Below are 115,343 nucleotides of genomic sequence, written 5' to 3' on the forward strand. Positions count from 1 at the left end.
TGGGATTTAGTAACTAGAAAGAATACTCGCACGATAACTAGAAAAAAATATTATGAAAAACCTGTTAATTCATTAGCTTTTAGTCCAGATAGTAAATTTATTGTTAGTGGTTCTGATGAATGTGACGTTACATTATTAGATGGAAAAACAGGCAAGAAGATTTTAAAATTTGGAGAACATTCAGAGCCAGTAAATTTAGTTATTTTTAGTCCTAATGGTCAAATGATTGCTAGTGCAAGTGACGACTGTACAATAAAACTTTGGGATGTTCAAGAGAAAACAGAAATTGCCGAACTAAAAGGACATACTAAAGCAGTAACATCAGTATCCTTCAGTCCTGATAGTCAAACTTTGGTAAGTGGAAGTAAAGATAGAACAATTAGATTATGGGAAAGTTCAATTACAACAACAGGGAAATCTACTGGTTGGGGCTAAACTAGCGGGATAACAGCAAAACTAAACACGTTCGATTGGCACTGAATTAAAACAGTTGCATTGGTTTTATAATGTTCAGCAATATTTCGCCAACAGTGTCAGTTTCTCGGCCCAACGTTCTGCTCTAATGGTGTCATCTAAATTATCTACTGCAATCAGCACTCGAACCAAGAAGCGTTGTGATATATCAACTCAACTTCCTTGCGCTGTCGTGCGAGAGCAAGCTGAGGCAGATGAGGGAGAAAACGACATCAATGGCTTCCTCAAAGTTAGCTATTAAGCTTCTGACGCTTCGCCATCTTTGCAAAAGGTAAAAAACAGCGAGGGCATTCACCTTGTAACCAATCTGCGGGAATTGGGAAAGGAGTCTCACAGTTAGTACATTTTGTTAACAAGCGTAAATTGTGGCGATCGCATTTCATGTTGTCCTTATACTGCCACTCAATTCGATGGCAAGGTACTTCTGCATAGCAAGCAGCACATATTTTAATTGGGCGGGGTTTCATAGTCATCCCCTGTGATGGCAGCATTTCTTTGAGTTTCTCGACTTCCACCTCAACAAACCTTGCTAATGCCTCTAATTCTTGTAGAGTTGGAAATGGATTGAGGTACAGTTTTTTCCATCTTGTTACTATTGCACCAACTCCCACTTCTCTACCAACCTGATATCCAGTTAGTAAATTAGCTCTCTCAAAACGACCTAAAAAGTGGCTTATACTTTCCCCTGGTAATGGTTCAACTACATTGATCCATGCTTCAAAATTATAGATTTCTTCTGGCATATGGATTGATAACTTTGATGATATATCTTTTAGCTTGCCACTAATGAATAATCACCTTCAATACTATTTAAAAGTGACTTATCAATTTTGTTAACACCAGATTCTAATGCTTTTACTGCTGCATCTCTAAGAATTTGGTCTAGTAATCTAATTTGCCCAGCAGTTTTTGCCTGTAAAATAGTTATGATTTCTTGATTCTCTGCTAAATTTGATGGCTCAGGTAGTTTCAGAATTTGCTGTTCCCAAATCTTTACCGTTTTTATAAAGTTAGCGCCTGAAAGTTGTTCAAAACTGAAGTATGCTGCAAAACGTCCACCAACTTGCTCATTTTTACTAATTAAGGCATCTAATCTGCTACTTGTACCTACTAAAATTGGAATAATTTTTACCTTATCAGATAAATCTGTAACATCTGTGAGTGTTTTAAATTGAAGACGATGGGCTTCATCAATAATTAACATTTCTACTTTACATTGTTTAATCAAATACCATGCCCGTTCTCTCAGTTGATTTTCAGTGCCACCCTTAGCCTTAAATTTTAGAGTTTCAATAATAGTTTTAAACAAAAGAGATGGGCTGCAAGAACTACCTATTAGCTCTACATATAGTACGGGCGCGACTGGGTTTTGATTGGGGATTTTAGCCGCTCTATTTTGGTAAGTATAAAAAAGAGAAGCTGTAGTTTTACCCAGTCCTGACTCTCCTACTGCTCTACCGGGTTTTCGTAACTTTCTTCTTTCATCTAACCAAGAACTAAATCTTTTTACTTGTTCGAGGTTTAAAATATCTGGTTGTCTAAGCCGTTCAATCTCTTGCTGTATTTCTTCGTTTGTCATAGTTTACAAACCCAGCTCTTCACGCAATAATTTCAAATCCAATTTTTCTATTGGCTCATCGTCTTCGGGTTGAGATATTAATACCGCAACCTGTTCATTTTTCTTTTCTGTCAAGACTTGTGGTATTTTCTCTATACGTTTCTCTTCAGAACGGCGACGTTCAGCTTTAGTTTTATTTTTCTTCTGTTGCAAAAAGTTTCTGCGTCTGAGAGCCTCTTCTAAAATTGAAATATTATTTATACCTTTACCACTATTTTCTGCTTTTTTACGTGCGTATTTAACTTCTTCAACTGATAGGCTTGCTGCTTCTAAACCAATAGCGTAAGCACGCGCTAAAAATATTTCTTTATTATTTTTTCGACCATATACTAAAACCATAGTGATATCTCTGGGGTCGAACCTTAAGATCACTTTGTCGCCTGCGTAAGCTCCTAAATTTTCTCCCCTGTAACGAAGACCAGAAAAATTAAGATAACCATTGTCATATACAACCCGCTCTGCTGCCTTCATTAAACAAATATCAAGTTCTCTATCGTTCAGCAAAGTAGGAGGCATTTGCAGTCCTTTTTCCCAACGCTCAATCCGACTTTGTTTGGGAGTTAGAGGGTTGGCTTGACTTCGGGCATCAGGTTTTTGGTTATAGCTATCAACAATGTAACCAACAATTAGTTTTTCCAGTTCAGGAAGACTTATACAAGCTTTCTTTTCAGCTCCCTCTGGACGGTCTTTGACACTTGACCCCGTGTAACCCGGCATTTCAGAAAGTAGACCACTTATAGTTCTAAATGGTCGTTCTACAATGCCACCATCTGAAGGTTTACTTCTTAGGATTGGTTCAAAATCTAATTCGTTAGCAATCCATTCCACTAAATGTTTTGAGCGAAAATCTTTACCACCGTCCGTATAAACATATTTAGGTACACCGTAAGCACTCCACTTACATCTGAGTTCATACTCCGAACTGTAACGCTTTGGCATAATTGCATGACGCAGTGCCAAAGCGACAACTTGAGAACTGGGTGCAGCAAAACCTAGACGGAATCCAACAATGCAGCGAGAGTAACAATCTATTACCGTCGTTAATTGAGGACGGCCTATCTCCTCACCATCCTCATCGACTAATAAAATGTCAGCCTTAGTATGGTCAATTTGCCAAACCTGATTGGTGTACTTAATAGATATTTCTTGACCATCACGGGTTTTGATTGTGTGTTCAGAACCGTGCCATCCTGGACTGCGGCTAGTGCGCGACTTATGCCTTTTCTCCTCCACTGGTTTGAGCCATCTTTCTACTGTTCTAGTGCTGGGAGGTTTGCCATACTTTGACCAATACTTAAAGCCCTCGGCCTTTTCCTTGATTTTTATTAGCTTCTTTAACTCCCAATCTAAGTCTTGTCCCCGAAATCCCTGACTTTCTAACTTTGATATTTCAGCTTCTAATTCTTTTTTGGCGAATTCATAAGCTTTAGTCTCAACTTTTTCTGCAACTTGAGTGCGAGTCATGCGATCGCTTCCTTTATCACCTTTATCACCTTTATCACCTTTATTACCTTGTTTATAAATCTTGAGACTCAAGTTATACCAGTATTCACTTTTTCGTACCTGTCCTTTGTCTGCTCTAGGAACTTCCGCTAAAGCAGCTATACCTTTTTCTTCCCAAGACTTAATTAAACGTCTAACCGTTCGTTCTGATTTACCAAGCTTTTTGGCTGCTTCTTCCAACCTTTTGCCGTAAGTCAGGCGATCGCAAGGTTCACGTAAATTACGGATTATTTCCAGTTTGAGTCTTTGTTCTCCTGACAGTCTGAGTTCTGAGTCCTCTAAGTATCTCTGATCCAAAAACTCTACTAATTTGTCTTCTGCTACAGAGTTTCCATCATTACTCAATGACTCAACTTCAATTGAAAAATCGAGTATGTCTGCATCCTCATCATCCAAAAGAAAGTCATCTTCATCTTCCAGTTCAAACTGGTTATCTACATCTAAATAATTCATAGATGTGATTTGTCTTTGATTATTGGGTACATTTATACTACTATGAAACTGCGAATAATTGACACGTAATTTTTCGCAAAATTAATAATTGTCATCTAATAAGTCGCGGACTTTTAAAAAAGTCATGTAATTTGTCGTCCAAGACTGAATGAGCTTGATTTAGCTTTCATTGCTAGAAAGTATTGATATATATGGATTTTCGTTCAAGATAATGCTGTGACAGCTAATTTGTCGAAGTGGTCAAATAATGTGTCGCTCTACATTATATATCAATATGGTTCAGTGGAGAGATGGCTTCAACTTACCACCGCGTCTAAGTTGTTAGCCTTAAATGAACTGAGTAGAACAGGGTGGATAATTAAAGACTTGTAGTGAGAACTTTACAAGGATTAAAGTCCTTACTACGAACTCAATCTTATTGTTTTTACAATATTTAACATAGTTGTTTTTTTCCAGTTGTTCTGATTTGAAAATCCTTTGATGCCTTTTTCATAGGTTTTGGTGTACGCAGTTCATGACGGCTACTCATATTGCTGCATAACACACACAGGTATTTTAAATAACATCTGCTATATAAGGCAATTTTTACTAAGCTCTTTTTTGAGGAAAAGGAACCTTTATTGCGGTTATTGTGTCTGCATAGTTGTAAATAATTATAGTTAGCTAAAGATTACGGTAATTATTAAATTTTTAATCTGTTTCTGAATTTGAGATTCAGTAATTTTCTGTTTTAGTTCTAACTATTTGGAGGTGTCTGGGTATTAAGGGCGATCGCATGGGGAAAAAATTTTCGGTAATTCACAAGCTGAAAGTATTGTTTGTCCTAGCATTGGTAGTTTTATTGACAAACACTGTAATTACTTACAGTCATACTACAAGATTGATGGAAAATCAGCCATATCTCTACATTTTAGAACACAAAACTCTAGTAGCATTTTGTTTAGTAATTTTTGTCAATATTTTATTACTAACCTATTTATATAAATTACTGTGCCTCTATATTACCAAAAGTCAACAGGCAGAGCAGAAGATCCGTGAACAAACTGCCATTTTAAATATAGTTAATGACGCTGTTTTAGTGGGTAGTATCGACCATCAAATTATTTTTTGGAATAAAGGTGCTGAACGTTTGTACGGTTGGAAAGCTGAGGAGACACTTGGAAAAAATATTACAGAAATTTTGTACCAACCAAGCTCAACTAAATTAAAGTCAGCGCTGTCCACCGTAATGAGTGAAGGTGAGTGGCGAGGAGAGTTACATCAACTCAGCAAAGATGGTGAGGAAATTATTGTTGAAAGTCGTTGGGTTTTGGTTAGGGATGAGGAAGGACAACCAAAATCTATTTTAAGTGTAAATACGGAAATTACACCCAAAAAACAACTAGAAGCGCAACTATTGCGATCGCAACGTCTGGAAAGTATTGGTACACTAGCAAGTGGCATTGCTCACGACCTCAACAATATCTTAACTCCTATTTTAATGGCGGTTCAGCTCTTACAAATGAAACTGCATGAACCGCAGGTACAAAAGGTGCTGAATACTTTAGAGAGTAATGTCAAACGGGGCGCAAATTTACTTAGGCAAGTGTTATCTTTTGCACGAGGTATCGAAGGGAAAAAGACAATTGTGCCAGTCAGGAAGCTGATATTAGAAATAGAGCAAATTGTCCAGCAAACATTCTCTAAATCAATTATCTGCCAAACATACATTCCCGAAAATCTTTGGTATGTATCAGGAGATACAACCCAACTACATCAAGTGTTGATGAATTTGGTGTTGAATGCGCGTGATGCCATGCCTAATGGCGGGATATTGAAAATAACGGCTGATAATGTGGTGCTTTCTCCCCAGGGTAAGCACTATATTAAGTTATCTATAGAAGATACGGGTTTAGGTATACCCGCTAAAATTCAAAAGCAAATTTTTGAACCATTCTTTTCTACAAAAGAGGTAGGCAAAGGCACAGGTTTAGGACTGTCTACAGTGCTGAATATTATTGATAATCATGGTGGTTCTATCAATGTGCAGAGTACGGAAGGTAAAGGTACACGATTTCAGGTGTATTTGCCGGCTTTAGTTTCTAATATGGAAATTCCATTAGCTGATTCTGTAGAGATGGAATCGCCTACTGGTAATAGAGAATTAATTTTAGTAGTAGATGATGAAGCCATTATTCGTGAAATTACTAAATCATCTCTAGAAGCATATAATTATCGAGTATTGACTGCTAGTGATGGTGAGGAAGCCATATCAATCTATACAGGATACCAAGAACAAATTAGTGTGGTGTTGTTAGATATGATGATGCCATCAATGGATGGGGCGATCGCTATCCGCAAATTACAAAAGATTAATCCCCAGATCAAAATTATCGCTATTAGTGGGCTGCTATCGGAACCCCATGAGAGTGCAATTGCTAACATGGGAGTAAAGGCATTTTTATCTAAACCCTGCACAGCTAAAGAGTTAGTACAGACAATTCATACTGTCCACACTGAGAATTAACAGTGAATTTACAGAATCTTCCTGAAGATATAGATTTTTTATCTCAGTAATTTTGTTAATATTATTAAAATTTTTATCAAAAAGTAACACTATGGCATTATATGCAGAATTGCATAGACACCTGGGTGGTTCTGTTGTCCCCCGTGTCTTATGGCGTTATTTTGAGCGACACTCATCGGAGTTGATTTCCCGGTTTGCCGAGTACCCAGAGTTTGAAGACTTTTATACCCGTCCCCGCAATACCCTAGATGAGTATTTGGAACTGCACACCCTTGTGGAAAGTGTACAAACTGTAGAAACTCTGCCTTACTTTATTTATCGTTTGGTACGGGGTGCCTACATTTTTGAGAATTTGGCTTATCTGGAACTGCGCTACACCCCCTACTTACGGACACCAGAACATCTCAGCCAGTCCCAAAGAATTGACAAGATGGCGGAAATTGTCAAAGTTGTGGGGGAGGCTAGTAGCCAGCCAGAATATCCTATTGTCACCAGCCAAATCTTGTGTATGCACACACGCTTACCTTATGAGGTGAACAAAGCGATTATTGATTTGGCGGGGCAAAACAAAAATTATGTGTGTGGCATAGATGTAGCTGGGGGTGATAGCCATTACGCCGATCGCCTGTCCGAATGGATCAGTTTATATGAGTATGCGCGATCGCTAGGGATTAACACTACTGGACACTTTTACGAAACCCCATCTGGTTGTTACCCCCAACTCCTACCTTACCTGATGCGGATTGGTCACGGTATCCAAATTCCCCTCTTGTATCCAGAGCTACTACCAGATGTAGCTAGGCGTGGTCAGTGTTTAGAAGTTTGTCCCACAACTTATATTCAAACAGGTACTTTACAAGACATCCGCCAACTGAAGTTAGTCTTTGACCGATGTTTTGATGCTGGGGTAGATATTGCCATTTGTACTGATAACGCCGGGCTGCATAATGTACGTTTGCCATTCGAGTATGAAAATCTCTTGACTTACGACATTATCAACTTTGAACAGTTACAAGCTTGTCAGGATGCAGCTTTCCGCCATGCCTTTGCTTGGCCTTATGGTGAACGTCCTGCATCCCTATTGAATGAATTACTACAACCGGAAACTACCAAAGTTTTAGCACTGAAAGACTAATTACTCAAATATGGAAATAGTTTATTTTGATTAAAACCTGACGCATGAAAATGAAAAATCAAGGGTTTGGACAAGACTGTAAGGAATAGTATAGGAGTGTAAATGTTTAAAATCCCTACACCCCTACACCCCTACACCCCTACACCCTTACACCCAGTACCCTGACAAAACTCATCCATCCAAGAAGCTAGACTACTGGCATTACTACCAAGTGATGGCTGGACTTTGTGGCTAGGTGCTGGTGTTTGTTGATTTGCGTATTGTCCGTTTTGGGTAACTTCCGTAGCTATTGTTGGTGATGGTAGAGTTTTTGGCTGACTTGAAACATTAGTGATAATTTCTAGTACTCTCACCGCTTTACCATTACGGTGAGATTCGGTAGCTAAAGCTAATCTTAAAGATGGTAGAGGTTTAGTTTTATCAGGAGTTTCTATAGTTACAGATGGTGATGACCTACGATGAATTGCAGGCGATCGCCCTAGTTGAGAATTGCTAGAAACTGCGTTTACCTTAGATGTATTGTAGCTGATTGCTGTTTGAGCATTTCTCAAAGAGAGAATTGCCGGTTTAAGTTGATGTGTATCATCAGCCTCCTGAGTTTCTGCAAGCGATCGCAAAGGTTTATCTACCAGTGACAAAACAGGTTGGTTTTCCCAATGTTGTTTATGGGAAACATTCTTGAGGGCGAATTCATTTAATGAGATGGCTTCGCTTTCTGTCTGCTGTTTTTCCTGGTTGGTGTGAGATTCTGTTAAACGTAATTCAACATCGGGATTAAAATTCAGACCCAAAGCAGCAACAATCTCATCGGGGTTATTATTCAGTTCCATAATAAAAGCAAGTGTCTGTTCAAACTGTGGTTCTAAAACAGATAGCGTTGCCAAAATAAATCCAGAGGAAGGTCGCCGCAAACCATTATAAGTAGCCCAGACCTTCATTTTGACTAACCAAGAACGATTTTGCTCGTAATAACTCAGCCACTTGATCTTTAAAGATTGACGCAGCTCCTGAATGTCCATCGGATGCCTCGCTTCAGTCAAAAATAGTGCAGACCTGTATGTATCAATTCTCCAAAACAGGGAAACAGATTTCAACCTGAGATCCCAAATAATCAGAAATCTAATTTGATTCTTGCAAAAATTCTCAGTAAGTTAGGCAATGTTTACCGTATCATATTTTTGGTAATCACAACCCAGCCTACGTATATTGCAAAAATCAAATATAAATCCTAATAGTATGATTTTTGGAAATTTAAATTTTAAATTGCTATTATCCCTGGGGATGAAACCGATAATAAAGCATCTGCTGGACTTTTTGACCACCTAGCAGGTGTTGTTCTACCAATAGAGGTACTTCATGAGGTTGAATGCCGCTATACCAAACCATATCGGGTAAAATCAGCACCATCGGCCCGTTTCCACACTGACCTAAACAACCACTACCTGTTACAGTCACATCTACAACAGGTAAAACTGCAAAAGCTCTTAACACCTCTTTTGCACCTTGTTTTTTACAGGTGCGATGTTGACATACGCGTACACATCTAGGAGTGGAAGGCTCTGTTAAAGGCGAGTTTGATGGTTGCGTAATGTTAGTCATCTTTTCACCCTGAAATCTTTTTGGTTACATTGTGCTGTTGTTCGCCTTGCCTAACACGGGTTTGCTGATGTTTCTCCTCGTCTGATATAGCTGTCGCCAGTAGTGTTAGGACATTAATAGTCCAAGATGTAGATGTAGGGTGCGTCAGTGCGATAAAACCTAGCTGTACCAGGAAATTATTCATACTGACGCACCCTACTAACTAATGACCAATGACTAATGACTAATCTACAGTTAGTCCTTTGGACGCAAGCCAATCGCGGTTGAATATGCGGGATTGGTAACGAGAACCACTGTCACACAATATGGTAACAATGGTGTGACCAGGCCCCAATTGCTTCGCTAAAGCCACAGCACCTGCTACATTAATACCTGTGGAACCACCCATGAATAAGCCATCTTTTCGCAGCAGTTGGTAAACTACCCGCAGAGCTTCATGGTCATCTATTTGGATAGCATCGTCAGCTGGTGCGCCTTCCATATTAGCTGTGACACGGCTGTTACCAATACCTTCAGTGATAGAATTTCCTTCTATCTTGATTTCTCCAGTTTTGATATAACTATATAAACCGCTACCTAATGGGTCAGCTACTACGCATTTAATGGCGGGGTTTTGGTCTTTTAGATACATGGCTACACCGGCAAATGTGCCACCAGTACCAGTGGAAGCTACCCAGCCATCAACTTTACCATCGGTTTGTGTCCAAATTTCTGGGCCTGTGGTTTCGTAGTGAGCGAGGCGGTTAGCTAAATTATCAAATTGATTTGCCCAAATTGCGTTGTCTAATTCCGCAGCAACTCTCCCAGAAAGTTTAACGTAGTTATTTGGGTCTTTGTAAGGTACAGCCGGCACGGGACGGACTTCTGCACCCAAAGCTGTGAGTGCATCAATCTTTTCCTGTGATTGGGTGTTAGGAATAATTATCAGGCATTTGTAGCCTTTGGCATTGCAAATATGCGCTAATCCAATACCAGTATTACCAGCAGTTCCTTCTACAACGGTTCCGCCTGGTTTAAGTAGTCCTTTTTTTTCTGCGTCTTCGATGATGTAAAGTGCTGCACGGTCTTTAACTGAACCACCGGGATTGAGAAATTCTGCTTTAGCAAGGATTTCACATCCTGTTTCTTCACTAAAACTGTTTAAACGAATCAGTGGTGTGTTGCCAACAGTGCCTACAAAGCCATTTTTGATATCCATTGTGTCTTGACTTGAGTGGAGTGCATATAAAAATTGTGACTTATAGCGGTGGCAGGATATACACTTAATACCAATTCTCCAAAATTAAACATGAGCAGCTTTTGTAGGTAGGGGAAGAGTTAGAGTTAAGTTCCATCAAACTCCTAAAAAACAGCGAGTTTTCTTTCGCCCTTTCCATAGGTGCGCTTTTGTGGGAAACTCACGTTAAATTTTTAAATTGTCGTGGCAAAAGCTTCCGCCTCCTCTGTAGTAGTTTCCGCCTTTACGTTTCCGTATGACGCGCAGTCTGCAAGAGTTTCTGTTTTCACATTTCCGTATGACGCGCAGTTTGTACAAGCTTCCGCCTTCTCTGTAGTAGCTCCCGCTTTCACGTTTCCGTATAACGCGCAGTTTGCAAGAGCTTCTGCTTTGACGTTTGCTTAACTTCTACGCAAAATTTATATCTGTCAAGATGTTGGTGAAAAAACAGGGAAGGCAAGGGTATTAAATTTTTTAATAAAAATCAACAATTTTACGTATGACAGTTTTCTTAACAATTGTCCACTATGGAATTAGGAGAAATTCGGGGAAAAAGTATTAATTATGGCAAGACATAAACGCAATTCACGTACTCTTGACAAAGCAGAAATCCGTTTAGCAAGTATTAAATCTATCAGCCCAACGCTTGATGTTGGAGAGGGATTGACAGTTAAATATTATACCGAGAAAATTGAAAATCTGCGGCAATCTCTAGAAATATACAATACTACGCTTTCTACTATTGATGTTTTATTAACCCAAATCATTGAAAATGAAAAAGATTTAGCAGATTATTCCGAGAAGATTTTGCGTGGTGTTGCCTATAAATTTGGTAACAATAGCCATGAGTATCAAATGGCTGGAGGTATTCGGAAAAGCGAGCGTAAGCGTACTTTGCGTCAAGGTGTAGCTTTGCCTACAAGCTAAAGCTATAACAAAATATAATAAAAGGCTGTTAACTGTTGACTGTTGATTGTTGACAGTCTTTTAAGAGGGTGTTTGAAAAGTCGAAAAGTATACTAGAAACCCCTCTCCAAACCTCTCCCCGAAACGGAGAGAGGCTTTGAAACCCCCATTCCCTCGCAGGGAAGGGGGGCTAGGGGGGTTAAGTTTTTAAGATTTTGGTGTTAGCAATGATACTTTTCAAACGTCCTCTAAGATTACCAAAAGTTGCCAAAAATTTAACATTCAATGTTAACACTTACGCAACTGGCATATTATTTTAAGCTTGTAGTGAGGACTTTAGTCCTTAAAATAAAAGCTAAAGCCTTGACTACAAGCAAAAATTTTATTTTTTGTGATACTTGCATAAGTCTTCATTGTTACAAAGAAATTCTACATAACAAAATATGCAGAATGTAAGATGTGTCAGTGCAATAAAACCTAAATATACTCAAAAATTATTTATACTGAAGCCCTCTACTAAAGCATCAATCTTGGATAATTCATTTTTTTGTGTTCCCTGAGTTTAAAATCTTAGTTATTTTACTGAGGCAATTAGCTAAATAAGTACATTAATATACATTAACAACGTAAGTGCAAATATTATCATTAACGTCCTAACCGGGGTGGACATCAATGAAATTTCCAAACGATCGCCATCAAGAACTGGAACAACGGGAACGGATACTGCGGGAGAAGGAAGTAGAATTGCGGTTAAGAGAAATAGAACAGCAAATTTCTCCCAACGACGCAACTTTTCATAAAACAGTCAAGCACCAACCAGAACAAAAACCCTGGATTAAAAAAGTAATTCTGGGCGCAAAGTTGTTTGCTTTAGCTGTGGCGGCGTTAGTTGCAGTGAGGATTGCTTCGGCTTTAGCCGGGTTAATTATTATTGCAATTTTAGGGTGGGTATCTTACCAGCTATTTTTTGTATCTCAAAGAAAATAATTCTTAACTAAGGTGTAATTATTGTGGTTAATCAAGTAGCAACTGATAAATTTATTCAGGATTTAGAACGTGTTTCTCAAGTGCGTTCTAAGATTGCCATCTCTTTACAAAAATTATCTGACACAATTAATCAAGCTGAATTAGCTGGAGATACATCATCAGGTAAGCTGAGTTTAGAAAGAGATTTAGAAGATATTTCTGTAGCAAGTAATAATCTAAAAAAAGGAGTATTTCGCTTATTGGTTTTAGGCGATATGAAGCGGGGTAAAAGTACATTTCTTAATGCCTTGATTGGAGAGAATTTATTACCAAGTGATGTTAACCCCTGTACCGCAGTTTTAACAGTATTACGCTACGGAGCAGAAAAAAAAGTTACAATTTACTTTAATGATGGCAAAAGCCCACAAACATTAGATTTTCCCAGCTTTAAATATAAATACACTATTGACCCGGCGGAAGCAAAGAAGTTAGAACAAGAGAAAAAATCAGCTTTTCCTGATGTTGATTATGCAGTTGTAGAATATCCTTTAAGTCTACTAGAAAAGGGTATTGAAATTGTTGATAGTCCTGGGTTAAATGACACGGAAGCGCGCAACGAATTATCTTTGGGATATGTCAATAACTGTCATGCAATTTTATTTGTCATGCGAGCTTCCCAACCTTGTACTTTAGGAGAGCGTCGTTATTTAGAAAATTATATCAAAGGTCGGGGTTTATCTGTTTTCTTCTTAATTAATGCTTGGGATCAAGTAAAGGAATCATTAATTGATCCTGATGATGCGGAGGAGTTAAGAGCATCGGAAGATAGGCTACGACAAGTATTTAAGGCGAACTTGGCAGAATATTGTTATGTAGATGGTCAAAATATTTATGATGAGAGGGTGTTTGAACTGTCATCAATTCAAGCATTGCGGCGACGGTTGAAGGATTCCCAAGCAGATTTAACTGGAACTGGTTTTTCTGAGTTTATGGGTTCCCTAAATACATTTCTTACCAGAGAACGGGCGATCGCAGAACTACGACAAGCCAGAACATTAGCCAGACAAGCTGTCAACCATACCCGCGAAGCAATTGGAAGACGCTTACCGTTACTAGACAAAGATGTTGATGAATTAAAAAAACGAATTGATTCTGTTGAACCAGAGTTTACTAAACTAAATAATATTCGTGACCAATTTCAAAAGGAAATTTTTACTACTAGGGATACTCAAGCGCGCAAAGTTTCGGAATCTTTCCGCAGTTATGTTTTAAATTTGGGTAATACTTTTGAAACTGATTTTTTACGTTATCAACCAGAGTTAAATTTGTTTGATTTCTTGAGTAATGGTAAGCGAGAAGCTTTTAATGCTGCGCTACAAAAAGCTTTTGAGCAATACATTACTGATAAGTTTGCAGCGTGGACTTTAACCGCAGAAAAAGATATTAATGTGGCGTTTAAAGAACTTTCTCGCAGTGCATCTCAATATGGTGCATCTTACAGCCAAGTAACTGACCAAATCACCGAAAAACTCACGGGACAAAAAGTTACGGTTAGTCCTACAACTACCACAGAAGATGATAAATCTCCTAGTTGGGCAAAATGGGCAATGGGATTGTTATCTTTGTCTCGCGGAAATTTGGCGGGTGTGGCGTTAGCTGGTGCTGGGTTTGATTGGAAAAATATTTTGTTAAATTACTTTACTGTAGTTGGGATTGGGGGGATTATTACAGCCGTTACAGGGGTACTTCTCGGCCCCATTGGATTTGCTTTACTTGGTTTGGGTGTAGGTTTTTTACAAGCAGACCAAGCGCGGAAAGAGTTAGTGAAAACTGCTAAGAAGGAGTTGGTGAAATATTTACCGCAGGTGGCCCATGAACAATCGCAAACTGTCTATGATGCGGTGAAGGAATGTTTTGATGCTTATGAAAGGGAAGTAAGTAAGCGGATTAATGATGATATTACTGCGCGGAAGTCGGAGTTAGATAATTTACTGAAGCAGAAGGAAACACGGGAGATTAATCGGGAGGGTGAGTTGAAAAGGTTTAAGAGTTTGCAGGAGGATGTGATTACTCAATTGCAAAATATTGAGGCTGCTTATGGTAATTTGTTGGCTTATTATGGCTAAATGAGGGAGTTTTAACGCGGAAGGGCGCTGAGGTGGGCGCTGAGGGGCGCAGAGATGTAAGAGGGGAGGGGAGTTTTTTCTTCTCTCTTTATTTTTATGAAAAAAATGTAGGTTTAAAAACGTATTTCGTCCCGCTACGCTAACGCTTTTGGTGGGTGGCTGTCTTTAATTTTGAATTTTGAATTGAGATGGGGGTTTTATGGAGCAGTATGCTGGTTATGGGAGTTTGGTTGAGGTGTTGAAGTCTGCGTCTGGTTTGTTGGAGTTGGAACGGACTTCTCGGTTACATCAAGATGTGGTGTCTATCTGTGGTTATTTGGAGAATCCTAATTTTCGGATTGCGGTTTTTGGCCCTTTTAATCATGGTAAGTCTACTTTGTTAAATGCGGTTTTGGGTAGTCGTGCTTTACCAATTGATTTGATTCCCACTACGGGGGCGGCTATTACGGTTAAGTATGGTTCTAGTGTGCGATCGCGTATTATGTTGGTAGACGGTACAGAAGTCTATCGCAGTGGTACGGAAGTTTTACAGCAGTTTGCTATTCTTGATGGTAATAGACAGATGCGCCGGGATGTGGCATCTGTTGAGGTTTTTTGTCCCCATCCGTTTTTAGAAACTGGTGTTGAGTTTGTGGATTTACCAGGGACTAATGATAGGGAGGAGCAAGATAATTTAGTTAAGGAACAATTATTGAGTGCAGATTTAGTTGTGCAATTACTAGATGCGCGCAAGTTGATGACTCTGGGTGAACGGGAAAATTTGCGCGATTGGTTATTGGATAGGGGGATTAAAACAGTTATTTTTGTGGCTAATTTTCTTAATTTACTGGAACCGGAGGAACAACAGCAGGTACAAAATCGGCTCAGGTTTGTTGCAGAAAGTTTCCGGGCTGAGTTACCGCCAGGATTCAGTAATTTATATCGGGTTGATGCTTTACCTGCTTTACGCGCCAGGTTAAAGGGTGATGTAGGGGCGGCTAGTAGTAGCGGTTTAGCGGCGTTTGAAACAGCTTTGCAAAATGTTGTGGGTATCTTACAACAAAATCGGGGTAGTGTGAGGTTGCCGAGAGTGGAGGCGATTGCATCCCAAATTCAATTATCATTAAAAAATAAAATTGACCCTATTGCTCATGAGTTTAAGACTTTTGATGATAAACAAAATGCCAAATTTGCAATTAAACAAAAAGCGCAAGATTTAATTGGACGAGGCTTTACTGCTAGTATTACTGAGTTAGGTGATTGGCTGGCTTTACCTAATTTACTTGCCAAATACCAAGCTGATGCTGCTGTTGCTTTGGCAGAAAATAACTTTAAATCTTGGCAAATAAACAATCTCAAAAAAGACTTGAATGAGTTACAAATATCTGTAGTGAAGTGGCTCTATCAAGCATACGAGTTTTTCCAAGAAGAACGACCAGAAGATTTATCAATTCCTTTACCTAGCGAACCAATCATTACCCTACCGCCTAAATCTGACAGTGGTGATACTTGGAGTGAACCCGGTTCAATTGCTGTCGGTGGTGGTATAGGTTGGTTATTAGGCGGGCCTGTCGGTGCGGCTGTGGTTGGTAGTGTTTCCTATTTACTCAACAAAAATGTACAAAAGCAAGATGACCAAATAGCTAATGAATCCTATCATCAACAGGTTGCCAAACTTTGTATAGCTGCAACGGAAGAGTACTTTACTCATCTTAGTCATCAAGGTTTATCAATCTTAGCTGAATATGAACGCCAAGGGGAAAAGGTAATTTGCTTTAAAGTTAATCAAGAACCACAAGAAATTACTCAAAAACGTGCAGAGTTACAGCGATTGCAACAGGGTTTTAATCAATTACTGAGTGAATTAGAAAAAGTCAAAATTTCTTCTAACTATCAACCTTATATAGAAACGCCAAGAGTTACTCAAACTCAACAAAAATCTTGGCAAAAACAAGAACGCATATATACTCGCCCACCCCAAGCTACACCTAACCCACCACGACAAGAAAATACAGCTAAAACTCCTGAGAAAAAAGTTGAACCGCCAAAGCAGCAAGTTTCTTCACCACCACCAAAAACTACCCCTTCACCCAATCCCGCAGAGTTAGAAGCAAAGTTTACCAACTGGGAAATGGATGAGGAAATAGCACGAATGAAAGCCAAAATGGGTTCTCCTGGTTTTCAAAATAGTCAGCCACCAAATCAAAATACACAAGCACCTAAATCACCCCAAAGCCAAACAGAAAAAGATAAAATTGCTCACGCTTATAAGGTTTTAGGATTGCCACAAGATGCTACTTTTGCTGATGTTAAACAAGCTTATAAAACTTTAGTTAAAAAATGGCATCCAGATTTATTTGTGAATCAACCCCAGATGCAGAAACAAGCGCAAGAAAAAATGCGTTTGTTTAATGAAGCTTATACAGTATTGTCTCAACAAAAGTAGGGGTGTGGGGGTTTAGGGGAAGGAAATACCGGGATAGACCCGGTATAATTTTGTATTATGCTTGCAATCGCAGCGTTAAAGACACGGTAGCTGTGAGCATTTGAGGGGGTTGCCAGGAGATGAGCGATCGCCTGATAATATCAATCACAGATTGTTCCTTAAAAGTAGAAGCTTCTTCATCTAACAACACCTGTCTCACTCGTCCCTTATTTATCTGCAACTCCAACACTAAATCCCCACTGCAATCTGTATGTAATGGGAGAGATTCTAAATAACGAGTCAGAATCACAATCATCTGGTAGTTCAATCCTATTACATTCACAACCTGCAAAATTCCAACAGGAGTAATTTCCTGTGATGAGTCTATATCCTCAAAATATTTATTCCAACCACTGGAAGCTTGTTGTCTAGGTTTTGGGGGTGGTTCCCTAAAAGTGTAATCGAGATCACTGAATGATAATTCAATTTTCGCATCTTCACTTAGTTCCGTTAATGAGGGTAGTTCAGAAAAACCACTTTCTGCTTGTGGTGCGCTTGGAGATGCTAGGCTGCGCTTACGTTGCAAAAACTCAGGCGCAGGAGACACCATATTTGCCATGATGGGAGGAGGCGCAGCAGCAGTAACAGCACTCCCAAAAATACCTTGATAACTCATACCTTCAGCCATTTCTACAGGTACTTGCACCGAAACTGAACCCTGACGTGAATCAACTCGCACATCATCACTCACCGCCACAAAAGCTGTATATTGTGACAACAGTTGATAAGTCAAAGCCGTATCTGTCACCCCTTCCACACCCAACTTAGTATCACCACTCACCATCTTATTCATCAATTCCTTGATGCGGGAACGTCCCCAAAGTTGAGCAATAGCGGGGTTTCCTGTTTCCTCAAAGTCCAGTTTTATCGTATTTTGGTAGCGTGTACCACCGGCAACAATTCCCGTAATGTGGAGTTTTCCCCCACGCGCATCAGGTTTTTTACCAAATAAAACTAACGGCTGTTCCGCAAACAAATCTGGTGGCGTGGCAGGATAGATAATTGGCGCATTACCATCGCCTTCCCATTGCAAATTAATGTTAGCCAAAACAGGATTGTTAATTTGACGGTAGAATTTATCGACTACCTCATCCGTTGGTTCATCGTGGCGAATTATCTGTGCTATCCCCCGTCCTAATTCTGCAATGCGGTTGAGTAGAAAACGATTTACTGAACTACCCGCACCAAAACTATAAAGGCGGTTTCCTGCTTGCAGATGTTGTTGCACTTCGGCAAGAATTTGGTTTTCATTGCCAATATAACCATCCGTTAACAATACAATACTCCGCAACCGTCCAGAATCTGTAACTGGGAAATTCAACACAGCACGAATCCCGCGTAACATCTCCGTCCCGCCATTAGCTGTCAATCGATTAATATAATTAATGGCGCGTGTGCGATTTTGAGAATTATTAGCCAGAGGAACAGGCGATAATTGCCGAGTCGTATCAGAGAAATCAATAATACTAAAAGTGTCATCAGGATTAAGTCCATTAATAAAGCGGCGCATCAACTCCTGACATTGCATCAATGGCGCACCCATTTGTGAACCGGAAGTATCGATGAGAAACACCACATCTTTAGGAACAATCTGATTCTGACGATACTGGAGTGCAGGAATTAGATATAGTGCAAAATGTCCACCCCGTTCATCAGCTTGGCTGAGTACCGTCGCTTGAGTAGATTCGCCAGCTACTTGATAACGTAAAATCAAGTCTTTATTCGGAATAGTATCCCCACCCGCCAACTTCACCAACACCCGCTTTTCTGCATAACTTATCTGAACTTGGTGAGAAGGAGACTGGATATTTTGCACCTCAACCCCTGCATCAATTTCTATGGTGACATTAATATCGTGAGGCGATCGCATACCCGATGGTAAGATAGGTGCATTCAACCGTGAACCATCGGGGACGATATCTGTATCTTGATTTTGCGTCATCGGTGCAGTAGCCGAACCAACACCAACCGCATTTCCCTCAATTGGTATCCCTGGAACGTAACGGGGAGCAACCACCATCGGGAAAACAAACTCATAATTACCCGCCGTAAATTTCAAACTTTCAGAGTAGCGAATAATCACATCAATTTGCTCACCTGGTTGAATGTTGGCGAGGGATTGAGTAAAAATATTGTCCCGTTCTTGTTCCAACAGTCCGGCGGTGCGTCCTTGTTCCTTCGCTTGCTCGTATATTTGCTGTGCTTCTTGGCGTTTTTTAATACTACCTTTAATAGTCTTGTCACCAATCCGAATCAGCATATCATCAACAGCCGCCTCATCCGGTAACGGAAAAATATAAACAGCTTCTAGTGTAGTTGTGAAAGGATTTTCAAAACTTTGGGTAACTTCCACCCGTGAAATATTCCCCGCAATTTTAGCTTGTACTTCAGTGTGCTTCAGGGGGAAAGCAATTTGCTGTTGTTCAGGAGTTTGAGCATATAAGCCACCCGCTTGGCGTTCTATAGTTTGAGTCATATCTGTTACCTCACACTTTTGTTTCATGTCTCTAGCGTAAGCGCGGTTACTCGGCAGATATGCTCAGTTTTGTGTTCAGTCGATGCTCAGTAAGTGATTGAGTTCCAAATACTGCTTTTTACCACAAGATATACTGTAATTTTTCACTTAGAGAAAAGTCGTGAATTAACGATTACTCACTTAATCATGCTGAACACATCTACTTACTATGTCATTGCTCCAATTGATGGGCTTCACTTAGACTTTGATTATAGGATGTACTCTGCGGAAGTTTATGGTTGTCCACCTAACTATGTTCCTAATCCAGACGGTTGCTCAGAATTCCGCCAACCTTATGAATACTTAGGAAGTTTGACATTCAAACAATATACAGAACTTAGTTACGAGGGGAAGATTGATAATCAAACTTTACGTCACTTAGAAAAACTACCGGATCGCAAGTTAATAAATTTTACTTGTATTGCATTTGAAATAAATTTAGATAGAGAAGATTATCTCTATCTAAATGATGAGGATACTAACAACTCTCTATTTCAATATATTCTGAATAAAGGTGAACAACTTCTAGATGTTTGGCGATTATGCTTATTTAAGCCTGGAGAAGATTTCACGATTGGCAGTTTTGGAGCAGTTGGTAATGGCATTCAATGTTTTTGGTTAGGTCAAGATGACATTTTTCCTAAATTTATTGCTCGAAGAATATCACGTTATCAATTAGTTCAACAACCTTTGGATGTATTGCTTTCTGATTTTGGTACCATATATGCTGACATTACATTCAGAAATCTTTGCTATTCTGCATTTAATGATGTAGATACAAGCTTAATCAAGCGTATATTTAATGCCTTACGTGCATTTAGAGAAAGTCGAGATATTCCCAATTGGGAAGCAAGATTTCGACATTTGGCTGTAATAGCAGAGTCATTAGCAAAAAAAGAAGAAACAGAACATTTAAGGGGAAATGAACTGAGGGAGAGAATAGCAAAAATTGCCTCAAATGGATGGGAAATTTATAAAAGTTATAATTCCAGTGTTTTAAGTCCTCCTGGCTTACAGGCAAGACAATATCGCTTAATCAACAAAAGATATAAAGAAATGGGATGGAAGAACAAAAATGAAGCGCAAAAAATAATAAAAGATTTGTGGGATAACGTTCGTAATCCTCTTTCACATACTGTTAATACAGTAACTTCCCTCAAGAGAAACCCAATAGAAGACATGGTTAATATTGAGAAAATTATAGTCACCATGATTAATGGAATTTGTACAGCATATGAAGTGGAGGAGTTTTATGGTAGCTCTGCATATGACATTATTCTTGATGGGGAATAGCTGAATAAAATTTATAATTGGTAAGCAATACTCATAATATTGGTGTTGGAAAGCAGGCTATTAATCCTCACCAACAAGCTGTAAAACTCGATTGTATAAAGCTGCATCAATCCAAAACCCTGCTTGATTACGCAAAGCATCCATTAAGGGTTTGACTGTCGAAATCAGTCCTCGACTTTTCGCTTCAACTAAAATGCCTAAAATCCCTACATATCGAAGTTGCAGTCTATCAGCAATCAAACGACCACGACGTTCATCAATCAAAAGTTGATCCGCTTTGATTTCTAGTGCCAAAGCGATTGCTTCAGCTTCACCTTTATCTAAGTCATTTGCCAATGCTTCTACAACATTGCGATCGCTCACTTGACGAGTTTGAATCCAGTCAAAAGTTTTTACTTCAGTTGCACCTGCTACGGGAAATTCAGGATCAGTTAGTTCTTGGTAAACTGTTTCCGGAATAATCACAGTATCATATAGTTGTTGCAGTAAGTTCAGGTGATTGATGGCTGCAAGATTGTTGATCGGTGAGGTATCGCTGACAATAATCATAACCTGCCCATATCCTGCAAGTTTTTGATGTCTTGTTCAAAATCATCCACCCCATAGTGAACCGGAATTTGACGGCTGGCAAGCAAATGCTGAAATGCAATCCGGTTCATCCCTGCCAAACGACTGGCTTGAGCAAGGGTGAGTTTATCTTTCTGAAACAGCATAACTGCAATTTCTTGTTTCAGTTCAGCATCAGTCATACGGGTTGCAGCTAAAATTTCATCAGGAATAACGATGCTCATGGCTGGATTTATCTCTACATAACTATTCTATTGATTTGTATGAGTAGAAAGTTCTGTTAAGCCAAAATAGAGACGATCTGCTCAGTTAACAGGTATATGTCAAACTCGCTCAAAGCATCAACAACTGGACTGGGAATTGTAGACAAGGCGCGAAAACGTCTTGGCTGGACGAAAACTAGTACTGCGTGTTGGTGGCAAGATGCTCACACTTCTAGAGCTACTTTACGGCGATTTTGGCAGGGTGATCGCATTCAGCAAGAAATTTTCATCGCTATCTGTCAAGCTGTTGGGATTAACGATTGGCAAAATATCGCAGAAATCCCTAACGCAGACTTTGAGGAAACCTCTACACAATACCTCGACTGGGATGATGCACCTGATCTTGAAAGTTTTTATGGACGTAATCAAGAATTAGCCCAGTTAGAAGAATGGATTTTAGGCGATCGCTGTAAACTAATCATCATCACAGGGATTGCTGGCATTGGTAAAACGGCTCTGGCACTGGCTTTAGCTGATTTGCTTCAGTTAAAATTTGATGGTTTAATCTGGAAAACCCTTCATTCTGTGCCATCCCTAGTTCCCCTGTTAGATGGACTTCTCCACACCTTTAAGCAAACTCCGGTTGATGATATTCCCTCAGATACCGCAAAACTCATCCACCATCTGCAACAGCGTCGGTGTTTGTTGATTCTGGATGGGTTGGATGAGTCAGAGAAACACTATCATCAATTTATCCAGCAATTAAGCCGCGCTCATCATCAAAGTTGCATTATCCTCACCAGTCGAGAACAACCAAATATTATTGAATCGAATACTAAAACTGTTCGCAGTCTCACGTTAACGGGATTACCAAAAGACGATGCGGTGAAACTATTGCAAGCCAGAGGATTCACAGGTAAAGAAATCGGATTATCACCCCTAATTCAACTTTATCGCGGCAATCCGTTGGCACTCAAACTAGTTACGCCGTTGATTCAGTCGGTGTTTGGTGGGAATATTGCGGCTTTTCTGAGTCAAAATACGATAGTAATTGGCGATCGCTTACGTGCTATTCTCAAGCAACAGTTTGAGCAACTGAGCGATTTAGAACAAAATATTCTCTATTGGTTAGCAATTTGGCAACAACCAATCTCTTTTAGCCGATTGCAAACTCATTTACTGATTTCTCTTGACCCAGCTACAGTTTTAGATGCTATTGTCAGCTTAGAAAGGCGATCGCTTTTAGAAAAATGGATTTGTAGTGATGCACCAGCTTTTACCTTACAACCACTGGTGATGAAAATTGCCACCGATGAATTAGTAGAACGTGCAACTCAAGAGATAATTCAGGTGATGCAGAGTCGAGATATCGCTGATTTTAAAGTTCTGCGAACCCATTGGTTATTGCGTCCGGGTAGTGATGATATTGTAGGCGATCGCATTTTGCATCAACTACAAGAAAAACTTTGGCAGATTTATGGGGCAAATCTCGTACAGAATCTCCAGCAAATTCTATTACTTTTAAATGATAAATCACCTTTAACAATTGGTTATATTGCTTGCAATATCACAACAATTATAACAAAAGGGGTGTAGGGGTTTAAGGGTGTAGGGATGTAGGGGTATAAAGAGTGTTGTGGAGAATTACCAAATTTTAGACATATTCAAGGAAAATCCTGGTAAAACTGGATCTGCACTAACTGTCTCAGGATTTTCTAAGAATTCTTCTGGTTGATGAGGACGATAAATATAAACTCGGCGGTGTTTGCGGTCGATTAAAAAACCTAACTGTACCCCTGGCTCTTGCATATATTCTGCCATTTTATCTTTGAGGGGTTGGAGATTATCGCTAGGCGATCGCAGTTCAATCACAAAATCAGGACAAATGGGTGCAAATACCTGTCGTTGTTCTGATGATAAAGCATTCCACCGTTCTAATTTCATCCAGGAAGCGTCGGGAGAGCGTTTTGCACCCGTGGATAATGTAAAGCCTGTACTGGAGTCAAAACAAATACCTGTACCGTCTTTTTCTGACCAAACTCCTACCTGTAAAGCTACATTAAAGTTACGATTTCCTGTCTCTGAACCTGTAGGTGGCATAATTGAAATTTCTCCGAATTGATTCATTTCAATGCGTAAGTCACGATTTACTTGACAGAAATCAAAGAATTGTTCATCTGTCATTTGCATTGATGGTGGCATTTGGATGACAAAGGGAGATGACAGCATCATAGTTCCACATCTGACTTTATTTTCCATTCTTACGTAAATACAAAAAAACGCAAAGATAAAGCTTTGCGTCTTGTAAACAAATTGACTTAAAAATTTATCTACTCAATATTGAGTAGTTATTCTCACTCGGCAATCATTATTTGTTAGGTTGAGGAGTTAACCGCAGATAGGGTTTGACTACTTCGTAACCTTTGGGGAATTTTTCTTTCAAGACTTCAGGGTCTTTGAGGGAGGGGACGATAACAACCTTGTCGCCATCTTTCCAGTCTGCTGGGGTGGCTACGCTGTAGTTATCGGTGAGTTGCAAGGAATCAATTACCCGCAACAGTTCATCAAAGTTACGTCCGGTGCTGGGGGGATAGGTGAATGAAAGACGCAGTTTTTTGTTGGGATCAATCACAAATACTGAACGCACTGTTACAGCTGCGTTAGCGTTGGGGTGAATCATGTCGTAAAGGTCGGAAACTTTACGATCTGCGTCTGCCAAAATGGGGTAATTAAGGGTGGTGCTTTGAGTTTCTTCGATGTCGCCTACCCAGCCTTTGTGAGATTCTACATCATCAACGCTGAGAGCGATCGCTTTCACATTGCGTTTGTCAAATTCTGGTTTCAGTTTGGCAACTGTTCCTAATTCTGTTGTGCAAACTGGAGTATAGTCAGCAGGGTGAGAAAACAGCACAACCCAGCTGTCACCAGCCCATTCATAAAAATCTATATCGCCGTGTGTTGAGGCTTGTGTAAAGTTGGGTACTGTATCACCAAGACGGAGAGCCATAAGAGATTCCCTGTAGTTAAGTAAGGCCTATGTATTCTATCTTGCCATAAAGGCAAAACAACATCGGTTTCCCCATCGGCTTTTAGTGGTTTTTAACAAAATTTTAATTTCTTAACCCTAAAGAAGTCTGTCTTGATGGGGAATAATACTGACGAGTTCTGATTATCACACAAATAGGATGTATTTTTTCCTGAGCGTTTATTAATTTGTTTTGCAAGTTTTCAGGAATCGTCTGGTAAGGATTTGTGGTTGTGATGGGTATTGGTGTAATCAGGCACTAATATTGTGTTAATAAATGTATGGCTAGTAGTTGGATAGTGCAGAGATTTTAAATAAACGACTTGCTGGGATAAATACATGATTCTCAAAGGGTCTTGGTTAAATACACGCCTTGTAGCAGTTTTAGGTGTCCTGTTACTAACCGCTTGTAGCAGTAACCCCAACTCAACAGATAATTTTACGGGTTTAAAGATCAAAGTTTTAGTTGGCAGCGCCTTGGGGGATTTTTGTAACCAAGCTGCAAAAAATTTTAATGCAACGCAACCTAAGTTAGATAATGGTAATGCTTTACGGGTGGAATGTGAGGCGCAAGGTAGCGGTGATGTTGTTACTAAGTTGCTAGGATTGACCACTCAACTAAAAAACGGCACTTTACAACCTGATGGGGCAGATTTTCCCACAATAATTTCCCTGGATGGAGATATATATCACAGTCAGTTAATTTACCGAATCAACCAAGTTTTTCCGGGGCAAAATTACATTCCGGAAATTACCGATGCGCCATTGCTGGCTAATAGTCCAATGGTATTTATGGCACAGGCGGATGTGGCTGGCGGTTTGCAGAAAGTACCTGATGCTTATAAGGCTTTAGTGACAGCGAAAACTCACCGCGATATAGACCCTGCTTCACCATCGTTAACAGTTAATTACGTCCACACTGCACCGACTCGTTCTAATTCGGGGTTGCAAACTTTAGTAGCTCAGTATACTAGTGTGTCTGGAAAGCGTCCTGAAGAATTAACCATTGCTGATGTGCAGACTTTTCAGCCGCAAATTCAGCAAATCCAAAGTAAGATTACTCGTTACGGTGTTTCTACTAATTCTCTGGCTCAAGCGATGGTGAAAAACGGGCCGTTTTGGGCTTCTGTGGGGTCTGTGTATGAATCGAGTGTGATTGCTGCAAATTCCAGCTTGCAACCAGGACAGGAGCGTTATCAGGCAGTGTACCCCAAGACAACGTTTACTTCTAATATGCGAGCAATTGTGCCGAATGCGCCTTGGGTGAGTGCTGATGAGAAGGCTGGTGCAGAGAAGTTTATCACTTATTGGCGATCGCCTGATACTCAGAAAATTGCCCCAGATTTAGGTCTGCGACCAGGAACCCCAGGAGTAGCTTTAGGTGCAAAGTTCTCTCCTGAGTTTGGTGTTGTAGCACAAGCTAAGTACGATTCTTTGCGTCCACCAAAACCAGAGGTAGTAGATGCAATGTTGAAATCTTGGCAGGAGGCTTCTAAAAAACCATCTTTGGTGGTGGTTGTGGTGGATTCTTCAGGGTCAATGGAGGGTAATAAGTTACCAGCCGTCCAAAATACTTTGCAAAATTATATTAAGAATTTGGGCAAAAAAGAACAAATTGCTTTGATAGATTTTGACTCAGAAATTAGAGAGCCTGTCTTAGTAGATGGTACTCCCCAAGGACGCGATCGCGGTGTGCAGTTTATTAGCGGTCTTCGGGCTGACGGCGGGACAAAGTTATATGATGCTGCTATCCAAGCGCGGAATTGGTTACAAAAAAATCGTCGTCAAGGGGCGATTAATGCAGTTTTAATATTAACTGATGGGGAAGATTCTGGTTCAAAAATATCTTTGGACAATCTATCAGCAGAGTTGCAAAAAAGTGGTTTTTCTACTGACCAAAGAATTGGCTTTTTTACAGTTGGTTATGGTGAGGAAGGGGAGTTTAATCCTGATGCTTTAAAGAAGATTGCTGAGTTGAATGGAGGTTATTATTCTAAAGGTGATCCTGAGACGATTTCGCGGTTGATGTCTGATTTACAGGTGGAGTTTTAAACGCGGAGGGGCGCTGAGGTAGGCGCGGAGTTACGCAGAGTGTTTTTGAGGTTGATTTTATGTTGAAGTTGGTAAATCCGCTTGATTATCCGGTGGCTGTTTTGGTTGGGGGGGTAAGTTTATTTGTGGGTGTGCGTTTGGGAAGCTTGCCAAGTCTAGTTATGTTACCTGTGGCGGCGGGAGTTACTATGATTGGGGCTGGTTTTTTAAAATCTCGTGAGTTGCCATATTTAACATTAGATAATCCAGATTTGGAAAGGGAAATCAATTCTGTGAAAGTGTCGGCTTTGGCTTTAGCAAATCAGGCAAATGACTTGCGTTTAGAGGCTAGGAAATTACTCACGGATTCTTTTCAAATCGAGCTTTTGGCAGGACTGGAAACGAATTGCGATCGCGCTGTTGCACTTCCAGGTAAAATTGATACTTTAGTATGGAATATCAACGGGAATAATTCTCTACTTTCAGTTGAATCACTCCAGACGCAATTACAGGAAGTTAAACAAAAACTGCTATCTAGTTCCGGTGTCGCTAAACAACATTGGCAGCAACTTGCAGATAGTCTGCGACGTAATATCAAATTAGCTAAAGAAGGTGAAGATACTCGCCTTGCTAGATTCATTAATATTTCTACTTTAATTCAAGATTCTGCGGGTTTATTGCAGCGATTACAGACGAAATTACGCGCCTCAGATTTACATGAATCTGAGCAAATTAATGCCATGATATTACTGAATGATGAGCTTAATAGCCTGTCAGAAAATCTAGAATTGTTAGTAAGTAAATAATATTCAAAAACCGGGATAAAAAGTCACTTTATGGCTAATAAAAAGTCAAAGTCTTCCCCAATTTATATATCGTCCGGGATTATTGCTGCATCATTAATTTTAACTTATGCCCCTATTCCTGCTTTACAGCAAACTGTCATTATTGTCAGTGGTACAGAATTACAAGAACCGCTACAAAAACTAGAAACAAAATTTGAGCAGGAAAATCCGAATATTCAATTAGAACTAAAGTTTCAAGGTTCTCAAGATATGGTTAACAAATTTGTTGACCAGAAAAATGATTTTAAACCTGCGGTGTTAATTCCAGCCAATGGAGAAATTTTAACAGAATTAAGCGATCGCCTGCGCGCCGCTAACAATACTGCCCCATTTTACGACTCTCCCCGACCCATCGCCAAAACCATATTAGTGGGTATTGCTTGGCCTGAACGTGGCAAAGTCCTGTTTCCTGATGGACGCTTCCAATGGCAAAAAGTCGAACAAGCCATGCTAGCTAGTAACTGGGAAAAAATCGGTGGTAATAAAGACTGGGGTAGCTTTGATTTTGTCACCACAGACCCCACCCGTTCTAACAGTGGTCAGGTGACTTTAAATCTGTGGACACAATCAAAATTAGGTACACAGGTTAACAGCAATAGTTTTAATAATCCATCTGTGCAGTCTTTGTTTGGTTTGGTGAAAAAATCAGTTTATCAGCCACCCCGGTCTACAGATATTCTGTTGCAGGAATTTATTACCAGAGGTTCCAATGATGCTGATGTCGCTACAGTATATGAAAGTGTCGCCCTTTATCGTTGGCAACAGTCAAGTACAAATAACGGTAGGCCTTATCAAATATATTATTTAAACCCATCCATTGAATCTACAGCCACAGCCGCAATTGTTCGCCGGGATGTTGACTCAGGAACGGCGAATGCAGCCAAGAAGTTTATCGACTTTGTGACGCAACCAGCACAGCAAGCAATATTAGTTGAGTATGGTTTCCGTCCAGTGAATAATACTGTTGATTTAAAATCTGTGCCTAAAAGTCCTTGGAATCAAAATATTCCTGGTGCTGAAGTGAAACCATCTGTGCAAGCTTTACCGCCTCCCACGGCTGAGATGATTACAGAAATGCAACGGCTGTGGGAAAGGGCGAATTGATTGGTCAATAGTCAGTAGTCAGTTGTCAATAGTCAATAGTCAATAGTCAATAGTCAGTTGTCATTACTCAAGTTTTGATGATTGTTTGGTAGGCTTGGATCATTTGCTGGGCGATCGCATCCCAGCTAAAATTTTGTAAGGCATAATTTTGGGCGTTGAGTCCCCGGCGTTGGCATTCTTGGGGATTTTGTAGTGCTTGTTGTAACAGTTCTATCAGTGATTCTACATCTGTTGTCCCTACCCAGCCTGACTCACTATCGCGTACCTGTTGCCAAATATGCACTTGGTCGGAAATAACGACAGGTACACCTGCTACCATTGCCTCAGCGACCGCAATACCAAAGTTTTCATAGTATGAAGGTAGGACGAATAAATCAGCCGCTTGTAGTAAACTAGCTTTTAACTCACCAGTAACAAAACCTGTGATGGTAGAATGCGATCGCAGTGATGAGTTAGTAATTTGGTCTTTTATTTGCTGTTCATAATCTGGGTCTTGGGGATTAGTCCCAGCCAAGATAAAGTGAAAGTTATTCCCAATTGCTAATAGCTTCTCTAACGCAGGTATTAATAAGTTTAACCCTTTTTTTGGGTCAATCCGCGACATAAATAATATTAACGGGATATTCTCTGGAATTCCCAACTGAATAATTAAAGTATTTTCTGCTTTCTTCGGCGGGGGAATCACACCCAAAGGAATGACTAAATCCCGTGTCACTACACCAAATCTGGCTGATACTTTTGCTTCTTGTTGACTAGTAAAATGAATTGCTGCTGCACCAGCTAAATTACGCCGTTCGATAATTTCCACATATAGCTTTTTCAATTGCTTTTTCTTCTCTAAATCAGCCGGGTCAAGAGTACCCAAAGGGCGCAAAATATAAGGTAACTTTTGTTGGCGACATACAGTAGCTGCCGCACTACTTACAGGAGAAAATAAAGCATGAATATGGGCTATATCATACTCATAGGCGTGAATTTTTAACCACTTGAGTAAGTCTAAAGAAAATTTATAACGGCGAAATGGAGAACAGCGAAAATATATTATTTCATAACCATCTTGTTTAATGGGAACATTTAAAGGCACATCTAAAGGTTTTTGACCACTATCACCATTGCTATCAGTTGTAATGATTGTAACTGTCGCACCTGCTTTTACTAACGCTGGTGATAGTCCCAATACCATTTGACTAGGTCCGCCATAAATCAAAGAAATAGATGGGACAATTTGTAAAATTTTCATTATTTGTTAGTTGTTAGTTGTCAGTTGTTAGTTGTCAATTACCACTGACCATTGACTATTGACCACTGACTATTGACCATTGACCAATTCTTGGTAAAACTCAAATTGCTCTTTTGCTAAGAGATTATTTATAAAGTAAATCTTTAGGATACAAGACGACGTAGCATAATCCTAGTCATTACAGCATATATAGCTGCTTCGCTCATCTCTGGAAGATGCTCATAATCCTTACTGAGACGATGATATTGGTTCAACCAGCCAAATGTTCTTTCGACTACCCAACGTTTGGGCAAAATCCGGAATTCTTGCTCAGTACGCCGTATGACTTCAACATGTGCTTGGATCATCAACCAAACTGAAAGAGCAAATTTATCGCCGTCGTAACCGGAATCAACCCACATGACTTGAACTTTTTCCAGTAATTCCGGACGCTCCTCTAAAAGTTCCATTAATGCGTAGGCAGCAAGTACCCGTTCCGGCGCATTGGCTTCACTGACAACAACTTTCAACAACAGTCCCAGGCTATCAACTAGAGTCTGCCGCTTTCTTCCTTTTACCTTTTTACACCCGTCAAAACCGTACACTTCCCCTTTTTTTGGTCAGTTTTGACCGACTGACTGTCTGCGGCGATCGCTGTGGGTTGCGTTGATTTGCCTAGTTTTGTGCGAACTTGTCCGCGCAGTGTATGGTTTAATTTTTCCCAGACTCCTTTGCGCTGCCATTTGCGGTAGTAACTGTAAACAGTTGAACTGGGTGGAAAGTCCCCCGGAAGCATATTCCATTGGCATCCCGTTTTCAAGTGATAGTAGATAGCATTGCATATCTCACGCATATCCGTTGTGCGTGGATGCCCTCCTTCTTTGGCTGGTGGAATCAATGGAGCCAGAATTTCCCACTCCATATCAGTTAAGTCTGTGGGGTAAGACTTTCGTCCCATGAGTAGCTATGTAAATACACTATATTTCATGTATCCTATACCTCCAAGCTTACTTTTATACTCACTTTTAGATTTACTTTATAAATAGCCTCTAAAGCTTTATTTGTATATTTAACCATCGCTTTTTGATAACCCCGTTCACCAAGTTCTTTGGTGAAATTCGGTTGTTCAATAAGTTGCAATAAGCAATTCGCCAATGCTTGAACATCGCCTTCAGGAAAGACTAAGCCAGCATCACCGATGACATAGGGTATTTCGCCGGAATCAGAACCAATCACGGGGACTTGACAAGCCATCGCCTCAATTAACACATGACCAAATTGTTCTTTCCACCCCACAGAAGTTAAGGTTTTAAAGTTATAAGTCGTCTCTGAAGGCAGTACCAGAGTACTCATTAAATTGATATAGTTGGCGACTTCATCATGAGGGACACTTTCTATAAGAATTACCCTATCTTGAATATGATTTTCTGCTGCAATTTTAATTAATTCTTCTTGTAAGGGGCCGCGTCCTAATAATAGTAACTTCCAAGTTTTATCTAGAGGTAACTTAGTTAATGCTTGCAAAAGTGTAAGCAAACCCTTTTCTGGCACAAATCGCCCCACGAAGCCAATCACAAATTCATCAGATTTGATGCCTAACTTAGCCGCCAATTCTGGTTGTGCTTGAGGTGTAAATAAAGTTTCATCTACACCCAATTGGGGCATAACTTTAATTTTCCCTTGATATCCCCGTTGTCGTAAAACCTCAGCGCCGTCTTGATTACCAGAAATAATACCGTGGCTATTATTAAGGTTATATTTCTCTAATAAAGCAATTGGTAATTTTAATTCGTAAGGTAAATTCCACCAAGTAAAGAATATATTTTTTGCCTTCAGATTTAATAATTGATTCAAGGCAATCATTTGAGCGTATGCAAGACCCCTAGAACCTTGTTCTACCTGAATTACTTGGGGGCGAAACTCACGCAATAAAGATACTAAATCAGCCCCAAAAGTTAGTAACCCTTGATGATTTTGACTAAAGTTAGAAACCGGAACTATCTTAAAAGCACCTTCATCACGGTACTGGGTTTCAATAATTTTATTTTGAACACCACCGGGTTTCCAAGTTTTAGGAACGACAACTGTAACTTCAATCCCCGGTTCTAATTGAGATAAAGCTCTTAGTTTTTGACAGTTGAGGTCTACAATATAAGTGTGACTGGCAACTAAAATTTTCATAAGTATTTGTTAGTTGTTAGTTGTCAGTTGTCAGTTGTCAGTTGTCATTTGCTAATGACCAATGACCAATGACTAATGACTAATGACTAATGATCATTGACTACTGATTGTTTATCCAGATGGCTGTAAATTTGACCATCATTCCAACTTGACTGGATGACACTTCCTAACGCTCTGAAAAAACCTAAGATATAGAATATGCCACGGGTAACGATTTTGACGGGAGAACCGCTTTTGTGACAAGGGGGACGACCAAGGACGTGACAATCAAATAAACGGGCGTATAGGCGTAAAGCTTGGCTAAAATTGAGATTTTTCAACCCTAAGAGGAAATGATTGTGGTAGAAAGTGAATTGATATTGGAGCGATCGCATACTAATATCATGACAACCCCCCGTTTCTTCACCTAAGTGGATTAAATCTGCCTCTGGGTCATACCAAATTTTATACCCTGTCTGCCGCAACCTTAAACAAAAATCTGACTCTTCACGGACTGCACTACCGCGAAATCTTTCATCAAACCTGAGTCCATACTTAGTAAAAATCTCTCGACGAAAAGACATATTACAACCCCTAGCGGTTAATACTTGCTGGGGTTTGACCGTATGCACCAAGTCGATATGATACCAAGCTACTCCTGGGTCCATCGCTTCAGGTGGGAGATATTCAATCTCCAAATTTCCCCCAGAATCACCTAATTTCATTCTGTCAAATACCCTACCTGCTACAGCTCCTACATCGGGATTTTGTATGTAGTTTTTTGCATGGGCTGCTAAAAATCCGGGCTTTAATTTGACATCATCATCAATAAATAAAACTATCTCTCCAGAGGCTCGCCGTATCGCATAATTACGTGCGCCTGGTAAACTAGCCCAATCTAAGCGAAACCACTTAACTTTACCTGCTGCGGCTACCTCTTCTAAGTAAGTTTCAATTTCTGGCTTGTGTTTTGGCGACTGGTCTACTACCAAAACTTCATAATTGGGATAATCCTGATTTAAGACATCGACAATGCTATCTCTGAGGATTTCCTCTCGCCCGTAGGTTGGTATGACTACACTAATCAAAGGCAAATTACTCATAACGACTTTCTACTTAGTTTAAATTTGTTGGCTGAGAGAATAGTCTGCCATAAACAACATTGTCATATTTGTTGCTCATATACTGAGAGTTTATACCAATTTAATGTGAAGTTGCACATATTTCGATCCCCCTAAATCCCCCTTAAAAAGGGGGACTTTGATATGTGTTTTTCCGGTTCCCCCCTTTTGAAGGGGGCTAGGGGGGATCTGATTCTATGCAGCTTCATAAAAAATTAGTATTAGTCTATAAAAGTTTTAATTGTGGACGCTTTTTCTTGTTCTTTTGTTTAGGGTCAGCATTTTCCTTTTCCTGTTTGTCTATGACTGGCAATTTAAACAATATACCGGCGAAAAACCAGTAATATACAGCTACCGGGTCAACGTCTAAAGGATAGTAGTAAGTGTTATAGCTAATAAACAATATAAACACCCACATAGCAGCCGCGTAAGTACGTAAATTACGGTCTTTGATTGAGCGATAGGCTTTGTGACCAGCAATTGTTATGGCAGTCACTAATGCTAAGAAACCAAATGTTCCCGCGAAACCCACTTCGTACAGGAGTTTAGGGTAATAAGTCTCAATCAACCTAGTTGAACCCAAGGTACGAGCCGAGTTAGTAGCTCGACCCAGACCATTACCTAGAGGATTACTTGTACTTCTCAAGGTGTCTTCAAATTGCTGGACAATAAATTCTTGAGGCGGTGATGCTTCCCAACGACTGGCCAAACTATTGAAGCGTTCTTCTACAACCGCCGGGTTACTAGCCATAGCGATCGCCAACATAGCCGCTAGACCTGCACCGATAGGAATAAAGCGTTTCAGGTTGCGGATTTGACCTGTAAGTAAGAGCAGAATGACAAAACAGACGGGTACTAACGTCAAGGCAATTCTTTGTCCAGAGACAACCGCATTGATAAATACAGTCGCCATAGAACCTAAACTAATGAACCGCCAAATGATGGAAGGATCAGAAAAACCTGTGGCGAAAGCCAGAAAAGTACTAGAAATTAAAAACCAGGCCCACTGCCAAGGAGCTACAAAGGTTCCAGGCAATCTAATCATGCCTTGGCTGGGACTGTATACTAAAGAACCACCAATATAACAACGTGCTTCTAGTGTTGCTCTGAATAAATCATTTCCTGTAGCATATCTAGTACCTTCACATATGCCAGTTAGCAACAATAAATACTGTAGAATACCTAGTGTACCACATATCAAAATCAGACTAACTTGTAGGCGCGATATTAATAAAAAGTCCTTTTTATCCTTCATTAAGTAATAAACACAACCCATCAGAGGTAAATAACCTAAAAGCACTTTTATCCCCAAAATACCCATACCTAAAGGTATTTCATTGCTGGCTTGTTTGAATGGGCCAAGGTCAGGAGGGTTGAATTGTTGTGCGCCATTAACAAAAATTAGTGTCAAAAGACACGTACCCAGTAGAACAAATAGGGGTATTCTAATTGCCGGGGGAACGATTAAAGGTAATTTTTGCTTACGGCAAGCTTGCCAAATTGCGATTAGGGCTGGAAAGTAGAACGCATCTTTTGCTAATTGCAGAATTGGGCTGTTACCAATGTAGTAAGTGATAGTACCACCAGCAGGTACGTATATTAAGAACGCGATAAGTCCCATACGAGGGTATTTGTAGCAAAGGGACATGATAATAATCCCTAAGACAAGGGGAACAGCTGTCTTAATCCCGGCTACTAAAAATACCGCCAGCCCGACAAAAAGGCTCACAAAGGTAACAGTACTCACTATGCTAATGAGTTCTTTTCGTGCCTGGGCTACTTTGCGTTTTTGGGCTAGTCGTTCTTTGATACTCAGGCTGGGAGTTTCTGCCTGTGAATCTTTTGCCGACTTTTTAAAACCCTTGGTTTTTGATTTTAATACTGTCATAGGGGCATTTTATTCCATCGCCTAGACTTTATCATTTTGTGCAATTGCGCTGAGAGGGATGGCGGAAGTCATTGCTAGCAAACTGACTCGCCATTTAACTACTAAACCATTGATACAATTTCCCTTTTTTAATAAGTGAAGATTTTTAAAAATAACTTGATGAATTTATGAAAACTTTAATACTTTACTTTTGCCAGGATTCATTAACCCGTAGGGGTCAACAATTTCTTTAAATTTTAATTGCTCAGGGTCAATAACTTTCCTGCCGCCGTCTTCAATAATATATGTGTGGGGATTGGCAATAAATACGCCTTTAGCTTCGTGGTAGCGGATAATTTCATTCAAGCGTTCTTCTGTGGAGTAGCGCACAAGTTGCAAAGCCGCAGGTACTACCATACCATTGACGCGAATAAATTCTAAATGAACCATCACTTCATCACCAAAGTAATGATATAAATCCGCGACTAATTCCAAGCCTTTATCCGCAGGAATAATGCTTTGTAAATATGTAAGGGAAGTATCTACATTTCGGGCGTGTAAAGTAGTGTGGTTCCAGGTAAATTCAGCTAGATTTAATCCCTTACCTGCTTCCTGGGCTGGTTTTTGGTAGGTGATTTGTCCACCATATTGCTGCACTAACCCAGGTAATGATTCTAAGCTGGGTTCGGCAACTATCAAAAAAGCTGGGTGAGTATCTTTAGGGATGTATGGCTGTAGCGGTTGGAAGTATTGAGGAATTGGTGATGCAAAGATAGTTACTAGCTTTTTAATCATGCCATCGGCATTAGCTAAAGCTTGTCCAAACTTAGCGGCTGTGATGAAGTCGTCGAAGGTGACAATTACTTCAGCCCAAGGATAGGCAGGCCCCAGAGGAATTTCTACTTGTGTGATAATGCCGTTAATTCCCCAAGCATGGTTTACCTTCTGCACATCGTCGCCACGTAACTCAATGACACGGGGTTCTGTTTCTAAGGTGACAACTCGCAATCCTATAAGATTACCGCGATCGCCTAATAAACCATATTGCACTGAACCAATACCACCGCTACCACCTGCAATAAATCCCCCAATTGTGGCTGTACGATAGGTAGAAGGTGCCATCCGCATTTCCCAGCCCATTTCTCGTGCTTTTTTATCTAAGGCTGCTAATTTCACCCCAGCTTCTACCCTCGCCACACCTGGTTTTACCCACAGGATTTCTTGTAATTTCGTCGTATCTAAAATGACACCTCCATGCAGGGGTACGCACTGCCCATAGTTGCCAGTTCCCGCGCCTCTGACAGTTACAGGTACGCGATGTTCTGCACAAATAGCAGCAACTTTGATGACTTCTTGTTCATTGGCGGGACGGACTACAATATCACCAACTTTGCCTGCTAGTTTCGGGACAAGTACTGGGCTAAAAGTGTGGTAGTCCTGGGATAATTTTGCTACTTGGTTTGGTTCAGTGATAGTTTCAATGCTTTCTAGGGAGTTAATGAGGACATCTAAGTTTTTGATCGTCATCGGTTTAGATCCTTTTTTTAACGCAGAGTGACGCAAAGGTTGGCGCGGCGAAAAGTTCTGTTCGCGTAGCGTCTCCGTCAGGAGAAGGAGGGTTTCCCTCCGTAGAAAACTTTTCAAGACAGAGGGGCGCGGAGAGTTATGACTTGGCGTGCTTGTGCGTTGGAAAATTTTAATTCCCATTTGTCACAGTACTATCATGCCACTTACTTAATATAAAAACTTACGTAGCCTAACGCACCTTGTTATGTGGCGGTGCGTTAGGCTCTTAAAATATAATTCTGTTGTAAGACCTTTCAGACAAAATTTTTTTGTTCAATAATCTTAGGACTTACGTATGAAAACGAAAGATCAAGGGTTTGGAGAAGGGTATAGGGGTATAGGGGTATAAATGCTGGAAACCCTTACACCTTCACACCCTTACACCCTTACACCCGGTCTCAACAGAAAAGTTGGGTGCGTAAGTCCTAATTCTAATGGCTACCTGATTTGCGATGTTCAACGGCGGTTACACCATCATTGGCTAACACTTCTCCTTTATCTACCACAGCATAAATTAACAGCCTGTCACCGCATTCAAGTTGATTTGTGACGGTACATTCCAGGTACGCTAGTGCTTCAGTGAGAATTAAACAACCATTATCAGCTGTTTTGGTTTCTAGGTTAGCAAAGGGATTATCGCCTAATGTACTTTGACGGGAAAAATAGCGTCGGACATTTCTGCCTTCTTTGAGGATATTCAAGACAAATTGATCACCAATATGACTCATTAAATCTGCGTTTTGCTCTTGAGCGATCGCCATCATAATTCCTGGCGGGTTAAATGTTGCTTGAGATACCCAAGAAGTTAAGATACCTTTGTGGCTTTCTTGGTCACGGGTTGTCACTACACATAGTGAACCAATAATTCTGCCTACTGCTTGTTCAGTACGGTCTATTTTGGCTTCGGGAATTACTTGGCGAGGAGTACGTAATTTTTTGTTTTTCTTTAAAGTTTGGGCAAAGGTCGCGCCTGCTGCTTGACACTGTTGCAGAATTTCTGGGGTAGGACTAAAGCGGACTCGAATTGTGTCAAAGCCTAAACGGTAATTGGCATCTTTGAGCTTACTTTCAATTAAATCTATGGCTTCGCCACTCCAACCGTAGGAACCAAACACCCCTGCTAACTTAGTTTTTGCCGCCGTTGAGAGGACTATACCTAAGGCTGTTTGAATTTGTGTTGGTGCATGACCGCCTAAGGTGGGGGAACCGATAATTATGCCATCACAAGCTTCCACAATGCGGGTAATTTCTGCCGTATCTGCAAGTTCACAGTTGACGGATTGGACATTAACATCGTTTTGCACCAAACCTTGAGCGATCGCATTTGCTAAAATGCCGGTGTTGCCATAGGCGGAAGTATAAAGCAGCGCCACATTTAAATCTTGCGCCTTCTGTCCTTGACACCATTGACGGTAATCATAAGTAAAACGACTGAGGCTATAACGCACCACCGGGCCATGACCAGGCGCATAATATCTAGCCCCCAGCATCACTACTTTATCTAAAGCTGCTTCAACCTGTTTGGCTTGGGGTGCGTGGAGACAGTCGAAGTAATAATGGCGTTCCGCGTCTAATTTTCTCCAGTCTTCATCAAATAAAGTATCTTCGCAGATATGAGCGCCAAAAAATTTGTCTGTGTAGAGAATTTTAGTGGCTGAGTCGTAAGTAAACAAACCATCCGGCCAACGGGGAGTAGGCGCGGTGACAAATGTGAGTTGATGTCCTTGTCCTAAGTCGAGAATATCTTCAAAGCGTACCGCTTGAATCCGTGATTCCCATTCAGGAAAAGCCGTTTTCAAGGCGTTAGCCGCAGGACGAGAACAAATTAAAGTAGCTTGTGGTGCTTTGGAGAGTAATTCTTGTAGGGTCACTCGGCGGTTGGGGTTGACATGACCCAGAATGATGTAATCCAGAGTGGTGAAATCGAGATATTGGGCTAGTTGTTCTAAGTAAATTGCCGTAAAAGATTCACCAGGCGGGTCAATTAAGGCTTTTTTATCAGCTTGGATAAGATAGGAATTTGCCGTAGTTCCTCGTTGACGGGAATACTCAACTTCAAATTTTAAACGCTCCCAAGTGCGCGATCGCAAAATCAGCGTATTTTCACCAATATCCGCCACTTGTACATCTCTGGGACGGCTGGAAGTTGCAATAGTCATATTCAATTCTCCTTTAAAGATTGGTGGGTTATTAGATACCCGACTTGCTGAAGAAGTCGAGTATCTAGCTAATCTCGTCCGTTTGCCTGCATTTTTTGATAGCGCTTGGCTATTCGTTGTTCTGGGTCAATCCCTTCAAAAGTGGGCGGTAGCCAAACTCGCAAAACCAGCAATATTCCCAAAACTAATAAGAAGGCACAAGTTGCTAAAACTTGACTCCAATTAGTTTCTAATACACCTTTAACAATGACTTCTCGCAAAGCAGAGACAATGGAAACCTCTACCGCCACGCCTATAGATATGCGTTGTTCTTGGAGGTAGATAATCAGCAGTCGGAATAATTCGACTAAAATCAGCAGAAACAAAATATCGGCAGTGACAACATGGAAATCTAAAGGTGGAAGCAGGGAAAGGAACATATCCCATACCTGAATAGCCATGAAGCTAAATAAACCGATACATAAGGAAATCACAATCACATCTTGAATCAATTCCAAGGTGCGGACAATGCGACCCCGATTGATTTCGTACACGGAAATTGGGCTATCTTCTACAGGTTTGTACATGGGATTGGGGATTGGGGACTGGGGATTGGGGATTGGGGATTGGGGATTGGGGATTGGGGATTGGGGATTGGGGATTGGGGACTGGGGATTGGGGATTGGGGACTGAGAATTTCTACCCCTGTCTCCCCTGCTCTCAATCTCTATTCCCTAGTCCCCTGTGCTTAATTAACGTGAGTTCGATAAATTCGGAAGAACCCCTCTCCATAGCTTGCTACTCTACGAGAACGCCTTACGGCGAACCCGCAGGGTACCTCCCCCCGACGCGCGGAGAGGCTTAAAACCCTGATTATTTGGTACTCAGTTATAGATTTTCAGCCCCTTCCCTTGTAGGGAAGAGGTTGGGTTTAGGTTCCGTCGAATTCACGTTTAATTAGTAATGATTGCCAACTTTGCGATGATGAACGGCTGTCATTGCATGGACGTTAGCAACTCTGCCGACTTGAACAGTGCTGTAGATAATCCAATGGTCGCCACAGTCGATACGGCTGGTGATTTCGCATTCTGTGTAAGCTAGGGATTCTGCAAGAATGGGGGAACCGTCGGTGGCTGGGTAGGTTTTGATGCCTGCAAAGCGGTCTGCACCAGGGGCAAAGCGTTTGAGGAAATGTTTCATCAATCCTTGATAGTTATCTTCTTCCAGAACGTTCAAAACAAAGCGATCGCCTACGTGCATTAAGGATTCAATGGCGCGTTCTTTGGAGACAGCAATGGCTACTCCTAAAGGATTGAGGCTAGCTTGTGTCACCCATGAGGCGAACATGGCACCTTGAATTTCTCCTTTTTTGGTAGTGATGATATATAAGCCAGTGCTAATCCGTCCTAAGGCTTTCTCTAAGTCGGTGTTGATGGATTTGATTTGTTTGATGGTGCGATCGCGTGTCAACCATTGCCCTATATCTGTACCAGCTTCCTCACAAAGTTGTTCTGTGGTTTGTGTGGGAGCTTCTTTAATTAAAATTGGGGGGAAAGCTTCAACTAGTCCCAATTCTTGAAACTTATTCCGTAAAGGAAAAACAGGTTCATCTTCTCCACCACCAGACTCTAATAAGCCTATGGCCTGTTTATGATGTACAGCCGCCAAGATAGTATTTAATGCTGCCTGGGCTGTCAGTGAATATTGGGATGGCATGGCGATGACTAAGCCAGATGCTTGAGCAACTAATTCTCTTACTTCTTGTGGTTCAGCAGTATTTAAGTCTATCAGTTCTACCGCCACACCTGTTTTAGTACATCCATGCCCCAAAGTATGTACTAAATGTTCACTATAGCCATAATCTTCAGCATAAAACAAAGCAACTAATGTCTCTGTTTTAGCTTGTTCTAAACTCCAGTTTTGATACTTACCTAACCATTCGCTAATATGATTTTGTAGTAGAGGCCCGTGTCCTGTAGCCACTGTGTTGATTGTTAAGTTTTCAATGCGTTTTAAAGCTGCCAACACAGACCGAGCATTCGGCCCCATCAGACAATCATAGTAATATTTAAAATCTTCTTCAATGGCGAAGAAATTTTCATCATAAGTCTGATCATCGCAATAGTGCATCCCAAACACATCACAAGTGTAGAGAATCCCTGTTTTGTGGTCATAGGTCAAAATTGTATCTGGCCAATGTAAATTAGGTGCAGAAACAAATTCTAAGTTGTGGCCATTACCTAAATCTAAGCGTTCTCCACTTTTCACCTGAAGGGATTTAAATGGTTGGTGAACCATATTTTCTAAAAATTGAATTGCGACTTTAGCCCCAACAATAGTGATAGAGGGAGCTAGTTGCAAAATATCCTTCACTAAGCCGCTATGGTCTGGTTCTGTGTGACTAATAATCAAATAGTCTATTGTGTTTGGGTCAATTAATCCAGCAACTATCTCTAGATAGAGTTTCTCAAACTTGCGGTGTGAAGTGTCAACTAAAGCAATTTTTTCACCTTGAATTAAGAAAGAATTATATGTGGTGCCGTTACGTAAACCAAATTCAATATCGAAACGCTCTCGATCCCAATCCAGACAGCGAATAGCAGTTGTTTCAGCTGCAATTTCCACAGTTTGCACTGTCAAACGTCCTCTGTTGGCATTAGCTTGTGTATCTTCGGTGAGTGCAACCATAGGTTTTCTCCCAAAAAATATGATTAAGTGTTAAATATTCTTCTTCTTATATTGAACTGAGAATCCTATTTGGTAAAATGCCAATTCCTGAAGCCATTTATTAGCAAAGTTTATTATTCATGGAAATTGCATTAGCATTGAAAATAATCAATGTTAATCATTGATAAGCTAACGCGCCCCTAAATTGCATAATTACTAACAAGGATCGATGTCATTGACCTTTGTTCCTCCCCCAATACAAAAAATCAATAGTGAGATTGCTAATAACGCTGGTGTAGAAATTGATGTATTACGCCTTGATTTAATGCACCCGTGGGTAAACGGTAATAAGTGGTACAAGCTAAAATACAATCTCTTAGAAGCGAAAGAGAAAGGTTATACAACATTACTTACCTTTGGTGGTGCATATTCTAATCACATCTTTGCTACAGCCGCCGCAGGTAATCTGTTAGGTTTCCAGACTATTGGTGTGATTCGCGGGGAGGAAACCTTACCCTTAAATCCCACACTAAGTTTTGCCACAAAACAAGGTATGCAGCTTGTCTATGTGGACAGGGAAACCTATCGACAACGAAACAGCGCCACATTACACGCAGACTTAAGGAAACGCTTCGGTGAGGTATTTATCATTCCTGAAGGTGGTAGTAATTTGAATGGTGTGCGCGGTTGTCTAGAAATCATCAGTGCCGCAACGCAAGCATTTAATATTGTGTGTGTAGCTTGTGGTACAGCCACTACTCTAGCAGGTATCGCTCTGGCGCTGGAAGCAAAGCAACGTGTCATCGGTTTTCCTGTGTTAAAAAATGGGGGTTTTCTAGCAGAGGAAATTACTCAGTTTATGAATAATTATGTCGCGGCGGGGCTGCCCATTTCATCAAGTTCTCCCGCGCATTGGGAATTAGTTTGCGATTACCATTTTGGCGGTTACGCCAAGGTGAAAGATGATCTTATCGTGTTCAGTCAGCAGTTTACCCAAACCCACGGCGTACCCCTTGATTACGTGTATACCGCGAAAATGTTTTATGGTGTGATGGACTTGTTAAAGCAAAGATATTTTACAAAAGGCGATCGCATCTTGATGATTCACACCGGTGGCTTACAAGGAAATATCGGGATGAGTGAACGATTGTAATAGTTTTTAGGAAGTATATTTTCTCTGATTGTTTAACATTTATTTTTTTATATTTCGTCAGTAAAACTGCTCTAAAAACTGTAAAACTTTAATGTGCAATATAATAACTCCTGTATTTTCTATTAGGTATTATTTATGTTCCATCGGAGAAAATTTCTAAAGAGAGCAGGATACACAACTCTATCTGCTTTCTTGACGATGGGGTTTTTACAAAGGGATAAACAGAGGGATATTCGTAGTACGGATATTGCGGCAATAAATACGAATTTTCCGTTGCAGCAATTAGCTGCTGCCAAAGGAAAACGCTATGGTGCAGCAGTTGACAGTGAAACTTTAAAAAAATATCCCGACTACGCAAAATTAATTGCCCGTGAATGTTCAATTGTGACACCCAATGGCGAATTAAAGTGGAATGCCACTGAACCGCAGCCAGGATATTTTACTTTTGCAGCAGCTGATGCGATCGCCAACTTCTGCCAAAAGAATAACTTGAAAATGCACGGACATACCCTGTTCTGGAACATGGCAAAACCAGACTGGCTTCCTTACCCCCCCACTCTACCCATGATCGAACGGCACTTTAACGGCGTGATGGGGCATTATCGCCATAGTCAGGTTTTAACATCTTGGGATATCGCTAATGAAATTATTGCCTACAGTGAAGACGAAGCTAAGGCCTCTACCTATGGCTTACATAAAGGCGTAAAACCAGAATTAATTCGAGATGTGTTTTTAATCGCCGCTTCGATTGATAGCAGCAAGAAATTTTACCTCAATGATTTCTCCATTGAAGGTGATACCTGGAAATCCAGGTATTTCTTAAAAATGATTGAGTATCTCAAGAATAATGGCGCGAAGATAGATGGAGCAGGTATCCAGTCCCATCTGTGGTTTTCTACCAATTATCCTTTTGATGAAAAAGGATTTGTTGGTGTTTTAAAAAGGCTCAAAGAACTGGAAGTTAAACCAGTAATTACCGAACTAGATATTATTATTGATACCCCTCTACCAGACACTATCGAAAAGCTCGATCAAATGGTGGCAGACTCTTATAAGCGATATCTTGACTTATGCTTTGCCAATGGAGTCGATACCATCATTACCTGGGGTATTACTGATCGCCATAGCTGGATACGTCACCCTGATTGGATGCCGCAAAAATTTAAGGGAAATCCCAGCTACCATAAGTTTTTGCGTCCACTTCCCTACGACGAGAATCTGAAACCTAAACTTGCTCGTAAAGCGATCGCCCAATCTTTTATCAAGGCTGCTGCTTCAATATGATTCAAATAGGCGCTATCTATTTGCTAGATAATAGCCTTCTTAAAAGCAGCTTCTTCAAGTCCATTCACATAGGTACTGCATATTTGCTAGATAGTAGTTGTCATATTCCCCTTTCCAGCTAGAGGCATAAACCCCAATTTGAGAAGGGTGTAAGCGTTTTAACACCTACACCCCTTATTCAGAACCTTGATGTTGATTCAAATCAATGTGCGCCTGTCTTCTGGATCACAACTTTAAAGGTTTGTAACAAAATTCTCCAATCCAACCAGATAGACCAATTTTCGATATAGTCCATATCTAGTTTGAACGCGTCATCGAAATTATCAATGTTGGAACGTCCAGAAACCTGCCACAAACCAGTGATACCCGGAAGAACTTCTTGGCGAATAAAATGATTATTCTGAAACTTCTGGACATCACGCATAGGTAAAGGACGAGGCCCGACAAGGCTCATTTCTCCCAAGAACACATTAAACAATTGTGGCAATTCATCCAAACTATAACGGCGTAAGAATTTCCCAACTCTTGTGATGCGAGGGTCGTCTTTCATTTTGAAAAACACACCATCTTTCATTTCGTTTTTAGCTTCTAAAGAGGCTTGGATTTTTTCCGCATTCGTCACCATTGTCCGGAATTTCCAAATCTTAAAGGTTTGACGATGTAAACCAACACGTTCTTGCTTGAAGAATACTGGCCCAGGAGAATCAAACTTGATCACCAAAGCGATCGCCACATATACGGGTAAAAGTAAAATGATGAGGATGGAGGAAAAACAAAGATCAAAAAATCGCTTCATCCAAAAATCACCACCAACAATCAGAGGTGCGGGGATTGTGGGGTAAAAGACCTCTCCAATCATATCGAACGTAGATTTAGGGAGGGAAAATTCACTCATTGTTGGCAACAAACGCAAGGTAATTCCAGCGTTATAGAAATACCAGCAAAGGAACAACCGATTTTTGATAGTATCCCAAGCAATAAAAACTTCATCTACATTTTGAGCGTGAAGATATGCAAAGGTTCTTTCTCTATTAGCTAAATCTAAACATTTAGAGTTAGCATAACCTTGAATTGCGAAGTAATTCTCTCGTTCCAGTAGCTTTACATGGTAAGGCTCTTTTTCTTCACCATCAGCAATAATAAAAATCCGGTGACGTACTGCGCCTTTTTGACGGATTGAATTAGTAAAGAAGTTAAATAAATAACGAAAAGTGCAAATGAAGCTGATGGACAATAACCAATGCACTAGAAAAGTTGTATAGGGAATATAAGTGTTTTGTCCATAGAGAACTTCTACAAATAACAACAATACAGATGATAAAGAAATGGCTTTAACTACACCTGCATAGTTCCGCCTATGAATACCAGCTTTATATAGCCCTGTTGTTTGAAATATAGCGATCGCCAAGCTCAAATCGAGCAGCATAAATGATATATTGTGTATCGAAAGTAATTCAATAGGATTACTAGATAAAACTGCTAGATTCCAGGCAGAGGCTATAAATATTGCATCCAGAAATACCAGAATTACTACACGCATTAATCTGATAAACAACCCTCTCTGGATTCTTGGACTGTTAGCAGAGCGTAAGTCTGGTTTTAAACTTTCTATAGAAACGTTACCAGAAACCATGAGTATATTATTCCTCCATCTTAATATTCAGCGTTGACAACAAAAAAATATCAGGTTTAATTTTACGGTTTATGCAAAATCAATCTTCCTAACAGTTTTAATAACATCCGTTTATTCTTTGAAAAAATCAAATAATCATGTTTTTACAGTTATTTATTCTGGAAAATATTGTAATTATTGGTATTTAGAAACACAGGTTTGAATCAACCTTACGTATTGATTACACTAATGTCAAAGTCTGACGAATAGTGACATCCTATTTTGATTGACTAGATAGACTCCAAATTTCTCGTAAGAAAAGAGTGCCTAAAAACCACGGCTCAAGTAAATAACGTCTCCACAATCTAGTTGGTTCAGTCAACAACCTATACAACCATTCCAGCCCCATTCTTCCCATCCAACGAGGTGGCGTAGGTATTGCTCCTGCCACATAGTCTAGGCAAGCTCCACTGGTCAAAATAGCATTGGGTTGAATACGTTCCAAATTTTGGGCAATCCAATGCTCTTGTCGTGGCATCCCCATCCCCACCATTAATACATGGGGTTTGTAATCATTGATGGCTTTAATAACAGTGAGATTTTCTTCACTCTCTTCACTAGTATCAAAATAGCCGTGAGAGCAAGCAATTTGTAACCCAGGAAACTTTTGGCGCAAAACACTGGCTCCTTGTTCAGCAACTCCTGGTTTAGAACCTAGATAAAATATCCGCCAACCCTTACTGGCTGCTTCTTCCATGAGAGGCCATATCCAGTCCGCATAGGTTACTCTCTGTTCTCTCTTCATCGGAAAACCTAGCAGCTTGCCAATGAAAACTATAGGCATACTATCAATATGGATGTATTCTGCCTTAGCATAAAAGGCTTGCATTTCTAAGTCTTTGTGGAATAGATAAAGGCTATGCAGGTTGTGATTAGCAATAATCCATTTTTTACCCTGCTCAATAGACTCCTCAATTAAACAATTTAATTCAGGGATAGAAAGAGCATCTACTCGAACCCCAAGAAGTTTATAAGAAGGCCGATTCTTCATGGCTTGTAAATATTTTGTAAATCTAAGAGTCTGGAACACACAAAAGCTAAGGTTTTTATAATTAATCGGTTAAGTCTATATTATCATTGACCTACGTAAAAATACTAAGTTTTTTGGTTAAATATCTTGTGAAGAGAGATAAATATTGTTAAGAGTCTATTGTCTTCATCAGTATTTCTGCTGTATGCTTGCTCCTTGCACTCCAAGAATATTTTTCTTTAATCAAAAAATATGCTTGTTGGACAAGCTGTTGATATTCATCGATATTTCTAGTAGCGTCCACAATAGTATTAGCAACTTCTTCGCAAGAGTATCCAGATATTAAAAGATGCTCTTTGTGACGAAAGTCTTCTAAACCTCGCAAGCCTTCTGGTGTTGAGACAACTAACTTTTTACTAGCAAAAAAATCTAAAGCTTTATTACGAGCGCCACCTGCTACCGCTTGCTTAGGAAATGGCAGCAAGGCAATATCTGCATATTGAAGATGCTCAAGGAAATCTTCACGTTTAGGTAGAAACCCTAAGAAAGAAATATTAGAGGGAATGGGTTCTGCAATATCGCTACTATCCCTACCAATGACGATAAAATGAATGTTTTGCTGATGACTCTCAAGGGATTTTGCCACCTCCATAGTCATTGATACAGACATATCATTAGTAGGGAACTGAAATGTTTTAGGAGCAATAACAACGACTATTTTAGCTGGTCTCAAGGCTTGGTAAGGGTCTTTAGCCAAACGAGATTCATTATTCAGTAGGTCTTCAGCTACTCCATTACCTATACAATAAATATTTTGAGGATTCTTACCATACCACTGGGAAATTAGTTGAGGTGTTGATTCACCAGCCGCAATTATTGGGCATCCAGAGAACACTAATAGTCCTTGAGCAATATACGTTTTAATTAATTGGGTAAATTCTTTAAAAGGATTGGCTACTGAAAACAAGCGTGTCCAATATTCATATGGTGAAAAAGTATGAAAATCTAAGACCAGGGAAAAATTATTCTTTTTCTTCAACTTAGTTGCAATGAGAGCAGCTAAACTAGGTAATGTTTCTTGAGCATAGATAATATCTGGTGCAAACTCATCAATACACTTTTGAATATTTTGAATGTACGACTTCAGACTGCGTGAGCCAATAGAAAGAGAAGGGGCATAGTCTACAGCCGAACAATCTAGACCCAACTGAAAAACTTGAAAATATTCCGTGAGATTCTGTCCTAAGTAAAAAGGTCTAGTAAAAGCGCCAAATGGTTGGCTAGAGTCAAGGTTAGAAACAACAAGTAAGCGTTTACCCATAGGAAGATTGAGATATTTTTTCTAATTTAAGGTAGGTATTTTTTCAGATTTGTTCAATTATTTACTAGAAGTAATATCTCTTATGCAACTACATTTGATAAATACCTCTACAGGAGTAATTAAACTTCTGGCTTAGGTTCTTTTGGGTCTTCAGAGAAGGTAGGAGAAGTTGCCAAATTCTTGTAACCAATGATTGCTCTGATATAAGGCAAAAACCAATAAAATACCCAGAATGGCCCAGAGTGTCTGCTACAAAATGTAGTCCAGGGTTGCAACGGAAATCCTTTAATTTGTAGAATTTTTCGCAAGCGTTCTAATACAGTAAGATTTGTATCTACCCAGCTATTCCGGAAGGAATTTTTATTACAAGTACCTATATAACCGGGTGCTGCCCATACGTGACAACCTAATTTACGCGCTCTGAGAGCGTAATCCAAATCTCCCAAACTGTGAATAAAAGCAGTATCAATATTACCAACTTTCAGGGTGACACTGTGAGGAATGAGAACGCAGTTGCCGTACATAGCATCACATTTTTGTACATCTAAAGTTGGTTCTAAAAATTCAAATTTGTTAGAATACCACTTTTTCGATTTCACAGCTCCGCCATAAGTGGCTTGCTTCGTAATCGGGTCTTGAGTAGAACCGACTACAATTGATTGCTCGTAACCTTGTGCTGCCAAATTTTGATGAACCTGCAATAACTTCTCTAAAGCATCAGCTTCGAGAAATGTGTCGTCATTCAACCACAGGTAGTAATCATACTGATTTTTTATCGCTTCACCAAAGGCCAGGTGCATTCCCCCAACCCAGAATAAATTACCATCCCCCTGAAGGATTTTGACATTTGGATATTCTGCTTTAATTAACTCTGCTGTACCATCAGTGCTACCATCATCAGTTAAATAAACATCAAAATGATTTGTTTGTTGATATAGAGCTTGCAAACAAGCAAGAGTGGTATTACGTCTGTTGTGGCAAGTCATGATTACCGCTAGGGTTGGCTGCTCCATCTCATTTACCTCATATAATTTTCCGGAAAACAATAGTTAAAAATCAGAAACTTTCCGTTATTTTTGCAGATTTGATTTTTAAAATTTAGCTGTCTTCTCTATCAAACTACTCAAATTAATTTTTATATTGAATTTTTGTAGTTTTTGCTCTATTCTTCTGATTGCTAACATATATCTATGTAACACTGATGTGCGAGACATATTAAGCCTGACAACCTCTTGGGATAACCACTTATATTTATCAGAAGTAATATTGAATTTTTTCAATTTTTTAATCTGTGTATTCCAGTCGTTATAAAAAAACAAATTGAAATAATGAATGGATGTAATGTCATCCCAATCCTGCAACCGTAGTTCTGGTGATAAGCGATTGTGTAAAGGTAGAGGATAACTGTAGTTGAGAGAGAAATGTTCTATGTTATCTACTAAGGCACATAGTGTCACCGACAAGACAGACTGTTCAACAAAGTAAATACCTTGAGGAGGAGTTATATCCAGGTGCATTACTTTGGTAAAATTTTCTTTCCAAGCTGTAAATATACCTGCACTTCTTCTCACAGCGACTAAACCAGAATTCCAATAGGCTCTAATTCTTTTATTGCCAATGGGAGTGTTAACAAATATCTCACGCTTGACTCCCAACACTTGGTATAATCTTTGCCAGTACCATTCTTGAGGGTCTTGTGAACCTGTCGAGCCGATTCCTTGCCCATACTCAGGACGTACCCGCACGTTACAATTTTCTGGCAGTAAAAATTCTGTTGGTTCAGCAAACAAGCATTTATCGCTATCTAGAAAAACTAATATTTCTGCATCAATATTCTGTTCTGCATAGGCACAAACTAAGGGTTTATTTGCTAAATAGTATTCATGAAATTCTTGGTTAATCGGAATTTGTTGGTGAATGACTTGTAATGCTGCAAAAGCTTCTTGGGTTTGGTGGGATATTGGCTCACCAACTCTAGGATGAAAACTATATATAGGTGTATCTTTTAAATTGCCACAGAACTTACGAATACTACTAGCCAGCATTAAGGATTGGGACTCTAATCGACCAGGTTCTGTACAAATTATGAAAGCTAAAGGTATTGACATAATAATTATTTATAAGGTTTTTGATTCATTAAAAACTAATTTTTGTTATGTAATATTGCCTGAAAAAGGGCTAAATAGCGACGGGCTTGAAGTTCTAAAGTAAATTCTCTTTCAGCTTTTTCTCTGGCGTAAAATGACAGTTTTTGTAGTCTCTGCTCATTTTCCAGTACCCAATTAATTCCTTGAGCAAAATCGTCGGCTTCGTAAGGTTTAGCTAAATAGCCGTTTTGCTGATGGTCAATAATATCTTTTAAGCCAGTGGCATTAAATGCCACAACGGGAGTACCACAAGCGAGTGATTCAGAGGCTGTCTGTCCAAAAGACTCTTGCAGAGATGGTACTAACATCACATCTGCTGCTGAGTAGACGGCTGCTAACGATATATCGTCGTGCAAGTGTCCTAAGTAGTGGGTTTTGAAGCCTAAATCAATTGGTTTTTCGGGTTGGGATGCACCAAAAATGACTATTTCTAAGTTATCGCTCCAAGCTGACTGGCTTAATTGTTGTAAAGCTGGTTGCAACAGATGAAACCCTTTATTTCTGTCACTGGTTGCTTGTATTGCTCCGAACAGTACCAGTTTTTTATCTTGGGGTAGATTGAGCATCTCCCGCGCAGAATGTTGACTGATGGGACGGTATTTTTGCGTATCTAGTCCGTGAGGAATCACTTCTATGGGTAGATTTTGGAACAAAGGACTAGAGCGAGCGCACTCTGCTAACCAACGACTGGGTGAAACCAAGGTAATCTTCAGGTTTTTCCAAGCTTTGGCTTTACGCTGCCATATCCAACGTGATATGTCTTGTTCATAATTACTATTAAGTTGAGGACAGGCTCCGCAGGAAACTTGATAGCGATCGCATTCTCCAATAACGTGACATCCTCCAGTAAAGTCCCCCGTGTCATGAATAGTCCAAACTAGAGGTTGTTTCAGCTTTGCCACTGTTTCTATTTGCATAAATCCTCCCCGAATCCAGTGCAGATGGATAATATCAGGAGCAATTTTTGCCACTTTAGAAGCTACTGTATCAGGCAACCACTGAACTGAATATGGGTTATGACTACGCTGAGGATAAAACTTTAATGGCAAGGCATCAAATGTCAGTTTTGCTCTAGCAATTCCTTGAAATAATCTAATTTCGGGTGCAATCACTGTTTTGTCATTAGTTAGCTTCTCTTGCACCAGCATCTGTGAGTTGACACCAATATGCCGTAGTCCACAATGCAATCTATAGGCAGCACGAGCTGCTCCACCATCAATATCAGATTTATTAATTAGTAAAACATTCATTATTTACTCCCTTACAGTTATTCGATTCGACGACATAAATTCTGCTTTCAAATCTTCTTTGATACCCATGCGTATTCGCTGATAGCTAAGACTTAATGATAAGGAAGTTGTGATATACATTAACCAGTTCCAACTCGGAGTTAGTAATCTGGCTTCGGAAAAATTGACGATAACAATGATAATTAACATTTGCATCGGCCAATAATCTTCTGGCTTTTTGGCTACTGAAATAATTCGACCTAATGCCAGGACAAAAAATCGTATAAATCCGGCTGCAAATACCAAAAAGCCTAAAAATCCTATGTCTAACAATAGTTCCAAGAAACCATTATGGGAATTACTCGCCCATTCGTAGGTTGCTCTGACATTAGCTGCTTCAGGACTATTCCAAAACCCGTAATATCCATAACCAAACCAAGGTCTTTCCCAAACTTTGGAAATTATTGGTTCCCAGAGATCAGCACGCCCGTTAAAAGTTAAATCTTTACCTGAAGTACCCACGATATTTTCAATATTAGTCATCAGTAATATTGTAGAAAGTGTGAGTAATATTAGAGCTAAACCAATCATAATAACTTGTAATTTATAATTGGTTTTTTTGAAAAATCTATAAAAAGGCAAAATTAGGATTATTGTTAATAAGATTGTCAAAGATGTCGTAGAACGGGAAAGGATAATTAGGGATGTAGCCACACCACATAATGTCCACATCAACCAAGTATATTGATAATTACTTAAGGCTAAGTGCAGAAAAATTCCCGCACTCCACGCCATCATGTATCCTAGCTCATTTTTATGTCCATAAATTCCACTCCACATTCCTGCTAATTCAGGGGCTTTGTGAATATAATCTGGCAGGAATGTAGAGAAAAACAGAGATAATAATGTGGCTACACCAAGAGCTAAAGCTATGAGCCTCATTTGCTCTCTTATGGAATAGCGCATGGCTAAATATATTGCTAACAAATATATTCTGATTAGCCCTCTTGTATAGTTCAGAGCAGTCCTAATATCTTCTGACCATAAAAGAGATAATATAACTATTCCTAATAAAATGAACTGTAAAGGCTCCTTGGTAATGACATATAAAAAACCTTTCCAGTAAGAAATTATAAAGAAGAAAAGAATTAAATATGAAACGTAAGGATTCAGGTCTAATATTGCGGAAGTAAAGAGGGGCGAGAGTGAGAATTATTAGAATCAGCAATTAGAGCTTGCACAAAAAAATCAATAACAGACCTACCTTGACGGCGACAAGTCTGCACTACCGTCAACAAATTGGCAGTATGTTGAAACCGCTTCATCGAGCGTGAACCACCACTAACCTTACGTTTTGTCACAGCTAAACGCAGCGAGCGTTCAGCGAGATTATTATCAGGAGGAACTTCAGGATGGTCAAGGAAATACCACCATTGGCTTGCTTTATCGCGCAAAGAACGTAAAAGGTTTCCAGCCGTAGCTCCTGCCAAGTTAATCCATTGATCAACAGAAAATTGCAACTTGAATTTGAATTGATTTATCCAATCGTTATAACTGTTTGAGTCAAGAGTTTCAAACCATTGAGCATAACTTCTGAAGGCTTCATCAATTAAATTGACAAAGGTTTCGCCGATAGCTTTGTTGTGAAGACCGGGAAGTTGAATCAATTTTTTGAAGTGACGACGTAGATGAGCCAAACATTTCTGTTGGGCAACAGCTTGATAGCCATTATAAACACTAAAATCATCGCTGCTGAGTACACCTGTATACTCAGTCCCTAAAATTGCTTCTAGTTCGGCTCTAGAACGAGTATCAGCCGCAGTAAACAGGCAGAATTCAGAATTAGCCACTACCCACAACCATTCTTTAACCCCTTTAACTGACCAAGGTGTTTCATCTACATGGATGTTAGGTTGTGTCTGTTTTACCCAATTACTTAACTCATGAATACTCGGTTCAATTGCTTGTTGTATTCGTTCATTGGTGGCGACTAAAGTTCCCAATCCAATTTCAATCTCACCAAGTTCCCAAAGCATTTCCTGCTGTTTTTCGTAGGGCATATGTGCATAGTTATTTGTCCACCCTAAAAATGCTTGTAACGACGTTCCTAAATCTTGTCCTGGAATAATTTCTTGGGGCCAGGCTGCTGTTTGTATATTTCCACAGCATTCACACACGCACGTATGGCGTTGATACTCAACTATTTCTATGGGACATTCTACTAGTTGCGCTACCGCGTGTTTTTCTACTTTTACTGCTAGGGGTGCAAATGCTTTTTGACCACAGTAAATGCAATCCGTTGGACGTAAAATTTCATAGCGATCTACTCTGCCAAAACCCTTTCGAGTTTTACCTTGATGTCCTGGTTGCCCACCTGGTTTCTTTTTCGGTGGGTTTGATTCCTCAAGGTGAGGCACTTTTTCTTTTTCGCTTTTTTTGTGAATGTCTTGTGATGGAGGTTTTGATGAATTAGAACTATCTAAATCTCTGCTGACTTTTAAACGCTCTATTTCTTGCTGTAGTTCTAATATTATCTTTTGTAGCTCACGTATTACCTTGCTCTGCTCAATGATGATGTCCACCAGTTCTTCTTTAGATAACTGGCTCAAACTTTCTCTGTCTAAATCTTGAGGCAAGTTTTGGTTCATATTTTTGATACTCCACCTCTACTGTCCCCTTTGTCAATACTCTGTTACCTGAATCCTTACTATGAAACTATATTGAATAAAGTATCTAGCTTGTCGCCACCTAAAGGAGAGGTGGAGATTTCTTGTGCAGGATGTATTGTTAATGCTCCTACAGCAATTAATAATAGTAATATAGTTAATATTTTTTCCGGTAACTTGACATTCATAGTGCTATTTTAATCGTTGTAGTAATTTATAGGGCATTATTTATAGGATTTTGAATAATTAAGTTTTTTCTTTAATTCCTCTTTAAAAATATCTAAAGCTGTTGCTTTATAAACAACTTTTTGTGTAAAAGTATCCGCTTCTACGTTACGAATAATGTATGGCGGATGCTTCAAGGGAAATTCCATTGGTTGGGTCGGTAGATTGATGAAGGAAAATTCCTGATTAGATGTAAAATGAGTTGCATCTGCACCCACGCCCACATTAGCAACTAAATTAACGTTGGGTGTAATGCTTAAACTCCCCTGCATCCAACAAGCAAAAGTCCATTGATAATCCCAAGTGATGCCTGTAGGATTTTCGTAAATAGTTTGAAATGTTCTACGCCAATAATTGACTGCTTTTGAGTCGAGCAGAATGTTATATAAAAGATTTTGTGCTTGCACTTCTTGCCAGAGTTTGATGTTTAAATCATAATGTTGCCAAGCACGTTTCCAAGTTGCCCAACCCCAACAGTGGCTATAGCGAGAGAAATAGTAACTATAATCTGTGAGTTTATTACCAGCTTGGACATTTTGTGCAGAAATACTAGAAATTCTCGTATCATTTTGATATTTTTCTAGTAATTCTTCACTAAATCGAAAAAAGCTATTATGTGGGATGCAGTCATCTTCTAAAATGATTGTCTGTTCTACCTGACTAAATACCCAATCTAAGCCGCTAGAAACTCTCTTTGCACAACCTAAATTAGTATCTGCATAATTCTTGATAACTTCGCATTCCCAATCTACTTTGTCAATAATAGCTCTGGTTGCTTCGCACTTTTGAGCTTCACCTGGGCGGTCATTCCGGGGGCCATCCGCAATGACAAAAAGTTTTTTCGGCTTGACTTGTCGAATCGCTTGGAAAACTTTTTCTGTTGTTTGTGGGCGTTTAAAAATAATAAAAGTTACTGGTGTTTCCATATTGAGTATTAGTTAGTATTTTAGTTAGTTTTAAACAGGCTAATATTTATAGAACAGCAGAAGTGACTGCAATTGAATCTTAAATATTTTTTGTGTTCTTCTATCGAAAGCATTGCAAAGGAAAGCTGCCGCAGCTTGGGATATAATTGTGGCGATCGCTGCACCTAGTCCTAAATATTGGGGAATCAGCAGGAAATTGAGAATAATGTTCAATATAGCCCCAAATACAGTCTTACCTAGAGTTACATGATTCAAACCTTCGGCAATAAACCAAGGTGATGATGCAAAACCAAGGAATACAAATATAGAAGTCCAAATATGTACGGCGAGTATTGCACCAGCGCCTGCGTATCCATTACCAAACAACACCATAATTATTTTGTCAGAAAGGAAAGTCATTGGCACAGCGATCGCCAAAGCTATACAAGTTAGTAGCCGAAACAACTGTCCTAGACGCTGATAGTAAACCCCGTCTGATTGATCCTTCGCTGCGTAGATTGATGGAGCTACAGAAGGGACAATCGCACCTGGAATAAAGTACCAAACTTCCGATATCCGCACAGCCGCAGAATAAACCCCTACCTCCTTATCCCCAATCATTTGACCCAACATGATCTGGTCAATTTTCATAAAAATCATGATGGCAAAGCCGGAAAAAATTAAAGGTAAACTCTCTTTGAGGAGTGTTTTCGCAACCTGAAAATTCCAACGCCATGACCAAAATGAAAATCCTTTAGATTGGTAAACAATAGCTAAACCAACTGCATTCATGGCAAATTCTGCCAAGGTTACCCAAGCAAATGCTAATAATGGTGCTTTTGTTAAAATTAGGGCTACTTTGATCAGCGTATTTAATAAAAAAGCTATATTTTTAGCAATAACAGCATATTTTGACTGCACCTGCGACTGGAACCATAATTCAATAGTATCCGCCGCCCTAAAAATTCCCGCTATTGCTAAAATAGCCACTAAGGATATCTTCAAAAATTCCCGTTCACCCAAGAATAGCGTAATACCAACTGCTAATAATACAGAGGCAATCCCTCCGAGAAATTTTAGCCAAAACGTGGTTCCTAAAATCTCCTCTTTATTTGATGATTCACGTACCACATGGCGAACCACTATTTCATCTAAACCCAAAGTCAAAACAGGAGTAAATAAAGTCACAAAGGCTAGCGCATAGTTAAACAGACCATACTGTTGCGCTCCTAAATAGCGTGCTATCCATACTCCCACCACCAGGCTTGCACCCATACGCAGGATGCGATCGGCAAACAACCAACCAGTATTAGCAATGATGGCACGCAAGCGAGAATGAGATTTTAATTTAGATAAGTTTGAAAGCCTTAATTTGCTTAGCATTTTTAATCAGATTTTTTGCTATTTGTCAAAATTCATAATATTTAGGGAAAAAATTGTGCCTTCTTTAATTAATGCTTACCTTAGTTGTAATTTCCCACTCAGCAAAACTTTGACAAGATAATTAAATAATAAAAGTATGCCCTTAATTTTCCAATATAAATTCTTCTCAAATAGAAATATGATTTTTAAATACGATATGAAATCTTGAGTATTAGGACATGGTATTGTTTTTAGCTCATTCAGTGATGTAAAAGCTAATAACAAAGGCAACTCTAAATTATTTTTTTGCAGAATGTAATTAAATAATGAATTGCGCTTCCAAAATCTCTTATATTCATAATCTTTATCTGTATTTACAAATTTACTATTATGAAATTGGTTATTTTGGTGTATCCTATACCTTACTAAAGGTTGAGACAAATAAAATTTCTTTGCTCCTACTAAAGAAGCCCCCCAAACCAAACAATCATCAGCCCTAACTCGCCAATCTTCTGTATTAGGAATAGGTAAAACTTTCCTCAGTATGTTTCTACGCATGGACAATGTTGAAGTTATCGAGCCAATCCATTCACCATTACATAAGGTTCTAATGACTGAATAACCCAAATCTACATCTATTTGATAATCTTGAAATATGCCTTCTACTGCTCCAAATTTTTTATAGGCACAAAATACAAAATCACATTCGCTACGTCTATCATAAAAATTCAGGGCAGTTTCTAAATATTCAGGTTCATAAGCATCATCAGCATCTAAAAAAAAGATGATGTCTCCAGAGGCATTTAAAAAAGCTTCGTTGAATGAAGATAGCTGACCTTGATTTTTGTCTTTTAATATATATTTAATATCTGCCTGTTGAGCAAACTTAGCTATCACCTCGGCAGAGTTATCTGTAGATGCGTCATCAACAATAATAATTTCATCAAATTTAACTGTTTGTTGTAAAGCACTAGCAACTGCTTCTGACAGAAAGGCTGCGTAATTATAATTATTAATTAAGCAAGACGTTTTGATTTTTTTTGTGTCCATAGGAAAGAGTTTGACAGGGGAACAAAAAACAAGAATGTAGGTTGATAACAACCAATTTTTCCTGAACTCACAAAAAGAATTTTATGATAGTGTATTTAGTTGTCAGCGATTATTCCCATAATTTATTTGTGATATTTTTTTGAAGATGTAAATGGAAATAATCGCCTCAATGAATATTCGATGATATCCTCTGCACCTTATACTAGGTCAACTTTTTCTAGACAACTTGCTTAAGCTACTAGATATGGAATTTGGTTCAAGTTGTCTGTATTTTGAGGAATAAATGTAACCGTTCGGTTCGTTTTTAATATTCACTCCATTGATGACTATTCCTAAAACCTTTTGACCTGACTGAGTTAAAAACTCTTTAGCTGCATTAGCACTATTAAAATCAACTACCCCCGGACGAACAACTAATAAAATTCCGTCAGTCAGGGTACTTAATACAGCCGCATCCGCTATGCCTGTTAGGGGTGGTGTATCAAAGATAATAAAGTCGTAATCCCTAGCAAAGTTACTCATCAATGTGGCCATGCGTTGAGAATCTAACATGGCTACAGGATTAGGTGGTAAAATTCCGCACGGAAGTACCTCTAAATTGGGCATTACTTCTTGTACTGCTTCATCTAAAGTTACTTGACCAATGAGGACGTTGGTTAGCCCGATCGCATTAGATAGATCCCAAATATGATGTTGTATGGGGTGACGCATATCTGCATCTACCAACAACACCCGACGACCAGCCTGAGCCATAGTTACAGCTAAATTTGCCGATACTTCTGACTTGCCTTCTTTAGGGACGGAACTGGTGACTACAATACTTTTGAGTGGTTTATCAGAACAGAGGAACTTTAAATTAACTTGCAGTATCTGATATGCGTCACCTAAGGGAAAGTAGGGGATATCTCTACCAATGATTTTGGGAACAGCTCTATCAAGTCCTGGTATGGGTATATCATCTTTAGTGTTTCTACCTAATGTAGGAATAACTCCTAAAACGGTGTATCTCAGGACTTCTTTAGCTTCCTTAACAGTCTTCACTGAGCGATCGATCAAGTCTATACTAAAGGCGGCAATGATACCTAAGAAAATACCAGCTACTCCACCGCCAATAATAAATAGAATTTTGCGGGGCCCCTCTGGGAAATCGGGAATTAAGGCATAGGAAATGACCCGCGCATTAGGAATCTTTTGGTTTTGAGCAATGTCAATTTCTTGGCGTTTTTTCAGGAGGGTTTCGTAGGTTCCTTGTGCTGCTTGTAGCCTCCGTTCTAACTCTCTTTGATTTTGTTCGAGTTTTGGTAAATAGTTGGCTCGTTTAATGTATGCCTCTCGTTGTTGCAAGAGTGTACTGATTTGTCTTTCTAAACCAACACGTTGTGACTCTGCACGAGTAATATCTGCTATGATGCTTTGCTTCAGTTGCCCGACCTGTAAGCTTCCCTGGGTAACCTGCGCTGTACCTGCTACTTGTCCTGTGCGATCTTTGAGCAAGTTTTTCAGAACTACAATCTTTTCTTCTAAGCTAGTAATTGCGGGGTGTTCAGATTCAAAGCGAGTACGTTCAACCGCTAATTTACTTTCTGTTTCTTGGAGTTCCGCTAGTACTTTCTGCACTCCCGGCGCTTGGCTCAATTCGGATGCGATGACACCTTGTTGTGAATCAACCTGAGCTTGAGCGCGTAACTGTTCTAAACGACCCGTAACGTCGTTTAGTTGTGCTTGTGCTTCAGAGATGCGGTTGCTAAGTTTGGAAACGGTATCAACCGCTACGGTTGCTTCCTGTTCTAGAGCAATAATTTTATTGATTTCTTTAAATATCCGCAGTTCTGACTCAGCTTTTTTGACGCTTGTCTCAGCTTTGGGTATTTCCGCAATCAGGACTTGTTTAGCTGTGAGTGCTTCGTCTTGATTGGCTTTAATATTTAAGGCTATATAATTGTCAATAACTTTATTGACAACTTTGGCAGCTAGTGCAGGATCATTACTCTTATAAGAAAGCTGCACAACATCTGTGCCTTTGATGCCTTCTATCTTTAGTTGTTTGGCAAAAATTCTAATTGATAGCGGTTTGCCATTTTTATCTTTAAGGTTAAGTGCTTTAATCGTTTGCTCAAGTACTGGATTTGAGCCAATAATTCTCACTTGAGTTTCCAAGGGGTTGTCATTCACATTCAATGGTTCTAAGCGACCAATGTCCTGTGGTAAACCAGTGAGTGAGGAAGTGCGATTAGTTTTAATCATCACACTTCCTTCTGCTTTGTATGAAGGCTTTTGTGAAAAGGCATACACACACCCAAGGGTTAGCGATAGTCCAAAAATTCCTACTACAGCTAACCAACGTCGTTGAAGAACTTCTACGTATTTGTGAATATCTACTTCTTCAAAACCTTGTAAAGAGTCCATTGTCATATATACAAACTTTTATAAAAAAGACTGTCGAAAGCAGATTATACCAGTGCTTATGAACCATTAACACTGTAGTCTACTTAACAATTTTCATGTTTTCTGTTTACTATCAGGAAACAATTTTTAGTTGAATTTACTCATCAGTTAATATTAACTAATGAATTTTTTACAAAGTGTACTTTTTGGGTTTAACCCATACACAGAACAGAATACAGTACACAATCTTGAATCTTTTGAGTGATGAAAGCACCTTCAACACATACAACTCATGCTCTCTGATTTGTTTAAAGTTCTACAGACAAAGTGACTTTAAAAGAACTGAGCTAAAAGAATATCAATACCTAAACTCTAAAGCACCCAAAAGATTTTTTAGTTGTAATAAACACCTGATTGGTGCTAAATTACCGATAATCGGCAATTTTTTCCTAGAATATAACTAAGGAATACTAGTGAGTTTGTTGATTGATAAGTAAGTTGTTATTCACCAAAGATATTCCCTGATATATATGCTTAATCAGTCATATCATACCATGTTTATGTAAAAACACTTAATGAAACAAGTTTACGGAAAATTCATATATTCTGTATTCTACTAGTAATCTCATAAGGCATTGTCTTTCCCTACTTTTAATCATTTCCAGGGCTTCAGCCTGAGACAGCCAAGTATTGTTGAAAGTTCATAATATAGGACAAAAGTAAAATTATTTAACGAGAGAATTATTTTTCGCCATACTTGTGGGCTGAGGAAAAGTTTTTATACTGTAGCTATCTCATAGGATTTACGCGAACAAGCCCGTCAATTAGCCGACGCATCAAATCAAGTTATAGCGATCGCTTTTTTGTCTTCTCCTCACTAACAGACTAGCCGATTGCAGACGTATTGAAAGATAACTTGTTCCCAAATTGACGTGTGAAGCCACTATTGACTCTAAGCAGTGGCGATATTTGGCAATATTTAAAGCTTGAGTTGTGTATCCGTGCCAAGACAGCCCTAAATCAGAAATCCTGGCAGTATCAAATCAGTAATCGGTTGGGTGCAAGCAAGTATAGAAGAGGGTACGACCGCGAAAGGTGATTCTGCCCAAACGCAACCCTAGCAATCCCCGCACTTAACTGCTGCCTATCTACGCCAAATCTATCAAGCTCAATTTTAGATCAGTAGAGCAGTGGACTGAAACTGAACTAGAACACCTAATAATAATCAGTGATATTAAACATATTCTTCAAGCACGACGGAAAGAAAACATGATGAAGCGTTTAATCTCAACTGCTTTCGCTACTTCTAGGTATTGATCCGTCATCATCTCAATTATGTAGCGGCAAGATAGACTGGGCTAGTTTTTAAATTAGCCCTCTCCCGATGAAAAATTAAATTTGCACAGATAAGAAAGCGAATGAGCCAAAGTTTAAATACTCAAGCAATTGCCATTGCGATCGCACTGTGTGAGGACGAATAGATCAATAAAACCAAACACCATACAAGTTTGACTCTGTCGAGCAGGAGGGCTGTTCAAAAATCCTACTGGAGAGTTACCCAAGTTTGCGGGACGTATTGCAATACTTCTCGGTTAAGAGTTAAGCAGTATTGAGAATAAAAAAAGTGATTGGTGCCAAAACTGCTGCAAGAAGTCATTCACGATTTCTCCAAATTGATTAATTTTTATCGCTTTTTAATGTGAAGAAATATTTCGCCAACAGTGTCTTCGCTACTTTCTCCCCCAAATGCAGGATGCAAGAGCTTTTTAATCTCTAGCTCAAGGAGCATTTAATTTCTAGAAAGCATAGTTACAAGTAGAAGCATAGGTGTGCAATACCTATGTACAAGTGAGGCTAACAATCATGTCAACTATGTCGGCTCAAATCGTTACATCGGATTTACTTGCAGAGTTATCCACAGAAGCAACGACGGGTACTTGGTCATCACAGCAGCTCACTTCTGGAGATCGCGGTACCTCCCATGCCCCGGCCCTGGCTGTCTATCGAGACAAGTTATTAATGGTTTGGAAAGGGAAGCTGGATGACCCGCACATTTTCTATTCTGTCTTTGATGGCAATACCTGGTCGCCTCAGCAGCTCACTTCTGGAGATCGCGGTACCTCCCATGCTCCGGCCCTGGCTACTTATCGAGACAAGTTATTAATGGTTTGGAAAGGGAAGCTGGATGACCCGCACATTTTCTATTCTGTCTTTGATGGCAATACCTGGTCGCCTCAACAGCTCACTTCTGGAGATCGCGGTACCTCCCATGCTCCGGCCTTAGCCACCTATCAAGATAAGTTATTAATGGTTTGGAAAGGGAAGCTGGATGACCCTCGGATCTTCTATTCTGTCTTTGATGGCAATACCTGGTCGCCTCAACAGCTCACTTCTGGAGATCGCGGTACCTCCCATGCTCCGGCCTTAGCCACCTATCAAGATAAGTTGGTGATGGTTTGGAAAGGGAAGCTGGATGACCCTCGGATCTTCTATTCTGTCTTTGATGGCAATACCTGGTCGCCTCAACAGCTCACTTCTGGAGATCGCGGTACCTCCCATGCTCCGGCCTTAGCCACCTATCAAGATAAGTTGGTGATGGTTTGGAAAGGGAAGCTGGATGACCCTCGGATCTTCTATTCTGTCTTTGATGGCAATACCTGGTCGCCTCAACAGCTCACTTCTGGAGATCGCGGTACCTCCCATGCTCCGGCCTTAGCCACCTATCAAGATAAGTTGGTGATGGTTTGGAAAGGGAAGCTGGATGACCCTCGGATCTTCTATTCTGTCTTTGATGGCAATGTGTAAACTCTTAAGAAACACATTGCGTAGGGTCAGAAATAGGAATGAGTTCCAAGCCAAAAGCCTGAGCTTTTTTCTTGAGGTTTTTGAGTATCCGTTCTCGATACTGTTGTTCGTAAGTATCAATGCCAGGGTCAATAAATGTATCTCCAGAAGTCCAAAGGCGATAAAAAATACGTGCCAATTTATGGGCAGCAGCAGTGATGGCCTTTGGAGCGCCAAGACGAGCTTGCATACGGCGGTAATAAGCGCCTAAAGCCGAATGGCTGCGGCAAAGAGTTTGAGCAGCCATTCGGAAAGCATTGGCAGCACGGTTGGCAACAGAACGAGTTTGAGAACTTTTAACCTTACCACCAGTCACGCGGCTACCAGTGCATAAACCTAACCATGAAGTAAAGTGCTTTACAGTTCAATACTGCTTAACTCTTAACCGAGAAGTATTGGGACGTATTGGTGTTTGTGTTGGAAAAAGCACCATCTATTAAACAATTGGTAGTATTCCGGTATACCCGCAGGTGATGAAGGTTTTTATCCAGACTTGCAAAATTTTCTCGCTTTAGCTGATCTCTCTGACCTGGATATTGGAGGATTTGTATTTGAGGGGTCTGCAATAAAAAATACACTTACTTTAGGGGCTGGTGATACTTTCAACTTCGACTGGAACTTCCGCACTAACGAGACACTTAACAAGGACTTCGCCTTTCTGTTGGTAGACGGTACACTGATTAAGTTGGCTGACTTCACTGATGCAACTCAAGCTGACAGTCCCTTTCTTCAAAAAACAGGGATTCGTTCTTATACCTTTAGTACTCCTGGAACCTACACCTTCGCCTTGGGAGTAGTGGATGTAGATGATTATGGGACTACATCGGCTTTGGAGATTAGTAACATCAAGCTAGAGAGAGTTCCAGTTCCTGAACCAAGTACTATCCTGGGTTTATTTACCGCCCTGGGTTGCAGCGTAACTATAAGGCGGTCAAGAAAAAAATCTACTTAAATACTAAGAGCCAAAAGGCTTTGGATAACCACTGCCATTGTCCTATCGGTTTGACTCCACAGGTAGTAAAGCGTCCCAGCAGTGTGTGCAGTCCAAAACGACTTTCATCTTGAGCAAAGTAGCGAATGGGGCATTGTTTATCTTTGCCACTGACCACTGACAAAACTCTATCCCCTTGTGGGTGGAGTGTTTATCCCTTATTTACCTGGCAGAAATCGGTTGTCAATCCTGAACCATGACCTGTTATTTTAGTTGCTTCGGCAGTCAGAACCAAATTTCCTTGGGTATCATAAACCCAGCCTTGAGCCTCAACAATACTATTGGCAACAGTGTTTTCCTCTTGGGCGAAATTATTTTCTTTGTGAGCAACAGTATTGACATCATTAACAGTTACCCAATCCGTAATTATCGCCGTGTTATCTAAGGTTTCATAGGGGTTTGTTGGTACACCACCGCGTCCAGTAATAATAAACTGATTTTGTCTCTGTGCCGTCGCTTCATCAATCCGGCATTCTTGAGAGATTTGATTAGACACATCAACAGCCTCTGATGGGAGTTGGCTTAAACTTTGACTAGGGTCTACATCAGGGGTAGTAATTTCCACTGCACCGCTTAACTCAGGACTAGCACCAGTAGCAGTAATATCGCTATTGGGGGTACGTTGATTGCGAAATTTGGTTCCAAAAATATTTTGGGCATTGATATTGATTCGACCACCACGAAAGTCAGCAGAATTAGCACTAATATCACTATTTTGAATAGCAACTAGAGTGTTAGTATCAATGTCTATATTGCCGCCAATGACATTACTGCCTGTGGCGTTAGTGGTGATGCTACTGCCACGAGATAGGATGAGATTGCGCGATCGCAGATTGATATTTGCTTGCGATCGGTTAGGGTCACTCCCATTATCACGAGTATCGGCACTGATAAAAGCTTGATCATCCAATCTGATTCTATGAGCATTAATATTTAAGTTGCCTGCACTCCCCTTACCACTACTCTGCACTCCTACTCCCGCTCCCTGCTCAATATCCAATACATCCGCGTTCACCGTGAGTTTACCAGCGCTACCAGTAGAGTTTGCCGTTGCTACAGTAAACAAGCCACTAGAGAACGAAGCATCAGCAGCAGTACCGATTAGTTTGATATCAGAAGCTTGGACAAACAAATCTCCACCTTTACCTGCCCCGAAAGTGCTAGCACTAACTTGTGCGCCATCACGTACCAATAAGGTCGAGGTATCAATCTTTAAACTACCCGCATCTCCTGTTGCGTAACGATTAGCTTGGGCAAACAAACCACTGGCAATATTCCTCTGAGAAACACCGATGAGTTTTATCCCCTCAGCCGCCTGCACCAACAAGTTGCCACCCTTAGCCGTACCAAAAGTACTAACACTGACTTGCGCCCCATCTTTTACTAATAAATTACCAGTGACAATTGTCAAAGATCCGGCATTTCCCGTAGCTGAAGAACCTGTTCTCGTGAACAAACCACTAGCAACCCCATTGACAGCAGTACCAATCAATTCCACCTTATCAGTAGCACTGATCATTAAATCTCCCCCTTTACCTGCTGAAAAAGCATCGGCACTAATTCGCCCTCCATTTTGTGCTGTTAACTCACCAGTGTTAATCGTGATCATGCCAGCATCACCGGAAGAAACTGAGTCAGTAAATATACCACTAGGTAAACTATCTCTGCGTAACACCCCTGTTATCAACAACTCTTTTAAGGGGCCGACAGCTCTAGGTACTTGCTCATCTAGCTCTGAATCGTTAGGCCAGTTCCCAGGAATTGAACCTTTGGGAGAAGTACCAATTATTAGCACCTTATCAGAAGCATTTACAGTCAAGTTTCCGCCTTTACCGACACTCAAATTTCTGGCAATGACCTGCGCCCCGTCTTCAATTCGTAACACACGAGTATTAATCGTCAGGTCTCCAGCCTTGCCATCACCATCAGTTTGACTAAACACACCGCTAGAATATATTTCGTCCAATGAACTACCCCGCAAAGTCACTGAATTTGCGGCATTAATAGTTAAACTAGCTTTTGTCTGCACATTAAGGGGAATAATGCCGGAAAATGCAGTAGAAGAATTAGTGATAATTTGTGAGCCATTCTCGACTAATAAATCCCCAGTATTAATTGTTAAATTTCCATTGGCTGCGTCACCATCTGAAGTTGTGGCATAGATACGGCTGGGAGTACCTTTGAGATCACTTGTCAGTTCCACCACATCTGAGGCATTCACCTCCAGATTACCGCCGTTTATACCGATAAAAGATTGATTACTCAGTAATAATCTGCGAGTATTAATAGTGTGATTTCCTGGCGAATTATTAGAACTTCTAGTATCAATTGCACTTCTATCTATTAACTGAATGCTCTCTTGGGCATTGACTGTGAGATTATTGAACACATTCAAAGACGCATCTTGAAGTACAATATTTTTTCCCGTGAGATTGAGGTCACCTAAACTATTAATATTAGTGCCTGAAGATAGTTGAATATCACCAAATTCAGATACCCCGTCAAATTTAAACAAGAAGCCTGAACTGACTGATTTAATTCCCACTAAACTTGCTGATGCAACACTGCCTAGTTCTATCCTGCCTTCAGACTTTATAGTGCTAAGATTAGCGTTTCCTAAAATAACATCTCCACCAATTAAGGCTAAAGTTTGATTGCCTTCAACTTGCAGCCTACTAGGCTGATGTATTGATTCTCCTTGTAACTGAATGCTGCCAGAATTAGCCCCATATTGTAAACCAATAGGAGTTGTGACATTGAGTAAGGGCGTAACACTTGCAGTTTTAGCTATAAACTCTCCACCCTCAGCAAATCTGACACTATGAGCAGTACTAGCAACGAAAGAACCCTGAATATTTATCTGAGCATTAGGCCCAAAAATAATTCCATTGGGATTAATGAGAAATAAATTAACCCTGCTTCTAGCTGTGATTAAGCCATCAATATTTGATACTTCTCCACCAGTAACCCGACTAAAGATATTTTGAATATTGTCAGTACTATTAAAGTAAGCATTTTGACCTTTGAGTAAGGAAAATTTGCTAAAACTATGAAATAGATTGTTGCCTATTGCTGTTCCGCCATTAATAATGAAGGTAGAATCACCCTCTTTACCGAAATTAACAGTCACATTAGTATTTTCAGGTAGTGTACTATCTTGAATAATTTCGGCGTTGCTAGGATGCTCAATGCCAGTTATTGCACCTACGCCTAAAATGATAGAGATACCTATTTTGATGCAATGACGGCTCATCTTTGCTCGTATTCGTAAGCGGTGAATAAAAAATTAGTATACTCTTATATAGGGATGTGATTTAATTTTTGCAAAAAAATCAAGCATTTTTAGAGTAAATAGGGTGGAGATGACATACTCACTCAAGTCTTGAGTAACCATTAACTAACCACCTACACATATTTTAAAAATCAATTATGGATTTTATGATTTAATATGTATTAAATAATTAGTGTAACCGCATATTTATTGCTTTTAGTGTAATAAGAAAAATCCTCACCAACAAGGAGATGAGGATTTTGTTAATTGCACAATGATTAACTTATTGATGAACAACTAATGACGCGCCAAAAGCCGTGAACATTTTTCTCAAAGCCTCATACTCGAAGCAAAATTAAAAATTCAAGCTTGGCCAGTCTGGCTGACGATAATAGCGTGTCATATCGTCAAATTTTCGCAATTCTACACGGCTAATCAAAAATTCTGGCGTATTTAATAGCCATTTTTGACTCAAATCAGATAGTGTATCACTGAATTTGATCCTGTCTAAATCTGACGAAACCTCCCCAAAATAACCTAATGTTATATGAGCAGTAAGATGATAATGTTGCTCAATACCCAAGGCTATTAATTTGGGATTCTGGTAAATTGTGCGACGGAATTTAATGACCTGCTCATAACAACGTTCATCTTTTGGTACTAAACAAACAGCAACAGCCCTTGGCATGAGAATCAATCCCAACATCTGCCAATAAATCGGATTACTCCCTGATGTTAGAGATTCTTGATATTGCTGTAATGTGTCACCTATGCAAGAGCGTAATTGTTGTTCAAAGTCAGGATTTTTTTCACAAGCATCACGGTAAGCACTGTCCCAAATCAAATCTGCCAAAGTCAAATGGAAGCTTGCGGGAGGTACAGGAACTATCAAACCATTGTTGATAGGTAACTGTAACAGTTCCTCCTGATAAGCTTGTACCTGAGTATAAAAACCAGAATTTTCCGAATCTTCTGCCGCCGATGGAGTAATTAGGGTGTACCCAGGAAAAGGTACTGCTTGCCTAGATCCCGAAGAAGGCTGAAACTTATATGATTCCTGAATATGCTGGGCTTGGGATCTCAACGCTTCTGGTAGTGTCAGTCTTGCTACCCGATTTAGGTAAGTTTGATAGTTATCGTCCAATCTTCATTGCCTCGCATTCTCACTTGATAGATTTTAAGAAAAATCACACAACTTAACAGACTGATTTAAAAGGTAGTTAGTTTTTTTCTTAAAGTCATGTTATCAGTAGAGGTCACGAATTCCCCACCCTTCCATCCTCTCATAACAATTTTGCTTTGCTCAACTACTAAAAACTTTGGTACTTCCTCTGCTAAGTATAATTACAAACACGACTGTGTAACTCTACTTAACGGTTAATATAGGGTTCCCGTTTGTTTTTTGAACATTTACGTAGAAATTTTCTATCACAAGGACAATCAAACTAACTTACCATCACAGTCGTTTAATTTGAATAGTCATCAACAGCCAATATGTTTGCCAGAATCCGCCGTCTTGTCAATCAATTTTTTAGTAAGTCAAGAAAAATCAACAATGAACCTCTGAATAGAGTGAGTTTGACTGTCATTATTTTGATTGATATTTTTATCTTAGTTAATGTTTTTACAGGTTTAGATGATATTAGTAGATGGCATCTCAGCCCTTCGCAAGCTTATCCATGTTATTCCCAATGGCAGACTTATCGCACAGAAACTAATAAAGATAAAGATTATGAAATTATTAGGCGATCGCTGCTAGGTAATATTAGTAATCTACCCAATCAAAAACAAACTTATCAACAAAATGAGATAGACCATCTGGGTAAAGTATCTTCTACTTGCTTGCGGTATGGAGAATACATCGATAAAATCAAAACTCCTCAAAATCAGCAAGCTATCAAAGGAATTGACCAGCGACAAGCACAAATCAGCAATCTTAAGCAATCTAATAACCGGATTCGCGCCCAGTATGACTCTACACTATTAGACAAACTTGCCGGACAAGCTCCTGGCCAATCGATTAATCAAGTTCCAGCAGAAAAAGCTAAACAGGAGTTAGATAAAAATAATCTGCAAATTTCTCAGTTAGAAAAGGAAATATCTAATCTTAAGAATCAACTATTGACTCAACCAGAAAGTAATAGTTTGATTGCTTTCCTACAAAATAGGGGAGAATTTGCCACGGTTGAACAAGGTTATAAACAAGCATCTTTTTGGTATCCAAGTATTCAACTTGCTTTTCAATCTCTGTTTTTGTTACCACTGATATTTGCAGCTTTATTAGTTCATCAATTTTCTCAGCGTCGGGGTTACGGACTCATTGCTCTGATTAGCTGGCACTTATTAGTGATCTTTTTCATCCCTTTAGTTCTGAAAATCTTTGAATTTTTACAAGTAGGGGCAATATTTCAATTTGCCTTTGATATTATTAGTGCCGTTTTTGGTAGTTTACTGTTCCTGGTCAGCTATGTTTACATATTATTGATTCCTTTGATTGGTTTTGGGATTATCAAGTTTTTCCAGAAAATTGTTCTCAATCCTAAACTACAAGCAGTTAATAGAATTCAAAAATCACGGTGTGTGAAGTGTGCGAAAAAAATTCGGGCTAATGATGCCTATTGCCCACACTGTGGTTATTATCAATACGTTGAATGTCAAAATTGTCACAACCTAACCTACAAACATTTACCACACTGTAAGCATTGCGGCACTTTACAAGATATTGGTGATTTATAGTATCTGAGGTTTACTGCTTTCGGCGGACGTAGCTCACCCCATCGAGCCAAATCGCACTCTTGGGATCTTTTGGATCGGTAATTAGGATGCGACTCTCCCTGGAGCCATCATCATAGGTGATATGTAGCGTCATCCCTTGGACACGATAGCGACCACGGCGATTTGGTGCTATGTTGCTGGTGGCGATCGCTACGTCGCCAGCTTCTGCACTTCCACCAGCACCGTTACCACGCACAACTCGACCATCAGCCGAGAACCGATAGTCTTGCCATACAGCTAGGGATTGGCTACCCCCGATCGCCACTGTACCTGTACCAGAGAGAGAGCGAAAGAGTCCGTCGAGCTTGAAGTTGTCCGGTAATTTGGGATAAGTCGTCCGAAAAGGTAACGCCTTCCAGCCGCCCTTTTGTGCAAGTTGCAATTCGCCACCCTGACGACGCCAACGCGTCCAGTTGTCCGGTTTTAGGCGTTTGTGGGCTTCGAGTCCACCTGGAAATGAAAGTCCTTCCACATCAGTGAGGGCATCACCGTTGCGAAAAAGGACGACAGGATAGATGTCGATGGCGACAAAACCACCGATACCTATTGTTGGACGCGAATTAAAACCAAAACTATCGATCTGAGCCGCAATTTTGGCATTCGATCCAGAAGTAACACTCACAGGAGTGCTAACAGACCTCTGAGCGCCCCTCTGAGGTTTTTTGGCTGGACTACTCGTTTGTGCGAGCAGTTGGGGAGATACGGTAGCAAACTGTGAGTCAGGCAGTTTCGATATAGAAAGTGCTACAGCACAAGCATCGATATTGGTATTCTGAGATGTTACCTTTTCGGTGATCTGTGCAAAAGCCTGGTTGATTTCCTGCTTTTGGGAGGGGTAGCGATCGAGGTCACGCATCCGGAGACGAATCTGATTGACACCGTTCGCGGTTTGCCATGCCTCGATCTTGGCAGAGTCGGCAGGAACAAAGCCCCGACCCTGCTTGCATTTCGTAGCGAAGTAGTCGAAAGTCATCACAGTGAGGGCTGCCCGCATGAATGGCTGGCCTGTGATGGCAGTGTCTTGGGCGTATGCACTCTGCGCCGCAGCCAGTGAGACCAACAGAGTCATTGCCATAGCATTTACTCGCATATACGCTCCCTTATCCTCAAGCTGACAATTCAATTCTGGAGTTGAGGGGTCTGATTGAATACAGTCCCCTTTTTAGCTAAGTCTGAGAGAAGAACTACCTAAATTTCATCTGCCAATATGAAATTTCCCAAACTCCAAGAATTTAGTCAAGTCGCTTTTCTACGTTCGCCCAGGGTCTGTGTTCGACACGAGAGGGAGAGGCTGAGAAACACAGTTGTCTTTATCTTCTGATTGTATGAAACTACCCCGCTACAACAAAAAGACCTAACGACACTGGCGATATTTGATGTGATAAACCAAACCACGGTGAGCAAGGTCGAAAGAGTCCACGGTGGCCATACCTTGACCACTGGCGGTCATGGCGGCGTTCACCCGCATATTCACACTATCACCACAGCGTGACCAGACATCAGCTACGGTCACTAATTGATCTCGGACATTGTAATCTGTTTCGCCTCTAAATGTCCGAGAAAAAACAGGGCCGCGCTGACCAGCAAAAAAGTACTCTGCCCTGAGTCTCCCCGTTGTACCGGGAGCAACATAGCCTCGATAATCAGCATCGTAGAGGGAGATTTGAAAACCTTGAGGTACTTTGATAGGAATACTCAAATTACAACTTTTGCGGCTTTCGCTTGACTTATTACCCACAGCTATAAAGTTATCGAAGAGGATGCTGAGTTCTTGACCATCAGGGCTGACACTGACGCTGGCAGATCCATCAGGGCAACCATTACCGCCATATTCTGCACCTAAAATCTCAACTTTGTCGCTAGCAAGAGCGGGGCCAACAGAAGCCGTAATTAGTGTAGCTGCGGCCAGAAAAGCTTGAACAAAATTGATAGATGTTATCTTGATGTTGGGATTATTCATGATTCACCTAACTTGAATAATTTGAATAGACTTAGATCCAAATATGATGTATGAAATTCCAGAAAAATTATTTAGGAAACTCTGCATAAATCATATTTTTTGTAGAGTATAGCTTGTATATGACATTGTTAACAGCCTGATTTGTGGCATAGAATATACTTATAAAATAAGCGAATTCTAGCCAAATAATTAACGTATTAATCAATGAAATAAACAGAAGTTTTTAACTCTACCTTGTATAGATTGCCAATTATTAAATTAGTTAGCAAAAAAGAGCAACGGATAGCATTATCAACAATTTCGATACTCATGGTTATCAATAAATTGCCTGACAATAACTAATGAAGCCACATCTGCATACTGAATTTAAGCTAACTAAAGTTGCCCTGAATAGCTGATATAGATATCTCAACAGAATTCAGATTTATTAGCCAGAAGAAGTTTTTGCTTGTAATATCGTTGGATAAATTAACGACATTATTAGAGGTGCTAAACCAAATATTTAGCAGAGTATAATTAGTAGGATATTTTTCCACCAATTAATGCTGGCTCCTAGCTTCCGACTGCTTAGTCAAGCTTTTAATATTTAATCTATACTCGCTCAATGACTAAGAATTTTGTCTTGTGTTCCCGTAAAATTAGTTAAGTAATCACATTGATAATTCAGTATCGATCGCCTACGGTGGGGCGTAGTCCATCTCTATGGGAGGCTGCGCCAATGTCTAAATATTTCTTACATTTTGTTAATGTGATTATTCAATTTGGCGGCTAGTCCAACACGTATTGCCAGAGATGTATTTGTGATTCTGGGCGCTTCTTTAATTGCCTATGCAAAACGGTAGAGGAAAAGAGGCGATCGCCTATATTCAGTATTGTGGATGCGATCGTATCTTTTTGTTTACTGGAGTGTTACCTTACGTCGGAACACGCTAGTATTACAGGAAACAAAAATCAGTCTGCCTAATCCAGGTTTATCCCCAAAACATCTATGTGCAGGGTTTAAGCTAGGAACGGAGGAACCAAGTTTGGGGCGTATCTGCCAAAAAAGCTAAAGCTAAAGTGTGAAAAAGAAATTTCAAATTTTAGACTTAGAGCATCTAGAGAAGGACATCTCTCAGTCCTAGCCCGTCAGCTAACTTCGTAGGCATTGAGAGGAGATTGAACGAGCAGCATTTATACAAATAATGCCTGTCGTCAGTATCCTTGGCTGGTAAACTTACGCTTCGTTTTACCTGTCCTCGCACTGGAAGTCAGGATTTTATAGTCTGTGTTTCTAGGGACTGAGGTCGGATTAGTTGCCTTGAGGTACTTTTGACTATGTTTTTGCAGATAAATCATCACTTTACTTTCATTACAGTAGACATTGTTAGCACCACCATAAATAGTATTGAAAGTTTGGTTGTTCCTATAGAGAAAAGTCAAACACAGGACTGATAAAACTTTGAGCAGGCTGTAGAGAAAACATCCGTCATTAGAGAATATTTGAAAAGTGATGAATGATAATCAAGACCCCTCTCCATAGCGCGGAGTGCTTCTTGTAGAGTACCTCTCTTTGAAAAGTCGATAGGCTTTGGAACCCCCATTACCTTGTAGGGAAGGGGAGGCTCAAGGGGTTCGGTTCTTCAGATTTTGATGTTTAAAATAATACTTTTCAAACAACCTCTGATGCTAGGTGTAAATTCTCGATGCAGTTTAGTGGCATTAGTTTGTCAGAAAAATTCACGATAGAAGTACGATTCATAAACAGTTCGGGAGAATAAAATGTCCATTCAAAATCGCAACTTTTTCACTGACGTTAACTTTTTACCTGAACACAAATTTAAGTTAATTGGAGAGTTTGCGGGGAAAAAACTCTTACTAATTGGCAGAACTAATACCTATGGTGATCCCATAGTGGCAGCAAGCCATAGTAATGAGCCTAGCCAAGAAGATTTATACGCTTATGACCTATACGAATTGATGAAGTGTAATCACGAGCTAGTTAATATTACTGGAGAAATTTAGTCATAAAGGACGCTGATACAGGGTGGAGTCTGAGCTTCCGTTCCGGTCTTCTGACTTGCTCCCGTTCGCGTAGCGTCCCGTAGGGAAGTTCGCCCGGAGACAACCCTCCTTGCGACTTCTTTCCTTGCCCCTTTTCCTTTTCTCGACTCAACTGCAAACCGCTATAAGAAAGTGGGGTGATACTGTTCAGAGAAGAATCGACATCAGGACTACCCTCCGCCTGATATCAATAACAAATATTTACGCTGTTCTAGTTATACACATCAATAATTAGTGGCATTGCTGAATCAAGGGATGATTTAGTAACTGATAAATTTCTTCCTCTGCTTCCTCTGCAACCTCTGCCTCCTCTGCTTGCCTCAATTCATCCCACTATTCTGCAACGCCTAATTTAGTTAGGGCCAATCTTTTGTTCTATGGTGTGTTGTGGTCTAGAGCAACGCCCCATTTGGAATTTTCTATTAGTTAATATTGACACCTGTCACACATTCAAACCAGTTACAGAATATTTATTGTAAATTTCTGTAACATACCGAGTAAATTTGTCCTACTTCTACAGAAATACCTATATAACCGCAACTGTAATCTCCATATACCGCGTTCAATAACATCAGAGACATAACAGAATTGATGTTATATCTCTGCCTTACTTATATGTATTTGTTAAATATTAATTAAAGCTAGCCTTTATGAAAGTGGCAATAGTAAAGTTATATCAACATCATCTGAGATTTTTTGTTACCAATAAAGGGTAAGCAATAATTATAAAATACCTGGAAATGGGGTAATGAATAATCCAATTCTCGCAACTGCTAGTGTTGTAATTGCTTTCGGTATCATTGTTGGTGTCTTAATTGTGGGATTGATTTATCTCCAACGGCGACGGCAAGTAGTAGACAGTTTGATCCGTATTAATAACGTGGTTGGTTGTTTTGGGATTGTGGAAGTTCCCATCAACCAAAATAGTCCAGGAAAAGTACGCATCAATCTCAAAGGTTCTCTAGTAGACTTTGTAGCTTTCACCGATGAAATTCATCAATTTAATCAAGGTGATTCTGTTGTTATCGTACGAATTAAGGGAAATAAGGTTTGGGTGGTTAATGTTTAATAATATAGGCAGTTTGCGGAGCCTGTCACAGACCAGTTTAGAAGGAAACTTTGATGACAGTTGATAAATAACTATGAACTTAATTAAACAAGAATTAGCGACTGTAACAGTAGCGCAAGTTGATCCGAATACACCTGCTACTAATAAAGAAAATAATGGGATAGAAAGTCTACTTTATGGTGGTCTTCCCATTGCTCTATCTATTTTTGGTGCATTTTTACTGGTGTGGTTTATCAAGTCTTTTTTGTGTATTTGTAAACCCAACGAAATCTTGATACTTTCGGGACGCAAATGGCGGACTAAAGATGGGCAAGAGATGGGTTATCGAGTGTTATTGGGTGGGCGCGCCATTCGGATTCCTATAGTGGAAACAGTAAAACGGATGGATGTGACAACTATGCCGGTACGGGTGGAAGTGCGGAATGCTTACGCCAAGGGGGGAACGCCTTTGAATATTCAAGCGATCGCCAATGTGAAAATTTCCTCAGATCCGGTGGTTGTAGGTAACGCCATTGAACGCTTTTTAGACCGTGATCGCTCAGAATTGGCTCGTGTTTCCCGCGAGACTCTAGAAGGCTATCTCCGGGGTGTCGTCGCCACCCTTACACCAGAAGAACTCAACGAAGACCGCCTGAGTTTTGCCCAGCGTATCGCCTCTGATGTCAGCCGCGACCTTAGTAAACTGGGATTGCAACTGGACACCTTGAAAATTCAAAGCGTTTCTGACGATGTAGACTATCTCAAATCTTGGGGACGTAAACAAATTGCCCTTGTAATTCGAGACGCAGAGATTGCCGAATCAAACGCACTCACCCAAGCCGAACAAATCGAAGCCCAATCCGAAGAATACGCCCAAGTCGCCAAAACCCAAGACAAAATCATTGTGCTGGAGAAAGAAAACGAACTCCGCACCATCAAAGCCCAGCTAGAACAAAGAGCCAAATCAGAAGAAGAAATTACCACGGCGGCTGCACAAGAAAAGAAAGCCAAAGCCGAACAAGTCTTACAAGTACTGCGGGCTGAACTAGAACGCCTACGCCTACAAGCCGATGAAGTCCTACCCGCCGAAGCCCGTCGCCAAGCCCAAGAACTCCGCGCCAAAGGGGAAGCCGCCTTCCTAGAAGAAAATGCCAAAGCCGCAGCTTTAGTTAACGACATTCTTTCCCAAGTTTGGCAGCAAACTGGCAGCGATGCTTCTAAGTTATTCCTCATTCAACAAATTGAAACCGTCCTCCAAGAAGCAGTACAGATTCCTCAACGCATTCACCTAGAGAAGGTAAACGTGATTGATAACGGCGATGGCAAATCCGTAGCCAGCTTGGTGAATATTTACCCCGAAATCGTCCTGCAATTCCTAGAAAATGTCAATCGCACCCTGGGTATTGATGTTACTGGAACCTTGGGGACTGGGGATTAGGGATTGGGGATTGGGAAAACTGTACAGACGCGATTAATGGCGTCTCTAACAACTAACAAACAACCATTATGGAAATTATCGCTTTACTTTTAGGAATTTTTGGGACTGGAACCGCCGCAGGTTGGTGGGTGATTCGGAACTTGTACTATATTTGCCAGCCTAGCGAAGTGCTGATTTTTGCTGGGAGTCAGACTCAGATTGATGAGAGGCGATCGGTTGGTTATCGCTTGGTGAAAGGTGGTAGTAGTATTCAAATCCCTTTGTTGGAAAAAACTTTCCGCATGGATTTGACTAACATGATTATTGAATTGAAGGTGTCTAACGCCTACTCAAAAGGTGGGATTCCTTTAACGGTGGAAGGAGTGGCGAATATTAAAATTGCTGGTGAAGAACCGACAATTCACAATGCCATTGAGCGACTGTTGGGTAAAAGTCGCAAAGATATTGAACAACTAGCCAAGGACACATTGGAAGGTAATCTGCGGGGGGTTTTGGCGAATCTCACACCAGAACAGGTAAACGAAGATAAAATCACTTTTGCTAAGACTTTGTTGGAAGAAGCTGAAGATGATTTAGAAAAACTGGGATTGGTACTAGATAACCTGCAAATCAAGAATATTTTTGATGAGGTTCTTTACCTAGATTCTATAGGACGCAAACAACAAGCAGAGTTGCTACGAGATGCGCGCATAGCTGAAGCCGAAGCCAAAGCCCAAGCGATAATTAAATCTTCAGAAAATCTCCGCATTACTAAACTCAGACAAATTGAACGGGATTTGCAAATTGCCAAAGCCGAAGCAGAACGGAGAGTTAGAGATGCAATTACCAAACGCACCGCAGTGATTGCAGAGGTAGAATCGGTAGTCAATTCCCAAATTGCCAAGGTGCAGGCAGAAGTAGCAGTGCAAACTGAACGCATCATTCAAGTAGAAAACCAACTACAAGCCGATATAGTCGCCCCAGCCGAGGCAGAATGTCAAACGGCGATCGCTCAAGCTAAGGGAGATGCTGCCAAAATCATCGAAGAAGGCAAAGCCCAAGCCGCAGGAACCCAGCGCCTAGCAGAATCCTGGCAAAATGCAGGCGCATCGGCGCGAGAAATCTTTATCTTCCAAAAACTCGAACCATTATTAAAAATGATGGCTACGGGAGTACCTGAGGTACAAGTAGAAAATTTAACTGTGATTGATGCGGTTAATGGTGGTGGTGTAACTAAAATAGCCTCGTTAATTGAGCAGTTGCGTCAAACTACTGGTGTCGATGTTGCTCAAGTGATTAATCAGCTCAAGTCTGATAGTAAAAACGGCAAGGTTGGATCAAATTTGGATCAAGGTTAATGGTCAAGATTTAACCAAACAAATTCTCTTAAATTCAGCAAGAAGACCTGTTTCCAAAACAAATAGGTTTTAACTTTAACTACAAATTGAGCAACTTGCTCGACTCGTGTGTAAACTCACATATTGTATGCTCATGAATTTTCAACTTTGAATTCCCCGGAGGGGTACGAGGAAGCAAACTAGACTTAAGTAAGCTATTACCCTTGGAAATTACACATCTACTTGTATGGTTTGTAGACTGCTAACAGTTGACCTTTAGCAGTCAACAGCTAACACGAAAAGATGTGCAAGTTAAAGCAAGGGCAGCTTATCCCGTAGAGAAGGGGTTATACCAATTCAAAATTCAAAATTCAAAATTAAGAATCAAGAGAGGACAAGCGTTTGGGGTTGTACTTCTGTCACATTCTTTTTTCAAATTGGTATTATTATGGCCGAAACGGTAGAAATCGAACGTCATCGAGCCGCGATCGCTCGGACTGAAATCTCTCGTCCTGTACGATTGGCTATAGAATGGGCAATCCTCAACCCAGACACGGTTTTTTTTGACTACGGCTGTGGTTATGGTGGTGATGTGCAACGTGTAGCTAATCTTGGCTACACCAGTACAGGTTGGGACCCTTACTACTACCCTGATGCAGCCATTAACCCCGCCGATGTGGTGAATTTGGGTTACGTCCTCAACGTCATCGAAGACCAAGAAGAACGCCGCCAAAGCCTCATTCAAGCCTGGGAACTCACCCGCAGAGTTTTAATTGTCGCGGCGCAAGTATTAATTAACGCCCCTAGTAAAGCCCAACTGGCTTACAGTGACGGTATTGTCACCAGCCGGAATACTTTCCAAAAATATTACGAACAACAAGAACTGAAAAAATATATCGATGAAGTTTTAAACGTTGATGCAGTACCAGTCGCCCTTGGCGTTTATTTTGTCTTCCGCGATGAAGCCGAAAAAGAAAGCTTCAAAGCCATCCGTTTCTTTTCTCGCACCTCTACACCGCGAGTCCGCATTCCTGTCAAACGGTTTGAAGACTATCAAGAACAACTCGCGCCCCTCATGGCATTTTTCACCAAACGGGGTAGACTGCCAATAAAAGGAGAACTAGCCACCGCACAAGAATTACTGAGCGAATTTGGCAACTTCCGCCGGGCTTTCGCAGTTGTCCTGCAAGCCACCGATGAGGCAGAATGGGATGCGATCGCCTATCGTCGTTCTTTAGATATTCAAGTTTACCTTGCCCTCACCCACTTTGATCAACGTCCCAAATTCTCCCAACTAGCGCCAGAAATGCGCCACGACATCAAAGCTTTCTTTGGGAGCTACGAGGAAGCCTGTAATATCGCCGACCAAAAACTTTTTAGTTTAGGTAAACCAAAGGTAGTCCAAACAGCTTGCGAAAAAAGCAAAGTAGGTAAGCACACACGGGGTGCTTTATACGTCCACGTTTCTGCATTGGCAGCCCTCGACCCGTTGCTACGAATTTACGAAGGTTGTGCAAGCCGTACCATTGGGCGTGTCGATGGAGCTACGCTCATCAAATATTACACCGACCAACCGCAAATATCCTATTTGTTCTATCCAGAATTCGACATAGACCCCCACCCGTCCTTAAAAGCCAGTATCACAATTGACTTAAAAACACTGTATGTAACTCACCGCGACTATAGCACCAGAGCCAATCCACCCGTCCTGCACCGTAAAGAAACTTTTGTTACTCCCAACTATCCCTTGTATGAACAATTTGCTAAACTCACCCAACAAGAACAGAAGTTAGGATTGCTCAAGCAGAAAAGTGAAATTGGCACTCGTGAAGGTTGGGAAAAATGCCTCGCTGCTCACGGTGTAGAAATTAGGGGACATGAAATTCATGTGATTAGAGAAATCACACAGTAACTATGGCAATATAACGGCAATGCGCTCTGGTGAAAAGGAAAAGTATAAACGATGAGAGAAGTTCAAGCACTGCGACAAGCCTTTCAAAGTCGCAAAATGGGAGCGCTACTACTGCTAGGTTTTGCATCGGGATTGCCGTTGTTCTTGACTAGTAGAACATTGCAGCTATGGATGCAGGATGCCAAAGTTGATTTAGGCAAAATCACCTTATTTGGGTTGTTGGCTTTGCCTTATTCCCTAAAATTTCTGTGGTCGCCCTTATTAGATAGATTTGTCCCACCACTTTTAGGAGCTAGACGGGGTTGGTTAATATGCACCCAAATTGGGTTAACATTAGCGATCGCTGCCTTAGCATTACAACAACCATCTCAAAGTGACCAAGTACTGCAAATCCTGGCTATCAACTGTCTCATCATTACTTTTTTGAGCGCTACCCAAGACATCGCCGGAGATGCTTACCGTACCGATATCTTAAACCCACTCGAAGCTGAACCAGGTGCATCAGTGTGGGTGCTGGGTTATCGCATCGCCCTGTTTATCACCAGTTCCCTAGCGATAGTTTTAGCCGACTATATTCCTTGGAATGGCGTTTACTTACTCATGGCTGTTTTCATGGCGGGTAGTATTCTCACTACCTTGTGGTCGCCTCCAGAGCCAGAAATCCGCAACGCTGCTGAAAAATATGCGCCTATATCTGTTAAAGACGTTATTTTTATCGTCTTAATTACAGTCTTAGTTGCGGGATTAATTGGCGGTGTTTTTGTTGGGTATATTGCCCTGCCTGTATTTTACTGGTTATTGGCAAGCTTAATAGTTGCTTGGATTGTCTCATCCTTGTTATTACCCATAGAACTCTTAGGAGAAGTCACAGAAGATAGTCCTCCCCAAAATTTGCAAGCCGCTATTTTTCTACCCTTCAAAGAATTTTTTCACAGATTTGGCTTAACTCAAGCCAGTGTCATCCTGATTTTCATCATCCTTTATAAACTAGGTGACTCCTTAGTAGGCATTACCGCCAACTTGTTTCTGCGAGAAATTGCCTTTACCAAAACTGAGATTGGGGCAATTCAGGCTGGTATCGGTTTTATTGCCACAACTATCGGCGTATTAGCCGGTGGTGTCATCATGACAAAAATCCACCTCAATCGCAGTTTGTGGATCTTTGGTATTCTTCAATTACTGAGCAACTTAGGTTATTATGCACTAGCCATTGCTGGCAAAAATTATTCACTTCTAGTCTTGGCAGTGAATATCGAAAACTTCAGTGCAGGATTAGTCACAGTTGCTACAGTAGCGTTCTTAATGAACCTTTGTAACCATCGCTTTACTACTACTCAATTCGCTTTATTCTCTAGCTTAATGGCTATTAGTAGGGACGTTTTATCTGCACCAGCAGGAGATTTGGCTAAAGCCACAGGCTGGCCGGCATTTTTCTTGCTCACCCTAGCAGCAGCATTACCTGGATTGCTGCTTTTGCCTGTTGTCGCCCCTTGGAATCCTAAACCAGTGGCAATAAATAGACCAGGACTTGATGACGAGGATTTATGGGAAACCAAGTAGTGATTATCGTCGGCACATTTATTCTTTTACTCACGGGTTTGTTACTCGGCTATGTTCTTTCACAGTTAGTTCTAGGTTTTTTAGCCTTCAACCTCCTAACTTTTTTCGGAACAGTCAGCCTGATTTTGATTTTTGGCACTCTATATTATGTATTGTTTTGGCAATTGAAGCGGGAACAAACCCAAGTAATACCCGCAGAACTGCCTACTCAGATAGAAACACAAACGCAAACCACAACAATACCCGAAAATTATCTCAAAAATAAACTCATTTCTCGATTATCTGGTGATGTAGAAGCAGCAGAACGATTAATAGACCAAGCAAGGCAAAACTATCCAGGGATGCCAGACAACTGGTACTGCGAGAGAGTTCTTGACGACCTAGACCGCGACACTCGTTAATTACGTATGAAACCGAAAAATCAAGGGTTTGGACAAGGGTATAGGGGTGTAGGGGTGTAAATATTTAAAGCCCTTACACCCAGTCTCAACGGACAACCTGGGTGCGTAAGTCCTGAATCTTTGGTTTGTCATGCCCAAATATAGCTAAAATAAGTCAAGTAAAATTTACAAATCTTTGATTAGGTCGTCTCATAACGCCTGATCTAATGACAAATCAAAATATGGCTATATTCAGACAATACATCGCCCCCTTACTAGTAGTACTAGTGTTTATATTTGCCCTAGTAGCAGTCAGCGCCCGCATCTTTTTACCCTCAGACATGGCAGCCCCAGCACCCATTGAAGAGGTAGGTGTCAGTCTTATACCAATTAGCGATTTTCCCGTAGCCCTGTGAGGGAGCAGAGGATTAGGGGAGCAGAGGAAAACTATTGGTAAGCAACTGACAACTGACAACTGACCAATGACTATTTATCATATTCGACGCGGCTCAACCTTGGAGCGATCGCAACTCGTCAAATTCATCCAGCGTACTTACCAAGAGTTGTTCCCCCAACAAAAAGACTTTGCTCATCTAGCAATTACAGTTGAGCAATATTTCTCTAAAGACACACCTTTGTGGTGGGTCGATTTTTCATCTCAGGAATCAAGGGCAGAATTAGGAACCATGACACGAGTAGAGTCTTTGAATATCTCCTCCCCTCTGCTCCCTCCTACCTCTTCTCCCGTAGCTTGCCTGTGGATGGGAAATGCGATAGATCAAATTAAAGGCGATCGCCATGCTCATATTTTTTTGCTGTACGTCGTCCCAGAACATCGCAGACGCGGGATTGCTACAGCATTAATGCAATATGCAGAGAATTGGGCAAAGCAAAGAGGCGATCGCCAAATCGCACTACAAGTATTTCAATCCAATCCCCCAGCCATAAATCTTTACAATCACTTAGGTTATCAAACCCAATCCCTTTGGATGGTAAAGAAAATTAATTAGTCAACAGTCAGCAGTCAACAGTCATCAATTAACAGTCTTACTAATTCCAAATTCATCGGGTGTGAGATGGATCAGAAAGTGTACAATTATTGAACCCATAACAACAAAGTTTTAAATAATTAGCACGGGGGGTTTATATAAATCTCACTCGCGCGTGCAAGAGAAATATGTATGACGAAGAAGACCTAAGCCTACTCGATATCGAGGAGGAGTTAGAAAGCCCCTTAGATAAGATAGAACCAATTACGGCTGAGTCAGAAATACCAAAGCCTGACCCAGATGAAATGCTAGCGCTTCTAGACAATCCGCAACCACAAAAACGGATGCTAGCGGCTCGTGCTTTTTGCGATATCGAAGACTCACGCGCTACGCCAATTTTGATTCGTCTTTTGAGTGATAACTGTCCTTTAGTACGAGTGAGCGCATCCTATGGCATTGGGCGAAATCCCAGCGCAGATGCAGTTGAACCCTTAATTGCCCAACTGTATCGGGATTGGAATGGCTATGTCAGGAAAGGTGTTGTTTGGGCATTAGGTAACTGCCGCGATCGCCGTTGTTTAGCACCCTTAGCCGATGCTCTCAGAACGGATATTTCCGCCGTGCGCCTTTGGTCTGCTAGCGCCTTAGCCCAAATGACAGGAGTTAGCTATGAGGCGATCGTTGGCGCAATCCCACCACTAATTGAAGCACTAGTTCAAGATACAGTAGCCGCCGTGCGGAGTAACAGCGCGTGGTCAATTGGGCAGTTGTGTAAAGAACTGCCTTCTAACATAGTTTATGCCACAGCGATCGACGCTTTAATTCAGGCCTTCGCCGAAGACAAAGACTTAGGTGTACGCGAAGATGCTAAAGCCTCATTATTGGGTGTAGGCGACCCCCGTGGCTTGCAACTCATTGAAACCCTAGAACAAGAGGGTTGGTTTTAGGGTGTAGGAGTGTATGGGTTTAGGGGAAGCAGGAGAAGAGAGAAAAGACCAATAACAAGTGACTATTGACTCTTACAACTCCCTAATCCCCAGTCCCCAATCCCCAGTCCCCTCTACTTAATCTCAACCCCAGGCTTAACTAAATTTAAGTCATAGGGACGCTCAGTATCGTCCTCCCCTAAATATTCCCCATTTTGAATTTCTAGAATTACTAACGGGATAGACCCAGGGTTATCTACTTTATGTAGTGTTGCTGCTGGTACATAAGTTGACTGATTACGACCTAGTAAAACCTCATCATCACCACAAGTCACCTTAGCAACACCAGAGACTACCACCCAATGCTCATTACGGTGATAGTGGATTTGGGGTTTAATACCATGTCTAGGCTTGATTTCAATGCGACTAATTCTATAGCTCTCTCCCTCTTCTATTACCTCCACATTACCCCAGTAACGTAAACCTGAATGTGAGGAAGAATCATTGGCATCTAACTGCCCATTGTTTTCACTCTGAGTCATAACCAAACTTCTCAGCTAAAAGATTATTAATGTTTTCAGGTAATCTAACTTAAACCAGAGAAAACTAATACCAATTCAAAATTCAAAATTGGGAAAGCCAAACGGAATAAGGGTATGTCCGTATGTATCTGTCGCATTCTTATTTCAAATCGGTATAAGAATTTGATGATTACTACTGCTCTCAGTTTACTCTAGGCCATAAATTGTATCTAAATTTAAAGATGGAATAATTCCTGTTTTTTCTCCAATCTCTAATCCCCCGTATACTGAATTCGGTAAATGCGATCGTTTGCTTCTTCTGTGACTAATAGACTGCCATCAGGTAATACAAGTAAGCCCACAGGTCGCCCCCAAGTGGTTGGTACATCAGGGTCTAGCATAAATCCCGTGAGAAAATCTTCATAGTAACCTTGCGGTCTTCCTTTGCTATTAAAGGGAACAAATACTACTTTATATCCAGTACCGCGATCGCGATTCCAAGAACCCCGAAAGGCTACAAAAGCACCGTTACGATATCTTTGAGGAAAAGTTTTACCATCATAAAATTGCAAACCCAAAGCGGCTGAGTGAGCTTGAAATAATATATCTGGTGTACGAGTACGCGCTGCTAAATCTGGACGCTTACTTTGACCGCCAGTCTTTTGCCGGGGGTCAAGATTTTTAGGTGTAAAGTAGGCATAAGGCCAACCATAAAATTCATCCTGGCGAATCCGTGTCAGGTAGTCTGGAACTAAATCATCACCAATCCCATCCCTCTCGTTCACGGTAGTATAAAGTTCTCTAGTCACAGGATGAAAGTCAAGACCAACAGGGTTACGTAAGCCAAAGGCAAAAGTCTGCTTTTGGGAACCATCCAAACTCATTACCTGTACAGAAGCCCTTGGTAGTTCTTCTTCATCCACATTGGAACGAGAACCAACGGAAACGTATAGTTTATTACCGTCGGGTGATGCCACAACATTGCGAGTCCAGTGTTGATTGTAACCACCACCGGGGAGGTCAGCAATTTTTTTACCAGTACCAGTGAGTTGTTGTTGTCCTTCTGTGTAGGGAAATTGTAAAACCTCATCAGTATTACCTAAAAAGAAGGCATTACCAGCAAACGCCATCCCAAAAGGAATATTCAAACCATTGTCTTTGCTAGCAAAAGTCTGGCGGACATCAGCTACCCCATCGCTGTTAGTATCACGCAATAAACGAATCCGGTTTTGTCTAGTTTCCGTCACCAATACATCACCACTGGGAGTTAAAGCTAGCCAACGCGGTGCATCTAGACCTTCAGCAAAAACGTTAACTGTAAACCCGGCGGGGACTTTCAAAACTGGTTTTTGGGGAATCGGTACAACTTGCGGGGCTTTAGATGCACTATCTGTAGCAAAGGGTGCTGGTAAATTCTGTAAGTCAATGCGGATAGGTGTAGGTGAAAATGTTTCTGTAGGGATAAGGTTTTTCCCTTCTGTCGGATTTTGTGCCAATTGAGCCGCAGACGTGGATGCTTCTTGTGGTGGGGAATTATCTAATGAGGCGCTAGTCTGGTTACAAGCTGCTGCGGTGATGAATAGAAACACAGACAGCACAAAAAGCCCAGAAACCTTCATGATGGTGCGGATATATACACAACCTTCTTAATGTAGGCTAGAAATTTAATCATTGTCGCCCATCACAAGTGCGATTTTTGTGAATCAACTTTTTATGTACAGTTTCCTAAAGCTACTATCATTGATGATATTTAACCAATAAGTTAACTGAGATAGTTGGAGGTAAATAATGGGATTGGCTGGTGTAAGAGTTGTGTTGGTAGAACCAGCTGGGCCATTGAACGTAGGTGCGATCGCCAGAGTGATGAAAAATTTTGGTCTAGCACAGCTAGTCTTAGTTAATCCCCAATGCGATCCACTGTCGGAAGAAGCAATGAGAATGGCAGTCCATGCCAAAGAAATTTTAGAATCTGCTATCACAGTCCCAACTTTACCAGAAGCCTTACATGGATGTGTGCGGGCGATCGCCACTACAGGCCGCGATAATGATAGGGGTCTAACGCTAGAAACCCCCAGAATAGCCCTACCTTGGTTATTAGAAGAAACCAGTCAACCTTCAGCATTGATTTTTGGCAGAGAAGATAGGGGTCTAAGTAATGAAGAATTAATTTACGCCCAAAGATTTATTCGCATTCCCACCAGTCCCGATTATCTGTCTTTAAATCTGGCTACAGCTGTCGGGATCTGCTGCTACGAACTAGCACAAAATCTAACACCCCCTGAAACTCAAACAATCAGCGAAACTGAGTTTGCATCTTTAGAGTTTATGGAGGCCTACTATCAACAATTAGAATCCTTATTGCTAAGAATTGGCTATTTATACCCTCATACAGCAACCAGTCGGATGGAAAAATTTCGCCAACTGTATAACCGTGCCTATCTGCAAACTCATGAAGTGGGTATGCTTCGCGGCATTCTACGACAAATAGAATGGGCAATTGACAACCAGCGTGATGTGTAGTTCGTAATTATGCCCGAAGACATTGTTTCCCAATTTGGTATAATTCATTGTCTAATATCTACGCAAGTATTCCCCAAAATATTTAATATGGCTTAAACTAAACACAAAAATGTTACTACTAATTAGGGATTGGGTACTGGTTACTGGGGACTGGAAAGAGGTTAGTTCAAGTCTATAGATTTGCTCATAGTTCCTATCCCTTATTTTCCTGATAGGGAAAAGCCTACAACCAAAGGATGACAATGTTTCTTTCCCAATTCCCAGTCCCTAATCCCCAATCCCCAATTCAACCAGCCGATGGCGTAAGTTTTGAATCGGGAGTCGGCAGAAAACAATTTGAGTGGGTCACAAGGAGTGGTAGTGTCAGAGTCAAGTGACAAACTAAGAGATTTTTCGCGGCGACAACCCGCCAACCGCCGCCAGCGATCGCGTAAAGTCCAAAAGGTAGAATCAAAAAAAGTCAAAGTTCCTAACCAGCAGCGCGCTGGTGCTGGTGCAGCCGTCATCACCCGCTCTAATAATAATGCTGTACCTCCCCCTGTTGCTGTTGGAGGTCGCAGACCCAAACAAGGGCTGGTTATGCCTAGTGTAGTCAAACCCATTCCCACAGCCAAAGGGCCGATACCCCCCTTCAACCCCAACAATGTAAAAGTCAGAACAGTACGAGTGCAGAAGCAGCCGATGTCCCAAATCGGTAGACGAGTATCACGCAAGACTAGATTAAAGCCAATGGCCAGAGCCATTTTGTATGCTATACGCTTATTAATTGTCGGAGTGGGTATTGGTGCGATCGTCGGTACAGTTTTGTCGGTTTTAGACCCCGCCACTCGCATGGCTCCTGTTTCTACCCCATCGAATACCAGCAACACAGGACAAAATCAGTCAAAACCTACCCCAACAGCAGGTTTATACTTGACTCAAGAAATTACCCCTCTCAAAAATGTTGTGCAGCAATTGGCTACTGCTAATCCTAACCTCAGCCCTGGGGTCTTTTTGGTAGATTTAGACACAGGAGGTTATGTAGATATCAATGCTGCTAATGCTTTACCCGCCGCTAGCACAATTAAAATCCCGATTCTTGTCGCTTTTTTCCAGGATGTGGATGCTGGTAAGATCCGCTTAGATGAAGTGCTGACCATGCAACAGGAAATGGTAGCAGGGGGTTCAGGAAATTTTCAATACAAACCAGCCGGAACTCAATATCCTGCCTTGGAAGTTGCTACGAAAATGATCACTGTTAGTGACAACACAGCTACTAATATGCTGATTGCCCGACTGGGAGGTATAGAAGCACTCAATGAGCGTTTTCGTAGTTGGGGATTAACAACTACAGTCATTCGCAATATATTACCAGACCTACCAGGGACAAACACCACCAGTCCCAAAGAGTTGGGAAACATTATGACTATGGTAAGTCAGGGTAATTTGGTGAGTATGCGATCGCGTGATCAAATTCTCGATATCATGCGTCAGACAGAACGAGATAATCTCCTACCCTCTGGCTTAGGTGCAGGTGCCAGGGTATACCATAAAACTGGTGATATCGGTACTATGTTGGCAGATGCTGGGTTAATTGATACACCCACAGGGAAGCGTTATATAGTTGCTGTCATGGTACAACGCCCCAATAATGATCCCCGTGCGGAAAAACTTATTAGCTCAATTTCTCGTGCGGCTTACCAACAGTTTAGCCAAAGTGAGCCAACGCCTAGTAATACGACTAGTAATCTACCTACAACTGCTTATCCTTCACCAATCATGGCTTCTCCAGCCACCAACACACCCATAAATCCATCAATTGCCCCTCCCATATCTAATAGTTATCCCGCTCCAGTGATGAATCCACAATATTACCCACCAACTAGATAATTGGCTCGCCTTTTCATGAGCCTTAACAACTTGATTAGGGAACACCAAAATAGGACTTATGCACCCAGGTTGGGGACTTCCAGAAAATAAATTATTCAATGGGTCAGAGCAAATATGATCATTGTATTCTTCCTCCCCTGCTTCCCCTGCTCCCCCTGCCTCCCCTGCTTACCACAGTGATTGTATATTTTTTTAGTTGGAAGTCCCTTGTCTTACGTAAGTCCTAAAAAAATAAATTATCCAAAGTTGATGGTTTGGTAGGGTGCTTCAGTATAAATAATTTCTGAGTATATAGAAATACGATCTAATTATGTTCGGCGTAGCAAACAATAATCAAATCAGATTCCTATAGTTCTCAATCCCCAATGCTCAATCTCCAAACTACGCCATTAGGATGAGGGAACACCACATAAATTTCAAGACTATTGTCATTAATTCTTGATCTAATAAAGTCACAATAAAACCATGCCGGCAACTAACAGCTTGCTAGGAAAAACCTTTTTCAATATTTTCGGTGTGATTAGTCTAACAGCGCTATCTGCCTGCGCTCAACCGACTACAGAAACCCCCACTGCCACAGTCCCCCCTGATGCGTCAACTCCCGTATCAACGGTTCCTCCTCTCACCCCAACTCCCAGCCCCACAACACCAAATAACACCACTGAGAATCGTAACCTGGCAGAACTCGCAAATTCGGCAGCAAATCAAGGACAGTTTACAACATTAATACAGGCAGTAAAAGCCGCAGGTTTAACTGATCAGTTAGCCGCCCCAGGACCATATACCGTATTTGCCCCTACAGACGCTGCTTTCGCCGCTTTACCAAAAAACACCTTAAATAACCTTCTTCAACCAGCCAACAAACAGCAATTAGTGAAACTTTTGGCCTATCACGTTCTTCCCGGCACTTTTACTTCAAAACAACTCAAATCTGGACAAGTCAAAACAGTTGAAGGTAGCCCTGTTACCATCAAAGTTGACCCTACCAGTAACACAGTTACCGTCAACGGCGCTAGAGTCACTCAAGCAGATATACCAGCTAGCAACGGCATCGTTCATGTCGTAGACAAAGTTATCTTACCCCCCAATGTTCCCAACAATGCCAACACAACGCCGACACCACAATAGGTAATCGAGGGGCAGAGGTGGCAGAGAAAGTATAAGCTAATGCGCGCCTAAATGGCATAACTACTAACAAGGGCTGTTAACTGTTGACTGTTAACGGTCAACAGTTAACAAAATTTACGAGGGATTATGCAATTTAAAAGCAGAATAGCTGAGAAATAAATTCTTATCAGTACACTGCTCATTGCCCCGCTACCTCTTTGAGCGTGACTGTACCTCCGGAGCTTTACAGCACTCATCACTTATTACCAATCCCGTATAGAAAAATTTTTTGTCTTTTTATTAGTTCGAGAAAAATGTTTGATAGGATACATAAAGAATATTAAGCACAATCATCACTTTTTCTGCATATACCGATGCACAAAATTTACTCACTGCCAAGTATATTATACGAATATTGTATTTTTTTTATCAGGCATCTAAGTAATCAAGATAAACACCAGGTTTGTGAGTCATGGGTTGATGCCAGCCACAGACCAAAAAAGTATTTGTTAAGCTTGTAGAGCAAAGCTCAATTTCTTCTTGCCTGTAACGTGAGCCTGACTATGCTTAAGGATTAAATCTCACAAGATAATAAATCCTGTTGAGAACTAACGTAGTTTATTTCACACTTTCCTCATATCAAGTCAGACAGTTAAAAGTCTCCAATATAATCAATTCACTTGACTTCTATTTACACAGGACGTTGCTAGTATTAGATAATATCCTGCTACTAGGCTGCTGATATATTACTATTTCGTCTTGGAGAAGGTTACATATTTTGTCTGTATTCGATAAAGTTTTGCCTTAAGTAGACAAATATCTGTAATTTTAAATGTCAAAGTCCTTTTGAATTGATTAAAATATCGTTGGATACAATAATAAGAGTTTGTCAAGATTCAGAGGTTGAAAATCTCGGCGATACGCTAATGTGTGAATAAGACCAAATTTGTGAAATCTCAACCGCTAGTCGTTTGGCTAGTTAGCTCATAGCTTTTTACTACGAGCTAACAGTGACAAACACGCAAAAAGTTAAGTTTCTGAAAAGAAGGATCATTTCTCTAGCTGTATGCACATTGTTGGAAGACCTATTCAATTCTCCGGACTAATTTATTTATGAAGGAAATGTAAAAATGGGTGCGTTCATAATTCTTGCCTCAGTTAACTTGAAGTACACTGTTTCTAAGTAATTTATGTTTCACACAATACCAGAAATTGTATGAAGGCAACTTTAATTTCCTGAGAATGTAAAGATAATGCCACAGCAATTGCAAGAAGCTTTAGAGAAAATTTAAGGGGATTACTACCATTTACAATATCTTTTTGATATTGGAGCCTCGACCCTACTTAATCAGTTCATGATTAACACACAAAAAGAGTGCAATTTCTGTGAAACAGGCTACAATCGGAAGAGTCTTTATAGGAAAATATGCCGACAGTCATAAATCATTTGTTATGAAGGGGTAATTTTTTTTATCAAGACCAGTTTTTTCAGACAAGCCACTTAAAAGTGATATGCGAAGGCAACACTTTTGGTTTGTACTCAAATGAGTAAGTCAGCATTTAATGTGACTTTTCACACTCAGCCAGAAGTTTCTCTTTTATGAGGAACAAAACGTCCGAAAAAGATTAGGGAAATGAACTTAAAACCCTATCTTCGGTTGTTAACTAGCTCGTTTTAAAAAGAGCAGTAAAACCATCTTGAGTAATTGATTCTGCAAGGAGCATGAGGAACGCGGCATGAACCAGGCTAACAACGTACTCGATAGCATTTATCAGCCTGACCTAGAAATAATGAATCAGCCTGAAATCGAGTTAGATGACCTCCTCATTGAAGAAGATGAGGATTTGTTGCTCGCTGATGATGGCGACATTGATGAGTTTTTAGAGCCTCAGACTGATGAGGACGACGCAAAGTCTGGAAAAGCCGCTAAGTCGCGTCGTCGGACACAAAGCAAGAAAAAGCACTACACAGAAGATTCAATTCGTCTGTATTTGCAAGAAATTGGTCGAATTCGTTTGTTGCGGGCAGATGAAGAAATTGAACTTGCTAGAAAAATCGCTGACTTATTAGAATTAGAACGGGTGCGGGAGCGACTGTCAGAAAAGTTAGAACGTGATCCCCGTGACAGTGAATGGGCAGAAGCCGTACAATTGCCCTTGCCAGCCTTTCGTTATCGCTTGCACATTGGCCGCAGAGCAAAAGATAAAATGGTGCAATCAAACTTGCGCCTTGTGGTTTCAATTGCCAAGAAATATATGAATCGTGGTTTATCATTCCAAGACTTGATTCAGGAAGGTAGTCTGGGTTTGATTCGTGCGGCTGAGAAGTTCGATCATGAGAAAGGTTATAAGTTCTCCACCTACGCTACTTGGTGGATTCGCCAGGCAATTACTAGAGCGATCGCTGACCAATCCCGCACCATCCGCCTACCAGTCCACCTCTACGAAACCATCTCCCGCATTAAGAAAACCACCAAGTTGCTGTCTCAAGAAATGGGACGCAAACCTACGGAGGAAGAAATCGCTACTCGTATGGAAATGACCATCGAGAAACTGCGGTTCATCGCTAAATCTGCTCAGTTACCAATTTCATTAGAAACACCCATTGGTAAAGAAGAAGATTCTCGCTTAGGTGATTTTATCGAATCCGACGGCGAAACCCCAGAAGACCAGGTTTCTAAAAACCTGCTAAGGGAAGATTTAGAAAAAGTCCTCGATAGCCTTAGCCCTCGTGAACGCGATGTTCTCCGCCTACGCTACGGTTTAGATGACGGTCGGATGAAGACTTTAGAGGAAATTGGACAAATCTTCAACGTCACCCGTGAACGGATTCGGCAAATCGAAGCCAAAGCCCTCCGTAAATTACGCCACCCCAACCGCAACAGCGTCCTGAAAGAATATATTCGTTAGTCAGTTGTCAGTGTTCGGTTGTTTTTACTATTGACCACTGACAAATAACTTAAAAACCTGGCAGTACTAATACACTGTCAGGTTTTTTCGTTTATTTTTTATTATCTACTTTCTCGTGCTTAGAGGATTCCCCAGAAGTGGAGGAAGCCTTGACCAGAGAATAGTTCGATTAATATGGCTGCTAAAAAGCCAATCATTGCTAGGCGACCGTTCCAGATTTCAGCTTGGGGAGTAAAGCCCCAGCGCCAAGAATTGCGGTCTTCAACTACTGAAGCAGAGATTTTTGTTGTGTCTGTCATGGGTGGCACTCCAAACTTATTTTTATAAGGATTATTGCCGTATGTAAATTAATATAACAATATTTTTCGTAAATGCAACATTTATTTACAGTTCTGTTGCAATTAATTTATGCCAACATTTTAGTTCATAAAAAATAACCTTTGTAAATCTGTCTAAAGATAGATATATATGGAAATCACAACAGACACATTTAGTAATATAAAAATATATCTATTGCTAAATAGAAGCAATAATTTCAGCAAAAAAGTAGTTGATTGCCGGAATAAAAGTTATTTATGCGCCTAGCTAACTCTAATAATTGCTGGCTTTTTAGGAATTACTAGCATTTAATACAGACATCAAAGAACTGGGGATTTGATGGTGACAAGAGCGATCGCCATTTTCAGCCACCAAAAAATCAGAGTTCATACAAAGTTTTAAACTATTTGACAAATGTCTGTGCTTTTGGATGCTGGGGATTTAAAATCTTATACGTGATCGCTTGATGTAGTTATCTTCCTGGTTCTTCCTGCCATGCCAACCAGGTATGAATTTTGGCTTTATCAATACGAGCATCTATAAATGATGCTCCCTTAATTTTCGCCTCTGCTACAACTTCCTGGGCATACATCCATAGTGGCTCACTCTCATCTGGAATCATGTAAGCTAAAAAAGTCTCTAACATTCCTTGCATTAGGTTATCTGGCATTATCCAAACACCAAACTTAATTCCTGTGTTTGTAGTGTGAATTAGTCCTGTTGTGGGTATTTCTTCAGGAATGTCAAGAATACTATCTAAACAAGCTTCTCTAATACTTTGCCAACGTGTTTGAGGCTTATCATCTGCATCCACCATTAAACCCAGATGAGTCAGTCCTGACGCTTGCAATTCAGTAGATACAAGGTCTGAATTGATGTTGGTATAACCACCATAATCTTCGATGGTGACGATCGCTTCCTTCTTGTTATTTCCCCAAACTATTCCGTTTTTTTCTATCAGTTCTGGTATAACTCGGAGGTCATCTTTTCCTTCAACTAAAAGCTTCTTAGCTATGTAACCTCTCGCCATTACTAACGTACCTCTATTTCTCTTTCGGCAGCAATGACAATTTGTGGTTCTGTGAAGACTACACTTTTTTCTTTACCTTTTTCAATCCGATGAATTCTAATACCATCCTCAGCAGCGTCTTCCTGTTGGACAATACTGGCTAAACTCATCCAACAATCACTATTATGAGTAGTTGCAAAGACTTGTACATTTAATCGTTTTGCTGTTTCCCAAATCATCCGCCACATATCAGACATTGCCGTAAAATGAAGCCCAGTATCTATTTCATCAACAAATAAATATCCGTCCTTAGCACATACTGTAGCTAGTGCAAGTCCTAACATCCGCCAAACCCCATCACCCATACTACCAATTGGTACACGTTGGTTAATATCAGACAGCAGTACGAAAAAACCGCCCCGCGAACCATCTAAAGAACCTCTAAATTTAATAGAACCCATTGGAGCGATACGTTTAATTTTGGAATCAATTATATTAAGTGCTTGCTCTACAAGTTTCTCCTCTGGTGTTAGTACAATTTGGTCGAATAATTCAATCATCCTCTCTGTTTCTAAAAAGGATGATGTTACAAATTGTACTTTTGACGCTGAATTTTTATTATCCCCACGAAATCGACGAACATAATCTATTGGTAGCCCTCCCTTAGATGATAAAGGCAGTAGTATTAAAGGTTCTTTTTCTGTCCCGTTCCAACTTATTTCTAGAAAAGAATCACGTTCTAATAATGCTTTTATAAATTCATCATTTTGATAAGCATCAAGTACCCTACTTCCTTCAGGAATATGAATATTATGTGCTTTTATAGATACAACAAGCTCTTCTGAACTATTGTCATGAGTTGCTGTGATTGCAAATCTCGTTTCTAATTGAATCTCGTGTCCATAAAAAAGGTGACGTACATCCAGTTCTAGTGAGTTGTTAGACTTTTCATCAAAACAAAATTCACTCCGGCTAGTCATTTTCTGAGCTAATAAATCAACTTTATTTCGTGAGCATAACAGTTGAATAGCTTCTAATATTGATGTTTTACCTGTATTATTTTTACCCACTAGTAAATTCACTCTACCAAGCTGCTGAAGTTCAAAAGAGTGGAAACCTCGAAAATTTTCTATTCTTATCGACTTCAACATAATTTTGCTAGCCGAAGATGAAACACAGATAACAAATACTATTAAGATTAGTAATTGTAACATTTTTAGTTTAGCAAACAGTGGCGATCGCTCACTCTACTCCACAGTATCAATTTTTCCTTGCGGCTCTGCAACTTCAAACTTTACTTTGTTATATAAATCCTGTAAGGTAATCTCGAAGGGTACAGTTACAAGTGCGATCGCTTTATTTTCTTCATCATACTCACGCAGGTTGCATTGCTTTTTCTCTGTCTTAGAAAACTGCTCTATACGAATCTGGTTTTGGTCAATTAACAAATACTTTCCTCCTGCGTCCTGACTTCCTCGATAAATCTTTAACTACGTATTATGGATTACGAGTTATCCCCACAACCTTCTCCCTGCTCTCCCATTTAATCGATTGTGGGCATCTTCTAATAAATTAGGAATGTCTAACTTTTCTGGACACCGAGGTAAACAATCACCGCATTCTGTACAACGGTTAGCTTTCATACCTGGGAACCAGTGACCGGCATTTTCAAACATTCCGTAACGGTATTGTCCGTAATCTGTCATGTTGTATGCCACTGCCAAATTTCGTAACCTAAGAACTTCAGGAATATTGATGTTTTCTGGACAGGGTAAACAAGCATAGCATTGGCTACACTTATCAGTTTCTAAAACTGACTCTTGATGATTTTGTAAGCGTTGAAAAATGGTAATTTCTGCTGATGTTAGTTCGCCACAACTATCAGCGACTTGTAAGGGTTCGACCAATTCCTCTGGAGTGGCTGGCCCTACACTCAAGGTAGTAATTCGTTGATCACTGAGTAAAAATCTATAGTTTAATTCTAGAGGCGAAAGGGGCTGACACAAATCTTGGAGGGTTTGGGGTGCTGTGTACAGTTTTCCTCCCTTATCGGCTGGAGAGATAATAAAAATGCCCATATCCTTTTCAGATGCTAGTTTGATAGCTGGGGCATTTCTTTGAAAGAAATAGTAATAGTGGAGATTAACGAATTCAAAAAAATCTGTGTTAATTGCTGCTTGAATTACCTCTAATGAACCGTGGGTAGAAAAGCCAACGTGTCTAATTCGTCCGTCGTTAATCGCTTCCTCGACAGCTTTCATACAGCCACCTTTGGCTTGTACCCACTCCAGATGTTCCCAAGTATTCAAGCCGTGAATTCCTAGACAATCCAGATAATCTAAATTCAATCGTTCTAGGGATTCATCGATGTACCGACGCATACTATCAGCATCAGATGTTGGTGGAATTTTGGTAGTTACGTAAAGTTGGGAACGAGCTACAGATAAACCGACTTTGATTGCTTGGCCAAAATACTCCTCACTTTTACCATAACCTCTGGCTGTTTCTATATGATTAATTCCTAGCGCTAAAGCTGTGGCAATAGTTTGCTGCACATTTTCGCTATCAGCCAAGTAGCGCATTGTCCCTAAAGAAAAAACCGAGAGGTGCAGATTAGTTTTGCCAAAGCGTCGGTAGAGCATAGTTTGAGTGCAGTCAAGCCCTGTGGGCATAGTGCGCTTATATCGGTAGCAGAATGTTCCGCCCGTTTTGATTCCTGAGTATCAGATGATGAATCTTTTCTCCAAAAGAGTTAAATACTAACAAAAACCAATACCAGAAAATTGTCTTTTCATGCTAATTTTTGCGTCCTTTTTCTTCAAAATTCCCCAATTCATGGCTCAACACTTTGTCTAACTGTCACCATTACCAAAGCGCTTAATTAAATCCTCAGGACGAAGATTGGAAATAAATTCCCGAAAGGCTTCTTGTTCGGCTTCATCAGCGTCACGGTCTACGGGAATAGAGGCATCAGCAATTACTTCTTCCATAACCCAAATAGGGGTATTTGTACGGAGAGCAACAGCGATCGCATCACTGGGACGTGCATCGATTTCTTTCTTGACTTCACCTTGCTGAACAATTAAGGCTGCATAAAATGTATCCTTTTGCAAGGAATGGATAATCACCTTTTCTAGAGTCATGTTCCACGCCTCTAGAATATTGACCATCAGGTCGTGGGTTAAGGGACGGGGAGGCTTTTGATTCTCCAGTGCGCCCATAATTGCCCTAGCCTGTTCCTGACCAATATAAATTGGTAATGCTCGGCGATCGGAAGCGTCTTTCAACAAGACGATGGGGCTGCGGGTTATGGCATCTAATGCTATGCCAGCGACTTTCATTTCAATCATTGACTAAGCCTCTATCATCCTTTGAGTTATTAAGGCTAAGTGATTAATAATACCCATTACCGGGTAAGTAAAATCAGGAATAAACATAGTCATTGTTTTCTATAATTGCCTCTATTAAACTCCGAACTGGTTGTGAACACCAGAGTAATGGAAAATGGGTCTTTGTAGACAATAACCTTCTTAACCAAGTATGCCTTGTGAAAGATGTAATTGTGTTAATAACCTTATAATAAATAGAGTCAGAAAATATACTCAGAATTTTTGCCATTCTTGTGAGAATTACCAGTGGATTTTCGGCAAAATTAAGTAATAAATAAAGTTAGTTTTACAAAAAAGCCGTGTTTACAGGATTAGTACAGGCATTAGGAACAATCAAACCTTTAGGGGGCGATTCTTGGCAGATTACTTGTGTGAGTCAGTCATTATCAATTATGCAGGATCTGGCTTACGGTGACAGTGTTGCGGTAGATGGTGTTTGCTTAACAGTGGAAGAAATTTTAAAAGATGGGTTTATCGCCTCAGCTTCCCCGGAAACTTTGCGCCGCACCACTCTAGGAAATGAGCAAACACAACAAGGATACGTCAACCTAGAAACTTCCTTAAGAGTTGGTGGTAAAGTCGGCGGTCACTTTGTCATGGGTCATGTAGATGGGGTAGGTCAATTGCTAGGGTTTGAACAGACAGCCAGTTCTTGGGAAATGACCTTTACTGCACCGGAAGCGATCGCACGTTACATTGTCCCCAAGGGTAGCATTACTGTCAATGGCATTAGTCTCACTGTAGCTGCCTATGAGCCTGAATTATCTCAGTTTACCGTGGCAGTTATTCCTCTTACTTACGCTGAGACTAATCTCCGCTATCTTGTCCCTGGCAGCTTGGTAAATTTGGAAGGGGATATCTTAGGCAAGTACGTCGAAAAATTTCTCCAACCCGGTCAACGTCGCACCACAGATACAGATATTACGCCTGCATTTCTTTTAGAGCATGGATATCTGTAATTTGTAATTCCGAGACCTGGAAGGCCTGGAGTATGGGAGTGTTAACACTCCCAGTCCCCAGTCCCTAATCCCTAATCCCTAATCCCTAATCCCTAATAGCTCGTGCTGTACGTGAACTGTTGAGCAATTGGCTGAGGGCAATCTGTAGTTGTACACCAGGGTCAACAGCCACCCATCCGTTTTGTGTCAGGTGGCGTACTTCAAAGTGGAGGTGAGGACCTGTGGAGTTACCGGTGCTACCGACTCGTCCAATTACCATTCCTGGTTCTACCCATTGTCCTGGTTGGACTAGTAATTCTGACATATGCCCATAGAGGGTTTGTTGAGCAGAACCATGATTGAGGATAACCGTTAAACCATAACCACCCACCCAATCAGAAGTCGCTACTTGACCCCTAGCGGCTGCCAAAACCGGTGTACCTGTAGGCGCACCTAAATCAGTGCCGGCGTGGAAGCGCTGATTACCTGTGATGGGGTGGACACGCCAGCCGAACAGGGAAGTGATGGGAGAAGCGACAGCTAAAGGATAAACCATGCCTGTACCGCGATAGGCGATGGTATTGGCGTAAGGAATTTGTGGTAATACCGATGCCAAGGGGATGTCGTAAGCTACGGTGCTGACGCGAGGAGCAACGTTACCTTCTGCCATTGGTGGGGGTAGTGTACCACCACTGGGAGCAATGGGAGTCGCGCTAACTGTTGTCGTGCTGACGAAATTGCTGGGGTTAGGAATAAAGCGATTGGGGTGATATGAGGCTTTGGTGGAGCCAGCAGCAGCGACCCCAGAATTGCCCCATCTAGCATTGTTGTTAGTGGCTAGGAGTCGCCGGGCTGGGGGTACAGTAGCTAACTGAGCATTTTGACTTCTTCTGAGCCAAGAGGGGGATGATTTGCCACTGGAATTAGCTACAGGCTGGTTATCCGCAGGTTTAGCGCAGGCGTTGCCAATCCCTTGTCCTGAAGACAACACAGTACGACAACCACTGGAGCGTTCTGTGATGATTACAGAATTTGGCGCTTGATAAGTACCCGCAGTTTTATCACTGTAATCGTTTGGGTCAATATAAGCGTTGTTAAAATCCCTGGTTTGCTCTGCCGCAACACCATTGTTGGCAGGTTTGGCAAAGGCTGGAAGGTTATCTCTGAGGGAAGGTGTCGGAGTTGCTACTTCTGGGTCTTTGGTAGGGGTAACTCGTGGAGTTTCTGCTACCTTGGGTTTAACTTCTGGGTTCTTAGTGGGAGCAACGCGGGAAGTTTCTACTTGTGGTTGCGACTGTCGCACACTAAAAACGGGTTCAGTAGACTCAGGCTTGGGTTGAGACTGTCTAGTTTCGGCTACTTCTTGCTTACGCAGTCTTTGTTTAAGTGAGGCTCGTCGTTGGGAAAATTTTGGCTGAGTTGGTGATGCTTCCGGTATAACAATATCTTTTTTTACAGTAATTGTGCCTGCTGCGGGCTGGGCATTTTCAATAGTAGGAACGATGTTATCTATGGATGTTTCCGTTTGGGCGACTGCTAATCCGCCACTAAGAAGGCTAACGCTACTCAACAAACACAGACTTTGTGCTGGTAGGGTATAAGCTAGACGTTTTGTGGTCAAACCTTGTTGCTGTGGTTGGTGCAAATGGTTATGGGCAGAGTTATGGCGCTGCGTCATTTGTTCTCTCTTTTATGTTTAATTTTGCTAAACAGATGATGACAGTGGTTTGTCTAGCCCAAAGAGCGATTTTTTAAACAAACCTAATATGTACCTAAAGACCTACGATAACCCAAACTAATTGTACCGGGTTCTAAATAAAGTTCTGGTGCTTTGGTGTCAGTTACGCAAGCTGTTTCTAAAGACACGCGTAAATCTCCCTGCGGCGTAACTCCCACCACAATACCGGAAAGATCATTGACGTGTACGCGATCGCCCATATTCACCAATAATTCTGAATAGCGAGACAAGAGTATGCTAATTCCTTCTTGGAAAAGGCACACCATACCGGACTCTATACCCAGTAAGACCTTACTGGTTAAGGTTTCTAGACAAGATATGGGTTTATGGATTTGGTCAGCCTGCCATGATTCTAAGTTAATTCCCGTCTCTGGTACTGAATTCGACCAGTTAATACCCACACCGACAACAGCTTGGGAAATCTGACCTTGGCTGACTTTTGTTTCTGTTAAAATTCCACCTAATTTACGTCCCTCCAAAACTAAATCATTGGGCCATTTAATCCCCACATTCACCCCAGATTCCCGTAATTGACAGGCAATTCCCCAAGCAGTAGCTAAAGTTATTTGATAACTGGCATTTGCGTCTACCTTGGGAGTGAGTGCTACAGAAACATATAATCCCCCCGTTGGCGAAACCCACTGACGACCCCATTGTCCCCGTCCGGCTGTTTGTTGTGTGGCAATAACTACGGAACCTGTACTTGCACCTTGGTCGATTAATCCCCAGAGGGTTTTGTTAGTTGAGGCGACAGTAGAAAAAATATGCAGCGAAAATGGTAAATAGCCATACTTCCGTGCTGTTTGCAGAGCAGTTTCTAATTTTTGTTGATTAAATTCCCCAGCCATTAACCGAAATCCCGTTGATCAAGTTAGCATTAATTGGCTGATGAGTGATTTTCTGTTTAGGTTTGGTTCAAGATGCACACTTGGCACTGGCACAATTGGGAAGGACTACCTTACTTGAGTTGTATTCTCTTAAAAGATTGGCAGCACGGCTTTTTTACACAGCAATTTTGGCCGCGATCGCCCCACGAATTAACAAAGGTGCTGCACCCAGAAGCATCAGCATATCGCTTGAAGCAGGTGCATGGCAATACTGTCCTTACCCCGCAAGAAGTTGACAATCAAACTGATGGCAATACGGACGATTCTGCTTTAGCCTCTGCCGATGGTTTGTTGAGTCAGCAACCCCTAGAAGCGATATGGGTAGCCAGTGCAGATTGTACACCAGTGTTGATTGGAGATGTGAAAACTGGGCAGGTGGCCGCACTCCATGCGGGTTGGCGGGGTACAGCCCAGAAAATTGTCCCCCAAGCGATCGCCCGGATGCAAACACACGGCACTCAGTTAGCCGATTTACGCATTGCATTGGGACCAGCGATCGCCGGTGAGGTTTACCAAGTCTCTGTCAATGTCGCCGCCGAAATTGGGGCTAGTATCATATCACATGAAGACGCTCACACAATCATCAATTCATTACACGAGCTACCCCACTCACCCTTACTAGCCGACCCAGAACCAGGAAGGGTGAGGGTTGATGTCAGACGAGTCAATGCTTTACAGCTAGAAAACTTAGGTATTAGCCTAGAGCAAATAGCGATCGCTCCTTATTGTACATACCAAACACCGGAGCATTTCTTCTCTTATCGCCGTGAAAAACAGAAAAAAGTGCAGTGGTCAGGGATTGTTAGCCATTAGTCAACAGTCAACAGTCAACAGTAATTTGTTATGAATCTAGACTTTACCAACTAAATTATTACTAACAGAATTAATTGCGGATAACTTTCTACCGTAGTAAATGGCGACGAAAGCCGTGAGATTCATAAACAAGCTATAAATAGCCGCAGGAATCGCCATGTCTTGGTTTTTTAGCAGTCCAGCAGTGATGGCGATCGCTAGTGTACCGTTTTGAATTCCCACTTCTATGGCGACACAAATTTGCTGAGGGATGTTGAGTTGAAAGAATTTACTCATATACCATCCAGACAACATGGCGAGGATATTCAAAATTACTACTCCCACACCCACTTGCACAATAAAGCCGGGGATACGGTTCCATTCACGAATTACGAGGATCAAAATAATTAAAGCCAAAAAGGCGATCGCTAGGCGATTGGTTACTTTTTCTAAGCGCAAGGCGGTTGCGGGAAAGATGCGCTTGATATACATTCCCAACCCAATCGGCACAATTGTAATTAAAAATATTTGTAGCATTGTGGAACCAATGGGTAAGGCGATCGCTGCCGTTTGTCCCAAAAAATGCTGGAGTGCTAAATTAGCAAATATAGGAATTGTAAATATTGTAACCATACTGCTGACGACAGTCAGGGTCACCGACAATGCCACATCGCCTTTAGCCAAGTAGGTAATCATATTCGATGAAGGGCCGCCTGGACACAAAGACAAAATGACCAATCCCACAGCAATTTCTGGCTGCATCGGCACAGCTTTAGCAACTAAAAAGCCTATGATTGGTAAAAGAATTAGCTGAGTTATCGAACCAATAGAGACTGCTTTAGGATATTTCGTGACACGTTTAAAGTCTTCTATCTGCAAAGATAGCCCCATACCCAGCATGATAATCGCTAGGGCTAAAGGCAAAATCACATTAGTAAACACATTTGCCTGCATAAACCTGAATTTTCACCTTATAACTGCAATTTTTGGGATACATCAGCAGTTTACAGTAGTTTTTAATCCAGGTACCAGGGAACGAGAATAGGAATTTTTACTGTTGGCTAAAAATGAAAAATGCTGTTTGAAATAGTCCGACTATTAAGCCTAATATTCCACCTAGACTGACAATTGCCTGTAATTCATTTTTAACAATTCCCTCAATTGCTGCTTCTAAATCAGCAGGTGAAGTTGATTTTACACGGTCAACAATTACTTGATCTATAGACAAAATAGGAATTACCTGGGCAACAATGACCTCTAAATCTTTTTCTAGGTATCGTTCTAAAATTAGAGCTAATTCTTGGCTGACGACTTCTAAAGAACTCATAACCACTGGTGAATTACTCAGACGATTTAACAGCAATTCGGCGATATTTTCCCAGTTGATAGAGTCTGTTAATCCTTGTAGTAAGTCGCTACCACTGGTTTGAATATATTGACGAACAGTTTCTCGTGTAGTTTTTCGCAGTTGTCTGACTGTGCCGATTGGTAAATTTTGCAATGTTAAATTCTGCAAAATTTTTCTGAAGCGATCGCGCATCTGCAAATCTTGAATTAATTCTGTTAAACGATTATTAGTCGCTTCTTTTTCATCTAGACAAAAAGTACGTAACCTTGTAAGGGTGTTACGTAAACCAAACAGATTTGCTACTACCCAATAAGTACCACTGGTTTTTTCCCGAAAGCTTTCGTCAATAATTTGAATTGTGCGATCTGTTAAGAAATCTACAATCGCTTGCCGGATAACATCTGGTGGCAAAACAACTTCTAAGAACCAATCGGCTAGTCTACTAGCTTGTTCTTCACTGAGTTGTAATTCTAGGAGGATCTGATCAAAAATCTGATTAATTTGCGCTTCTAAAAAATCTTCCCTTCTTGCCAAAACCTTGAGTAAGCGAGGCAATGATTCCCCTATCAAATCCCGCAAAATACCCGCTACAATTTTGGCGCTTTTCTTGTTTGTATCGGTTTTAATTTGATCTATGGCAAGTTGCAACAACCAGAGAATTGCACCTTGTACACGCTCAGTTTTCAATAAACGCCGTGCCAATTTTTGCAATTCATCGGGTGTCAGTAACGACCCCATGATTGTATCAGAAATATTCTTTGCCAAACGTTCCTGGTTGCGAGGAATCAATCCGGGTGTGAATGGCACTCTTCGTCCGCCAATATAAATTGCTCGGTAGGGACGAAATAGCATTTTGATAGCTATATCATTGGTGAAATAGCCAATAATTCCACCCAATATTGGGGGAGATACATACAGCCAAAGATGTGACCAATCCACTGTTTTTTTTTGGATTAGGAATGGGTATTAGGTATTGGGTAATAGATACCGGGTACTGGCTAATAGTTTATCTAACCATTAATTACCAATTCCCGTTTACCAATTACCAATTACCAATTACCAATTACCAATTACCTATTTACTAATTATCAATACTCCCATCATACCGTTCGCAATGGGGTAGTGTGTGGCTGAGGTAAAACCAACTTGAAGGGCTATTTCTACTTGTTCTTTGCCAATGGGGAAGCGGTCTAAACTGGGGCTGATATAAGCGTATTCTTCTTTGACTCCCAGGCGATCGGCTAGTGGTACAACTATACTATCTAAGTACCATTGCTGAAAGGTGCGGAATTGTTGATTGTTGGGGCGATGAAAATCTAAAATGGCTGCCTTTGCATTGGGTTTGAGTACGCGGCGCAGTTCTTGGAGACTACGGGGAATATCTGTGACATTTCTTAAGCCGTAGCCCATTGTCGCCGCATCGAATTGATTATCCTCAAAAGGTAAATCCAAGACATTGGCTTCCACCCAAGAAATATGAGGTTGGGGGTATTGTGCTTGGGCGCGTTGTTTGGCGGTTTCTAGCAGGTTAGCAGAGAAATCCACACCGTATACTTGGCCTGTCGAGCCTACACGCCGTGCTAGACGTAGGGCTAAATCCCCACTCCCGCAACATAAATCTAAACAAGTATCTCCTGGTTTAGCCCCAGTCCATTTAATCGCCATTTCTTTCCAGATGCGATGCTGTCCTAGACTTAGCCAATCATTCAACTGGTCGTAGACGGGGGCAATGCGGTCAAAAATAGCACGAATTTCGTTTGTCATTAGTCAATGGTCATTAGTCCATAGTCATTAGTCAACAGTCAACCATAAGATGGGGCAAAATACACGATAATTATGGATAGCCCAATCGGTATGAGCGACAAAATTCGCAGTTATCAAGTAACTGCGAACTGTGAATTGGCTTGAATATATCAGGGACTATAGACTACAGCGACTACTAGTCAGAGCGATCGCTACCAGTTGGGCTGATAAATGGATGAGTGTTAATTCATCTTCCCGTAAAGAGATTGGTTGTTGCCACTGGAGGGACAGCACACCTAACATCTCATTGCGGTAGGTAATGGGGATGACTACATGAGCTTGGATACCGTTATCTTGATATTGACTGATGCTGGCTAATTTGGGGTCTTTGGCAATATTGGCAGCTACCTGAATTTGACCAGTAGCGATCGCCTCGTTTGTCAGGGGGTCTTGGTTTAGCCAGTTGTTGACAGTACCTTGTTGACTGTAAAAGCCTTGTATTGTGCTTAAGGTTTGCCCTTCTAACATTTGTAAAATACAAGCATTGACGGCGAAACTTTCAGCAAATGCAGTGGCAATGGGTGTCAGAATTGTTTCTAAACTGTTTGAGGCTTGTGTCACCTGCACCAAAACTGTTAACAGTGACATTTGGGCATTAGCACGGCGTAATTCTTCTGTCCTTTGCTTGAGCAAATCATAGGTTTCTGCTGCCCTCTGGACAACTGCTTTCAGTTCGCCAGGGTCCCAGGGCTTAGTAATATACTTGTAGACTTGCCCAGCATTAATCGCCTCTACCAAGTCTTCAATATCCGTAAAACCAGTCAGAATTATTCTCACTGTATCGGGGAACTGAGGCACAGTTTTACTCAAAAACTCAGTTCCTTTCATTTCTGGCATTCGCTGATCGGAGATAATTACGGCTACTTCTCCTTCTGCGGCCAATACTTCTAAGGCATTTACTCCGCTATCAGCTTTGAGGACATTAAAATCTCGGCGAAAAGTGCGATAAAGCAAGTCTAAATTATCTGGCTCATCGTCAACCACTAAAATCTTCAGTTTTTTTGTTCGTTCCAATGTTGCGGATTGACGGCGACCAGTCTGAATTTCGGTAACAGCATCAGCCATAAGTTACTACCTGTAAATATTTTTATATTGTTATATTCCCTACAAGCTTAGTAGATTATCCTTACCAAGCCTTGCGGGAATTTGCTGATATAGTTTTCCCTACTGTAATGAGTAATATTCATAACTCAAAAATATATTTGGCGGTAGAGTGTAGAGATGGTTAGCTGTTAAAGATTACAATAAGATTTACTGATGCAGTATAAAGTTAAGCTGATGAGCGTTTAAATTGTGTCTTATTGAAAATCTATAATCTCAGCACTGCTACCATTTCTTCTCTACGAAACGCTACAAAAACATTTTGTTGAATCTTGAATTGCAATATGACTGAATTACCACCCAACGCTCCTAATCCAGAGAACACTAGCAATGAATTGGCACAAGAATTGTTACGAAAATTAAGACAAAAACAAGGTAATTGGGTGGAATGGGGTCAGGCGATCGCCTCTCTACAAAAATCTGGTTACAATCCTCAAGATATTTTTGAAGCAACTGGATTTGAACCAGTACAACAAAATCAGGTAATTGTTGGCTCTCAAGTTTATAATTCTTTAGAAAAAGCAGGAGCATCAGCAGCCACATTAGCCCATTATGCTACACGGGGAAGTGATGTTTTATATGAATTACGTTTGCTCACCCATGAAGAACGAGCGGCGGCGGGTGAATTGACCTTTACTCATAAAGTCGATGCAGATGAGGCGCGGGAAGTAGCCAAAGCGATTAAAGATTTCTCTCGCTTCCGCATCTTACCAGAAGGATTCTCTAGCCATCCTGGGGATGCAGTCGCCTATCAAGCTTGGAAATTAGCACGGCAATACTCAGATTTGCAAGAGCGATCGCGTCTCATTGCCAAAGGGTTACGTTTTGCTCACAGTGAAACAGCTAGGAAACAAATCGAACAATTACTAGTAGATTTTACCGTTGTTTCTAAGCGTCCGGCTCCCATTCCGCCCTTTTTCCGCTTCGATACAGAAGATGAGTTACCCCGGATTGTTCCTGTTGTAGGTGAGTTACCTTTAAAAGCCCAAGAATTAAAAGCTGTTCCCTTAGTTGAAGAAGTTGAGCCATTTCGCCTAGTAAAATTTGTTGGTGAACAGGCTTGGGTAGCTTTGCCTGGTTGGCAAGTTTTATTAGCAGCAGAAGACCCAGTAACAATTTTAGCCACAAGCGATCGCTTTCCTAAGCAGAATCAAACTGAGTCTGGGCCTGTGTTAGTAGTGGTAGATCGTTCTCAACGGGAATGGAATGATTTTAGTTATTTTGCCGTAGATCACGACGGCGAATTAGATTTTCAGTGGTTTGAAACGGAACCAGAGTTTCCCATATTAGGAAAGGTGATTATTCTGGTTCGTCCGCGAAAAATTTTGGATGAAAACGTAACTAAGGACTCGTGGCAAATTGACGAGTAATTTAAGTGCTATGAAGCGGGAATAGCAGCGCTGAAAATAGTAGCGGGGCGTTGAGTAACGTCCTGAGTAATTATTTTTGAATTTTAAATTGATATGTCAGAGACTAATGTTACTGCCACAGTATCAGTATCCCAACCGTCATTTGTTGCGCTTTTGCAGGAGAGAATTGCTCTAATTCGCAGTACTCTGCGCCCAGGACAACAACAAATGGCTGACTGGCAGTCGGGGCCTTTGGCGGTATCGGCTGTACCTGGTGCTGGTAAATCTACGGGGATGGCGGCGGCGGCGGCGATCGCTATTGCTCGTCAGTATCAGCAGGCGGCGGAGTCGCGCACATCTTCCCGTCGTCAGTTGGTGGTAGTTACTTTTACTCGTTCTGCGGCTGCCAATATTAAAGCAAAAATCCGCAACTACCTCAAGCAATTATCCTTACCGCAAACTGGTTTTGCTGTTTATACTCTGCATGGTTTGGCGTTGAACATTGCCAGTCGCCATCCTGATTTGTCGGGGTTAGAGTTAGAAAATGTCACCCTCATCACCCCTAACCAAAGCCATCGCTTTATTCGTACCGCAGTCGAACAATGGATTAATAATCATCCCCGGCTTTATTTGCGGTTATTGGAAGGACAGCAATTTGATGGTGAAGAGACAGAAAGGTTACGTCGCCAGTCAGTATTGCGGACGGAAATTTTACCTGATTTGGCAACTACCGTGATTCATGAAGCCAAAAGTTCTGGTATATCACCAGAGCAACTACGGCAATGGAGTCAGGAAACTACAGACGCTTACGAGATTTTAACAATTGCGGCGGGTTTATACGAACAGTATCAAAATCTGATGCGATCGCGCGATTTCATCGACTACGACGACATGATTTTAGCAGCCCTACGCGTCTTGGAAAACGACAGCGCCCGACGCATTGAGCAAAACCAAGTTTTCGCCGTCTTTGAAGACGAAGCCCAAGATTCTAGCCCCTTGCAAACGCAGTTATTAGAGATTTTGGCGAGTGGTGGAGAGGCAGGGGGCAGGGGGCAGGGGGCAGGGGGAGAACTGACTGCAAGATTTTCGCCCAATCCTCAATCCCCAATCCCCAATCCCCAGTCCCCAATCCCCAATCCCCAGTCCCCAATCCCCAATCCCCAGTCCCCAATCCCCAATCCCCAGTCCCCAATCCCCAGTCCCCAATCCCCAATCAACTTAATTCGTGTCGGCGACCCCAACCAAGCGATTAACTCTACTTTTACCCCGGCTGACCCGATTTACTTTCGGGAATTTTGTCAAGAATGCGATCGCTCTCGTAGACTAGCAACAATGGATCAAGCTGGTCGTAGTACTGCCATGATTATTGCAGCCGCTAATTTTGCGCTGGAATGGGTAAATAGTACTTACATCGCCAAAAATCAAAAGTCTCCCCATCTTCCTTTGTCCACCCCCTTTAGTCTGCAAACAATACGTCCTGTCCACCAAACTGATGTCAACCCAGCACCAGTAGGTAGGGGATTAGAATTACATACACCCCGTGATATTTATCACACTGTAGAATTGCTATCTCAAAGGGTGATTGAGTTATTAACTGAAGACATGGGCAAGAGTGCGGCGGTGTTAGTGCGGGAGAATCGCCAAGGACGTTGGTTGGCGGAGGCGCTGGCACCTAAGTGTAAAGAGCATAATATTACACTATTTGATGTGGGAGAAGGCGATCGCCGTTCTCATGTTCCTCAAGAGATTTTAGCGTTATTGCAATTTTGCGATCGCCCCCATTCTCCCGATTACCTCAAAGCAGCTTTGGAAGCATTGGTAAAGCGCCAATTAATTCCGACTCAAGACCTCAACGCCTTGGCTAGTCTACCAGAGGAATTTTTGTATCCTGGCCCCTTAGCTGCACCCCAATCAGAAGTAGTCCAAAAAGCCTCTCATCTTTGTCGTAGTTTACTGCGCGCTCGTTTGGAATTGCCTCTATATCAGATTATTTCCTTCCTCGCCTTGACCTTAAATTATGACCAAGCGGAACTAGCAACTGCTGATAAACTTTCGGAACGGGTAAACAAGCAAATAGCTGGTAACAACTCAATGGGGGCTATGCTTTCAGCCTTAAGTGAAATCGTCAATTCCGAACGTTTTGAACCTGTGGAAACCGATGATTCGGAAGCCCGTTACACCCGCAATGGTCAATTAACGGTTATCACCATGCACAAAGCCAAAGGGCTGGACTGGAATTATGTTTTTATCCCCTTCCTCCATGAAAACTTAATCCCTGGTCGATTTTGGGTTCCGCCCCAAAGCCAGTTTTTGGGTGACTTTACTTTATCAGAAGTTGCCCGCGCCCAGATTCGGGCTGCGCTTCATGGTGAAACTGGAATACCGGAAGTAACTTCAGCTTGGGAGCAAGCAAAACACTTGAAAACGGCGGAAGAATATCGTTTACTATATGTGGCGATGACCAGGGCAAAGCAACTACTGTGGATGTCTGCGGCGCAAAAAGCCCCCTTTACTTGGAGTAAACCAGAGAATTTACAAGAACAAGCCCCTTGTCCAGTTTTTTCAGCTTTAAAGCGCCAGTTTCCTGAATTTGTAATTCACACTCAGCCTTCATGAATCGTCAAGGTTAGCTAATAGTTCTAAAATGACTCCATTCGTCCAACCAAAACCTATCTCATTAGAACTATAGCCAAAGCAGATTTCATCGGAAACTTGAGCCGAACAACGTTCTACATCGTATTTTTCTACAAAAAAACCGTATTTCGTAAATTCTTGAATCGCCATAGTTAGGAATTTATGAGCAATATCATCCCCCTCCTTGCGATATCCGTAACGATAAAGTCCTTGGACTGCAATTAAGGTGAGTGGGGCCCAGCCAAAAGGTGCGTCCCATTGGTTCCCCGTTACACGGGTGCTGGTGAATATTCCTCCTGGGGCTGTAAATAAGGAAAGATTTTCTACAATGCGTTGGGCTTGTTCTGGGGAGGAAAGACCTGTCCACAGGGGATAGAAGGTAGTGGCAAATTCATAATGACGGCGTTTGCCACTGTAGAAGTGATAGTCTAAATAAATTCCTTTTTCTTCATCCCACAGGTATTGATTGATACGCTCACGGCGAATATTAGCGCGATCGCTCCATTGTTCTGCAAGTTCTGGATTATCTAAAATCTTGTGAATTTGCGTTAAGTCTTGCTCCATTTGATAAAGCAGGCTGTTCAAACAGACGGGCGCATAATGGACGATATCAACGCTAAAGGGGCCGAAACGGTTGGTGATATCAAAACCAGACTCACGCATGGAGCGATCGCCTTTGTAAAATAAGTCTGTGAGTTCGTCTTTTTCTGAGTCATAAAACAAACTCACATCATAGTCATCAATCTCAAATGTTTTGTAATACTCCTTGACGCGTTCGTAGTGGCTGCGTCCGGCTTCATCCAGTTCGGAAAATAATACTTCTGGTGCAGCCCCTTCGCCTAAGGCGTAGTATCTAGATAAGCCCGTGGCTGAATTTAGGTGAGGTGGAACTACCCAATAATAGTAAAACTGTTCTAGCAATGGCAGGGTTGATTTGAGCCATGCTTGGTCTTGGGTGTGCTGGAATAACGCCAATACCATCATACTCAGGACGGGGGGTTGCGATCGCGTCAGCATATAGGTACGGTTGGCGTTGAGGATCGTACCGTAATGCTGGACTTGGTAAAGTAGCTGATCAACTTGACTTTGGGCTAGTTCCCATTCTTCATCTTGCAACAGTCCAAGCAAAATAAAATAGCTATCCCAACCATACATTTCATTAAAACGACCACCAGGGACGACGTAAGGCCCTGGGAGATATAACAATCCGTGTTCTTGGATGGCTTCAACTTCGCTGGGTAAGGTGCGAATTTCTATTTGCTGCATCTCTTTTGTCGAGAGCGATCGCTCTAATACGGACTTGACTGTATTACAGTCTTCTTGGGGGGAGATGTAGATAATCCAAGGGGTGTTGGGTTGGTGTTCTAGTTTGGTGTCTTGGGCGGATTCTAGTAAATGTTGGTGGGAGCGGGTGAGGGTTTTCCAGGTTTGTTTGATGTAGGTTCTGACGGTGTTTTTGGTCATGGGTTTTTTCTCACGCATTCGACGAAGTCGTTCTCGAAGAGTAGGCGCAGAGGCGCAAAGAAGAGAGGGAAGAGGGTTATTGGGCGATTAATAAGGCTACGGGGAAGTGGGTGAGGGCTTGGGCGATGGGTAGGGTGTCTTCGGTTTGTAGGGTTTGGTGGGTGAGGGGGTTGTACCAGATTTGGGGGGGGAGTTTTAGGTGAGTATCTTGCCAGATTTCGCCTAGTGGGGGTTTTCCTGGGGGGGTGAGGGTGGTGAGGAAGCGGGGGGTGATGGCGATCAATGTTTGCTCACCTTTTTGTCTGGCAAATGCGATGATATGGTTGGCGTGGGTTCCGTGAACTTCTAGCGGGAGATATTCGCCGTCTTGGAATAATTCTAGGTATTGTGTTCTGGTTTTGAGGGCTTGGAGTGTTAAAAATAGTTTGATTCTACCGTCGGTTTTTTGATGGAGTAGTTCGGAAATTAAGCCGAGAATATCGGTTTTGCTTTGCTCTTGGATGGTAGTTAAATAATCCCGCCGTTGTTCAAAATCAACAGGACGACGGTTGTCGGGGTCAACTAAGCTTAAGTCCCAAAGTTCTGTTCCTTGGTAAAAATCGGGTACACCAGGAGCAGCAATTTTCAGGAGAGTTTGGGAAAGGGAGTTAAATATCCCATATTCGGCGATTTTCTCTTGAAAGGGTTGGAATGTCTCTAAAAATTGCCGTGATAAGTTTGGGTCAAGTATTTTCTGAATGAAGGAGGTACAAGCTTCTTCATACTCATTATCGGGGCGTAACCATGCGGTATGTACTTTCGCTTCCCGAATGGCTTTAATCATGTAGTCTTGCACTCTCTGGACAAAGGACGCTTGTTCATGTTCTGCAAAAGGAAACGCGCCTACCAGAGTTTGATAGAGAAAATATTCGTCGTTGCGATCAGGTTGGTTATTGCTACGATGTACCTGATTAAGTTGGCTCCATTGATTTACCTGTTCTTCCCACTCCTGGGGAATTTCAGATAACACATTTAACCTTGCTCTCATGTCTTCGCCGCGCTTTGTGTCATGGGTAGCTGTGGCGTTCATGGTGTGAGGCCAGTTAGCTTGGTGTTGTTGGTTAAAGTGATGGAATTTATCGACATTAATACCAAAATGGCTGGGATTTCCGCCTACTTCATTCAAGGAAAGCAGACGGTTGTAGACATATAAGGTAGTATCTTCTACACCTTTAGCCATGAGAGGCCCACTGTATTGCTGCATCCGCAAGACAAAATATATCCACTGTTCCCGTTCTGTTTGGGTAAGGGAAGCATCGAATTCCAGCAGCATGACTTTTTCTATAAAGTTCATCTCGTGATGTAGGAGAGGAACTTGTTTTTTAGCTGTCTTCATTACTTCTAGGATGCAGGCTTTATCGCTATCTCCAATCCCATCGGGAGTGATATAAGTGCGGTAAATGGGAAAGAGGGTCAGAACTTCGGCGATCGCTCGCTTCAACCCATTCAATGTAAAATCATTCCCATAGCGGTATTTACTGGCAATATTCTTTAACAAATTCGCCAAATTATCTATGTCACCTGCTAAGTTCTTGTCTAAAATCAGGTGTTTTTTCTCATTCACAAGGGATGGATAATCTACAGGCTTACCAATAAATTTATGGTAGATATGATCAAAAAATGATTCATTTGTAGATTGACAAAATACCCCATTTACATAATTCAAAAAATCATATCCAGACGTACCTTGAATATCCCAATTTTCTGGTAAATCTTCAGTTAATTCTAAAATCTTCTCAACCGTGACATAAACATCCCCCATTTTTTCCCGTAGACGTTCTAAATACTGCGTCGGTTGATAAAGTCCGTCAATATGGTCAATTCTTAATCCAGTGAATATGCCCTGTTCTACTAATTGGTGAATTAAACTATGTGTATTGTTAAACACGCGCAATTCTTCTACTTTCACGGAAATCAATTCGTTAACAGTAAAGAACCGCCTATAGTTCATTTCTTCCGCCCCAACCTTCCAGAAAGCGAGGCGATAGAATTGGTCATTGAGTAAGTCATCTAACAAATTAAAACTTTCAGAATTCCCTGGTTCACCGTTAAATATTTGAATATTTTCCTCAATGAATGCGTGAATATCATCATTACTGGTGTAGAGTTCCCAAATCAAACCCTTGATAAAAGCAATTTGGTCTTGTCGCTGTTTTCCTGCAACTTCCGAGGGAACACTTTTCAGAATGTAGAGAATGCCTAAAAGTTTAATAAAATCAGGGTGATTACGTCCCAGCATACGCGTGAGTTTACCCAAATTATGAGTAATAAATTTTGTGTAAGACTCTAACCGCAATGGCAATTTTAAACTGTAATAGTTAACGGTTAAACCATTTTGCTCATATTGTAGTTGAATATTTCCCTTTTCTAGAGATTCACCATAAAAATCCCCTAGCAAAGGAGCAAGGATACGCTCTTGACTATTAGCAAATGGAGAGTTCCAACACACATCAAAGTAGTCTGTATAGCTAGAATCCGGGCCATGTTCCAGCACATCCATTAAATATGGATTTTCGCTACTATAAGCCATGTGGTTTGGGACAATATCTTGCAACCAACCCAGACCTAGAGACTGTAATTCAGCTACCAAAGCCTCAAAAGCCTGAGTAGTTCCTAGTTGGGGATTGAGTTGTGACCCATCCACCACATCATAACCATGTGTACTACCAGTTCTAGCCTTAAAAATCGGAGAAGCGTACAAATCAGAAATACCTAAATCTGCTAGGTAAGATGCGATCGCTCTAGCATCATCAAACCCAAACTCCGGTGTAAACTGAACTCTATAAGTTGCCTTTGGTATTCTCATAATTTATAACTCTTAATTTAATAAACCCAACAAACACTCCGCGCCCCTCTGCGTTAAAAAAACCTCCTAAACCTCATACAAAACCAAACTTGTAGGCTGTAAAACAACCTCCTCCCCCACAGACAACTTCTCAACGCCTCCAGAATCAGAAGAATCTAACAACTTCCGCACACTTTTCTGAATTGGTAAAACCACCGTCACCGGAGAAGTATTAAAATTCATCACCAATATCACTTCGCCAGACTCACACCAACGCCGCACCACAACTATTTGCTTATCCTCATCACTAGTTGCTTCGATACTGTCGCGGTCATAATTCTGCAATGCGGGATGAGTTTTACGTAAATGAATTAACTGACGATACCAATCCCATAAAACCTTGTGCTGACCTTGATGACGTAATTCCCAGTTGAGTTTACACCGCAAGAAAGTTTCCGCCGATTCGGGGTCTGGTGGGTCTTCCGCATAATGGAACGCCTCAAACTCTTCCTTGCGTCCAGCACGTACAGCTTGAATCAAATCCGGGTCAGAATGACTCACAAAATATATAAAAGGTGCAGTTTCGCCATATTCTTCACCCATAAACAACAACGGTAAATAAGGCGATAGCAACACAGCACCAGCCGCTAACTTCAAACCCGCAAAGGAAATCCGCTCAGATAAGCGTTCCCCCTGCATTTGATTACCTATTTGGTCATGATTTTGAATACATACCGAAAACTGAGATAATGGGCGATCGCGGCATGATATACCATGAAAACGTTTACGGTGTGGCGCATACCGCCAATCATAGACAAAAGTATCTGCGTAAGCTTTAGCTAAATCCGCACACTTACCGAAGTCTTGATAATAACCTTGGCGATCGCCTGTTAACAATGCGTGTAATGCGTGGTGAAAATCATCACTCCACTGTGCATCCAGTCCATAACCACCCAATTCTACCGGACGAATGATTTGGGGATTATTCAAGTCGCTTTCAGCAATCAAAAGGCGTTTCCATGTTCCCCTTTGGGAGAAGTTATGTACAACCTCCGCCAACTCCCGCAAGAAATGCTTTGCACCCAAATCATAGATTGCTTGAATCGCATCCAAGCGCAACCCATCTATGTGGAACTCTTCCAACCAATACAGCGCATTCTCAATAAAATAATTCCGCACACCTTGACTATAGGCATCATCGAAATTCATCGCATTGCCCCAAGGTGTCTTATATGTTCTAGTAAAATAGGGCGCGAACTGACCCATGTAATTACCTTCTGGGCCAAAGTGGTTATAAACCACATCCAGCACTACAGCAATACCATTTTCGTGACAAGCATTGACAAATTGCTTTAAATCTGAAGGACTCCCGTAGGAATTTTGCACAGCAAACGGATAAACGCCATCATAACCCCAGTTACGGTATGCTAAATCAGCCTCAATATGAGTATCACCCGGAAATTGAGCGATCGGCATAATTTCAATGGCATTAATTCCTAATTCCCTCAGTTCTGATAAACGGGGAATGATAGCTGTAAAGGTTCCTTCTGGTGTGAATGTCCCTACATGGACTTCATAGAAAATCATCGATTCCAAGGGAACACCAGACCAATTTTCATCTGTCCACTCAAATTGATGATCAACAACTTCAGATGCTCCGTGGACTCCTTCTGGTTGATACTGGGAAGCCGGGTCAGCAAAGGCTTCTTGGTC

Annotated in this window: 93 protein-coding genes and 1 riboswitch (2 of these 94 running past the window's edge); of the genes, 36 read left to right on the forward strand and 57 right to left on the reverse strand. The window is 41.0% G+C overall.

Going from position 1 to position 115,343, the window contains the following annotated elements; translation table 11 throughout:
- A protein-coding gene (locus tag GSQ19_RS11925) for a WD40 repeat domain-containing protein (RefSeq protein WP_011318168.1) crosses the window boundary here: on the forward strand, positions 1 to 435 show its end. It extends 1,080 nt beyond the left edge of the window; 435 of the gene's 1,515 nt are visible here — the last part of the coding sequence; its start codon lies beyond the left edge, outside the window; the stop codon is at positions 433 to 435.
- Between the two features lie 127 nt (positions 436 to 562).
- On the forward strand, positions 563 to 715 hold the full coding sequence (locus tag GSQ19_RS11930) for a hypothetical protein (RefSeq protein ID WP_153228428.1): 153 nt from the start codon (positions 563 to 565) through the stop codon (positions 713 to 715).
- Here the strand turns inward: GSQ19_RS11930 and GSQ19_RS11935 are convergent.
- From GSQ19_RS11935 to GSQ19_RS11945, 3 genes are read right to left on the reverse strand one after another with little or no spacing between them, the layout of a single operon-like run.
- On the reverse strand, positions 705 to 1,217 hold the full coding sequence (locus tag GSQ19_RS11935; RefSeq protein ID WP_011318169.1) for a TniQ family protein: 513 nt from the start codon (positions 1,215 to 1,217) through the stop codon (positions 705 to 707). The two genes, GSQ19_RS11930 and GSQ19_RS11935, sit on opposite strands and share 11 nt — an antisense overlap.
- Before the next feature lie 29 nt (positions 1,218 to 1,246).
- Positions 1,247 to 2,053 (reverse strand): TniB family NTP-binding protein, encoded by an 807-nt coding sequence (locus GSQ19_RS11940; protein WP_011318170.1) that lies wholly within the window; start codon positions 2,051 to 2,053, stop codon positions 1,247 to 1,249.
- 3 nt (positions 2,054 to 2,056) lie between these two features.
- Positions 2,057 to 4,048, reverse strand: coding sequence for a Mu transposase C-terminal domain-containing protein (locus GSQ19_RS11945; RefSeq protein WP_011318171.1), 1,992 nt, complete (start codon positions 4,046 to 4,048; stop codon positions 2,057 to 2,059).
- A 775-nt stretch (positions 4,049 to 4,823) separates the two neighbouring features.
- Here GSQ19_RS11945 and GSQ19_RS11950 point away from each other — a divergent pair.
- Both GSQ19_RS11950 and GSQ19_RS11955 read left to right on the forward strand, forming a co-directional pair.
- Entirely contained in the window at positions 4,824 to 6,554 is a 1,731-nt protein-coding gene (locus GSQ19_RS11950; protein ID WP_011318172.1) for a hybrid sensor histidine kinase/response regulator, read from the forward strand.
- Positions 6,555 to 6,645: 91 nt separating this feature from the next.
- Positions 6,646 to 7,689: an adenosine deaminase gene (locus GSQ19_RS11955; protein WP_011318173.1), complete on the forward strand. Its 1,044-nt coding sequence runs from the start codon at positions 6,646 to 6,648 to the stop codon at positions 7,687 to 7,689.
- A gap of 131 nt (positions 7,690 to 7,820) precedes the next feature.
- On the opposite strand, the gene GSQ19_RS11960 is transcribed toward GSQ19_RS11955, so the two are convergent.
- The 4 genes from GSQ19_RS11960 to GSQ19_RS11975 all read right to left on the reverse strand — a co-directional run bounded on the left by GSQ19_RS11960 (position 7,821) and on the right by GSQ19_RS11975 (position 10,486).
- Entirely contained in the window at positions 7,821 to 8,708 is an 888-nt protein-coding gene (locus GSQ19_RS11960) for a DUF5331 domain-containing protein (RefSeq protein WP_011318174.1), read from the reverse strand.
- Between the two features lie 250 nt (positions 8,709 to 8,958).
- Positions 8,959 to 9,288: a (2Fe-2S) ferredoxin domain-containing protein gene (locus tag GSQ19_RS11965; RefSeq protein ID WP_011318175.1), complete on the reverse strand. Its 330-nt coding sequence runs from the start codon at positions 9,286 to 9,288 to the stop codon at positions 8,959 to 8,961.
- A gap of 4 nt (positions 9,289 to 9,292) precedes the next feature.
- Positions 9,293 to 9,472 carry a hypothetical protein gene (locus tag GSQ19_RS11970; RefSeq protein ID WP_041456057.1) on the reverse strand — a complete coding sequence of 60 codons (180 nt, stop codon included), beginning with the start codon at positions 9,470 to 9,472 and terminating at the stop codon, positions 9,293 to 9,295.
- 39 nt (positions 9,473 to 9,511) lie between these two features.
- On the reverse strand, positions 9,512 to 10,486 hold the full coding sequence (locus GSQ19_RS11975) for a cysteine synthase A (protein WP_011318176.1): 975 nt from the start codon (positions 10,484 to 10,486) through the stop codon (positions 9,512 to 9,514).
- A 582-nt stretch (positions 10,487 to 11,068) separates the two neighbouring features.
- On the opposite strand from GSQ19_RS11975, the gene GSQ19_RS11980 reads away from it, so the two are divergent.
- The 4 genes from GSQ19_RS11980 (at position 11,069) to GSQ19_RS11995 (ending at position 16,927) form a co-directional block, all read left to right on the forward strand.
- The gene (locus tag GSQ19_RS11980; protein ID WP_011318177.1) at positions 11,069 to 11,431 is read left to right on the forward strand and encodes a hypothetical protein; all 363 of its coding nucleotides are present in this window, start codon (positions 11,069 to 11,071) and stop codon (positions 11,429 to 11,431) included.
- A gap of 651 nt (positions 11,432 to 12,082) precedes the next feature.
- On the forward strand, positions 12,083 to 12,397 hold the full coding sequence (locus GSQ19_RS11985) for a DUF3040 domain-containing protein (RefSeq protein ID WP_011318178.1): 315 nt from the start codon (positions 12,083 to 12,085) through the stop codon (positions 12,395 to 12,397).
- Between the two features lie 23 nt (positions 12,398 to 12,420).
- Entirely contained in the window at positions 12,421 to 14,502 is a 2,082-nt protein-coding gene (locus tag GSQ19_RS11990; RefSeq protein ID WP_011318179.1) for a dynamin family protein, read from the forward strand.
- A 199-nt stretch (positions 14,503 to 14,701) separates the two neighbouring features.
- Positions 14,702 to 16,927 (forward strand): dynamin family protein, encoded by a 2,226-nt coding sequence (locus GSQ19_RS11995; RefSeq protein WP_011318180.1) that lies wholly within the window; start codon positions 14,702 to 14,704, stop codon positions 16,925 to 16,927.
- Between the two features lie 55 nt (positions 16,928 to 16,982).
- Here GSQ19_RS11995 and GSQ19_RS12000 read toward each other — a convergent pair whose 3' ends face one another.
- On the reverse strand, positions 16,983 to 19,442 hold the full coding sequence (locus GSQ19_RS12000) for a VIT domain-containing protein (RefSeq protein ID WP_011318181.1): 2,460 nt from the start codon (positions 19,440 to 19,442) through the stop codon (positions 16,983 to 16,985).
- Between the two features lie 186 nt (positions 19,443 to 19,628).
- On the opposite strand from GSQ19_RS12000, the gene GSQ19_RS12005 reads away from it, so the two are divergent.
- A complete protein-coding gene (locus GSQ19_RS12005; protein WP_104009898.1) occupies positions 19,629 to 20,774 on the forward strand; it encodes a hypothetical protein in 1,146 nt (381 codons plus the stop codon).
- A 60-nt stretch (positions 20,775 to 20,834) separates the two neighbouring features.
- On the opposite strand, the gene GSQ19_RS12010 is transcribed toward GSQ19_RS12005, so the two are convergent.
- Positions 20,835 to 21,323, reverse strand: a complete 489-nt coding sequence (locus tag GSQ19_RS12010; RefSeq protein WP_011318183.1) for a PIN domain-containing protein — start codon at positions 21,321 to 21,323, stop codon at positions 20,835 to 20,837.
- Complete coding sequence (locus GSQ19_RS12015) at positions 21,320 to 21,565, reverse strand: UPF0175 family protein (RefSeq protein ID WP_011318184.1); 246 nt, start codon at positions 21,563 to 21,565, stop codon at positions 21,320 to 21,322. The genes GSQ19_RS12010 and GSQ19_RS12015 overlap by 4 nt, the downstream gene beginning before the upstream one ends.
- A 96-nt stretch (positions 21,566 to 21,661) precedes the next feature.
- Here GSQ19_RS12015 and GSQ19_RS12020 point away from each other — a divergent pair, with 96 nt between their 5' ends.
- Positions 21,662 to 23,140 (forward strand): NB-ARC domain-containing protein, encoded by a 1,479-nt coding sequence (locus GSQ19_RS12020; RefSeq protein ID WP_011318185.1) that lies wholly within the window; start codon positions 21,662 to 21,664, stop codon positions 23,138 to 23,140.
- A 48-nt stretch (positions 23,141 to 23,188) separates the two neighbouring features.
- Here the strand turns inward: GSQ19_RS12020 and GSQ19_RS12025 are convergent, their stop codons facing one another.
- Positions 23,189 to 23,773, reverse strand: a complete 585-nt coding sequence (locus GSQ19_RS12025) for a Uma2 family endonuclease (protein WP_041456059.1) — start codon at positions 23,771 to 23,773, stop codon at positions 23,189 to 23,191.
- 139 nt (positions 23,774 to 23,912) lie between these two features.
- Positions 23,913 to 24,551, reverse strand: a complete 639-nt coding sequence (locus GSQ19_RS12030; RefSeq protein ID WP_011318187.1) for a peroxiredoxin — start codon at positions 24,549 to 24,551, stop codon at positions 23,913 to 23,915.
- Positions 24,552 to 24,908: 357 nt separating this feature from the next.
- On the opposite strand from GSQ19_RS12030, the gene GSQ19_RS12035 reads away from it, so the two are divergent.
- From GSQ19_RS12035 to GSQ19_RS12045, 3 genes are read left to right on the forward strand one after another with little or no spacing between them, the layout of a single operon-like run.
- Positions 24,909 to 26,621, forward strand: a complete 1,713-nt coding sequence (locus GSQ19_RS12035) for a VWA domain-containing protein (protein ID WP_011318188.1) — start codon at positions 24,909 to 24,911, stop codon at positions 26,619 to 26,621.
- A gap of 59 nt (positions 26,622 to 26,680) precedes the next feature.
- Entirely contained in the window at positions 26,681 to 27,406 is a 726-nt protein-coding gene (locus GSQ19_RS12040) for a hypothetical protein (protein ID WP_011318189.1), read from the forward strand.
- Positions 27,407 to 27,436: 30 nt separating this feature from the next.
- Positions 27,437 to 28,549, forward strand: a complete 1,113-nt coding sequence (locus GSQ19_RS12045) for a substrate-binding domain-containing protein (RefSeq protein WP_011318190.1) — start codon at positions 27,437 to 27,439, stop codon at positions 28,547 to 28,549.
- A gap of 67 nt (positions 28,550 to 28,616) precedes the next feature.
- Here GSQ19_RS12045 and hpsP read toward each other — a convergent pair whose 3' ends face one another.
- The 9 genes from hpsP to GSQ19_RS12090 all read right to left on the reverse strand — a co-directional run bounded on the left by hpsP (position 28,617) and on the right by GSQ19_RS12090 (position 41,308).
- The gene (gene hpsP, locus GSQ19_RS12050) at positions 28,617 to 29,789 is read right to left on the reverse strand and encodes a hormogonium polysaccharide biosynthesis glycosyltransferase HpsP (protein ID WP_011318191.1); all 1,173 of its coding nucleotides are present in this window, start codon (positions 29,787 to 29,789) and stop codon (positions 28,617 to 28,619) included.
- Positions 29,790 to 29,932: 143 nt separating this feature from the next.
- Positions 29,933 to 30,726 (reverse strand): IS5-like element ISAva7 family transposase gene (locus GSQ19_RS12055; protein WP_104009889.1). Its coding sequence is split into 2 segments (ribosomal slippage): positions 29,933 to 30,387 and positions 30,387 to 30,726, totalling 795 coding nucleotides; the frame shifts between segments, so codons are not numbered across the junction.
- Between the two features lie 35 nt (positions 30,727 to 30,761).
- On the reverse strand, positions 30,762 to 31,949 hold the full coding sequence (hpsO, locus tag GSQ19_RS12060; RefSeq protein ID WP_011318192.1) for a hormogonium polysaccharide biosynthesis glycosyltransferase HpsO: 1,188 nt from the start codon (positions 31,947 to 31,949) through the stop codon (positions 30,762 to 30,764).
- A gap of 86 nt (positions 31,950 to 32,035) precedes the next feature.
- On the reverse strand, positions 32,036 to 33,031 hold the full coding sequence (gene hpsN / locus GSQ19_RS12065) for a hormogonium polysaccharide biosynthesis glycosyltransferase HpsN (protein ID WP_011318193.1): 996 nt from the start codon (positions 33,029 to 33,031) through the stop codon (positions 32,036 to 32,038).
- A gap of 244 nt (positions 33,032 to 33,275) precedes the next feature.
- Positions 33,276 to 34,937 (reverse strand): hormogonium polysaccharide biosynthesis protein HpsL, encoded by a 1,662-nt coding sequence (gene hpsL, locus GSQ19_RS12070; RefSeq protein ID WP_011318194.1) that lies wholly within the window; start codon positions 34,935 to 34,937, stop codon positions 33,276 to 33,278.
- 165 nt (positions 34,938 to 35,102) lie between these two features.
- Entirely contained in the window at positions 35,103 to 36,443 is a 1,341-nt protein-coding gene (locus GSQ19_RS12075) for an FAD-binding oxidoreductase (RefSeq protein ID WP_011318195.1), read from the reverse strand.
- 470 nt (positions 36,444 to 36,913) lie between these two features.
- Positions 36,914 to 38,641, reverse strand: coding sequence for a diflavin flavoprotein (locus GSQ19_RS12080; RefSeq protein WP_011318196.1), 1,728 nt, complete (start codon positions 38,639 to 38,641; stop codon positions 36,914 to 36,916).
- 68 nt (positions 38,642 to 38,709) lie between these two features.
- The gene (locus GSQ19_RS12085) at positions 38,710 to 39,207 is read right to left on the reverse strand and encodes a phosphate-starvation-inducible PsiE family protein (protein WP_011318197.1); all 498 of its coding nucleotides are present in this window, start codon (positions 39,205 to 39,207) and stop codon (positions 38,710 to 38,712) included.
- Positions 39,208 to 39,577: 370 nt separating this feature from the next.
- Positions 39,578 to 41,308: a diflavin flavoprotein gene (locus GSQ19_RS12090; protein ID WP_011318198.1), complete on the reverse strand. Its 1,731-nt coding sequence runs from the start codon at positions 41,306 to 41,308 to the stop codon at positions 39,578 to 39,580.
- 208 nt (positions 41,309 to 41,516) lie between these two features.
- On the opposite strand from GSQ19_RS12090, the gene GSQ19_RS12095 reads away from it, so the two are divergent.
- The gene (locus GSQ19_RS12095; RefSeq protein ID WP_011318199.1) at positions 41,517 to 42,440 is read left to right on the forward strand and encodes a 1-aminocyclopropane-1-carboxylate deaminase/D-cysteine desulfhydrase; all 924 of its coding nucleotides are present in this window, start codon (positions 41,517 to 41,519) and stop codon (positions 42,438 to 42,440) included.
- 135 nt (positions 42,441 to 42,575) lie between these two features.
- Entirely contained in the window at positions 42,576 to 43,724 is a 1,149-nt protein-coding gene (locus tag GSQ19_RS12100; RefSeq protein WP_011318200.1) for an endo-1,4-beta-xylanase, read from the forward strand.
- A gap of 202 nt (positions 43,725 to 43,926) precedes the next feature.
- Here the strand turns inward: GSQ19_RS12100 and GSQ19_RS12105 are convergent, their stop codons facing one another.
- From GSQ19_RS12105 to GSQ19_RS12165, 13 genes are all read right to left on the reverse strand, one after another.
- Entirely contained in the window at positions 43,927 to 45,357 is a 1,431-nt protein-coding gene (locus GSQ19_RS12105) for a sugar transferase (protein ID WP_011318201.1), read from the reverse strand.
- Positions 45,358 to 45,613: 256 nt separating this feature from the next.
- A complete protein-coding gene (locus GSQ19_RS12110) occupies positions 45,614 to 46,387 on the reverse strand; it encodes a WecB/TagA/CpsF family glycosyltransferase (protein WP_011318202.1) in 774 nt (257 codons plus the stop codon).
- A gap of 148 nt (positions 46,388 to 46,535) precedes the next feature.
- Positions 46,536 to 47,687, reverse strand: coding sequence for a glycosyltransferase family 4 protein (locus tag GSQ19_RS12115; RefSeq protein WP_011318203.1), 1,152 nt, complete (start codon positions 47,685 to 47,687; stop codon positions 46,536 to 46,538).
- A 119-nt stretch (positions 47,688 to 47,806) separates the two neighbouring features.
- Positions 47,807 to 48,700: a glycosyltransferase family 2 protein gene (locus tag GSQ19_RS12120; RefSeq protein ID WP_011318204.1), complete on the reverse strand. Its 894-nt coding sequence runs from the start codon at positions 48,698 to 48,700 to the stop codon at positions 47,807 to 47,809.
- Positions 48,701 to 48,778: 78 nt separating this feature from the next.
- Complete coding sequence (locus tag GSQ19_RS12125; RefSeq protein WP_011318205.1) at positions 48,779 to 49,795, reverse strand: hypothetical protein; 1,017 nt, start codon at positions 49,793 to 49,795, stop codon at positions 48,779 to 48,781.
- 35 nt (positions 49,796 to 49,830) lie between these two features.
- The gene (locus GSQ19_RS12130) at positions 49,831 to 51,084 is read right to left on the reverse strand and encodes a glycosyltransferase family 4 protein (protein WP_011318206.1); all 1,254 of its coding nucleotides are present in this window, start codon (positions 51,082 to 51,084) and stop codon (positions 49,831 to 49,833) included.
- Positions 51,085 to 51,087: 3 nt separating this feature from the next.
- Entirely contained in the window at positions 51,088 to 52,029 is a 942-nt protein-coding gene (locus tag GSQ19_RS12135) for an O-antigen ligase family protein (RefSeq protein ID WP_011318207.1), read from the reverse strand.
- A 209-nt stretch (positions 52,030 to 52,238) separates the two neighbouring features.
- Positions 52,239 to 53,711, reverse strand: a complete 1,473-nt coding sequence (locus GSQ19_RS12140; RefSeq protein WP_011316419.1) for an IS66-like element ISAva2 family transposase — start codon at positions 53,709 to 53,711, stop codon at positions 52,239 to 52,241.
- A gap of 59 nt (positions 53,712 to 53,770) precedes the next feature.
- The gene (locus GSQ19_RS12145; protein WP_011318208.1) at positions 53,771 to 53,917 is read right to left on the reverse strand and encodes a hypothetical protein; all 147 of its coding nucleotides are present in this window, start codon (positions 53,915 to 53,917) and stop codon (positions 53,771 to 53,773) included.
- Between the two features lie 36 nt (positions 53,918 to 53,953).
- Positions 53,954 to 54,880, reverse strand: a complete 927-nt coding sequence (locus GSQ19_RS12150; protein WP_011318209.1) for a hypothetical protein — start codon at positions 54,878 to 54,880, stop codon at positions 53,954 to 53,956.
- Positions 54,881 to 54,919: 39 nt separating this feature from the next.
- Positions 54,920 to 56,242, reverse strand: a complete 1,323-nt coding sequence (locus GSQ19_RS12155) for a flippase (RefSeq protein ID WP_011318210.1) — start codon at positions 56,240 to 56,242, stop codon at positions 54,920 to 54,922.
- A gap of 75 nt (positions 56,243 to 56,317) precedes the next feature.
- On the reverse strand, positions 56,318 to 57,271 hold the full coding sequence (locus GSQ19_RS12160) for a glycosyltransferase family 2 protein (protein WP_011318211.1): 954 nt from the start codon (positions 57,269 to 57,271) through the stop codon (positions 56,318 to 56,320).
- Between the two features lie 207 nt (positions 57,272 to 57,478).
- Complete coding sequence (locus tag GSQ19_RS12165; RefSeq protein WP_011318212.1) at positions 57,479 to 59,683, reverse strand: GumC family protein; 2,205 nt, start codon at positions 59,681 to 59,683, stop codon at positions 57,479 to 57,481.
- A 1,836-nt stretch (positions 59,684 to 61,519) separates the two neighbouring features.
- Between GSQ19_RS12165 and GSQ19_RS12170 the strand changes: the two genes are divergently transcribed.
- Entirely contained in the window at positions 61,520 to 62,461 is a 942-nt protein-coding gene (locus GSQ19_RS12170; protein ID WP_011318213.1) for a sialidase family protein, read from the forward strand.
- 4 nt (positions 62,462 to 62,465) lie between these two features.
- Here the strand turns inward: GSQ19_RS12170 and GSQ19_RS12175 are convergent, their stop codons facing one another.
- Positions 62,466 to 62,816 (reverse strand): hypothetical protein, encoded by a 351-nt coding sequence (locus GSQ19_RS12175; protein ID WP_185478895.1) that lies wholly within the window; start codon positions 62,814 to 62,816, stop codon positions 62,466 to 62,468.
- A gap of 177 nt (positions 62,817 to 62,993) precedes the next feature.
- Between GSQ19_RS12175 and GSQ19_RS12180 the strand changes: the two genes are divergently transcribed.
- Entirely contained in the window at positions 62,994 to 63,452 is a 459-nt protein-coding gene (locus GSQ19_RS12180; RefSeq protein ID WP_011318214.1) for a PEP-CTERM sorting domain-containing protein, read from the forward strand.
- On the opposite strand, the gene GSQ19_RS12185 is transcribed toward GSQ19_RS12180, so the two are convergent.
- The 3 genes from GSQ19_RS12185 to GSQ19_RS12195 all read right to left on the reverse strand — a co-directional run bounded on the left by GSQ19_RS12185 (position 63,445) and on the right by GSQ19_RS12195 (position 67,906).
- Positions 63,445 to 63,615, reverse strand: coding sequence for a hypothetical protein (locus tag GSQ19_RS12185; RefSeq protein WP_153228458.1), 171 nt, complete (start codon positions 63,613 to 63,615; stop codon positions 63,445 to 63,447). The two genes, GSQ19_RS12180 and GSQ19_RS12185, sit on opposite strands and share 8 nt — an antisense overlap.
- A 27-nt stretch (positions 63,616 to 63,642) precedes the next feature.
- Positions 63,643 to 66,744: a two-partner secretion domain-containing protein gene (locus GSQ19_RS12190; RefSeq protein WP_011318215.1), complete on the reverse strand. Its 3,102-nt coding sequence runs from the start codon at positions 66,742 to 66,744 to the stop codon at positions 63,643 to 63,645.
- A 373-nt stretch (positions 66,745 to 67,117) separates the two neighbouring features.
- A complete protein-coding gene (locus GSQ19_RS12195; protein ID WP_011318216.1) occupies positions 67,118 to 67,906 on the reverse strand; it encodes a DUF1868 domain-containing protein in 789 nt (262 codons plus the stop codon).
- Between the two features lie 350 nt (positions 67,907 to 68,256).
- Between GSQ19_RS12195 and GSQ19_RS12200 the strand changes: the two genes are divergently transcribed.
- The gene (locus tag GSQ19_RS12200; protein WP_011318217.1) at positions 68,257 to 69,498 is read left to right on the forward strand and encodes a zinc ribbon domain-containing protein; all 1,242 of its coding nucleotides are present in this window, start codon (positions 68,257 to 68,259) and stop codon (positions 69,496 to 69,498) included.
- A gap of 10 nt (positions 69,499 to 69,508) precedes the next feature.
- Here GSQ19_RS12200 and GSQ19_RS12205 read toward each other — a convergent pair whose 3' ends face one another.
- Complete coding sequence (locus GSQ19_RS12205) at positions 69,509 to 70,627, reverse strand: hypothetical protein (RefSeq protein WP_011318218.1); 1,119 nt, start codon at positions 70,625 to 70,627, stop codon at positions 69,509 to 69,511.
- A gap of 264 nt (positions 70,628 to 70,891) precedes the next feature.
- Positions 70,892 to 71,497 carry a DUF4360 domain-containing protein gene (locus GSQ19_RS12210; RefSeq protein ID WP_011318219.1) on the reverse strand — a complete coding sequence of 202 codons (606 nt, stop codon included), beginning with the start codon at positions 71,495 to 71,497 and terminating at the stop codon, positions 70,892 to 70,894.
- A 981-nt stretch (positions 71,498 to 72,478) separates the two neighbouring features.
- Positions 72,479 to 72,659: riboswitch (cyclic di-AMP (ydaO/yuaA leader) on the forward strand.
- A gap of 599 nt (positions 72,660 to 73,258) precedes the next feature.
- On the opposite strand from GSQ19_RS12210, the gene GSQ19_RS12215 reads away from it, so the two are divergent.
- The 10 genes from GSQ19_RS12215 (at position 73,259) to GSQ19_RS12255 (ending at position 83,130) form a co-directional block, all read left to right on the forward strand.
- Positions 73,259 to 73,501, forward strand: a complete 243-nt coding sequence (locus tag GSQ19_RS12215) for a hypothetical protein (protein ID WP_011318220.1) — start codon at positions 73,259 to 73,261, stop codon at positions 73,499 to 73,501.
- A 787-nt stretch (positions 73,502 to 74,288) separates the two neighbouring features.
- Positions 74,289 to 74,609, forward strand: a complete 321-nt coding sequence (locus tag GSQ19_RS12220; protein WP_011318221.1) for an NfeD family protein — start codon at positions 74,289 to 74,291, stop codon at positions 74,607 to 74,609.
- A gap of 73 nt (positions 74,610 to 74,682) precedes the next feature.
- On the forward strand, positions 74,683 to 76,026 hold the full coding sequence (locus GSQ19_RS12225; RefSeq protein ID WP_011318222.1) for a flotillin family protein: 1,344 nt from the start codon (positions 74,683 to 74,685) through the stop codon (positions 76,024 to 76,026).
- Between the two features lie 68 nt (positions 76,027 to 76,094).
- A complete protein-coding gene (locus tag GSQ19_RS12230; protein ID WP_011318223.1) occupies positions 76,095 to 77,363 on the forward strand; it encodes a flotillin family protein in 1,269 nt (422 codons plus the stop codon).
- A 427-nt stretch (positions 77,364 to 77,790) separates the two neighbouring features.
- The gene (locus GSQ19_RS12235; protein ID WP_011318224.1) at positions 77,791 to 79,254 is read left to right on the forward strand and encodes a DNA phosphorothioation-associated putative methyltransferase; all 1,464 of its coding nucleotides are present in this window, start codon (positions 77,791 to 77,793) and stop codon (positions 79,252 to 79,254) included.
- Between the two features lie 51 nt (positions 79,255 to 79,305).
- Positions 79,306 to 80,814, forward strand: coding sequence for an AmpG family muropeptide MFS transporter (locus GSQ19_RS12240; RefSeq protein ID WP_011318225.1), 1,509 nt, complete (start codon positions 79,306 to 79,308; stop codon positions 80,812 to 80,814).
- On the forward strand, positions 80,799 to 81,215 hold the full coding sequence (locus GSQ19_RS12245; RefSeq protein ID WP_011318226.1) for a hypothetical protein: 417 nt from the start codon (positions 80,799 to 80,801) through the stop codon (positions 81,213 to 81,215). Before GSQ19_RS12240 ends, GSQ19_RS12245 begins: the two co-directional genes overlap by 16 nt.
- A gap of 221 nt (positions 81,216 to 81,436) precedes the next feature.
- Entirely contained in the window at positions 81,437 to 81,610 is a 174-nt protein-coding gene (locus tag GSQ19_RS29715) for a hypothetical protein (protein WP_185478800.1), read from the forward strand.
- Positions 81,611 to 81,676: 66 nt separating this feature from the next.
- Positions 81,677 to 82,204, forward strand: coding sequence for a GNAT family N-acetyltransferase (locus GSQ19_RS12250; RefSeq protein ID WP_011318228.1), 528 nt, complete (start codon positions 81,677 to 81,679; stop codon positions 82,202 to 82,204).
- 167 nt (positions 82,205 to 82,371) lie between these two features.
- Positions 82,372 to 83,130, forward strand: coding sequence for a HEAT repeat domain-containing protein (locus GSQ19_RS12255; protein ID WP_011318229.1), 759 nt, complete (start codon positions 82,372 to 82,374; stop codon positions 83,128 to 83,130).
- 113 nt (positions 83,131 to 83,243) lie between these two features.
- Here the strand turns inward: GSQ19_RS12255 and GSQ19_RS12260 are convergent, their stop codons facing one another.
- Positions 83,244 to 83,651 (reverse strand): phosphomannose isomerase type II C-terminal cupin domain, encoded by a 408-nt coding sequence (locus GSQ19_RS12260; RefSeq protein WP_011318230.1) that lies wholly within the window; start codon positions 83,649 to 83,651, stop codon positions 83,244 to 83,246.
- A 251-nt stretch (positions 83,652 to 83,902) separates the two neighbouring features.
- The gene (locus GSQ19_RS12265; RefSeq protein ID WP_011318231.1) at positions 83,903 to 85,249 is read right to left on the reverse strand and encodes a PQQ-dependent sugar dehydrogenase; all 1,347 of its coding nucleotides are present in this window, start codon (positions 85,247 to 85,249) and stop codon (positions 83,903 to 83,905) included.
- A gap of 169 nt (positions 85,250 to 85,418) precedes the next feature.
- On the opposite strand from GSQ19_RS12265, the gene GSQ19_RS12270 reads away from it, so the two are divergent.
- From GSQ19_RS12270 to rpoD, 4 genes are all read left to right on the forward strand, one after another.
- On the forward strand, positions 85,419 to 86,150 hold the full coding sequence (locus tag GSQ19_RS12270; protein ID WP_011318232.1) for an RNA methyltransferase: 732 nt from the start codon (positions 85,419 to 85,421) through the stop codon (positions 86,148 to 86,150).
- Between the two features lie 354 nt (positions 86,151 to 86,504).
- Positions 86,505 to 88,019: a serine hydrolase gene (locus GSQ19_RS12275; protein WP_011318233.1), complete on the forward strand. Its 1,515-nt coding sequence runs from the start codon at positions 86,505 to 86,507 to the stop codon at positions 88,017 to 88,019.
- A gap of 465 nt (positions 88,020 to 88,484) precedes the next feature.
- A complete protein-coding gene (locus tag GSQ19_RS12280) occupies positions 88,485 to 89,147 on the forward strand; it encodes a fasciclin domain-containing protein (protein ID WP_011318234.1) in 663 nt (220 codons plus the stop codon).
- Between the two features lie 1,716 nt (positions 89,148 to 90,863).
- Positions 90,864 to 92,036 carry an RNA polymerase sigma factor RpoD gene (gene rpoD / locus GSQ19_RS12285; protein ID WP_010999387.1) on the forward strand — a complete coding sequence of 391 codons (1,173 nt, stop codon included), beginning with the start codon at positions 90,864 to 90,866 and terminating at the stop codon, positions 92,034 to 92,036.
- A 119-nt stretch (positions 92,037 to 92,155) separates the two neighbouring features.
- On the opposite strand, the gene GSQ19_RS12290 is transcribed toward rpoD, so the two are convergent.
- The 6 genes from GSQ19_RS12290 to GSQ19_RS12315 all read right to left on the reverse strand — a co-directional run bounded on the left by GSQ19_RS12290 (position 92,156) and on the right by GSQ19_RS12315 (position 96,713).
- Entirely contained in the window at positions 92,156 to 92,335 is a 180-nt protein-coding gene (locus GSQ19_RS12290) for a chlorophyll a/b-binding protein (protein ID WP_011318235.1), read from the reverse strand.
- A gap of 491 nt (positions 92,336 to 92,826) precedes the next feature.
- Positions 92,827 to 93,384 carry a DUF3226 domain-containing protein gene (locus GSQ19_RS12295; RefSeq protein ID WP_011318236.1) on the reverse strand — a complete coding sequence of 186 codons (558 nt, stop codon included), beginning with the start codon at positions 93,382 to 93,384 and terminating at the stop codon, positions 92,827 to 92,829.
- Positions 93,385 to 93,386: 2 nt separating this feature from the next.
- Complete coding sequence (locus GSQ19_RS12300; RefSeq protein ID WP_041456068.1) at positions 93,387 to 94,514, reverse strand: AAA family ATPase; 1,128 nt, start codon at positions 94,512 to 94,514, stop codon at positions 93,387 to 93,389.
- A 96-nt stretch (positions 94,515 to 94,610) separates the two neighbouring features.
- The gene (locus GSQ19_RS12305) at positions 94,611 to 94,811 is read right to left on the reverse strand and encodes a hypothetical protein (protein ID WP_041456069.1); all 201 of its coding nucleotides are present in this window, start codon (positions 94,809 to 94,811) and stop codon (positions 94,611 to 94,613) included.
- Positions 94,812 to 94,874: 63 nt separating this feature from the next.
- Complete coding sequence (locus GSQ19_RS12310) at positions 94,875 to 96,005, reverse strand: aldo/keto reductase (protein ID WP_041456668.1); 1,131 nt, start codon at positions 96,003 to 96,005, stop codon at positions 94,875 to 94,877.
- A 210-nt stretch (positions 96,006 to 96,215) separates the two neighbouring features.
- The gene (locus GSQ19_RS12315) at positions 96,216 to 96,713 is read right to left on the reverse strand and encodes a bifunctional nuclease family protein (protein ID WP_011318239.1); all 498 of its coding nucleotides are present in this window, start codon (positions 96,711 to 96,713) and stop codon (positions 96,216 to 96,218) included.
- Positions 96,714 to 97,051: 338 nt separating this feature from the next.
- On the opposite strand from GSQ19_RS12315, the gene GSQ19_RS12320 reads away from it, so the two are divergent.
- Positions 97,052 to 97,711 carry a riboflavin synthase gene (locus GSQ19_RS12320; RefSeq protein ID WP_011318240.1) on the forward strand — a complete coding sequence of 220 codons (660 nt, stop codon included), beginning with the start codon at positions 97,052 to 97,054 and terminating at the stop codon, positions 97,709 to 97,711.
- Positions 97,712 to 97,796: 85 nt separating this feature from the next.
- Here GSQ19_RS12320 and GSQ19_RS12325 read toward each other — a convergent pair whose 3' ends face one another.
- Both GSQ19_RS12325 and GSQ19_RS12330 read right to left on the reverse strand, forming a co-directional pair.
- A complete protein-coding gene (locus GSQ19_RS12325) occupies positions 97,797 to 99,368 on the reverse strand; it encodes a peptidoglycan DD-metalloendopeptidase family protein (RefSeq protein WP_011318241.1) in 1,572 nt (523 codons plus the stop codon).
- 83 nt (positions 99,369 to 99,451) lie between these two features.
- Positions 99,452 to 100,276, reverse strand: coding sequence for a biotin--[acetyl-CoA-carboxylase] ligase (locus tag GSQ19_RS12330; RefSeq protein ID WP_011318242.1), 825 nt, complete (start codon positions 100,274 to 100,276; stop codon positions 99,452 to 99,454).
- Between the two features lie 72 nt (positions 100,277 to 100,348).
- Between GSQ19_RS12330 and pgeF the strand changes: the two genes are divergently transcribed.
- Positions 100,349 to 101,128: a peptidoglycan editing factor PgeF gene (gene pgeF / locus GSQ19_RS12335; RefSeq protein WP_011318243.1), complete on the forward strand. Its 780-nt coding sequence runs from the start codon at positions 100,349 to 100,351 to the stop codon at positions 101,126 to 101,128.
- Between the two features lie 36 nt (positions 101,129 to 101,164).
- On the opposite strand, the gene GSQ19_RS12340 is transcribed toward pgeF, so the two are convergent.
- From GSQ19_RS12340 to GSQ19_RS12355, 4 genes are all read right to left on the reverse strand, one after another.
- Positions 101,165 to 102,061, reverse strand: a complete 897-nt coding sequence (locus GSQ19_RS12340) for a bile acid:sodium symporter family protein (RefSeq protein ID WP_011318244.1) — start codon at positions 102,059 to 102,061, stop codon at positions 101,165 to 101,167.
- 97 nt (positions 102,062 to 102,158) lie between these two features.
- Positions 102,159 to 103,394, reverse strand: coding sequence for a DUF445 domain-containing protein (locus GSQ19_RS12345; protein ID WP_011318245.1), 1,236 nt, complete (start codon positions 103,392 to 103,394; stop codon positions 102,159 to 102,161).
- Positions 103,395 to 103,529: 135 nt separating this feature from the next.
- Positions 103,530 to 104,219 carry a bifunctional demethylmenaquinone methyltransferase/2-methoxy-6-polyprenyl-1,4-benzoquinol methylase UbiE gene (gene ubiE / locus GSQ19_RS12350; protein WP_011318246.1) on the reverse strand — a complete coding sequence of 230 codons (690 nt, stop codon included), beginning with the start codon at positions 104,217 to 104,219 and terminating at the stop codon, positions 103,530 to 103,532.
- A 156-nt stretch (positions 104,220 to 104,375) separates the two neighbouring features.
- Entirely contained in the window at positions 104,376 to 105,323 is a 948-nt protein-coding gene (locus tag GSQ19_RS12355; RefSeq protein WP_011318247.1) for a response regulator, read from the reverse strand.
- Positions 105,324 to 105,643: 320 nt separating this feature from the next.
- On the opposite strand from GSQ19_RS12355, the gene GSQ19_RS12360 reads away from it, so the two are divergent.
- Positions 105,644 to 106,729, forward strand: coding sequence for a RuBisCO accumulation factor 1 (locus tag GSQ19_RS12360; protein ID WP_011318248.1), 1,086 nt, complete (start codon positions 105,644 to 105,646; stop codon positions 106,727 to 106,729).
- 93 nt (positions 106,730 to 106,822) lie between these two features.
- On the forward strand, positions 106,823 to 109,324 hold the full coding sequence (locus tag GSQ19_RS12365) for an ATP-dependent helicase (RefSeq protein ID WP_011318249.1): 2,502 nt from the start codon (positions 106,823 to 106,825) through the stop codon (positions 109,322 to 109,324).
- Here the strand turns inward: GSQ19_RS12365 and GSQ19_RS12370 are convergent.
- The 3 genes from GSQ19_RS12370 to treZ all read right to left on the reverse strand — a co-directional run.
- Complete coding sequence (locus GSQ19_RS12370) at positions 109,319 to 110,806, reverse strand: trehalase family glycosidase (protein WP_011318250.1); 1,488 nt, start codon at positions 110,804 to 110,806, stop codon at positions 109,319 to 109,321. The two genes, GSQ19_RS12365 and GSQ19_RS12370, sit on opposite strands and share 6 nt — an antisense overlap.
- Positions 110,807 to 110,882: 76 nt before the next feature.
- Positions 110,883 to 113,651: a malto-oligosyltrehalose synthase gene (treY, locus tag GSQ19_RS12375; RefSeq protein ID WP_011318251.1), complete on the reverse strand. Its 2,769-nt coding sequence runs from the start codon at positions 113,649 to 113,651 to the stop codon at positions 110,883 to 110,885.
- Between the two features lie 66 nt (positions 113,652 to 113,717).
- Positions 113,718 to 115,343, reverse strand: the 3' portion of a protein-coding gene (gene treZ / locus GSQ19_RS12380) for a malto-oligosyltrehalose trehalohydrolase (RefSeq protein ID WP_011318252.1). 195 nt of this gene lie beyond the right edge of the window; 1,626 of the gene's 1,821 nt are visible here — the last part of the coding sequence; its start codon lies off the right edge, out of view; its stop codon occupies positions 113,718 to 113,720.

Source organism: Trichormus variabilis 0441 (assembly GCF_009856605.1).
Classification (GTDB): Bacteria; Cyanobacteriota; Cyanobacteriia; order Cyanobacteriales; family Nostocaceae; genus Trichormus; species Trichormus variabilis.

Coding starts and splice junctions, on each gene's coding strand:
- GSQ19_RS11930 (WP_153228428.1), top strand. CDS start 563: ATGGTGTCATCTAAATTATCTACTGCAATCAGCACTCGAACCAAGAAG.
- GSQ19_RS11935 (WP_011318169.1), bottom strand. CDS start 1,217: ATGCCAGAAGAAATCTATAATTTTGAAGCATGGATCAATGTAGTTGAA.
- GSQ19_RS11940 (WP_011318170.1), bottom strand. CDS start 2,053: ATGACAAACGAAGAAATACAGCAAGAGATTGAACGGCTTAGACAACCA.
- GSQ19_RS11945 (WP_011318171.1), bottom strand. CDS start 4,048: ATGAATTATTTAGATGTAGATAACCAGTTTGAACTGGAAGATGAAGAT.
- GSQ19_RS11950 (WP_011318172.1), top strand. CDS start 4,824: ATGGGGAAAAAATTTTCGGTAATTCACAAGCTGAAAGTATTGTTTGTC.
- GSQ19_RS11955 (WP_011318173.1), top strand. CDS start 6,646: ATGGCATTATATGCAGAATTGCATAGACACCTGGGTGGTTCTGTTGTC.
- GSQ19_RS11960 (WP_011318174.1), bottom strand. CDS start 8,708: ATGGACATTCAGGAGCTGCGTCAATCTTTAAAGATCAAGTGGCTGAGT.
- GSQ19_RS11965 (WP_011318175.1), bottom strand. CDS start 9,288: ATGACTAACATTACGCAACCATCAAACTCGCCTTTAACAGAGCCTTCC.
- GSQ19_RS11970 (WP_041456057.1), bottom strand. CDS start 9,472: ATGAATAATTTCCTGGTACAGCTAGGTTTTATCGCACTGACGCACCCT.
- GSQ19_RS11975 (WP_011318176.1), bottom strand. CDS start 10,486: ATGGATATCAAAAATGGCTTTGTAGGCACTGTTGGCAACACACCACTG.
- GSQ19_RS11980 (WP_011318177.1), top strand. CDS start 11,069: ATGGCAAGACATAAACGCAATTCACGTACTCTTGACAAAGCAGAAATC.
- GSQ19_RS11985 (WP_011318178.1), top strand. CDS start 12,083: ATGAAATTTCCAAACGATCGCCATCAAGAACTGGAACAACGGGAACGG.
- GSQ19_RS11995 (WP_011318180.1), top strand. CDS start 14,702: ATGGAGCAGTATGCTGGTTATGGGAGTTTGGTTGAGGTGTTGAAGTCT.
- GSQ19_RS12000 (WP_011318181.1), bottom strand. CDS start 19,442: ATGACTCAAACTATAGAACGCCAAGCGGGTGGCTTATATGCTCAAACT.
- GSQ19_RS12005 (WP_104009898.1), top strand. CDS start 19,629: ATGCTGAACACATCTACTTACTATGTCATTGCTCCAATTGATGGGCTT.
- GSQ19_RS12010 (WP_011318183.1), bottom strand. CDS start 21,323: ATGATTATTGTCAGCGATACCTCACCGATCAACAATCTTGCAGCCATC.
- GSQ19_RS12015 (WP_011318184.1), bottom strand. CDS start 21,565: ATGAGCATCGTTATTCCTGATGAAATTTTAGCTGCAACCCGTATGACT.
- GSQ19_RS12020 (WP_011318185.1), top strand. CDS start 21,662: ATGTCAAACTCGCTCAAAGCATCAACAACTGGACTGGGAATTGTAGAC.
- GSQ19_RS12025 (WP_041456059.1), bottom strand. CDS start 23,773: ATGCTGTCATCTCCCTTTGTCATCCAAATGCCACCATCAATGCAAATG.
- GSQ19_RS12030 (WP_011318187.1), bottom strand. CDS start 24,551: ATGGCTCTCCGTCTTGGTGATACAGTACCCAACTTTACACAAGCCTCA.
- GSQ19_RS12035 (WP_011318188.1), top strand. CDS start 24,909: ATGATTCTCAAAGGGTCTTGGTTAAATACACGCCTTGTAGCAGTTTTA.
- GSQ19_RS12040 (WP_011318189.1), top strand. CDS start 26,681: ATGTTGAAGTTGGTAAATCCGCTTGATTATCCGGTGGCTGTTTTGGTT.
- GSQ19_RS12045 (WP_011318190.1), top strand. CDS start 27,437: ATGGCTAATAAAAAGTCAAAGTCTTCCCCAATTTATATATCGTCCGGG.
- hpsP (WP_011318191.1), bottom strand. CDS start 29,789: ATGAAAATTTTACAAATTGTCCCATCTATTTCTTTGATTTATGGCGGA.
- hpsO (WP_011318192.1), bottom strand. CDS start 31,949: ATGAAAATTTTAGTTGCCAGTCACACTTATATTGTAGACCTCAACTGT.
- hpsN (WP_011318193.1), bottom strand. CDS start 33,031: ATGAGTAATTTGCCTTTGATTAGTGTAGTCATACCAACCTACGGGCGA.
- hpsL (WP_011318194.1), bottom strand. CDS start 34,937: ATGACAGTATTAAAATCAAAAACCAAGGGTTTTAAAAAGTCGGCAAAA.
- GSQ19_RS12075 (WP_011318195.1), bottom strand. CDS start 36,443: ATGACGATCAAAAACTTAGATGTCCTCATTAACTCCCTAGAAAGCATT.
- GSQ19_RS12080 (WP_011318196.1), bottom strand. CDS start 38,641: ATGACTATTGCAACTTCCAGCCGTCCCAGAGATGTACAAGTGGCGGAT.
- GSQ19_RS12085 (WP_011318197.1), bottom strand. CDS start 39,207: ATGTACAAACCTGTAGAAGATAGCCCAATTTCCGTGTACGAAATCAAT.
- GSQ19_RS12090 (WP_011318198.1), bottom strand. CDS start 41,308: ATGGTTGCACTCACCGAAGATACACAAGCTAATGCCAACAGAGGACGT.
- GSQ19_RS12095 (WP_011318199.1), top strand. CDS start 41,517: ATGTCATTGACCTTTGTTCCTCCCCCAATACAAAAAATCAATAGTGAG.
- GSQ19_RS12100 (WP_011318200.1), top strand. CDS start 42,576: ATGTTCCATCGGAGAAAATTTCTAAAGAGAGCAGGATACACAACTCTA.
- GSQ19_RS12105 (WP_011318201.1), bottom strand. CDS start 45,357: ATGGTTTCTGGTAACGTTTCTATAGAAAGTTTAAAACCAGACTTACGC.
- GSQ19_RS12110 (WP_011318202.1), bottom strand. CDS start 46,387: ATGAAGAATCGGCCTTCTTATAAACTTCTTGGGGTTCGAGTAGATGCT.
- GSQ19_RS12115 (WP_011318203.1), bottom strand. CDS start 47,687: ATGGGTAAACGCTTACTTGTTGTTTCTAACCTTGACTCTAGCCAACCA.
- GSQ19_RS12120 (WP_011318204.1), bottom strand. CDS start 48,700: ATGGAGCAGCCAACCCTAGCGGTAATCATGACTTGCCACAACAGACGT.
- GSQ19_RS12125 (WP_011318205.1), bottom strand. CDS start 49,795: ATGTCAATACCTTTAGCTTTCATAATTTGTACAGAACCTGGTCGATTA.
- GSQ19_RS12130 (WP_011318206.1), bottom strand. CDS start 51,084: ATGAATGTTTTACTAATTAATAAATCTGATATTGATGGTGGAGCAGCT.
- GSQ19_RS12135 (WP_011318207.1), bottom strand. CDS start 52,029: ATGCGCTATTCCATAAGAGAGCAAATGAGGCTCATAGCTTTAGCTCTT.
- GSQ19_RS12140 (WP_011316419.1), bottom strand. CDS start 53,711: ATGAACCAAAACTTGCCTCAAGATTTAGACAGAGAAAGTTTGAGCCAG.
- GSQ19_RS12145 (WP_011318208.1), bottom strand. CDS start 53,917: ATGAATGTCAAGTTACCGGAAAAAATATTAACTATATTACTATTATTA.
- GSQ19_RS12150 (WP_011318209.1), bottom strand. CDS start 54,880: ATGGAAACACCAGTAACTTTTATTATTTTTAAACGCCCACAAACAACA.
- GSQ19_RS12155 (WP_011318210.1), bottom strand. CDS start 56,242: ATGCTAAGCAAATTAAGGCTTTCAAACTTATCTAAATTAAAATCTCAT.
- GSQ19_RS12160 (WP_011318211.1), bottom strand. CDS start 57,271: ATGGACACAAAAAAAATCAAAACGTCTTGCTTAATTAATAATTATAAT.
- GSQ19_RS12165 (WP_011318212.1), bottom strand. CDS start 59,683: ATGACAATGGACTCTTTACAAGGTTTTGAAGAAGTAGATATTCACAAA.
- GSQ19_RS12170 (WP_011318213.1), top strand. CDS start 61,520: ATGTCAACTATGTCGGCTCAAATCGTTACATCGGATTTACTTGCAGAG.
- GSQ19_RS12190 (WP_011318215.1), bottom strand. CDS start 66,744: ATGAGCCGTCATTGCATCAAAATAGGTATCTCTATCATTTTAGGCGTA.
- GSQ19_RS12200 (WP_011318217.1), top strand. CDS start 68,257: ATGTTTGCCAGAATCCGCCGTCTTGTCAATCAATTTTTTAGTAAGTCA.
- GSQ19_RS12205 (WP_011318218.1), bottom strand. CDS start 70,627: ATGCGAGTAAATGCTATGGCAATGACTCTGTTGGTCTCACTGGCTGCG.
- GSQ19_RS12210 (WP_011318219.1), bottom strand. CDS start 71,497: ATGAATAATCCCAACATCAAGATAACATCTATCAATTTTGTTCAAGCT.
- GSQ19_RS12215 (WP_011318220.1), top strand. CDS start 73,259: ATGTCCATTCAAAATCGCAACTTTTTCACTGACGTTAACTTTTTACCT.
- GSQ19_RS12220 (WP_011318221.1), top strand. CDS start 74,289: ATGAATAATCCAATTCTCGCAACTGCTAGTGTTGTAATTGCTTTCGGT.
- GSQ19_RS12225 (WP_011318222.1), top strand. CDS start 74,683: ATGAACTTAATTAAACAAGAATTAGCGACTGTAACAGTAGCGCAAGTT.
- GSQ19_RS12230 (WP_011318223.1), top strand. CDS start 76,095: ATGGAAATTATCGCTTTACTTTTAGGAATTTTTGGGACTGGAACCGCC.
- GSQ19_RS12235 (WP_011318224.1), top strand. CDS start 77,791: ATGGCCGAAACGGTAGAAATCGAACGTCATCGAGCCGCGATCGCTCGG.
- GSQ19_RS12240 (WP_011318225.1), top strand. CDS start 79,306: ATGAGAGAAGTTCAAGCACTGCGACAAGCCTTTCAAAGTCGCAAAATG.
- GSQ19_RS12245 (WP_011318226.1), top strand. CDS start 80,799: ATGGGAAACCAAGTAGTGATTATCGTCGGCACATTTATTCTTTTACTC.
- GSQ19_RS29715 (WP_185478800.1), top strand. CDS start 81,437: ATGGCTATATTCAGACAATACATCGCCCCCTTACTAGTAGTACTAGTG.
- GSQ19_RS12250 (WP_011318228.1), top strand. CDS start 81,677: ATGACTATTTATCATATTCGACGCGGCTCAACCTTGGAGCGATCGCAA.
- GSQ19_RS12255 (WP_011318229.1), top strand. CDS start 82,372: ATGTATGACGAAGAAGACCTAAGCCTACTCGATATCGAGGAGGAGTTA.
- GSQ19_RS12260 (WP_011318230.1), bottom strand. CDS start 83,651: ATGACTCAGAGTGAAAACAATGGGCAGTTAGATGCCAATGATTCTTCC.
- GSQ19_RS12265 (WP_011318231.1), bottom strand. CDS start 85,249: ATGAAGGTTTCTGGGCTTTTTGTGCTGTCTGTGTTTCTATTCATCACC.
- GSQ19_RS12270 (WP_011318232.1), top strand. CDS start 85,419: ATGGGATTGGCTGGTGTAAGAGTTGTGTTGGTAGAACCAGCTGGGCCA.
- GSQ19_RS12280 (WP_011318234.1), top strand. CDS start 88,485: ATGCCGGCAACTAACAGCTTGCTAGGAAAAACCTTTTTCAATATTTTC.
- rpoD (WP_010999387.1), top strand. CDS start 90,864: ATGAACCAGGCTAACAACGTACTCGATAGCATTTATCAGCCTGACCTA.
- GSQ19_RS12290 (WP_011318235.1), bottom strand. CDS start 92,335: ATGACAGACACAACAAAAATCTCTGCTTCAGTAGTTGAAGACCGCAAT.
- GSQ19_RS12295 (WP_011318236.1), bottom strand. CDS start 93,384: ATGGCGAGAGGTTACATAGCTAAGAAGCTTTTAGTTGAAGGAAAAGAT.
- GSQ19_RS12300 (WP_041456068.1), bottom strand. CDS start 94,514: ATGTTGAAGTCGATAAGAATAGAAAATTTTCGAGGTTTCCACTCTTTT.
- GSQ19_RS12310 (WP_041456668.1), bottom strand. CDS start 96,005: ATGCTCTACCGACGCTTTGGCAAAACTAATCTGCACCTCTCGGTTTTT.
- GSQ19_RS12315 (WP_011318239.1), bottom strand. CDS start 96,713: ATGATTGAAATGAAAGTCGCTGGCATAGCATTAGATGCCATAACCCGC.
- GSQ19_RS12325 (WP_011318241.1), bottom strand. CDS start 99,368: ATGACGCAGCGCCATAACTCTGCCCATAACCATTTGCACCAACCACAG.
- GSQ19_RS12330 (WP_011318242.1), bottom strand. CDS start 100,276: ATGGCTGGGGAATTTAATCAACAAAAATTAGAAACTGCTCTGCAAACA.
- pgeF (WP_011318243.1), top strand. CDS start 100,349: ATGCACACTTGGCACTGGCACAATTGGGAAGGACTACCTTACTTGAGT.
- GSQ19_RS12340 (WP_011318244.1), bottom strand. CDS start 102,061: ATGCAGGCAAATGTGTTTACTAATGTGATTTTGCCTTTAGCCCTAGCG.
- ubiE (WP_011318246.1), bottom strand. CDS start 104,219: ATGACAAACGAAATTCGTGCTATTTTTGACCGCATTGCCCCCGTCTAC.
- GSQ19_RS12355 (WP_011318247.1), bottom strand. CDS start 105,323: ATGGCTGATGCTGTTACCGAAATTCAGACTGGTCGCCGTCAATCCGCA.
- GSQ19_RS12360 (WP_011318248.1), top strand. CDS start 105,644: ATGACTGAATTACCACCCAACGCTCCTAATCCAGAGAACACTAGCAAT.
- GSQ19_RS12365 (WP_011318249.1), top strand. CDS start 106,823: ATGTCAGAGACTAATGTTACTGCCACAGTATCAGTATCCCAACCGTCA.
- GSQ19_RS12370 (WP_011318250.1), bottom strand. CDS start 110,806: ATGACCAAAAACACCGTCAGAACCTACATCAAACAAACCTGGAAAACC.
- treY (WP_011318251.1), bottom strand. CDS start 113,651: ATGAGAATACCAAAGGCAACTTATAGAGTTCAGTTTACACCGGAGTTT.